At 68.6% G+C, this 115,343-nt stretch carries 102 protein-coding genes and 1 pseudogene (1 of these 103 running past the window's edge); 54 read left to right on the plus strand and 49 right to left on the minus strand.

The annotated features are described in order from the left end of the window. Window positions 1-65: 65 nt before the first annotated feature. From GY812_07925 to GY812_07945, 5 genes are all read right to left on the minus strand, one after another. Window positions 66-770 (minus strand): fasciclin domain-containing protein, encoded by a 705-nt coding sequence (locus GY812_07925; GenBank protein ID MCP4435406.1) that lies wholly within the window; start codon window positions 768-770, stop codon window positions 66-68. A 110-nt stretch (window positions 771-880) separates the two neighbouring features. Further along, window positions 881-2,122, minus strand: coding sequence for an alcohol dehydrogenase catalytic domain-containing protein (locus GY812_07930; GenBank protein ID MCP4435407.1), 1,242 nt, complete (start codon window positions 2,120-2,122; stop codon window positions 881-883). A gap of 10 nt (window positions 2,123-2,132) precedes the next feature. Continuing rightward, the gene (locus GY812_07935; GenBank protein MCP4435408.1) at window positions 2,133-2,918 is read right to left on the minus strand and encodes an SDR family NAD(P)-dependent oxidoreductase; all 786 of its coding nucleotides are present in this window, start codon (window positions 2,916-2,918) and stop codon (window positions 2,133-2,135) included. 19 nt (window positions 2,919-2,937) lie between these two features. Beyond that, window positions 2,938-4,200, minus strand: a complete 1,263-nt coding sequence (locus GY812_07940; protein MCP4435409.1) for an acyl-CoA dehydrogenase — start codon at window positions 4,198-4,200, stop codon at window positions 2,938-2,940. A 67-nt stretch (window positions 4,201-4,267) separates the two neighbouring features. After that, entirely contained in the window at window positions 4,268-5,902 is a 1,635-nt protein-coding gene (locus tag GY812_07945; GenBank protein ID MCP4435410.1) for an APC family permease, read from the minus strand. Between the two features lie 112 nt (window positions 5,903-6,014). Here GY812_07945 and GY812_07950 point away from each other — a divergent pair, with 112 nt between their 5' ends. Continuing rightward, the gene (locus GY812_07950) at window positions 6,015-7,121 is read left to right on the plus strand and encodes an acyl-CoA/acyl-ACP dehydrogenase (protein MCP4435411.1); all 1,107 of its coding nucleotides are present in this window, start codon (window positions 6,015-6,017) and stop codon (window positions 7,119-7,121) included. Here the strand turns inward: GY812_07950 and GY812_07955 are convergent. Then, entirely contained in the window at window positions 7,103-7,804 is a 702-nt protein-coding gene (locus GY812_07955; GenBank protein MCP4435412.1) for a two pore domain potassium channel family protein, read from the minus strand. The two genes, GY812_07950 and GY812_07955, sit on opposite strands and share 19 nt — an antisense overlap. Before the next feature lie 45 nt (window positions 7,805-7,849). Continuing rightward, entirely contained in the window at window positions 7,850-9,115 is a 1,266-nt protein-coding gene (locus GY812_07960) for a CoA transferase (protein MCP4435413.1), read from the minus strand. 76 nt (window positions 9,116-9,191) lie between these two features. Here GY812_07960 and GY812_07965 point away from each other — a divergent pair, with 76 nt between their 5' ends. After that, on the plus strand, window positions 9,192-10,157 hold the full coding sequence (locus GY812_07965) for an NAD(P)-binding domain-containing protein (protein MCP4435414.1): 966 nt from the start codon (window positions 9,192-9,194) through the stop codon (window positions 10,155-10,157). A gap of 13 nt (window positions 10,158-10,170) precedes the next feature. On the opposite strand, the gene GY812_07970 is transcribed toward GY812_07965, so the two are convergent. Next, a complete protein-coding gene (locus tag GY812_07970; GenBank protein ID MCP4435415.1) occupies window positions 10,171-11,031 on the minus strand; it encodes an enoyl-CoA hydratase in 861 nt (286 codons plus the stop codon). Then, window positions 11,028-12,215: an acyl-CoA dehydrogenase gene (locus GY812_07975; protein MCP4435416.1), complete on the minus strand. Its 1,188-nt coding sequence runs from the start codon at window positions 12,213-12,215 to the stop codon at window positions 11,028-11,030. The genes GY812_07970 and GY812_07975 overlap by 4 nt, the downstream gene beginning before the upstream one ends. Window positions 12,216-12,278: 63 nt before the next feature. On the opposite strand from GY812_07975, the gene GY812_07980 reads away from it, so the two are divergent. Further along, the gene (locus tag GY812_07980; GenBank protein MCP4435417.1) at window positions 12,279-13,352 is read left to right on the plus strand and encodes an acyl-CoA dehydrogenase; all 1,074 of its coding nucleotides are present in this window, start codon (window positions 12,279-12,281) and stop codon (window positions 13,350-13,352) included. A gap of 154 nt (window positions 13,353-13,506) precedes the next feature. Here the strand turns inward: GY812_07980 and GY812_07985 are convergent, their stop codons facing one another. Genes GY812_07985 through GY812_07995 form a run of 3 tightly spaced genes read right to left on the minus strand, consistent with a single transcriptional unit; the run spans window position 13,507 to window position 17,189 of the window. Beyond that, complete coding sequence (locus GY812_07985; protein MCP4435418.1) at window positions 13,507-13,968, minus strand: GNAT family N-acetyltransferase; 462 nt, start codon at window positions 13,966-13,968, stop codon at window positions 13,507-13,509. A gap of 14 nt (window positions 13,969-13,982) precedes the next feature. After that, window positions 13,983-15,197, minus strand: a complete 1,215-nt coding sequence (locus GY812_07990; GenBank protein MCP4435419.1) for a hypothetical protein — start codon at window positions 15,195-15,197, stop codon at window positions 13,983-13,985. A gap of 21 nt (window positions 15,198-15,218) precedes the next feature. Continuing rightward, on the minus strand, window positions 15,219-17,189 hold the full coding sequence (locus GY812_07995) for a PQQ-binding-like beta-propeller repeat protein (protein MCP4435420.1): 1,971 nt from the start codon (window positions 17,187-17,189) through the stop codon (window positions 15,219-15,221). Window positions 17,190-17,250: 61 nt separating this feature from the next. Here GY812_07995 and GY812_08000 point away from each other — a divergent pair, with 61 nt between their 5' ends. Together GY812_08000 and GY812_08005 are read left to right on the plus strand one after the other, a co-directional pair. Then, window positions 17,251-17,709, plus strand: coding sequence for a nuclear transport factor 2 family protein (locus GY812_08000; GenBank protein MCP4435421.1), 459 nt, complete (start codon window positions 17,251-17,253; stop codon window positions 17,707-17,709). A gap of 55 nt (window positions 17,710-17,764) precedes the next feature. Continuing rightward, window positions 17,765-18,769 (plus strand): aldo/keto reductase, encoded by a 1,005-nt coding sequence (locus tag GY812_08005; protein ID MCP4435422.1) that lies wholly within the window; start codon window positions 17,765-17,767, stop codon window positions 18,767-18,769. 40 nt (window positions 18,770-18,809) lie between these two features. Here GY812_08005 and GY812_08010 read toward each other — a convergent pair whose 3' ends face one another. The 5 genes from GY812_08010 to GY812_08030 form a co-directional block, all read right to left on the minus strand. Further along, window positions 18,810-20,441 (minus strand): AMP-binding protein, encoded by a 1,632-nt coding sequence (locus tag GY812_08010; GenBank protein ID MCP4435423.1) that lies wholly within the window; start codon window positions 20,439-20,441, stop codon window positions 18,810-18,812. A gap of 51 nt (window positions 20,442-20,492) precedes the next feature. Then, window positions 20,493-21,989 carry an acyl--CoA ligase gene (locus GY812_08015; protein MCP4435424.1) on the minus strand — a complete coding sequence of 499 codons (1,497 nt, stop codon included), beginning with the start codon at window positions 21,987-21,989 and terminating at the stop codon, window positions 20,493-20,495. A 135-nt stretch (window positions 21,990-22,124) separates the two neighbouring features. Continuing rightward, window positions 22,125-22,934, minus strand: a complete 810-nt coding sequence (locus GY812_08020) for a maleylpyruvate isomerase family mycothiol-dependent enzyme (protein MCP4435425.1) — start codon at window positions 22,932-22,934, stop codon at window positions 22,125-22,127. 78 nt (window positions 22,935-23,012) lie between these two features. After that, a complete protein-coding gene (locus tag GY812_08025; GenBank protein ID MCP4435426.1) occupies window positions 23,013-24,287 on the minus strand; it encodes a phytanoyl-CoA dioxygenase family protein in 1,275 nt (424 codons plus the stop codon). Window positions 24,288-24,362: 75 nt separating this feature from the next. After that, on the minus strand, window positions 24,363-25,682 hold the full coding sequence (locus tag GY812_08030) for a phenylacetate--CoA ligase (protein ID MCP4435427.1): 1,320 nt from the start codon (window positions 25,680-25,682) through the stop codon (window positions 24,363-24,365). A 131-nt stretch (window positions 25,683-25,813) separates the two neighbouring features. On the opposite strand from GY812_08030, the gene GY812_08035 reads away from it, so the two are divergent. From GY812_08035 to GY812_08045, 3 genes are read left to right on the plus strand one after another with little or no spacing between them, the layout of a single operon-like run. Further along, window positions 25,814-27,298 carry a xylulose kinase gene (locus GY812_08035; GenBank protein ID MCP4435428.1) on the plus strand — a complete coding sequence of 495 codons (1,485 nt, stop codon included), beginning with the start codon at window positions 25,814-25,816 and terminating at the stop codon, window positions 27,296-27,298. 59 nt (window positions 27,299-27,357) lie between these two features. Then, on the plus strand, window positions 27,358-28,452 hold the full coding sequence (locus GY812_08040) for an amidohydrolase (protein ID MCP4435429.1): 1,095 nt from the start codon (window positions 27,358-27,360) through the stop codon (window positions 28,450-28,452). After that, entirely contained in the window at window positions 28,449-30,599 is a 2,151-nt protein-coding gene (locus GY812_08045; GenBank protein ID MCP4435430.1) for an acyl-CoA dehydrogenase, read from the plus strand. The genes GY812_08040 and GY812_08045 overlap by 4 nt, the downstream gene beginning before the upstream one ends. Before the next feature lie 24 nt (window positions 30,600-30,623). On the opposite strand, the gene GY812_08050 is transcribed toward GY812_08045, so the two are convergent. After that, window positions 30,624-31,550, minus strand: coding sequence for an acyl-CoA desaturase (locus tag GY812_08050; GenBank protein ID MCP4435431.1), 927 nt, complete (start codon window positions 31,548-31,550; stop codon window positions 30,624-30,626). A 298-nt stretch (window positions 31,551-31,848) separates the two neighbouring features. Here GY812_08050 and GY812_08055 point away from each other — a divergent pair, with 298 nt between their 5' ends. From GY812_08055 to GY812_08085, 7 genes are all read left to right on the plus strand, one after another. Then, window positions 31,849-33,258 carry a multicopper oxidase domain-containing protein gene (locus GY812_08055; protein ID MCP4435432.1) on the plus strand — a complete coding sequence of 470 codons (1,410 nt, stop codon included), beginning with the start codon at window positions 31,849-31,851 and terminating at the stop codon, window positions 33,256-33,258. 30 nt (window positions 33,259-33,288) lie between these two features. Continuing rightward, window positions 33,289-34,020, plus strand: coding sequence for a helix-turn-helix domain-containing protein (locus GY812_08060; GenBank protein ID MCP4435433.1), 732 nt, complete (start codon window positions 33,289-33,291; stop codon window positions 34,018-34,020). A 295-nt stretch (window positions 34,021-34,315) separates the two neighbouring features. Next, a complete protein-coding gene (locus tag GY812_08065) occupies window positions 34,316-34,840 on the plus strand; it encodes a glycoside hydrolase family 104 protein (GenBank protein ID MCP4435434.1) in 525 nt (174 codons plus the stop codon). Window positions 34,841-34,983: 143 nt separating this feature from the next. Continuing rightward, complete coding sequence (locus tag GY812_08070; protein ID MCP4435435.1) at window positions 34,984-35,862, plus strand: patatin-like phospholipase family protein; 879 nt, start codon at window positions 34,984-34,986, stop codon at window positions 35,860-35,862. Between the two features lie 17 nt (window positions 35,863-35,879). Further along, a complete protein-coding gene (locus GY812_08075; GenBank protein MCP4435436.1) occupies window positions 35,880-36,950 on the plus strand; it encodes a 1-acyl-sn-glycerol-3-phosphate acyltransferase in 1,071 nt (356 codons plus the stop codon). Window positions 36,951-36,967: 17 nt separating this feature from the next. After that, complete coding sequence (locus tag GY812_08080; protein MCP4435437.1) at window positions 36,968-39,343, plus strand: HAD-IC family P-type ATPase; 2,376 nt, start codon at window positions 36,968-36,970, stop codon at window positions 39,341-39,343. A 110-nt stretch (window positions 39,344-39,453) separates the two neighbouring features. Continuing rightward, window positions 39,454-40,029, plus strand: a complete 576-nt coding sequence (locus GY812_08085; GenBank protein ID MCP4435438.1) for a superoxide dismutase [Fe] — start codon at window positions 39,454-39,456, stop codon at window positions 40,027-40,029. 117 nt (window positions 40,030-40,146) lie between these two features. Here GY812_08085 and GY812_08090 read toward each other — a convergent pair whose 3' ends face one another. Both GY812_08090 and GY812_08095 read right to left on the minus strand, forming a co-directional pair. Continuing rightward, window positions 40,147-40,944: a ParA family protein gene (locus tag GY812_08090; protein ID MCP4435439.1), complete on the minus strand. Its 798-nt coding sequence runs from the start codon at window positions 40,942-40,944 to the stop codon at window positions 40,147-40,149. Between the two features lie 113 nt (window positions 40,945-41,057). Continuing rightward, entirely contained in the window at window positions 41,058-41,468 is a 411-nt protein-coding gene (locus GY812_08095) for a nuclear transport factor 2 family protein (GenBank protein MCP4435440.1), read from the minus strand. Window positions 41,469-41,533: 65 nt separating this feature from the next. Between GY812_08095 and GY812_08100 the strand changes: the two genes are divergently transcribed. Next, on the plus strand, window positions 41,534-42,223 hold the full coding sequence (locus tag GY812_08100) for a dienelactone hydrolase family protein (protein MCP4435441.1): 690 nt from the start codon (window positions 41,534-41,536) through the stop codon (window positions 42,221-42,223). A 22-nt stretch (window positions 42,224-42,245) separates the two neighbouring features. Here GY812_08100 and GY812_08105 read toward each other — a convergent pair whose 3' ends face one another. Then, complete coding sequence (locus tag GY812_08105) at window positions 42,246-43,085, minus strand: hypothetical protein (protein ID MCP4435442.1); 840 nt, start codon at window positions 43,083-43,085, stop codon at window positions 42,246-42,248. 91 nt (window positions 43,086-43,176) lie between these two features. On the opposite strand from GY812_08105, the gene GY812_08110 reads away from it, so the two are divergent. Together GY812_08110 and GY812_08115 are read left to right on the plus strand one after the other, a co-directional pair. After that, the gene (locus tag GY812_08110; protein MCP4435443.1) at window positions 43,177-44,256 is read left to right on the plus strand and encodes a S1 RNA-binding domain-containing protein; all 1,080 of its coding nucleotides are present in this window, start codon (window positions 43,177-43,179) and stop codon (window positions 44,254-44,256) included. Between the two features lie 123 nt (window positions 44,257-44,379). Next, on the plus strand, window positions 44,380-46,053 hold the full coding sequence (locus tag GY812_08115) for a DEAD/DEAH box helicase (protein ID MCP4435444.1): 1,674 nt from the start codon (window positions 44,380-44,382) through the stop codon (window positions 46,051-46,053). 7 nt (window positions 46,054-46,060) lie between these two features. Here the strand turns inward: GY812_08115 and hrpB are convergent, their stop codons facing one another. Continuing rightward, the gene (gene hrpB, locus GY812_08120; GenBank protein ID MCP4435445.1) at window positions 46,061-48,604 is read right to left on the minus strand and encodes an ATP-dependent helicase HrpB; all 2,544 of its coding nucleotides are present in this window, start codon (window positions 48,602-48,604) and stop codon (window positions 46,061-46,063) included. A 50-nt stretch (window positions 48,605-48,654) separates the two neighbouring features. Here hrpB and GY812_08125 point away from each other — a divergent pair, with 50 nt between their 5' ends. Then, window positions 48,655-49,722 carry a hypothetical protein gene (locus GY812_08125; GenBank protein MCP4435446.1) on the plus strand — a complete coding sequence of 356 codons (1,068 nt, stop codon included), beginning with the start codon at window positions 48,655-48,657 and terminating at the stop codon, window positions 49,720-49,722. A gap of 8 nt (window positions 49,723-49,730) precedes the next feature. After that, window positions 49,731-51,224: a hypothetical protein gene (locus tag GY812_08130; GenBank protein MCP4435447.1), complete on the plus strand. Its 1,494-nt coding sequence runs from the start codon at window positions 49,731-49,733 to the stop codon at window positions 51,222-51,224. A gap of 11 nt (window positions 51,225-51,235) precedes the next feature. On the opposite strand, the gene GY812_08135 is transcribed toward GY812_08130, so the two are convergent. The 8 genes from GY812_08135 to GY812_08170 all read right to left on the minus strand — a co-directional run bounded on the left by GY812_08135 (window position 51,236) and on the right by GY812_08170 (window position 60,950). Beyond that, a complete protein-coding gene (locus tag GY812_08135) occupies window positions 51,236-52,396 on the minus strand; it encodes a hypothetical protein (GenBank protein MCP4435448.1) in 1,161 nt (386 codons plus the stop codon). After that, entirely contained in the window at window positions 52,372-54,000 is a 1,629-nt protein-coding gene (locus tag GY812_08140) for a hypothetical protein (protein MCP4435449.1), read from the minus strand. Before GY812_08140 ends, GY812_08135 begins: the two co-directional genes overlap by 25 nt. Next, entirely contained in the window at window positions 53,997-55,328 is a 1,332-nt protein-coding gene (locus tag GY812_08145) for a glycosyltransferase family 4 protein (GenBank protein MCP4435450.1), read from the minus strand. Before GY812_08145 ends, GY812_08140 begins: the two co-directional genes overlap by 4 nt. Then, complete coding sequence (locus GY812_08150) at window positions 55,325-57,760, minus strand: glycosyltransferase family 4 protein (GenBank protein ID MCP4435451.1); 2,436 nt, start codon at window positions 57,758-57,760, stop codon at window positions 55,325-55,327. The genes GY812_08145 and GY812_08150 overlap by 4 nt, the downstream gene beginning before the upstream one ends. Continuing rightward, entirely contained in the window at window positions 57,757-57,993 is a 237-nt protein-coding gene (locus GY812_08155) for a hypothetical protein (protein MCP4435452.1), read from the minus strand. Before GY812_08155 ends, GY812_08150 begins: the two co-directional genes overlap by 4 nt. Next, the gene (locus GY812_08160) at window positions 57,990-59,165 is read right to left on the minus strand and encodes an aminotransferase class I/II-fold pyridoxal phosphate-dependent enzyme (GenBank protein MCP4435453.1); all 1,176 of its coding nucleotides are present in this window, start codon (window positions 59,163-59,165) and stop codon (window positions 57,990-57,992) included. Before GY812_08160 ends, GY812_08155 begins: the two co-directional genes overlap by 4 nt. Window positions 59,166-59,259: 94 nt before the next feature. Continuing rightward, complete coding sequence (locus GY812_08165; protein ID MCP4435454.1) at window positions 59,260-60,468, minus strand: lipid-transfer protein; 1,209 nt, start codon at window positions 60,466-60,468, stop codon at window positions 59,260-59,262. Then, window positions 60,465-60,950, minus strand: coding sequence for a benzoylsuccinyl-CoA thiolase (locus GY812_08170; GenBank protein ID MCP4435455.1), 486 nt, complete (start codon window positions 60,948-60,950; stop codon window positions 60,465-60,467). Before GY812_08170 ends, GY812_08165 begins: the two co-directional genes overlap by 4 nt. A 131-nt stretch (window positions 60,951-61,081) precedes the next feature. Here GY812_08170 and GY812_08175 point away from each other — a divergent pair, with 131 nt between their 5' ends. Then, complete coding sequence (locus tag GY812_08175; GenBank protein MCP4435456.1) at window positions 61,082-61,984, plus strand: LLM class F420-dependent oxidoreductase; 903 nt, start codon at window positions 61,082-61,084, stop codon at window positions 61,982-61,984. A gap of 14 nt (window positions 61,985-61,998) precedes the next feature. On the opposite strand, the gene GY812_08180 is transcribed toward GY812_08175, so the two are convergent. Both GY812_08180 and GY812_08185 read right to left on the minus strand, forming a co-directional pair. Then, the gene (locus GY812_08180) at window positions 61,999-62,535 is read right to left on the minus strand and encodes a hypothetical protein (protein MCP4435457.1); all 537 of its coding nucleotides are present in this window, start codon (window positions 62,533-62,535) and stop codon (window positions 61,999-62,001) included. Between the two features lie 104 nt (window positions 62,536-62,639). Beyond that, window positions 62,640-63,440 (minus strand): SDR family oxidoreductase, encoded by an 801-nt coding sequence (locus GY812_08185; protein ID MCP4435458.1) that lies wholly within the window; start codon window positions 63,438-63,440, stop codon window positions 62,640-62,642. Between the two features lie 86 nt (window positions 63,441-63,526). On the opposite strand from GY812_08185, the gene GY812_08190 reads away from it, so the two are divergent. Then, window positions 63,527-64,285: an enoyl-CoA hydratase family protein gene (locus tag GY812_08190; GenBank protein ID MCP4435459.1), complete on the plus strand. Its 759-nt coding sequence runs from the start codon at window positions 63,527-63,529 to the stop codon at window positions 64,283-64,285. A 9-nt stretch (window positions 64,286-64,294) separates the two neighbouring features. Here the strand turns inward: GY812_08190 and GY812_08195 are convergent, their stop codons facing one another. After that, on the minus strand, window positions 64,295-64,855 hold the full coding sequence (locus GY812_08195; GenBank protein ID MCP4435460.1) for a hypothetical protein: 561 nt from the start codon (window positions 64,853-64,855) through the stop codon (window positions 64,295-64,297). Further along, window positions 64,855-65,442: a hypothetical protein gene (locus tag GY812_08200; protein ID MCP4435461.1), complete on the minus strand. Its 588-nt coding sequence runs from the start codon at window positions 65,440-65,442 to the stop codon at window positions 64,855-64,857. The genes GY812_08195 and GY812_08200 overlap by 1 nt, the downstream gene beginning before the upstream one ends. 220 nt (window positions 65,443-65,662) lie before the next feature. Between GY812_08200 and GY812_08205 the strand changes: the two genes are divergently transcribed. The 10 genes from GY812_08205 to queD are packed head-to-tail and all read left to right on the plus strand — an operon-like array spanning window position 65,663 to window position 74,936. Continuing rightward, window positions 65,663-66,571, plus strand: coding sequence for a CoA transferase subunit A (locus tag GY812_08205; GenBank protein ID MCP4435462.1), 909 nt, complete (start codon window positions 65,663-65,665; stop codon window positions 66,569-66,571). Between the two features lie 9 nt (window positions 66,572-66,580). Next, on the plus strand, window positions 66,581-67,375 hold the full coding sequence (locus GY812_08210; GenBank protein ID MCP4435463.1) for a CoA-transferase: 795 nt from the start codon (window positions 66,581-66,583) through the stop codon (window positions 67,373-67,375). Between the two features lie 38 nt (window positions 67,376-67,413). Then, window positions 67,414-68,484 carry a nitronate monooxygenase gene (locus GY812_08215; protein ID MCP4435464.1) on the plus strand — a complete coding sequence of 357 codons (1,071 nt, stop codon included), beginning with the start codon at window positions 67,414-67,416 and terminating at the stop codon, window positions 68,482-68,484. Next, window positions 68,484-69,656, plus strand: a complete 1,173-nt coding sequence (locus tag GY812_08220; protein MCP4435465.1) for an acyl-CoA dehydrogenase — start codon at window positions 68,484-68,486, stop codon at window positions 69,654-69,656. Before GY812_08215 ends, GY812_08220 begins: the two co-directional genes overlap by 1 nt. Window positions 69,657-69,664: 8 nt before the next feature. Next, complete coding sequence (locus GY812_08225; protein ID MCP4435466.1) at window positions 69,665-70,738, plus strand: acyl-CoA/acyl-ACP dehydrogenase; 1,074 nt, start codon at window positions 69,665-69,667, stop codon at window positions 70,736-70,738. Between the two features lie 36 nt (window positions 70,739-70,774). Then, window positions 70,775-71,542, plus strand: coding sequence for an SDR family NAD(P)-dependent oxidoreductase (locus GY812_08230; protein MCP4435467.1), 768 nt, complete (start codon window positions 70,775-70,777; stop codon window positions 71,540-71,542). Beyond that, window positions 71,539-73,185, plus strand: a complete 1,647-nt coding sequence (locus tag GY812_08235) for a TIGR00341 family protein (protein MCP4435468.1) — start codon at window positions 71,539-71,541, stop codon at window positions 73,183-73,185. Before GY812_08230 ends, GY812_08235 begins: the two co-directional genes overlap by 4 nt. Beyond that, window positions 73,186-73,890 carry a 7-cyano-7-deazaguanine synthase QueC gene (gene queC, locus GY812_08240; GenBank protein ID MCP4435469.1) on the plus strand — a complete coding sequence of 235 codons (705 nt, stop codon included), beginning with the start codon at window positions 73,186-73,188 and terminating at the stop codon, window positions 73,888-73,890. 3 nt (window positions 73,891-73,893) lie between these two features. Continuing rightward, window positions 73,894-74,559 carry a 7-carboxy-7-deazaguanine synthase gene (gene queE, locus GY812_08245; GenBank protein ID MCP4435470.1) on the plus strand — a complete coding sequence of 222 codons (666 nt, stop codon included), beginning with the start codon at window positions 73,894-73,896 and terminating at the stop codon, window positions 74,557-74,559. A gap of 20 nt (window positions 74,560-74,579) precedes the next feature. Beyond that, window positions 74,580-74,936 (plus strand): 6-carboxytetrahydropterin synthase QueD, encoded by a 357-nt coding sequence (queD, locus tag GY812_08250; GenBank protein ID MCP4435471.1) that lies wholly within the window; start codon window positions 74,580-74,582, stop codon window positions 74,934-74,936. 87 nt (window positions 74,937-75,023) lie between these two features. Here queD and GY812_08255 read toward each other — a convergent pair whose 3' ends face one another. Beyond that, window positions 75,024-75,905, minus strand: a complete 882-nt coding sequence (locus GY812_08255) for a hypothetical protein (GenBank protein ID MCP4435472.1) — start codon at window positions 75,903-75,905, stop codon at window positions 75,024-75,026. Window positions 75,906-76,160: 255 nt separating this feature from the next. Here GY812_08255 and GY812_08260 point away from each other — a divergent pair, with 255 nt between their 5' ends. Next, window positions 76,161-77,069, plus strand: a complete 909-nt coding sequence (locus tag GY812_08260) for a PD-(D/E)XK nuclease family protein (GenBank protein MCP4435473.1) — start codon at window positions 76,161-76,163, stop codon at window positions 77,067-77,069. Continuing rightward, window positions 77,066-78,022, plus strand: coding sequence for a hypothetical protein (locus GY812_08265; protein MCP4435474.1), 957 nt, complete (start codon window positions 77,066-77,068; stop codon window positions 78,020-78,022). Before GY812_08260 ends, GY812_08265 begins: the two co-directional genes overlap by 4 nt. Here the strand turns inward: GY812_08265 and GY812_08270 are convergent. After that, window positions 77,989-78,450 (minus strand): PaaI family thioesterase, encoded by a 462-nt coding sequence (locus tag GY812_08270; protein MCP4435475.1) that lies wholly within the window; start codon window positions 78,448-78,450, stop codon window positions 77,989-77,991. The genes GY812_08265 and GY812_08270 overlap by 34 nt on opposite strands. A 156-nt stretch (window positions 78,451-78,606) precedes the next feature. Here GY812_08270 and GY812_08275 point away from each other — a divergent pair, with 156 nt between their 5' ends. The 5 genes from GY812_08275 (at window position 78,607) to GY812_08295 (ending at window position 83,792) form a co-directional block, all read left to right on the plus strand. Further along, window positions 78,607-79,755: an acetyl-CoA C-acetyltransferase gene (locus GY812_08275; protein ID MCP4435476.1), complete on the plus strand. Its 1,149-nt coding sequence runs from the start codon at window positions 78,607-78,609 to the stop codon at window positions 79,753-79,755. Between the two features lie 180 nt (window positions 79,756-79,935). Continuing rightward, complete coding sequence (locus GY812_08280) at window positions 79,936-80,613, plus strand: hypothetical protein (protein ID MCP4435477.1); 678 nt, start codon at window positions 79,936-79,938, stop codon at window positions 80,611-80,613. A 62-nt stretch (window positions 80,614-80,675) separates the two neighbouring features. Further along, window positions 80,676-81,905: a dehydrogenase gene (locus GY812_08285; protein ID MCP4435478.1), complete on the plus strand. Its 1,230-nt coding sequence runs from the start codon at window positions 80,676-80,678 to the stop codon at window positions 81,903-81,905. Then, the gene (locus GY812_08290) at window positions 81,902-82,792 is read left to right on the plus strand and encodes an SDR family oxidoreductase (protein ID MCP4435479.1); all 891 of its coding nucleotides are present in this window, start codon (window positions 81,902-81,904) and stop codon (window positions 82,790-82,792) included. Before GY812_08285 ends, GY812_08290 begins: the two co-directional genes overlap by 4 nt. Before the next feature lie 73 nt (window positions 82,793-82,865). After that, on the plus strand, window positions 82,866-83,792 hold the full coding sequence (locus tag GY812_08295) for a sulfotransferase (GenBank protein ID MCP4435480.1): 927 nt from the start codon (window positions 82,866-82,868) through the stop codon (window positions 83,790-83,792). 21 nt (window positions 83,793-83,813) lie between these two features. On the opposite strand, the gene GY812_08300 is transcribed toward GY812_08295, so the two are convergent. Genes GY812_08300 through GY812_08310 form a run of 3 tightly spaced genes read right to left on the minus strand, consistent with a single transcriptional unit; the run spans window position 83,814 to window position 85,403 of the window. Continuing rightward, window positions 83,814-84,086 carry a LapA family protein gene (locus GY812_08300; protein MCP4435481.1) on the minus strand — a complete coding sequence of 91 codons (273 nt, stop codon included), beginning with the start codon at window positions 84,084-84,086 and terminating at the stop codon, window positions 83,814-83,816. Between the two features lie 9 nt (window positions 84,087-84,095). Further along, window positions 84,096-84,539, minus strand: coding sequence for a nuclear transport factor 2 family protein (locus GY812_08305; GenBank protein ID MCP4435482.1), 444 nt, complete (start codon window positions 84,537-84,539; stop codon window positions 84,096-84,098). Between the two features lie 24 nt (window positions 84,540-84,563). After that, on the minus strand, window positions 84,564-85,403 hold the full coding sequence (locus tag GY812_08310; protein MCP4435483.1) for an LLM class F420-dependent oxidoreductase: 840 nt from the start codon (window positions 85,401-85,403) through the stop codon (window positions 84,564-84,566). Window positions 85,404-85,471: 68 nt separating this feature from the next. Between GY812_08310 and GY812_08315 the strand changes: the two genes are divergently transcribed. From GY812_08315 to GY812_08325, 3 genes are all read left to right on the plus strand, one after another. Then, entirely contained in the window at window positions 85,472-86,380 is a 909-nt protein-coding gene (locus GY812_08315) for an SDR family oxidoreductase (GenBank protein ID MCP4435484.1), read from the plus strand. Between the two features lie 22 nt (window positions 86,381-86,402). After that, the gene (locus GY812_08320; protein ID MCP4435485.1) at window positions 86,403-87,545 is read left to right on the plus strand and encodes a phosphotransferase; all 1,143 of its coding nucleotides are present in this window, start codon (window positions 86,403-86,405) and stop codon (window positions 87,543-87,545) included. Window positions 87,546-87,655: 110 nt separating this feature from the next. Beyond that, window positions 87,656-88,069, plus strand: a complete 414-nt coding sequence (locus GY812_08325; GenBank protein ID MCP4435486.1) for an aspartate 1-decarboxylase — start codon at window positions 87,656-87,658, stop codon at window positions 88,067-88,069. Between the two features lie 154 nt (window positions 88,070-88,223). On the opposite strand, the gene GY812_08330 is transcribed toward GY812_08325, so the two are convergent. From GY812_08330 to GY812_08355, 6 genes are all read right to left on the minus strand, one after another. Next, on the minus strand, window positions 88,224-89,429 hold the full coding sequence (locus GY812_08330) for an acetyl-CoA C-acetyltransferase (GenBank protein MCP4435487.1): 1,206 nt from the start codon (window positions 89,427-89,429) through the stop codon (window positions 88,224-88,226). A 194-nt stretch (window positions 89,430-89,623) separates the two neighbouring features. After that, the gene (locus GY812_08335; GenBank protein ID MCP4435488.1) at window positions 89,624-90,790 is read right to left on the minus strand and encodes a hypothetical protein; all 1,167 of its coding nucleotides are present in this window, start codon (window positions 90,788-90,790) and stop codon (window positions 89,624-89,626) included. A gap of 89 nt (window positions 90,791-90,879) precedes the next feature. Beyond that, on the minus strand, window positions 90,880-91,338 hold the full coding sequence (locus GY812_08340) for a MaoC family dehydratase (protein MCP4435489.1): 459 nt from the start codon (window positions 91,336-91,338) through the stop codon (window positions 90,880-90,882). A gap of 35 nt (window positions 91,339-91,373) precedes the next feature. Next, window positions 91,374-92,174 carry an SDR family oxidoreductase gene (locus GY812_08345; protein MCP4435490.1) on the minus strand — a complete coding sequence of 267 codons (801 nt, stop codon included), beginning with the start codon at window positions 92,172-92,174 and terminating at the stop codon, window positions 91,374-91,376. Window positions 92,175-92,219: 45 nt separating this feature from the next. Continuing rightward, window positions 92,220-93,440, minus strand: a complete 1,221-nt coding sequence (locus GY812_08350; protein MCP4435491.1) for an acyl-CoA dehydrogenase — start codon at window positions 93,438-93,440, stop codon at window positions 92,220-92,222. A gap of 166 nt (window positions 93,441-93,606) precedes the next feature. Next, window positions 93,607-95,493: a hypothetical protein gene (locus tag GY812_08355; protein ID MCP4435492.1), complete on the minus strand. Its 1,887-nt coding sequence runs from the start codon at window positions 95,491-95,493 to the stop codon at window positions 93,607-93,609. 226 nt (window positions 95,494-95,719) lie between these two features. On the opposite strand from GY812_08355, the gene GY812_08360 reads away from it, so the two are divergent. Further along, window positions 95,720-97,495, plus strand: coding sequence for a GGDEF domain-containing protein (locus tag GY812_08360; GenBank protein MCP4435493.1), 1,776 nt, complete (start codon window positions 95,720-95,722; stop codon window positions 97,493-97,495). Between the two features lie 27 nt (window positions 97,496-97,522). Here GY812_08360 and GY812_08365 read toward each other — a convergent pair whose 3' ends face one another. Both GY812_08365 and mutM read right to left on the minus strand, forming a co-directional pair. Continuing rightward, a complete protein-coding gene (locus GY812_08365) occupies window positions 97,523-98,737 on the minus strand; it encodes a hypothetical protein (GenBank protein ID MCP4435494.1) in 1,215 nt (404 codons plus the stop codon). Between the two features lie 286 nt (window positions 98,738-99,023). After that, a complete protein-coding gene (mutM, locus tag GY812_08370) occupies window positions 99,024-99,851 on the minus strand; it encodes a bifunctional DNA-formamidopyrimidine glycosylase/DNA-(apurinic or apyrimidinic site) lyase (GenBank protein ID MCP4435495.1) in 828 nt (275 codons plus the stop codon). Between the two features lie 113 nt (window positions 99,852-99,964). On the opposite strand from mutM, the gene GY812_08375 reads away from it, so the two are divergent. From GY812_08375 to GY812_08400, 6 genes are all read left to right on the plus strand, one after another. Continuing rightward, window positions 99,965-100,921: a cation diffusion facilitator family transporter gene (locus GY812_08375; GenBank protein MCP4435496.1), complete on the plus strand. Its 957-nt coding sequence runs from the start codon at window positions 99,965-99,967 to the stop codon at window positions 100,919-100,921. Between the two features lie 160 nt (window positions 100,922-101,081). Then, complete coding sequence (locus GY812_08380) at window positions 101,082-101,735, plus strand: TetR/AcrR family transcriptional regulator (GenBank protein ID MCP4435497.1); 654 nt, start codon at window positions 101,082-101,084, stop codon at window positions 101,733-101,735. 104 nt (window positions 101,736-101,839) lie between these two features. Then, window positions 101,840-102,715, plus strand: coding sequence for an AAA family ATPase (locus tag GY812_08385; protein ID MCP4435498.1), 876 nt, complete (start codon window positions 101,840-101,842; stop codon window positions 102,713-102,715). Continuing rightward, entirely contained in the window at window positions 102,715-103,074 is a 360-nt protein-coding gene (locus tag GY812_08390) for a hypothetical protein (GenBank protein MCP4435499.1), read from the plus strand. The genes GY812_08385 and GY812_08390 overlap by 1 nt, the downstream gene beginning before the upstream one ends. Window positions 103,075-103,330: 256 nt before the next feature. Further along, on the plus strand, window positions 103,331-104,362 hold the full coding sequence (locus GY812_08395; GenBank protein ID MCP4435500.1) for a hypothetical protein: 1,032 nt from the start codon (window positions 103,331-103,333) through the stop codon (window positions 104,360-104,362). 235 nt (window positions 104,363-104,597) lie between these two features. Continuing rightward, on the plus strand, window positions 104,598-106,784 hold the full coding sequence (locus GY812_08400) for a hypothetical protein (GenBank protein MCP4435501.1): 2,187 nt from the start codon (window positions 104,598-104,600) through the stop codon (window positions 106,782-106,784). A 20-nt stretch (window positions 106,785-106,804) separates the two neighbouring features. Here GY812_08400 and GY812_08405 read toward each other — a convergent pair whose 3' ends face one another. Beyond that, on the minus strand, window positions 106,805-107,434 hold the full coding sequence (locus GY812_08405; GenBank protein MCP4435502.1) for a crotonase/enoyl-CoA hydratase family protein: 630 nt from the start codon (window positions 107,432-107,434) through the stop codon (window positions 106,805-106,807). Between the two features lie 295 nt (window positions 107,435-107,729). Here GY812_08405 and GY812_08410 point away from each other — a divergent pair, with 295 nt between their 5' ends. The 5 genes and pseudogenes from GY812_08410 (at window position 107,730) to GY812_08430 (ending at window position 114,930) form a co-directional block, all read left to right on the plus strand. After that, window positions 107,730-109,748 carry an acyltransferase gene (locus GY812_08410; protein MCP4435503.1) on the plus strand — a complete coding sequence of 673 codons (2,019 nt, stop codon included), beginning with the start codon at window positions 107,730-107,732 and terminating at the stop codon, window positions 109,746-109,748. Window positions 109,749-110,174: 426 nt separating this feature from the next. Then, window positions 110,175-110,315: pseudogene (locus GY812_08415) on the plus strand (peptidoglycan endopeptidase). A gap of 100 nt (window positions 110,316-110,415) precedes the next feature. Next, window positions 110,416-112,329, plus strand: a complete 1,914-nt coding sequence (locus GY812_08420; protein ID MCP4435504.1) for a hypothetical protein — start codon at window positions 110,416-110,418, stop codon at window positions 112,327-112,329. Window positions 112,330-112,380: 51 nt separating this feature from the next. After that, window positions 112,381-114,183 (plus strand): ABC-F family ATP-binding cassette domain-containing protein, encoded by a 1,803-nt coding sequence (locus GY812_08425; GenBank protein ID MCP4435505.1) that lies wholly within the window; start codon window positions 112,381-112,383, stop codon window positions 114,181-114,183. Between the two features lie 123 nt (window positions 114,184-114,306). Further along, on the plus strand, window positions 114,307-114,930 hold the full coding sequence (locus GY812_08430; protein MCP4435506.1) for a hypothetical protein: 624 nt from the start codon (window positions 114,307-114,309) through the stop codon (window positions 114,928-114,930). A gap of 10 nt (window positions 114,931-114,940) precedes the next feature. Here GY812_08430 and dxs read toward each other — a convergent pair whose 3' ends face one another. Beyond that, a protein-coding gene (gene dxs / locus GY812_08435) for a 1-deoxy-D-xylulose-5-phosphate synthase (GenBank protein ID MCP4435507.1) crosses the window boundary here: on the minus strand, window positions 114,941-115,343 show its end. Its footprint extends 1,451 nt past the window's final position; the window shows 403 of its 1,854 coding nt (coding positions 1,452-1,854); the start codon falls outside the window, past its right edge — the gene reads right to left on this strand; it ends in the stop codon at window positions 114,941-114,943.

Below are 115,343 nucleotides of genomic sequence, written 5' to 3' on the forward strand. Positions count from 1 at the left end.
ACGGTGATCGAGCGGGTTGTCTGAGCATCCGCCTCGCGGTGGGGCGAGCGGTGTGGGAGATCCGGTCAGCCGTTGGGTTCGGCGATGACGCTGTCGACGGCGTGGACCATGCCGTTGGAGGCGGCCACGTCCGGCAGCACGATCGTGGCTCCGCCCACGGTGATGTCCGCTCCGCTGGCTTCGACGAGCAACTGCTTGCCGTTGGCCGTCTCGAGCGTGCCGCCGCTCATGGCCTCGAGGTCCTCGGTGGTGACGGTGCCGGCCACCACGTGGTTGAGGATGATGTCGGCCTGTGCGGCGCGGTCGGCGCGGAGTGCCTCGAGGGTGGCGTTAGGGATCGCGCCGAATGCCTCGTTGATCGGGGCGAACACGGTGAACGGGCCACCGTCTCGAACGGTCGGGAACAATCCCGCGGTTATCACGAGTCGCGTGAGGATGGACACGTCGGCCGTGCCGGCAGCGATCTCGGCGATGTTGAGCTCAGCGGTGTCGCCTTCGGGCGGTGAGCCCATGTTGTTGCCCGGCGACATGGCGGTCTCGTCGACCGCGACATTCTCGGGGCCTTCCTCGCCTGCAGCGGCGTCCTCTTCGAGCTCTTCCTGCTCCTCGGAGTCGACCTGGTCCTTGGTCTCGCCGACCGGCTCCTCGCTGGTTGCGTCGGAGTCACTCTCCTCGGAGTCGGTGTCGCTGCAGGCGGCGGCGACCAGTGACATCGCCAAGAGCAGGGCGAGGAGGAGCTGGATTGGCTTGGAACGAGGGGCATGTCGCATCGGTGTTCTCCCTGGAACTCGGGGGTATCCGCAACCGTATGTGATGGCTCCGGCGCCAAGAACCTAGCGCAGTAATTGTGCTGGCAACCGCAGCCGGGTCACGCCGGGGGTCAGCGGAAGTCGAAAGCGACCTTGAGGGTGCCGGTGTCACGTCCGTGGACGATGGCCGTGAAGGCCTCGCGCCACTCGCTCAGGCGCCATGTATGGGTGAGCATGCCGTCCACTTCGATGCGTCTTTCCGCCAGCAGGTCGAAGAAGTGGTCGTATGCGTGCCTGGTGGCGCCCTCGAACGTCTCCCTGCCGAAGGCGTTGGACCCCACGAGGCGCAGTTCCTTGAAGTACCACGGTGTCCACTCGAACCGGCCCGGTGCGCCCACGCCCAGCTGCACGAGCGTGCCCCGTGTGGCGAGGAGTCGCATGGACACTTCCACGCTCAGTGGAGAGCCGACAGTGTCGTAGACGGTGTCGATGGTGCCCGGATAGGCGACGGGAAGCCCTTCCCACGGCACCCTCAGCGTGGCTCCGGACCAGTCGGCCAGCTGTTCCACCACGGCGAGTGCGTCGTCGGGGCCTCCGGTGACGACGTGTGCGCCCCGGCCGGCAGCCAGTTCGGCTTGCACCGGCCAGCGGGCAACCACGGCGACCTCGCACTCGTACAGCTGGGTGAGGATCGCTGTGGCCGTCGTGCCCAGCGCACCCGCCCCGTAGACGACGACCCGCGAACCGCGGCGCGGCGGGTTGCGGGTGATGGCGTGGAAGCTCACCGACCACGGGTCTGCCAGCACCGCGACCTCGTCGGGGATTCCGTCTGGCACCGGGTGCACCATCGAGCGGTGCGCCGGGACGAGATCGGCGAACCCGCCGGTCGCGTCGACGGAGTTTCCCGAGTGGATGCCGGGTTCGAGGTCGCCTTCCCACCAGTTCTCACAGAGCGAGAAGTCGCCGGCGGCACAAGCCACACACAGATGCGCGATCCCGCGAGCCCGACAACCGATGTTGGGGTACAGCACGACCCGCTGGCCGACTTCGAGGCCGTCGACCGCTGAACCGACGCTATCGAGCGTGCCCACCACCTCGTGGCCCAGTACCTGCGGGAAGGAGATGAACGCCGTCATCATGTTGTCCGCTGCGCCATCGAAGTCCATCAACACCTGCTTGATGTCGGACCCGCAGATGCCCGTGAGGCGGTTGCGCACGACGACCCAGTCAGCGCCCAGCACTTCGGGATCGGGCAGGTCGACCAGCGCCATCGGAGTTGTGGCAAGGTTGGCCATCAGCGGCGGCTCGTCGGGCCCGATCGGCGTGGGCCAGGGCTCCGGCCCGGTCGGACCCATGAACTGCAGTGCCTTCATCGCGGGTACCTCATGGGTCGGCCGTGGTCGCCTCGACCATGCTCGCCACGAAGCCGTCGAGGTCGGCGTACTTGATCCGGGCGACGGGCTCGAGGTCCGGCAGCCAGTGCTCGATGCGGTCGCCCTCCATGGCGGCCACGATTCCGTCTGCGACGGTGGATGGTGGTTCCAGCTCCCCGTCGTAGAAGTGGTCGTCCTGGCCGGGCTGGTCCCAGATCTCGGTATCGATCGGTCCCGGGATGATCAGGCGCACATCCACGCCGGTGCCGGCCAGCTCTACGGCAAGGGTCTCGGAGAACCCGCACAGCGCCGCCTTGGAGCCGCAGTAGGCGGCTTCACCCGTGATCGGAATGCGGCCGCCCACGCTGGAGACGTTGACGACGCAGCCGCTCCCGCGGCGCAGCATGTGCGGAAGCGCCAGCAGGGTGAGTCGTACCGGCGCGAAGTAGTTGACGGCCATGGTGAGCTCCACCTCGGCCGGCGTCAGTTCGGCCACGCGCCGGCGCATCGGTCGCCCGGCATTGTTGACCAGCACATCGATGCCATCGAGATGATCCTCTGCGGCGTTGACGACCGACTCGAGCGACCCGAGGTCCGCGAGGTCTGCGCCGAGGATCCTCACCTCAGGGGCGCCCAGCGCGATGCAACGGTCGGCAACTTCCGCGAGTCGGTCCTCCCGGCGCGCCAGCAGGCCGAGGCGCACTTGCCTTGCTGCAAGTGCTTGGGCGGTAGCGGCTCCGATGCCGGAGCTGGCGCCGGTGACCAAGGCGGTGCGTCCGGCGAGTTCGATAGCCATGTCGCCTCCCCGGGCGTAGTTACTTGCGGGGCATCTTGATCGCCTTGTCGGCGATGATGTTCTTCTGCACTTCGGTGGTGCCTGCTCCGATCGACGTGTAGCGCTGGAATACGTACAGCCGGTTCCAGGCTCCTCCGTCGATTGCGTCGTCGGCACCCTTCGCATAGAGGGCCTCGGGCCCGAGAAGGTCCATCGCGAGCTCGGCAAGCGTCTGGGCGAGGTAGCTCCACTGCAGCTTCGCGAGTGGAACCTCGGGCCAGTTCTTCTCGTTGCGCAGGATCTTCGACAGCGCCCGGTAGTTGAGCAGCTTGGTGTACTCGATCCGCGTGTGGGCATCGGCGATCCGCTCTCGCATCGCGGGGTCGCGCAGCGCATCGGGGTTGACCGAGGCGGCGAGGTTGACCATGGCGTCGAGATCGGAGCGCATCCCGATGGCGAGTCCTGCGGTGCCGACCCGCTCGGAGCCGAGCGTGCCCATGGCGACCAGCCAGCCCTCGCCCTCGCCGCCGAGGCGGTAGTCGACCGGCACCTTCGCGTCGTCGAACACAACGGAGCAGAACATCTCCTCGCCCGCGATGTCGCGGATCGGCGTGATGGTGATGCCCGGTGCCTCGAGGTCGATGATCAGTGCGGTGATGCCGTCGTGCTTGCGCCCTTCGGCGATTGCGTCAGGGTCTGTGCGTACGAGGAACAGACCCCACCTTGCGATGTGCGCCGAGGAGGTCCAGGTCTTCTCGCCGTTGAGCACGTAGTGGTCGCCGTCGAGCACGGCGGTCGTGCGCAGGTTCGCGAGGTCGGATCCGGCTTCGGGCTCGGAGAACCCCTGGCACCAGTGCTCGTCGGCGTTGAGGATGTTGGGGATCCAGCGCTGCTTCTGTTCCTCGGTGCCCCAGCGGATGACCATCGGGCCGATCTGCCAAAGCCCGTTGGTGTTGTAGATGCCGGGGGTGCGGTAGCGGGCCATCGTCTCGGAGTAGATGACGTTCTGGGCGACCGTGGCGTCGCGGCCGCCCCATTCCTCGGGCCATGAGATCGCGGCCCAGCGGCCTTCGTTGAGCTTGCGCTGCCACGCCCTGCGACGCTCCATCTGGCTCATGACGCCGGTGCTGCCAGCTCCAGCCACTCCGTCTTCGGGTTCGTCGCCTGCTCCTGCATCCGGGGCGGAGTCGCCCGGCGTGTCGTCCTCGGACCATTCGGCGAGGAACTTCGGCAGGTTCTCATCCAGCCAGTCGGTCAGCTCCGTGCGGAACGCCTCATCGGCCTCGGAGTAGGAGAAGTCCATGTAGGCACAGTAGCGACAACCTGACAGACGTGTCAGTTGCTCTGCTGGGTGGAATCGGCGGTGTCGGTCACGTCGGCTCGACCGGAATGCCCACCTCCGGGGCGTCCTCGTCGATGTATGTCGCCGTGCGGTGCGAGGGCAGACGCAGTTTCACTGCAAGTGGGAAAACGGCAACGGCGAGTGCAGCGGTTGCGAGCGACCCCCACATGGGTGACAACCAGTCGCGTCCCTCGCCGAAACTCCCCATCCAGGAGATCAGGAACAAGCCGAGGAACCACGGAGCCAGCCAGGCCGCCTGACGGATCTCGTACTGCTTGCCGGTGCCCCGGGCCCGGAACCCCCGCCATGCGAAGAGCACTCCTCCGAGCACGATCGGAATCGACAGCCGGCGCAGGGTGTCCCAGCCGGTCCAGTGCACGATCAGCCCGACAATCACGAAGGCCACCACGCCGACCAGCACGGGGTGCGAGAGCCGGAAAGGCCGCTCGCGGTCGGGCACCTGGTGTCGCAGCGCCACCAGCGTGACCGGGCCGGCGCAGAACGACAGGACGATGGCCCCGGTGTTGAAGGTGAGGATCTCCTGCCAGCCGTTGCGGAACACGAGCAGCGTGACCATGCCGACAACCATGTTCATCACGAGTGCATGCAGTGGCACCCCGCGGTGGGAGAAGCGCTGCACCCAGGCAGGGAAGAGTCCGTCCTTGCTCACCGCCACCGAAAGGCGGGCGGTGGAGGCAGAGGCCACCAGGCCGGCGCCGAGTGGTCCGGCCACCGCATCGGCGAGCACCAGGTTGGCCATGGCGGTGAGCCCGACCGCGGTGAGCACGGCGGTCATGGGACCGTTCACGCCCGGCAGTGACAGGTTGTCCCAGCCATCTGAAAGCGCGTCCGGCGGGACCGCTCCGAGGAAGGCCAACTGCACCAGAGCGAACATCGCTATGCAGATCACCAGGCTGACCGTGAGCGCTACCGGCACGGTCACCTGCGGTCGGCGGGCCTCACCGGCGAGGTCGAGCGCGTGGCGGAATCCGAGGAACGAGAACACCACGCCGCCGGTGGAAATGGCGGCGAAGATCCCGGAGATCCCGTTGGGGGCGAACCCGAAGTCGGTCAGGTTGGATGACTGGAACCTGGTGAGCAGAGCGATTGCCGCCGCGACCGGCACGATGATCTTGAACCAGGTGAGGGGCGTGTTGATCTGGTTGAACAGCTTGGCCCCCCACGCGTTGATCAGCGTGAAGACCCCGAGCAGGGCGAACGCCACGGCCATGCCACCGATGCTCAGTGGGTTGCTGCCGGTGCCTCCTCCCTCGTTGAACAGCCACTTGAATGCATCTTCGTTGCTCGCGTATTCGAGCAGGGCTTGCACCTCGATGGGTGCCGCGGTCACGTAGCCGATCCACGCGACCCAACCGATGAACATGCCGACCACCGCGCCATGGGAGAACTGCGGCAGGCGTCCCAACCCGCCCACCACCGGCAGCATCGCCGCAACCTCGGCGAAGGGCAGGGCAGCGATGAGCACCATGATCCCGCCCAGGATCCAGGCGATCATCGCCGCCGGTCCGGCCACCTTTGCAGCGAACAGTGGTCCGAAGAGCCATCCGGAGCCGACCACGCCGCCTACCGCGACGAAGGTCAAGCCGATCGGGCCGATTACGCGGGTTGGCGAACCCCCTCGGGCGGTATCGGTGCCGGGCACCCTTCGACGTTCGCACACCGGAAGCTCCCTGTGCCTGATACCCGTTGCGTGGTGTGCTCCTGTGGGCCTGGGGCAGGCGGACTGACACGCGTGTCAGCTATCGTGCGCGCCCATGGAGTTCACCCTTGGCGACGAGCAGCAGGCGTTGGCGGAGACGGCGGCACAGTTCCTGGCCGACCAGGCGCCGGGCGCGTACGTGCGCGAGATGGTCGATGCCGGCGGGCCGGACCCACTCGGCATCACTGCCGAGCTCTGGCAGCGCATGGTCGACATGGGCTGGGTCGGACTGCTCGTTCCCGAGGCCAACGGCGGCACCGGGATGGGCATGCTCGAGATGATGGTGGTGCTCGAGGCGATGGGCCGCCTACCACTGCCCGGTCCGTTCCTCTCCTCGGCCGTGCTCGCCACCCGCGCCGCGGAGGCTCTGGGCCTCTCGGATCGTCTCGACTCGCTCGCCACCGGGACCACTCGCGGGACAGTGGCGCTCGATGAGTCGGGCAGCGGCGACGTCGTCGACCGCACCCGGACGCGCGCCTCGCGCAAGTCCGGGGCCTGGCGGCTCAGTGGAACCAAGACCGTGGTGCTCGACGGTCACAGTGCCGACTGGGTGCTCGTGCCGGCGCGCACGCAGGCCGGCATCCAGTCGTTCGTGATCGAGGCGCCGCGAGCGACCCTCGAGCCGGGTCTGGACGTGACGCGTCACATCTCCCGACTCGAGCTCGACGCCGTGCCGGCCGAACCGGTGGGTCCCGAAGGAGACCACAGCGACATCTGGCGGCGCGTCGCCGACGATGTGGCGGTTGCGCTGTGCGCTGAGTTGCTGGGCACGATGCAGGCCAGCTTCGACCTGGCCGTGGAGTACGCCAAGGTGAGGGTGCAGTTCGACCGCCCCATTGCCACCTTCCAGGCCACGAAGCACAAGGCGGCGGAGCTGCTCGAGCGCATCGAGCTGAGCCGGGTGGGAGTCCACTACGCGGCCTGGGCAATCGACGCGCAGGAGCCGGTGCGCTCGGAGGCCGCGGCGATGGTGAAGGCGTTTGCAGGCAAGGCTGCGAGCGAGGTGACCGGGGAGGGCATCCAGATCCACGGCGGGGTGGGCTTCACCTGGGAGTGCGATGCACACCTTCACTACCGGCGTGCCAAGGCCAACGACCTGCTGTTGGGCGGGCACAGCGCCTGGCGGAAGAAGGTGGCCGACAGCTACCTCGGCGCTTGCTGAGGTTCGGCTCCACCTCCGCGCCGCGGCATGGCGGTGCCGAGGCGGCCCACGGCCAGGCCCAGGACCGTCACCAGGAAGACCTGCCCGATCACTGCCTCGAGTATCGCCAGCATCTGGCCGATCTCGGGGGCAGGGGTCAGGTCGCCGTAGCCCAGCGTGGTGAGAGTCACGAAGCTGAAGAACTGGAAGTCCATGGACGATGCGACCCCGGCCTGGCTGAAGAAGGGATCGTCGGAGACTTGCTGAACCAGCTGGTACAGCGCTGAGAAGAACACGCCGATTTGCAGGTAGGCCGCGAGCGCGCCCGCGACCGTGTCCACGGTGATCCGTGGTCGGGCTCCGAGCCGAAGGACAACCACGATCGGGGTCACGAGCAGCAGTACGCAGATGAGCGAGAGGGCGAGGGTTGACATCCAGTCCTCGTCCGTTCCGACCTCACGGGCGACGATCGCCACCAGGATCGCCGCGGCGACCGCGAGTTGACCCCCGATGACCAGCGAGCGCCGGGCATTGCTTCGGCGGAGTGCCATGATCGCCATGCCCGCTACCAGAATCGAAGACACAGAACGTTCGAGCACACCCGTTGACAGGAACGGAGTGACGGCAACGACGAACAGGGTTACCCACAGCACCGGCTTCAGTGAGCGGTGGAGGCCCTCTGGCTCTGGCTCCGGATCGGCCATGGCGAAATCTTGGTTTGGTCGCGGCCCTCATTGGGGGATGCCCTGCTAAGGCCGGTCGGGAGGACCCCACTGTTGGGCGGTGCCTGCCCGTAGGAGTTCGGAGACCTCTGCGTTGCTGATTCCCGCAATCGAGGTGAGAACCTCGAGCGTGTGCTCACCGAGCCGCGGCGCGCCGGTGGGTGCAGGTCGTGATTCCCCGACGAACCGGGTCGCCGGAGCCTGTTGTCGGACCGGTCCAGCGACGGGATCGTCCACGCTGACGAGATCGCCGCGGTCTGCCATGTGTTCGTCTGCAGCGATGTCGGCAGCGCTGTAGGCGGTGGCCACCGGAACGTCGTGCTCAATCGCACGGTGTTCCACCTCGGCCCCGGTGAGTTGCGCAGCCCAGTCGGCGACGATCCCGTTGATCTCGTCGCTGTGCCTGGCACGGTCGGCCAGGGTGGTGAAGCGGGGGTCATCGAGCAGGTCCGACCGGCCCATGGCGTTGCACAGCCGGGTGAAGTTGGCGTCGGAGCCGGCGACCAGGCACACGTACCGGCCATCCGCACACAGGTAGTTGTCGAGTGGCGCCGAGGTTCCCAGGCGGTTGCCCTCGCGTTCGCGCACCGTGCCGAGTCGGTCGTACGCCGCGATGGTCCACTCCAGGATCCGAAGTACCGAAGCGTAGAGGCACGCGTCGACCACTGCACCGGTTCCGGTGCCCGTGCGGCGGTTGTCGCGGCGGTAGAGGGCCGCGGTCGCAGCCTGGGCGGCGAAGCTGCCGGTCAGGTAGTCACTCACGGTCACGCCCGGGCGCACCGGCGGCCGGTCCGGTTCGCCAGTCAGTGAGAGGAGCCCGCCGTAGCCGATCCCGAGCCGGTCGAGTCCGGGTCTCTGGGAGTTGGGACCGTCCTGGCCGAATGCCGAGATCCTCACCACCACGAGATGATCGGCGAGCGAGGCGGGCCCGATGTTCCAGCGTTCGAGGGTGCCGGGCCGGAAGTTCTCGACCACCACGTCGCACTGCCGTGCCAGCTGCCTGAACACGGCCTGGCCCTCGGCGTGGCGCAGGTCGAGGGCCACCGAACGGCGCCCGCGGCCTTCCACGGCCCAGAAGAGCGAGTAGTCACCCTCGGTGGAGTCCACGAACGGGCCGATTCCGCGCATGAAGTCGCCCGTGCCCGGCTGTTCGATCTTGATCACGTCCGCACCCATCTCGCCGAGCAGGCCGGCACAGAAAGGGGCTGCCACCCGGGTGCCCAGGTCGAGCACGCGCAGTCCGGCGAGGGGACCGGCTCCGGTCGCGCCCTGCGGGTCGTGTTCGGGGTTCACGCGGGCAAGCTACCGCGTCCGGCCCGGCTGCTGACGCACGTGTCAGGTATCGGCCGCCCCGGCTACGGTGCCCGCCATGGCGATCCTGTACGAATCAGACGCGGACATATCGGCGCTGGACGGGTTGTCCGTCGCGATCGTGGGCTACGGCAACCAGGGACGCAGCTGGGCGCTGAACCTGCGCGACAGCGGCGGCGAGCCGAGGGTGTGCGTGCGCGCCGACGAGTCGGCGGAGGCGGCGCGGGTCGACGGCTTCGAGGCCGCACCGCTCGAGGATGCGGCGAGCGCCGACGTCGTCTGCCTGTTGGTGCCTGACGACGCGATCCCCGCGCTTGCTATCGACTACAAGCCCGCGCAGACCGTCGTGGTGGCGTCTGGCTACACGCTCGCGTTCGACCGGCTCACGGTGCCGGGTGATGCAGTCATGATCGCTCCGCGCATGCTCGGCTCCGAGGTACGCGAGTGCTACCTGGACGGGTCCGGTTTCATCACCGCCATCGGGGTGGAGCAGGACATCACCGGCGCGGCGTCGGCGCGAATGCTCGCCCTGGCGGCTGCCATCGGCGGGCTCAGGCGAGGTGGCATCGAGATGACCCCCACCCAGGAGGCCGTGCTCGACCTCTCGGTGGAGCAGCTGCTTTCGCCCGTGCTCACCCACGTCAACCAGGCGTTCGTGACGGTCATGATCGAACAGGGGATCCCGCTCGAGGCCATCCTGTGCGAGCTGTACCTCTCCGGTGAGGTCGAGCGGAACTACCGGTTGCTGCGCGAGGAGGGGTTCGTCGCCCAGCTCGACCGGCACTCGCCGACGTCCCAGTACGGCCAGTTGTCGCGCAGAGGGCGCTACGACGACCTCGATGTGGCCGAAGTGATGCGTGCCCTCGTGGGTGAGATCACGTCGGGCTCGTTCGCGGACGAATGGGATGGGGAGCGCGATTCCGGCCACCGTTGCCTTGCCGCGCTGCGCGATGTGCATGCCTCCGCCGACCAGGCGGACTTCGAGACCTCGGTGCGCGAGTCCTTCGAGCCTCCGGCCGGGTAGGTGGCGGCCGGACTCAGTGCGGCTTGCCGTCCTGTTCCGCCTTCACGGCGTCCATTCCGCCCTCGCTGCGCCGCGCCGACATGGAGGTTGCGGTGTCGGTGGCTGATACGAACTGGTGGACCATGAAGTGGTGCTTCCACGAGTCGGCCTGGCCTTGGCGGTCGAGCGTGAAGTTGATGGTGCCCTTCACAGCGGTGGCAGTGACCGGAGGCACGAGGGCCACTTCGGCTGCCAGTGCGGACGCGGCGGTCATCAGGTCGGCGGTCGGAACCACGCGGTTCACCATGCCGGCCGACTCCGCCTCTGCAGCTGAGAGCTTTCGGGCACACAACAGGAACTCCTTTGCCCTTCGTGCGCCCAGTTCCCAGGGCTCCACCAGCAGTTCGACCCCGGCACCACTCATCCGCAACACGGGATTGGAGAACTTCGCGTCATCACCGGCGACGATCAGGTCGCACATGCAGGCGAGCATCAGCCCTGCCGCGGCGCACGCTCCCTGCACGGCCGCGATCGTGACCTTGGCGGTGTTGCGCCATCGCAGGCACGGCTCCAGGTACATGGAGGTCTCGTGTTCGAGCTTGCCCTCGGGCGTGTCGCGCATCGCAGCCCAGTGCTCCTCGGCGGCCATCAGTTCCGCAAGGTCATGCCCTGAGCAGAAATGCCGACCTTCGCCCGCAAGGATGATCACGCGCACGCCGTCGTCGGCCTCGGCCGTGGCGAGTGCCTCGTCGAGGTCCTCGATCATCGCGGCGTCCAGGGCGTTGGCGATATCTGGCCGCCGCATCGTGACGGTCGCGACGTGTCCGTCGACCGAGTATGTGACGGTTCCGTTGTCCATCGTCTGTTGCGGCTGTTGGTCGTGGCTGTCGCTCATCTTGGCTCCCGTGGCAGGTCGAGTACCCGCTCGCCGATCACGTTGCGCTGGATCTCGTTGGTCCCCGCGAACACCGAGGATGACAGGTAGTACAGCCACGAGCGCTGCCATTCGCCATCACCCGCGAGTCGGTCGGCGCCCTTCCACAGCGGTGCGTCGTCGCCGAGCACGTCCATCGCGGTGCCGTGCAGCCGCTTGGACATCTCTGACCAGTAGAGCTTCAGCGTGGACCCTTCGGCGCCGGGGGCCTCACCCCGGTCGAGGCGGGTGAGCGAGCGCCAGTTGTGCAGCTGGAACAGCTTCACCTCGACGAACGCCTCGGCCAGTTGCTGGCGCAATCGGTGCTCGTCGAGGGCGCCCGTCCGGCCGGCGAGCACAAGCAACTCCTCGAGGTGCTGGATGTGGATCACGAGCTGGCGGGGATTGACGCCGCGTTCGTGGCCCAGCGTGGACTGCGAGACGCGCCACCCCTCGTTGAGCGGGCCGACCAACGCGTCGTCGGCGATGTGAACCTCGTCGAAGAACACCTCGTTGAACTCGGCTTCACCGGTGGTCTGAACCAGTGGCCGCACCTCGACGCCGTCTGCTGACATCGGCACCGCGAACGCCGAGATCCCGTGGTGCTTGCGCGCCTCGGGGTCGGTGCGCGCCAGGCACAGGCCCAGGTCCGCGAACTGGGCGTAGCTGGTCCACACCTTCTGACCATCCAGCACCCATCCGCCGCGCCGGTCGTCGCGGACAGCACGGGTGCGCAGCGAGGCCAGGTCAGAGCCGGCGTCGGGCTCGCTGAACAGTTGGCACCACAGTGACCGGGCTCCGAGGATGTCGGGCAACCAGCGCTGCTTCTGCTCCTCGGTGCCGTGTGCGAGCAGGGTGGGGCCCACCAGGTTCACGCCGATCCGGCCGACCAGTTCGGGCGCCCGGGCGCGGGCGAGTTCCTCCTGCACCACGAAGTGGGCACCGGCGCCGGCCTCGCGGCCTCCGTAGGCCTGAGGCCAGGCCATGCCCACCCACCTGCCCTCGGCCAGCTTCGCCTGCCACTCCCGCCCGAACGCCACCTCGTCGGCCAGGTCGTCGAAGCGTGGTGGCAGCCCGCTGCCGTATTCCCACGGCAGGCTGGCGTGCAGCCACTCGCGGCACTCGGAGCGCACCGAAGCGTGCTCGGGCGAGTCGGTCAGGTCCACGGCCGCACTCTAGGTCAGGTACCTGACGCACGTGTCAGGTCCGTGGCCTACGATCGGGGCCCGATGGAGTTCGAGCTCTCAGTGGACCAACTGGCGCTTCAGGAGGCCGCCAACGACCTGCTCGCCCGGCGCGCCGATCCCGCAGCGGTGAGGCGGGTGGTCGACGGCGGAGGCGGATGGGACCCCGAACTCTGGGGCCACCTGGTGGAGCAGGGATGGCCGGCGCTGCTGGTGCCCGAGGACCTCGGCGGCGTGGGTCTCGGTTGGGTCGAGGCGGCCGTGCTGGTCGAGACGACGGGCCGCCATGTGGCCCCGACGCCGATCCTGGGCCAGCTGGTGGCCACCGACGCCATGGTGGCCGCCGGCGACTCCACCTGGCTCGACAGGCTCGCCGCCGGCGAGGCCCTGGCCGCGGTCGCCACCAGGTCCCTCGAGGCCGAGCGCCGCGGAGCGGGGTGGTCGCTCACGGGCACCACCGAGCCGGTCGCCTTCGCTCCGAGTGCCGACGTGCTGGTAGTGCCCGGTAACACCGCGGATGGGCGCCGGCTCTTCCTCGTGGAGTGCGCGAACGCCGGCCCCGAGGCGCTCGAATCGATGGACCTCACGCGTGAATTCGGCCGGTACACGTTCGACTCCGAATCCGCGACCGAGCTCGGGGGAGCGGACGCGGCAGCGGCTCACCTCGACCGGGGTGCGACGGCCATGGCCGCCGAGATGCTCGGCTGCGCCTCGGCAGCTCTGGACATGTCGGTCGAGCATGCGCGTGACCGCGAGCAGTTCGGGCGACCCATCGGCAGCTTCCAGGCGGTGAAGCATCGCTGTGCCGACATGCTGGTCGACGTGGAGGGCATGCGCTCGGCCAGCTGGTGGGCGGCCTGGGCGTTGGCCAGCGGCGACCCCGAGCGGAGCGCAGCGGCAAGCACCGCCAAGATCTGGTGCTCCGACGCAGCAGAACGCGTGCTCACCTCCGCACTGCAGGTTCACGGCGGGATCGGCTTCACCTGGGAGTCCGACCTGCACCTCTACCTCAAGCGGATCGAGTACGACCGTCGCGCATTCGGCACTGCAGCCGAGCACCGTGACCGCCTGGCCGATCACCTGCGCGAGCAGGTGCGTGCGGGTCGGCCCGTGATCTGACGCCCCTCCGGCCGGCTCAGGGTCCCGGTGGTTGCGGGTCGCGCCACATGAGCCACAGCCGTGGTCCCTTGCCGGACGCGATGTCGTGGGTGTCGGTCACCTCGAAGCCGTGGCGACGGTAGAAGGCGATGTTCGACTCCTTGGACGACTCGAGTTAGCAGCCCACCGCCTCTTCATCCGCCCGGGCCAGCGCGGGCGCGATTGCAGCTGTGCCCATGCCCTTGCCCTGGTGGGCAGGGTCCGTGCCGAGCACTGCCAGGTAGTAGTGCGGCTCGGCTGGATGGAGTTCCTCGGTCTCCGCCATCGCAAGCATGCGGCTGAAACCCGACGGACCGAGCCGTGCCAGCACCCCGGGCAGGTGTCGTGCAACCTCCTTGGGGGCGATCTTGAACCGCTTGGGCGGCGCCCAGATGGCCACGGCTTCGGCGTTGGCGGTGATCGTGCTGATGCCGTGAGGCAGGTGGCCCCGCGCCAGCGTGGCGTCGAGGTAGCCGATCCGCTTCTCGTTCATCCGTCTGCCCAGCAACCACTCGGCCACCGGGTCGTCGGCGAACGCCCTTCCGAGTGTGCGGCGGATGGCCGCCATGTCGTCGGTGGTGGCGGTTCGGATCGCCACTGGGTCGGCCGGGTTCACTGTGCGTCGGGGGTGAAGGTGCCAAGGCCGTCGGGGAACGCCAGGTTCTCCTGCACGATCACCGGATCGGTGGGCTGGCCGTTGACGAATCGGATGATGCGCAGCGTACCGGTGCGGTTGCCGGGCCCTACCCCGCCCTCGTCGATCACGAGGCCTATGTCGGCATACCAGAGGTTCCCGTCGGAGTCCGTGACCAGCCCGAGCGGTGTGCCGGTGCTGTACGGCTCGGCTCCGATGGACTCCCCCCGGGGAGGTGACAGGACGTTGGCTCGAAGCGTGCCGTCGGCGTCGTACTCGTTGATCACGCCCGAGAACACCGACGACGCGTAGAAGCCGTCGTCGGGTGCATGGGCGAGCCCGGCGGGCGTGGCCAGCCCATCGGCTCCCGCCTCGACGACCGTGCGCTTGGACACTCCGGTCGCGAGGCCGCGGCCGGTGCCGTCGGTGGAGTCACAGCCCCCTTCAGGGGTGTCGTCGGTCGGCAGCGGCCCCGAGTACTCGTACACGCCGCCGCGCACGGCGGCCACGAGGAACCTCTCCCTACCCGTCACGAGGATCGACTGGCTGCCGGGCAAGGCGATGTCGAGCTTGCAGTAGGCGATGTCGCCTTCTGCGAGGCCGTCGAACGGCGGGAACCAGATGATCAGCTGGCCGTTGGCTCCTTCTACCTGGTCTCCTATGTCGGTGGTCAGGATCCGGCCGTCGTCGAGCACGCCGCACCCGTAGTTCTCCGGCTGGTCGGCGTCGGCCTGCTGGAAGGTCGGCGTCAGCTTGGCGAGCTTGGTTGCGTCGAGGTCGCCGACCTGATCACCGGTGAGCTCGAAGATGCTCCATCCTGCCGGTGGGTCGGGCTGGCCGGTGTCCTCGCCTGTGATCAGCATGCGTCTGCCACCGGACTCGAACACGCAGAGCTGGGCGTTGATGTCGAGGCCGGTGTCGGGGTCGGCTGCTGCACTCGTGATGACGCGCTGGCTCGCAGTCTCGCCATCGGTGATCGAGTAGGCCTCGAGGTGGTTGCCCTGGCCGTTCAGGATGATCGGATCCGCCGGTGCCGTCGGGTCGGCGCCGTCTTCGGACTCGCTGCGACCTGGTTCGGCGACGGGCTGTGAAGCGGAGGTCGCTGTGGAGTCGTCATCGGTGTTCGAGCACGCGGGAGCCAGGGCAAGGCCAGCCAACGGCAACAGGAGCAGGCAGGCGCGGGTGCGGGTCATGGCGTTCATCCTTCGGGATGCTCAGGCTGGTTCGAGGGCAGGGTCGAAAGAGTGCGTGGTGACGAGCCGGTCGAAGCCCTCCTGCAGGGTCGGCGGTGTGTCCGCATCGGTCGTGGCCACGATGCTCAGGCGCGTCCACCGGTCGGCCGGGACCTCGATCCGGGTGGCCGAGCAACCCGGATCGCCAGCGGTGAACGTGCACACGATGCTGCCCAGCTCCGGCTTGTCGTCACGAGGGGTCATGAACACCATGAACGTTGTTGCTCCAGCGTCGACCGCAATGCCATCGGGGTCGAGCCAGCCCTTCGGTTCGCCCAGGCCCGACGCTTCGATCACGATTCGCAGCGGGTCGGGCTCGATCGCGAGCGTCGCCTGCGGGTCGGTGCCGGGTGGCGGTGTCTTGAGGCGGAACGGGATCTCACATGGGGAGCCGATGCAAGGCTGTTCGCTCGGCGCCAGTGCGGTGACCGCTGGACCCTGGGGCGTGGTCGTGCTGGAAGACGACGGGGGAGCCTCGCCCTCGGCCAGCACCCGGAATGCCTGCAACCCGCCCCCGCCCGTGGCCGGACTGCCCGGTTCGCGGAAACCGACGCCGATGAACAGCTCGTCGCCTGCCAGGCTCGGCCCGCTCGAGGAGATCGAGGGCAATGTGGCCTCCCAGAGCACGCTGCCGTCGTCGACGTCGAAGGCTCGCAGCGTCTGGTCGACGCCGGTCTGGAACACGAATCCGTCCCCTTCGTGCTGCACGCCGGCAGCGGCTGCGTAGGTGCCGCTGGGCGCGTTGCTCTGCCAGAGCAGCTGGCCGGTGCCTGCGTCGAATGCGTGCTGGCAGGGGCAGTCGCCCACGGCGGTGCCACCGACGAGCACTCCATCGACAAGTGCCAGGGCGCCGATGAAGCCGCCGAACGCGAACCCGTCGCCGGTTCCGGTCTGGCGTTGCGCTTCGGCAGACCACACCAGTTCCCCGCTGTCGCGGTCCACGACGTAGTAGCTGCCGTCCTTGTTGCCCAGGCCTGCCACGGGGCGGCCGTCGATCTCGAACAGATTGGCGGCTCCTGCGAAGTCCCAATCGTTGCGGTTGCCCTTCTCGTGGGGTTGGAAGGTCCACAACAGTTCACCACTGGGCAGGGACACTCCGACGATTGCCTCGCTGGCCTCGGTCCATGAGGCCTCGTCGTTGCAGTTGCCGGTCCCGACGACCACCAGGTCGGCCTCGGTGTCGACTGCGGGGGATCCCCAGACAGCGCCACATCCCGTGGCGGGCACACCCTGCTCGGGGTCGAAACGCCAGTTGGGGGAGCCGTCCTCGAGCGACAGCGACACCAGCCCGGAGCGGTAGCCATCGGCGCCGTGCACGTCGGATGGCACCAGCACCGCTCCGGCAGCCACCACCGGTGAGCCCTCGATCTCGGTGGGGTCATCCGGGTCATCGGGGTCTGCGAGGTCGGCTGACCACAGCTGGGTGCCATCTGTGGTGGCGAGCGCCGTCACGGTGCTGCCGGATGCGGCGATGACGGCAGCCGTGCCGCCGACCGTCGCGAGCACGGGGCTTGTCGGCATCTGGCCGGAGTAGACGTGGGGCGACGTGGGCAGCTGTACCTGCCACTGCTCTGCACCGTTCTGGCGCTCCACGGCGCGAACGATGCCGTTCCAGTCGCCGAAGTACACGAGCGCGTCGTCGACAGCCGGCGCGCCGGTGACCTCGGCGTCGGTCTCGTGGAACCACGTGGGTTGGAGTCGATCGAGCGATTCCCGGGTGATCCCCTCGGCGCACTGCGAGGTGTGGGTACGCGCCAGGTTGTGGCCGGCGACCGGCCACAGGCAGTCCGCCTCGGGTGTGCCGGAGGCCACGTTCGCAGTCACATCTGCGTCGGACCGCTCCAGTGCTGCACCGTCGGGGTCGTCGGGTTCCGTGGAGCATGCAGCGGTGCTCAATGCCGCCGCTGCCATCACGGCCACGGTTGCGGACAGCCCCTTCAGCCTGCTCTTCATCGGCGGCGACGTTACCTGACGCCGATGTCAGGTGGTCGAGGTTCGCGCTAGGTTCCGGGCGGTGAGCAACAGTTCCGACCCTGCGGACGACCCCGTCGGCCACGCCGCCCTGGTGGCAGCGGAACTGGCCGTGCGCGAGCTCTCTGCTCGCTACTGCATGGCGGTCGACGACGGCCGGTTCGAGGAGTTCGCAGAGCTCTACGAGCCCGATGCCGTGCTGCACGTGATGGGAGGCTCCCACCGTGGGCGCGACTCGATCCGGGAGTTCATGTCCGCCGCCCAGAGTCCCGAGCTGCGCGGTCGCCATACCACGTCAAGCCACGTCACCACCCTCGACGTGGCCGCCGGTACCGGGTCGGGATGGGTCGACTACGTGTTCTTCGACGCCGACGGGCATGCAACCAATCTCGGGAGGTACCACGACCGTTACGTGCGGGGTGCCGACGGCCGATGGCGGTTCGCGGTCCGCGAGATCGTGTTTCGGGGCGCGAAGCCTGAGCTCACCGAACCCTGGGCCTGAAGCCGATCCAGCCCCTGCATGCGCGAGAGCGGCGTGTCGCTGGTAGACAGCCGGGATGGAACATCGTTACCTCGGCAACAGCGGTCTCAAGGTCAGTTCGATCGCGTACGGCAACTGGATCACCCACGGCAACCAGGTCGAGGACGACACTGCGATCGCCTGCATCGAGGAAGCGCTCGACGTGGGCATCACCACTTTCGACACCGCCGACGTCTACGCGCTCGGCCGCGCGGAGGACGTCATGGGCCGCGCCCTCGACGGCGTGCGACGGGAGTCCATCGAGTTGTGCACGAAGGTGTACTGGCCGACCGGAAGCGGCCCCAACGACCGTGGCCTGTCGCGCAAGCACATCATGGAGAGCTGCGAGTCATCACTGCGGCGCCTGCGCACGGACCACATCGACCTATACCAGGCTCACCGCTACGACACCGAGATGCCGCTAGAGGAGACGATGGTCGCATTCGCGGACCTCGTTCATTCGGGCAAGGTGCACTACATCGGCTGTTCGGAGTGGACTGCCGAGCAGATCCGCGAAGGGGCGGCGCTCGCAGGGGAGCTGCGCATCCCGTTCGTGTCGAGCCAGCCGCAGTACTCGCTGCTGTGGCGCGTGATCGAAGCAGAGGTGGTGCCTGCGTGCGAGGAGATGGGGCTCTCGCAGATTGTCTGGTCGCCGCTCGCCCAGGGGATCCTCACCGGCAAGTACCGCTCGGGCGAGCCGCACCCGGAGGGTTCTCGTGCCGAGGGTGACACCGATGAGGCCAGGATGATGGCGGCGATGATCAACGATGACCTGCTCGATCAGGTGCAGGAGGTCGGCAGGGTCGCGGAGCTGATCGGTTGCTCCACTGCGCAGCTGGCGCTTGCCTGGGTGTTGCGGAACCAGAACGTGGCGGCGGCAATCGTGGGTGCCAGTCGGCCGGAGCAGATCCGCGACAACGTGGGTGCACTCGACGTCGATCTCAGCGACGAGCTCGCGTCGCAGATCGAAGGCCTGTTGGAGTCGTCGGCCGTCACGGACCCCTCCATGACCGAGGCGTTTGCCCCCTCCGAACGGCCCTGAGGGGAGGTGCGGCACGCAGGGCCTCGCGGGGGTCCGAGTGTCAGCCAGTCCCCGGGTAGTTGCCTCCGCCGTACTCGACATCGAGGTCCTCGTAGCGGATCGGCCAGCCGTCGCGGGGCAGCGGGTCGTCGCGGAACACCACCGACTTCGGCTTCTTGTATGACGCGATGCGCCCCTTCACGAACTCGATCAGCTCCTCCTCGGTCACGTCGTCGCCGGCCGACCTGCCGTCCTGGAGTACCACCACCGCACACACCGCCTGGTCCCACTTCGCATCGGGCAGCCCGATCACCGCGGCCTCGCGTACGGCGTCGTGAGCGTTCAGCGCCGCTTCGACCTCGGCGGGGTAGATGTTCTCCGCGGCCGACTTGATCAGTCGCCCCTTGGGGCCGACGAAGCTGAGCGAGCCGTCGGCCTCCCGGCGCCCGAGGTCGTTGGTGTGGTGCCACCCACCCGCCTGGCGACGGGCCGTCTCGGTGGGGTTGTTGTGATAGCCGGCCATCACCTGTGGTCCGGCGGCACAGATCTCGCCGGTCTCTCCGGCCGGTACCTCGTCGCCGTCGGGATCGAGCAGTCTGACGCGCACCAAAGGGGCGGGTCGCCCCGCTGATCCGTCGGCATCCACGCCGAGCGCGTTGAAAGTGAGCATCCCGACCACTTCGGTCTGCCCGAAGCCGGCGGGGTGGCGCGCCCAGGGCGAGTCGTCGACGGTGATCATGTCGTTCCACTCCGGACTGCCGCCGAACGTGCGCAGGCAGCTCAGGTCGAACGGGCGCTCGCCCGAGTCGTCTGGCGCGTTGAGCTCGAGGATCTTCTCGATCGTGGGGCCCATCACGAACGCGCCGGTGCATCGCTCGTCGGCGATCACGCGGCAGATGTCCTCGGCGTCGGCCTTCGGCGTGAACAGGTTGACACCGCCCATCACGAGCGTGGCGAGCGTGGTCATGAATGTGGCGACGTGAAACAACGGTCCGCAGTTGAGGTAGCGGTAGTCGGGGTCGATGCGCTGCAGGTTGGCCATCATCAGCGCCTGCACGAGCACCCCGGAGTGCGTGAGCAGCGCGCCGTTGGGCGTGCCGGTGAACGCTGCGGTGTAGAGCATCAGCACCGCGTCTGCCTCCGTCACCTCGGGCGGGTCCGGCCAGTCCTCGGGGTCGACCGGGTCCCCGGCCGCCAGAAACGCCTCGTAGGACTCCTGGTCCTGCGCGCCGGCATCGTGGCGCAGCCAAAGCGCCTCTTGCACCGCTTCGCCCACCTGTTCGCGCGCTGCGGCCACTGTTTCGCCGACGTCAGCGTCCTGCCAGATGACGACCTTGGCCTCGGCGTTGCCGAGCACGAAGGCGAGCTCGTCGGCCGACGACCGCCAGTTGGCCACACAGCAGATGGCGCCGAGCTTCGCGGCTGCACCGAGGCACTCGATGATGCGGTGGCTGTTCTGGCCCATCCACAGGATCACGTCGCCCCGGCCGACTGCCCGTGAGCGCAGTGCCGAGCAGAGCTGGTTGATCCGGTCATCCAGCTCCGGCCACGTGAGCCGCACATCCCCGTCGACTGTGGCGAGGTGCTCAGGGTGGTTGCGGCGGTGCTCGCGGAAGGTGTCGGCGAGGGTGAATCGGTGCAGGTTGGCGGGCCCGGCCGCTCTGAGCCCGTCGGTGGTAGCGGTGTCTGTCACGCCGACATCATTGCGCGTTTGCTGACGCCCGTGTCATGTGTGGGCGCCCTGTCACACCTCCGGTGCGGGTGGGAGGTCGCGCTTGAGCACCTTGCCAGTGGGGTTGCGCGGTAGCTCCGCGACGAAAGTCACGACTCGCGGGCACTTGTAGTCAGCGAGCTGCTCACGGCAGAACGTCATCAGCTCGTCGCCGGTGGCGTCTGCCCCATCGCGCAGCACAACCCACGCGCCCACGTCTTCGCCGAGCACCTCGTGGGGCACGGCGGCCACGGCCGCTTCCAGCACCGCCGGGTGCTGGTAGAGCACGGCCTCGACATCTGCAGCGTGCACGTTGTTGCCGCCGCGGATGATCACATCCTTCGCTCGACCTGTGATGTAGAGGTAGCCGTCGTCATCCAGCCAGCCCAGGTCGCCCGAACGCAGCCATCCGCCCGACCAGGTCTGCGCGGTCGCCTGCTGGTCGCGGTAGTACTCGCGGTGCTTGTCGCCCACGTGGATCAGCACCTCGCCGACCTCACCAGTAGGAAGTGGATCGCCGAGCTCATCGGCGATCCGGATCTCGGTGCCGAGCGGAATTCCGACCGATCCCGGACGGCGCTCCAGTTCCTCGCGGGGAAGGAAGGTGAACGCGGTGCCCGCCTCGGTCATCGAGTAGTTGTTGCTGACTGTCGCCTCCGGCAGGCGGTATGCAAGGCGCTTGTGCAGCGTTGGTGGCAGCGGTGCCGAGCCGATGGCAACCATCTCGAGGCTGGTGAGGTCAGCGTCGTCGAAGCGGTCGCTGGCGGATATGAGCTGTGCCATGGCGGGCACCAGGAACGCCATCGTGGGCCGCTCCTGCTCAACGGTGTCGAGCCACAGGTCGACGTCGAAGCGGGGGAGGTAGTTGCAGGTCATCCCCATCTTCATCGGGTTGTAGACGAAGGAGATGCCGGCGAAGGTGAACAGCGGCGACGCGTGAACCCAGCCGTGGCCGGTCCACTCGGGTTCGCCATTGGGGATGATGTGCAGGTTCGCGTGTCGCACGGCGATGCCCTTGGGCAGCCCCGTCGTGCCGGAGGTGTACATGATGTCGGCGAGGTCGTCGTCGCCGACCGGCTCCTGGAATGGTGAGTCGTCATCGGCCATCACGGCGTCGAGATCGCCGCCGTCGACCTCGATCACGTGGTCGACGCTGGGCAGTCTGTCGGCCACCTGGTGCAATGTGGGTGCCAGGCGCGACGAAGTGATCACGGCCTTGGGCTCCGCATGGCCGAGCACCGCTGCGAGCTCGTCGGCGGTCAGGCGGGTGTTGGTGGGCACGGCAACGGCGCCGGCCTTGTGCACCGCGGCGTACGAGATGATCCAGGACAGGACCTGGTCCCCGTCGATCCATACCGCCACCCGGTCGCCCGTCTGCACGCCCATGGACCGCAGGCCACGCGCCAACCGGTTCGCGGCGGCGTCCCACCCGCCGAAGGTGAGCTCTTCGCCGGTGTCGACGCGGCGGTACGCGACCTCTGAAGCGCGGTGCTCGGCACACCAAGCCAGTTGTTGGACCTGTTGGGCCACGTGGACGCACCTCCCGCATCCCCGTGCTGCTGACGGGGCGTGAGCACATCATGGCCGATGTGCCATCGCACTGACAGCCGTGTCAGTAACCAGCCGTCGTGGTGGTGCCGATGTCGAGGATCCGGCCCAGGCTCATCACCATGAGACAGCCTCGAGCGACGCGGCGAGAGTGTCCGGGTCGCCGAACACCTCGAGCATCTCCGACTCGACCGGCAGCCGACGGTTGACGAGCAGCATCAGGTATCCGACCGGCGCGCGGACTGCGACGTCGCCCTTGCCGTGACCGTGGACGTAGGTGACCGTCTCGTCGGCAAGCGAGACCATCCACTCCCCGTCGTCACCGAGCGAGCCGCTGGGGTCGGTCGCGTGAAGATGCAGTGTGGCCTCGCCCTGCGGCCTGGCGGCTCCGGGCCAACCGAGGCGCACGGGGACGCTGTCGAGCAACTCACAGATGCCGTCGGCTGCCACTCGCTGGGGCAGCTCGAACCCTTCTCCCGCCGCCAAGGCGGCATCAGCGTTGTGCACGACTGTCTCGTGCAGTTGGCGACGCGCCCACCACCTGGCGTGCGGGTCGTCGCCCCAGACCCACAGCGGGTCCTCTGCCGCGGTGTCGCGAAGTGCTGCGAGCAAGCGGTCGCCGCCGTCGGCAAGCCACGGTGCCCAGCTGTCGTCGGTGGGAGTCGCAACGTCGAGCTCACGCCGGCTGATCCGCGCGGTCGCTCCGGTCCGCACGATCTCGCACGCCCATCGATGAGTGGTTCCGAGGTGCTCCCACAGGTCCGCTGCGGTCCAACCCGGGCACGTCGGTATCACGAGCTCCGGGGGGCACCGTTCGGCCAGCGCGACCGTGCGGGTCAGCTCGGCTTCGAGCGCATCGATGGTCGTCTCGTGGTCGAGGTGGTACCTGCCTGCCTGGTCTGCGGCGTCGATCGTGGCATCGGTCATCCAGCGAGTCTCCCACGGGTCTGCGCAGGGTTCGCCACGGGACCGGCCCGACAACCTGATGACAGCACGGCCGCAGGACTACCGCGCGAGCTTGTCGCCGAGGTGTTCGACCTGCCCACCCTCGCCACCCAGCAGCACGTCGTTGTAGTGGGCCTTGCCCAGGTGGTTGGCGTGGCTCGGGCGCACGAAGCCCATCAGCAGGCTGATCCGCTCCGGCGCCGCCTCGCCATCCAGCAGGTCATCGGTGGGTGGCAGCGACGCGTGCATGGCGTCGGTGATGTGCAGCGACACGTCGCCGGCGGTCACCCGGAGCGGTTGGCCCCGGGGCGCGCGCGTGTCGCGGCCGTCGATGAACGGATAGGAGCCCTTGTGGGAACCGGGCAGAACCCGTAGCTCACCGGATCCCGGTCCGCCGTCGGTGAGGCAGATCGTCATCACGACCATCGGGCAGTTGGTCGCATGGCCGCCCATGCCGCAGTCGCGGTGCCATGGCAGGTCGGCAAGGCCCTCGACCACGTCCTTGCGCTTCCAGAGCACGGTCACCGAATCGCGTTTGCCTTCGCCCTTCGTCACGAGTGGCTCCGAGCAGAGCTCGACGATCCGGAGCAGACGCTCGTCGCGGGGGAGCCCGGCCAACTCCGGTTGCCGCGCCGCGGAGAGGACGCGGGTGAGTACTTCATCGCCGGACCCGGTGCGGCCCCACCATGACTTCTCGTCGCCGGGTGCGGCATCTGCTTCGGCCCGGTTGGCGCCGACGCGCAGCTCGGCCACCTCATCGGCTGAGAACACCGAGCCGATTGCCACGAACCCGGCCGTCGCCATGAAGTGCTCGGCCTCGGCCGCCATGTCGGGATCCGCGAGGTCGGAGAACTCGAACTTGCGCGAGGTGTCGAGTGGTTGACCGGCGAGGTCGCGGAGCTCCGCGGTATCGGGGTCGAACACGGGCAGGCCGTGGAACATCGCCCGCAGGCCCGGCTCCCAGCGCACGAAGCGCAGTGGCTTGCCCTCTGGGATCTCCACTCGCTTTCCGTAGAACAGCCCGGGTGCGGTGTCGAGGTCGGAGATCAGCCCGAGCCAGGCCTGCAGGTCGAGCTCGACGACCGTGTCGGCGAATTCCGTGCCCTCGACAACCTCGACCGTGCCGCTGCCGTCGGTGGGCGTGGGCACGTAGGTGTACGCCCCGGCGGGCGTGCGCAACCCGAGAGTGCCGAGTGGAGCGAGGTCTGCGTAAGCCAGCGCCCCGTTGCCGGCTGCGAGCAGGGCGGGCAGTTCCTCGGTGTGGAAACGATGGAAGCTGTCGCTGTCGGCGCCGAAGCCCCCCGTCGCCACGTCCCCCGGCGTGTCTGTGCTCATCGGATCAGCATCCCATGTTGCCCGGCGTCCGGCCAGAGGTTGGGCCTTGGGTCACAGACTGCCCGCACGGTCCGCTCAGGCGTCGATCACGCGCTTGAGCTTGTAGCCGGAGCGCTCGAGGGTCTCGCGGTCGAGCACTTCGACCGTGGCGACAACACCGATGGCTTCCTTGATGCCCGCTGCCACCTTGTCCGCGATCTGGTCCTTGTCTCCGCCGGCCGAACCCACTTCGAGACGAACCCGGAGGGGTTCGCCGGAGCCACCCGGGTTGACCACCACGAACTCGAGGGTCGGATCGGCGCACCCGGGAGCCGACTTGCGCAGCGCGTTCTCGAGATCGGACACCTGGAAGTGCACTCCCTGGCACGACAGCAGGTCCTTGAACCGTCCTCCCCAGAAGCCGATCCGGCCGGTTTCACCCAACGCGCAGTCGGCATCCTCGAGCATCGCCGCTTCCTCGAGGTCGTAGCGCAGAAGGCCGTTGTCGCGGCCGATCGTGGTGACCACGAGGTTGCCCCACTGGCCGTCGGGCACGTCGCGGCCGGTCTCGGGGTCGATCGCCTGCACGATCGCCCAGTCCTCATGCAGGTGGGCTCCATCACAGGACTGGTCGGGGCCGCCGATGTACGCGTAGCACTCGAATCCTGCGGTCATGAGTGGCATCAGCCCTCGGCCGAACCCGCCCATGCTGAGCGCGGGCCAGCCGCAGTCCTTCTCCAGGTCCACTCCGATCTTGGCTGCCACCTCCTGGAAGCGGTGGTGGCTCAGGGAGGTCATCGGCACGTCGGGGCTGATCCGCTTCCAGATGTCGATCGCCTGCTCGGCGAGCTCATCGGTCTCCGGTGGCGGGACCCACAGGTTCAGGAACCCGAAGTACTCGAGCGTGCCAGACAGCATCAAGCCGCCGCCGTACAGGTAGGCAGGGTGGCAGTGGGTGACTATCTGGCCGGGTCGCCAGCCGTTGCGCCACCAGTTGCGTGCCGCAGACTCGTACTCGATGAACAGGTCGTGTCGGGTGAGCATCGTGACCGTCGGCGTGCCGGTGGTGCCGGTGGACTGGCCGATGCGGATGTAGTCGGACATCGGGCTGAACCGGTAGTCGCCGAGCGGGGGATGGTCTGCCTCCGAGTCGCGCAGGTCCTGCTTGAGCGTGATCGGAATCTGGTTGATGTCGTCGAGAGACTCGAGGTCCTGCGGTGACCCGACCCCCGCCTCGTCGAGTTTGCGCCTGAACAAGCCGTTGCCTTCGAGTGCCTTGCCGACGAAGTCGCGCAGGCCGTCGAGCTGGACCTCACGGCGCTGTGCAGGATCCATCGTCTGGGCGTCGGGATCCCAGTGCTGCTGGTCGTCGGGTCGTGCTGGTGGTCCGAGCACCTCGGGTCCGTAGTCGGGCATGGCGTGTCCCCCTGCTTGCCGGCTGGGCGCAAGGTTAGACTCCGTTACCTGACACGTGCGTCAGGTGTGCACCGATCCGGCGGCCGGCGTCGGAACGCGAAGTCGAAGCCGGCGGAAACACGGGGGACCAGTTGGCGCAGGGCAGGGTAGTGACCATCGGGGTGGACATCGGCACCACGTCGGTGAAGGCCGCCGCAGTCGACGGCGACGGCACGGTCGTGGCCTCCACGCGCGTCGAACACCAGGTGCTCACCCCGAGCCCCGGTTTGCTGGAACACGATGCCGGCGTCGCCTGGCGCGATGGCGTGCGGGCCGCCGCCACCGAGGTGGCTGCCGCTGCCGCCGCAGCCGGTCACACGGTCGCGGGGCTCAACGTGGCCGCCATGGTGCCGTCGCTGTGCGCGGTCGACGCCGGCGGCACTCCCATCTCGCCCGGCCTGTTGTATGGCGACCGCCGAGCCGTGGTTGCGGCGATCGAGGCAGGTGATCCGCCGGGGCGCGGGCTCAGCCCCGCCGATGACGGCGAGTTCCTTCGCATGCTGCGCTGGCTGGCCGCCGAGTACCCCGACGCCGCCGGCTACTGGCCCGCCCAGGCAGTCGCCAACGCGACCCTCTGCGGCAACGGGGCGCTCGACACCGTCACCGCGATGACGGCACTGCCGGTGTTCGACTTCGTGGGCTGGGACGAGAAGGTCTGCTCGTCGGTGGGCGTTGACCCCGCCCGGTTGCCCGCTGTGGTGCCGGGTGTGGAGGCGGCAGGGCGGATCGGCGACGACCTCGGGCCCGCCCTGGCCGGAGCGGTGGTGGGCGGCGGAATCATCGACGCGTTCGCGGAACAGATGGTGGCCGGCGCCGACGACGACGGCGACGTACTGGTGATCGTGGGCGCCACCCTGATCACTTGGGCGGTCATCCCCGAATGGCGCGAGGCTCCCGGACTCTGGACGGTGCCGCACAGCGTGGCGGGCAAGACCCTGATCGGTGGCCCGTCCAATGCGGGCGGCATCGCGAAGAACTGGGCCGAGGCAGTCCTGTTGCCCCCCGCAGGCGACGCCGTTGATGCATCAGAGGTGCCGGTGTTCCTGCCGCACGTGCGCGGTGAGAGGGTGCCGCTGCATGACACGCAGCGGCGCGGTGGGTTCGTCGGGCTGTCGGTTGCGCAGGGCCCCGACGCGATGTGGCGTGCGGTGTACGAGGCCTCCGGGTTCACGATCCGGCGCAACCTCGATCTGGCCGGCCTGTTGCCCGACGGTGCGCGGCGCATCGTCGCCACCGGCGGAGGATCGGCCGATCCCGCCTGGATGCAGGCTGTTGCAGATGCGAGCGGCTTGCCGGTGCACTGCGTCGCTGAGCACAAGGGGGCCGCGATCGGCTCGGCGTACATAGCCCGCGCCGTCGCCGGACTCGAGCCCGACACCTCGGGAGCCGGGCGCTGGGCGCGCACGGGCGCCATGTACGAGCCCGACCCGGCTTGGGTCGAGTGGTGCAGCGCTCGCTACCAACTCTTCGTGGAACACAGCGGGCCACCATTCGACCCGGCCGTTCCGTCGCAGGACGCGAAAGGCGGGCCGTGGTCCGCGGTGGAGCACCGGGTCGACCGGCCGGGGGAGTCGTGACCTCGCTCATCTCGGTGGACGACCACGTGGTCGAACCCCCACACCTGTTCGAGGGGCGGATGCCCAAACGCCTGGCCGACCGCGCTCCCTATGTGCGCGAGACATCCAGGGGACACCAGATCTGGGTGTTCGACGGACAGAAGTACGACCAGCCTGGCCTGAACGCCGTGGCCGGGCGCTCGAAGGACTCCGAGCCGATGGAACCGGTTCGCTTCGACCAGATCCGCCCCGGGTGCTTCGACCCGACGGAGCGCATCGCTGACATGGACCTCGGCGGAGTGACCGCGTCGGCCAACTTCCCGAGCCAGATCACGGGGTTCTGCGGTGCCGTCTACTCGGGATGCTCGGACCCCGAACTGGGCGCCGCCTGTGTGAGGGCATGGAACGACTGGATCCACGAGGAGTGGATGAGCGCCCACCCGGGCTGTTTCATCGGACTCGGGATCACATACCTCGCCGACCCGGAGGTCGGCGCGGCGGAGATCCGTCGCAATGCCGAGCGCGGGTTCACTGCGGTCAGCCTGCCCGAGCAGCCCCAGAAGCTGGGCTACCCCACACTTCATTGCGGATGGTGGGACCCGGTCGTGGAGGCCTGTGTGGAGACGGGCACGGTCGTGTGCCTGCACGTCGGCTCCTCCGGCATCGCCGGCCCCGAGCTTCCACTTGACGGCCCGATGGTGGAGTACTCGGCCACCCTCTTTTCCAGCCTGTCACTCGCGGCGTGTGCCGACTGGCTGTGGTCGGGCTACCCGGTGCGCCACCCCGAGCTCAAGGTTGTGATGGCCGAGGGTGGCCTGGGCTGGGTGCCGATGCTCGCCGACCGTCTCGACTACATCGTCGAGACCTCGGGCCATGGCCGCAAGGCATGGATGTCGACCGAGCTCGCGCCCACCGACGTGCTGCGCCGCAACTTCTGGTTCTGCTCGCTGGACGATCCGTCGATCTGGCCCATCCGTGGCCGGATCGGGGTCGACCACATCCTGCTCGAGGTCGACTATCCACACGCCGACTCGCACTGGCCCGACAGCCACGAACTGCTGGCCGACCGACTGGCGGACCTTTCCGCAGACGAGGTGGAGGCAGTGATGCACCGCAACGCAGAGCAACTGTTCCGCTTCGAGTCGCGGAAGGCCCCCCGGATGGAGAACCCATGAGGGCATCGGCGATCGACGACGACCTGGTCGCGCTGGCGGAGGTCGCCCACGACTGGTTGGCGTCTGCCAGCCCCATGGATGTCGTGCGTGATCGGCTCGAGGCGCCGTCGCAGGACACGTCGTTGCCGGCGTTCTGGGACGACATGACCGCGCTCGGCTGGGTTGGCCTTGCCGTCGGCCAGCAAGAGGGTGGCCAGGGTGCCGGTCTGGCGGGACTGGCCACGGTGGTCGAGGAATGGGGTAGGGCGGTCGCTCCCGGGCCGTTTCCGGCGACCGCACTGTGCGCAACGGTGCTCGGCATGCATGCTCCCGAGTTGCTCGCGCCGATCCTCGCAGGCGCCCCGGCATCGGTGTTGTGCCCGCCTGCTGAAGCGGGAGCCGATCTCGACGGTGCCGTTGTGGACGGCGCCGCCGAGGCGAAGTGGCTGCTCGTGTCCGTCGGTGGGTCCGCAACCACGCTCGCATTGCTCGATTCATCCGGCTTCGACGCGGATCCAGTGCCGGGAGCCGACCCGACGCGCCGCGCCGCACGGGTGAAGCTGGATCCGGCAACCATCGCCGCAGCCCCCCGGGTCGAGGTGCCGGCCGGTCTGGTCGAGCAACTGGCCGCCGTTCTCGGGTGCGCCGAGTCGATCGGCGTGGCCAGTTGGTGCGTCGAGACCGCTGCCGACTGGGCGCGGACCCGGGTGCAGTTCGACCGACCGATCGGGCAGTTCCAGGCGGTGAAGCACCGCTGCGCGGACGCATTGTGCCGACTCGAGTTGGCCAGGGCGGCAACCGCCGACGCAGCTTCCCTGGACCCCGGGGATCCCCAGTTCCCCCTGGCCGTGGCTGCCGCGGCAGCGCTGGCACCGAGTGCGGCGTTCGAGTGCGCGAAGGACGCGATCCAGGTGCTGGGCGGGATCGGCTACACCTGGGAGCACGACGCCCACCTGTACCTGCGGCGAGCGGCTGTACTCGCCCACACGGCGCAGCCAGCCGATCGGTGGCACGACCTGATCGTTCAGCATGCCACCGCCGGCGACCGTCGTGAGCTGGCGCTCGAGTTGCCGTCCGAGGCGGAGAACGTGCGTGAACGAGTGCGGGCCGAGGTGGCCGATCTTGCCAGCGCACCCAAGGCCGAGTGGAACCTCGCCCTCGCGGATGGGGGCTGGCTGGCACCGCACTGGCCGAAGCCATGGGGCCGCGACGCCGACGCCCTCGAACAGCTCGTGACCGATGAGGAGCTGGCGGCGCACGGGGTGAAGCGCCGTCACCTCCAGGTGGCGGGCTGGGTGTTGCCCACATTGATCGCGCACGGCACCGATGCCCAGCAGGAGCAGTTCGTCGGGCCGTCGCTGCGCGGCGAGATCACCTGGTGCCAGCTCTTCAGCGAGCCGGGTGCCGGATCGGACCTTGCCGCTCTGTCGACCAGGGCCACGCGTACCGACGGCGGGTGGCTGCTCAATGGCCAGAAGGTATGGACGACCATGGCGCGCGAGGCGCAGTACGGGCTGTGCCTGGCCCGCACCAACCCGGAAGCACCCAAGCATGACGGCATCTCGGCGCTGGTGGTTGACATGGCCGCCGACGGGATCGACATCCGTCCACTGCGCGAGCTGACCGGCTTCGCGATGTTCAACGAAGTGTTCTTCGACGACGTGTTCGTGGCCGACGACATGGTCGTCGGCGCTGTCGACGACGGCTGGCGCTGTGCGCGCACGACGCTCGAGAACGAGCGCGTGTCGATGGCGTCGGGCGCGTCCTTCGGCCCGGGTGTGCTGTCGGTGCTCGAGCTCGCGGACCGCACCGGCGCGCTGGACACGCAGCGGGGCCGTGACCTGGTCGGCTCGCTGCTGGTCGAGTCGCAGGCTCTTGCGGTGCTCGGCATGCGCACGACGCTGCGGGCGATCGGCCGGCGCGGTGCGCAAGCGGCGGTGCCCGGTCCCGAGGCGAGCGTGCGCAAACTTGTGGCGGTCGAGCACGAACAGCGCATCCAGGAAGCGGCCATGGCGCTGCTCGGGCCGCAGGCCGTGGTCGACGAGGGAGAGGGCCAGCTCTGGTTTGCAGGCTTCCTCGGCAACCGGGCGCTATCGATCGCCGGCGGGACCTCGGAGATCCAGCGCAACGTGATCGGCGAGCGCCTGCTCGGCTTGCCCCGCGACTGACGCGCTGTGCCGCGGGTGCTTGGATCAGTCCGGGACCGGGAGGTCGTTCTCGGCCTGGGAGGGCTTGTCGACGATCCATTCCGGGCGGGGACGCTTGAGGTCCCACACGATGCCGAGCTTCTCGAGACCGCACAGGATCCAGTAGCTGAAGTCGACTTCCCACCAGCGCAGGCCCTGGCGGGCGAGGTGTGCGTAGCGGTGGTGGTTGTTGTGCCAGCCCTCACCCATGGTGATGACCGCGAGGGCGAAGTTGTTGCGCGACGTGTCGGTCGTGTCGAACCGCCGGCTGCCGAACACGTGGGCCAACGAGTTGATCAGGAACGTCGAGTGCCACAGCAGCACCGTGGATCCGAAGAACCCGAAGAAGAGACCGGGCAGCCCGCCGATGAGGAAGCAGGCGACTCCGAGCGCCCAGGGCGCCACGAAGTCGTAACGGTCGAGGAACTTCACCTCGGGCACGTCGTCGTACTCCTTCATCGTGCCTTCGGGTTGGTCCGCAGTGTCGTCGCCGAGGATCCACCCGACGTGGCTCCACCAGAAGCCCTTCTTCGGGGTGTGCGGGTCGATGGGCGTGTCCGAGTACCGGTGGTGGATGCGGTGGTGGCCGGCCCACCAGAGCGGGCCCTTCTGGGCGGCCGCGGACCCACCGAAGGCAAGGATGAACTGGAACACCCGACTCGTCTTGTAGGCGCGGTGCGAGAAGTAGCGGTGGTAGCCGGCGGTGATGAAGAACATCCGGCCCCAGTAGCAGGCGATGAAGATCCACACGGCGGTCCACGTGACGCCGGTGAAGACGGCGACGAACGGAAGCAGGTGCACGAGGAAGAAAGGGATCGACGTCCTCATGTTGATCTTGCCGTGCGAGAAGTCTGCACCTGCGTCTTCGATCGACTGGACGTCGTGGGCTTCGGCTGTGAGGGAGATGGCGCACCTACCGGGGCGTCCGCCCATCGGCGGTGCCCTTAGTCGTTAGCGGGTCGGGTCATTCCGAGTCCGTATTCAGAGCCCGGCCCGGGTCACCGGCGGTGCGGTGCCGTTGCGGATTCGTAACAACTGTAACTGTCAGCAACGGTGAACGGCCAACTCTGCGCGCGATCGTCTGTGCACCTTGACAAGTACTACAGCTGAGAGCATTATGGGAAATAACTAGGCTCCAAACCCGAAATAATATGTGGGGTTCCACCCAGCACATGGATTCGGTCCCCTCGACCCGGACGGGCGGGAGGGCCGGCTGAACCAGGAGGTCCTGATGGCAGGCAATGGTGGTTCCCAGCGAGCAGTGGACGGGGGCGTGTTCGCCTGGTTCGCCGCGGCGGCCGTACTGGCCACCCTGGCGCTGATAGTCGGCGTGATCGCGCTGTTCACTCCGCCCGGTGGCGGCAGCTCCGGGACCGACGTCGCCCCCGAGGGTGGTGGCGTGGAGACTGTCCAGGTGGAGCTCGGCGAGATGTACGTCGAGCCTGCGTCGATCGATGTGCCGGCCGGCACCGAGCTCATCCTCGAGGTGACCAACGCCGGCGAGATGCCCCACGACCTGATGGTCGACGGCGGTGCCGGCACGAAGATGCTCGAGCCCGGCGAGAGCGAGACCCTCGAGGTGGGGGTTGTGAATGAGTCGGTGGTCGCATGGTGCACCGTCGCCGGTCACCGCGAGGCCGGAATGGAGATGGACATCGTTGTCACCGGTTCGTCGAGCTCCGGCGACGACGGTGGGTCCGACATGGCCGATCACTCGACCTCCTCATCTGGGGCGGAGTTCGCCGAGATCGACCCCAACGCCGAACCCGAGCAAGGCTGGGAACCCCGCGACCCGACGCTGCCCCCGGCGCCCGACGACACGGTCCACGAGGTCACCTGGCCGATGACCCACCTGGTGATGGACGTCGCCCCAGGTGTCAGCCAGGAGCTCTGGACATTCGATGACCAGGTGCCCGGCCCGACCCTGCGCGGCAAGGTCGGCGACATCTTCAGGGTCACGATCGTCAACGACACACCGATGGACCACTCGGTCGACTTCCACGCATCGAAGGTCGCCTGGAACGACGAGATGCGCAGTATCGGACCGGGTGAGGAACTCGTCTACGAGTTCGAGGCCAAGCACGCAGGGATCTGGATGTACCACTGCGGAACGGCACCGACACTGCACCACATCGGCAACGGCATGTACGGCGCGGTCGTGATCGACCCGCCCGACCTGGCCCCGGTCGACCACGAGTTCATCATGGTGCAGTCCGAGTTCTATCTCGGCCCCGAAGGTGAGCCCGGTGACCTCGGCAAGATGCAGCGTGACGAATGGGATGCAGTCGTGTTCAACGGCTACTTCCAGCATTACAAGTTCGCCCCGATCCGTGTGGAGACAGGCGAGCGCATCCGGGTCTGGGTGCTGGACGACGGCCCCAACGAGAACTCGGCATTCCACATTGTCGGCACCATCTTCGACACCGTCTACAAGGAAGGCGCCTACCTGCTGCGCCCCGATGCGGCGTTCGGCGGCAGCCAGGCACTCGACCTGCAGCCCGCCCAGGGCGGCTTCGTGGAGTTCAGCTTCGACGAGGACGGTCTCTACCCGATGGTGACCCACAAGTTCTCCAACGTCGGCAAGGGGGCCCTCGGGCTCTTCCAGTCCGGAGAAGTGGAGACCGTGGCGGCGCAGGAGTAGGGCAGGGACGCCCGCCGAGGTACTGAAGCGATGGCCGACGACCTGCAGCGACCGGATGGTCCCTCGGGTCGTCGGCTCGCGGAAGCCGAGGCCCTGGCCGACCCGACCAGGCTGCGCCTGCTGGAGGAGATCGAGGCCGCTGAGGAGCCGCTCGACGTGGCGTACCTCACCGAGAGTGCACGCGTTCACCACACGGTCGTGCGCCAGCACCTGGCGCGCTTGTGCGATGCCGGCCTCGTCGAGGAGCGGACCGCGAAGCCCGTCGGGCGGGGCCGGCCGAAGCTGCTCTACAGCCCGGCACCGGGGCCGCGGCGGCGCAGCGAGCAAGCCGCGCACTACCGACGCCTGGCACTCCTGTTGGCCGAAGCGATCGGCAAGGACCTCGACCCGGCGGAGGCCGGCCGCCGCGCGGGTGTGGCCGCTGCGGTGGAGGCGGTCCTTGGCGACGAGGGGGGATCAGTCGATGCACTCGAGTTGCTCCGCCGCGAATCCGAGCGCATGGGCTTCGAGCCCGAAGTGGACCCACGCGGGGACCAGCAGGTCGACATCGTGCTGACCCATTGCCCCTTCGGGGATGTGGCAGCAGAAGAACCCGAGACGATCTGCGCCCTGCACGCCGGAATCGCCCGGGGGGTGGCGGAGGCCACCGAGGAACTGTCGTTCGACGGTATAACGGTCGTGGACCCGGTGAACGCGGGATGCCGACTGCACCTGACGGTGCTCGATCCGACGCCGGTGGACCTTCCGCGCCGCCGGGACTGATCACCGCCCGCGCCCGGAGCTGATCACTGCGCACCGCCGGCGTGGGGCCGCGGTGTGGTCGGTCCGCTGAATGCGCTCCGGTCCTCACGACCGTGCCGACGTGCTAACGGCAGGCAGCATGAGAAATCCCACCGCCTAACCCAGATTTGTGCATTCAGTCACATGTTCGTGTCGATTGTTACGAACCAGCCTCGGTTTCTGTAATACTGTGTCGCAGTCGTGACAGAGGCGATGTCACGCACCCCCTCAGAAGACGCGGCCGACAGGCCGCGCATACCAACGAAGGAGAGCAACGATGCGCTCCACCACAATCAACTCAGAGACCGACACTGCAAACAGCCCGGCCCGCACCAGGCGCTCACGCACACTGCTACTGGCCGGCGCAACACTCGTGGCCCTCACCGCCTCGGCCTGCAATCTCCCCGTGGAGCAGTGGGTGCCGGACTTCGATGGCGACGGCGTCATATCCCAGGCAGAGATCGACCGCCAGAGCGGCGTGATCATCGCAGCCGTCACCGAGTCCGTGGAACAGCAGCGCCGAGAGGTGCAGCAGCACTCGTTCCTCACCTGTGTGCGCCGCCACGAGTCGGATCGCACCGGCGCATGGCCCCATATCGGCGGCTACACCGCACAGAACCCGCGCTCCAGCGCTTCCGGTGCCTACCAGTTCATCGACAGCACCTGGCGCACAGTGGCTTCGCGGGCCGGTCACCCCGGCTACGCAAAGGCCAGCCACGCTCCCTGGTACGTCCAGGATGCCGTGGCACTGCACACCATCAACAACGGCGGTCGATCCCACTGGAACGGCACCGGCTGCTGACCGGTACATCACCCTCCCCCCTCAACCAGTTCCCGCGGGAACCAGTAGAACCCCGGCCCTAGGGCCGGGGTTCTACGCGTACTGGGACACCTCTCGCGTCCCATAGGCGCCTGTGTGGCCCGGCCCTGTGCGACGATCTCGGGGTGCAGGGCCAGGTTGCATTCGTGCTCGGCGGCGGGGGCCGCCTCGGCGCCGCCGCAGGCGGCAGGCTCTCGGCCCTGTCCGAAGCAGGAATCACCCCGGACCGTGTCATCGGCACCTCGATCGGAGCTGTCAACGGCGCCGCGGTCGCGCTCGACCCCAGCACCGAAGGGGTGGACCGGCTGCGCACGATGTGGGAGAACCTCGACCGCGCCGGTGTCTTCGGAGCGCGACTGGTCGACCGTGTGCGCCATGTGGCGCGTACCCGCACGAGCCTGCATTCCAACGAGGCTCTGCACCGTCTGCTCGACTCAGTCCTCCCGGCGACATTCGAGGATCTCCAGGTGCCCTTCGAGTGCGTCGCGGCGTGTGTGCAGACCGCGCACGAGACCTGGTTCGACAGCGGTGACCTCGTGTCAGCCGTGCTGGCGTCGAGCGCGGTACCCGGCCTGCTGCCGGCGGTGGAGCGCGACGGCCTTCACTACCTGGACGGCGGCATAGTCGACTCGATACCGATCCGGCGCGCTCTCGACCACGGTGCCGGCACGGTCTTCGTCATCCAGGTGGGCCGCATCGAGGAGCCGCTCAGCCCGCCGCGATGGCCGCATGAGGTCGCGATGGTGGCGTTCGAGATCGCCCGGCGGCGCAGCTTCGCGAGCGCGATGGCCGCAGTCGGCGAGGACGTGTCGGTGCACGTGCTTCCGACCGGCGGCCAGGGCCCGGGGTTCAGTGACCTCAGCCAGTTCCGGTACAAGGACTTCACGAGAGTGGGCGAGCGCATCGACACGGCCAAGGCCGCCACGGCGGCCTACCTCGAGATGCACTCCTTGCGCGGTACCCCACCCGATTCGCCGTCCGATGCGGGCGGCTCGACGCAGTGACCGTGCGGATGCCCCCGATGGTGCTGCGCCGGGTCGTGTTCGCCCCACTCATCGTGGTGATCACCGTGGTCGTGTTGGCGTTCTCGCCCTTGATACTCATCGGGGCCGCATTCGTGGTCCGCTGGTTGCCGGGGCGTTGGCGCGGCCTGCGGTTCCTTTGGTTCCTGCTCGTGTACCTGGTGCGCGAGTCGGTCGGGCTGGTTGCGATGTTCGTGCTGTGGGTCCTCAGCGGCTTCGGCTGGTCGCTCGGCTCGGACCGCATGCAGCGCGCGCACGTGTTCCTCGTCGGGTGGTACCTGAACGGCCTCGTCGTGTCAGCTCGCAGGGTGCTCGGCGTGCGGGTCGTGACCGAGGAGTTGCCGACCGGGCTCACGGTCGACAACCCGTTTCGCCGCGGGTCGGGAGCCGGCGGCAAGCCGGTGCTGGTGTTCAGCCGTCACGCCGGGGCCGGGGACTCGTTCCTGCTGGTGGGGCTACTTGTGCGTACCTACGGCCGCCGGCCCCGCATCGTGCTGAAGGACCAGCTCCAGTTCGACCCGTGCGTGGACGTGGTGCTCAATCGGCTGCCCAACCGGTTCATCAGCCCCAACCCCGCACCGGGCGCCGGAGTGGTGGACTCGATTGCAGAGCTTGCCGCCGGACTGAAGCCGGACGGCGCCCTGATCCTCTTCCCCGAGGGGGGCAACTTCAGCGAGTCACGTCGCCAGAAGGCGATCCAGCGCCTCGTCGACGACAACCTCGACGACCTCGTGCCTCTCGCGGAGGAGCTGACCCATGTGCTGCCCCCTCGGCCGGGCGGGGCGATTGCCGCCATCGACGCCTCGCCCGACGCCGACGTGATGTTCGTCGCCCACACCGGCCTGGAACGGCTCGCTTCCCTGCGGGACCTGTGGAACGAGCTTCCCATGCGAACGGAAGTGCGGATGGCCTGGTGGACCGTGCCGGCGGAGCACGTCCCGACCGACCACCACGAGCGGATCACCTGGCTGTACGCGTGGTGGGAGCACATCGACACCTGGATCGAGGACCGTCGACTGGCGGACACTCCCAAGGGACCAAAGCTCGAATCGGGGGTCGAGGCCCCGTGACGTCCACCGGCGGGGCCATGGAGTCGACGCAAGTGCCCGCCGGTCTGACCGCGGCCGAGGTGGCGGAACGGACTGCCGATGGCCGGGTCAACAAGGTTCCCAAAGCACCCTCGCGCACGACCGGCCAGATCCTGTCGGCCAACCTCCTCACTCCGGTCAACGCCGTGGTTGGCGTGCTGTTTGTGGCGATCCTCGTGGCCCGCGGCGGGCCCAGCGCCGACATGCTGTTCGCGGGCGTGATAGTCGCCAACTCGGCGATCGGCACGATCCAGGAGGTTCGAGCACGTGCCGCCCTCGACCGGCTCGCGGTGTTGCAGGAACCGACTGCGATTGCCGTGCGCGACGGGGCCGAGGTGGAGTTGTCGGTCGAGGAGGTCGTGCAGGACGACCTGCTGGTGCTGCGCATGGGAAGCCAGGTGGTTGTGGACGGTGAGGTGGTCGACTCGGCCGGACTGGACGTCGACGAAGCCCTGCTCACCGGCGAGGCCGACCCGGTTCTGAAGGCGGTCGGTGACGAGGTTCTGTCGGGCAGTTTCGTTGCGGCCGGTAGCGGCACGTACCGCGCGACCCGGGTGGGAGCGCACGCCTACGCGGCATCGCTGGCGGACGAGGCAAGGCGGTTCACGCTGGTCGACTCCGAACTGCGCACCGGCATCAACCGCGTGCTGAAGGCGCTGATGCTGGCGATCCCGCCGGTGGCGGCACTGCTGTTCTGGCGGCTCCTCGAGGTGAGCGACACCTGGCAGGAGGCCCTCGCCGGCGTGGTGGCCTCCGCGGTGGCGATGGTGCCCGACGGACTGGTTCTGCTCACCAGTCTGGCGTTCATGGCCGGGGTCATAACCCTGGCCCGCAAGGACGCGCTGTTGCGGGAGCTCGCTTCGGTAGAACTCCTGGCGCGCGTCGACACGCTGTGTCTCGACAAGACCGGCACCATCACCACTGGAGACATCACGGCGTCGGAGGTGGTCCCGCTGGGTGGCGAGGCGGCTGGCTCGTCGCTGTCCGCTGACTGCCTGGCCGCGCTGGCGGGTGCCGATCCCGATCCGAACGCCACGCTCGCCGCCATCGGCGAGGCGTACCCGCTGGACCCGGGTTGGAAGCTGGTCGACTCCGTGCCCTTCTCCTCTGCGCGCAAGTGGTCCGCAGCGCAGTTCGACCGCGCCGATGGCCCGCTCGCGGTGTACCTCGGCGCTCCCGAGTTCCTGGCGCCCGACGACGGTGCCGTGGCAGGCCGGATCGAGGACCTGGCCCGGGAAGGCAAGCGTGTGGTGATGGTGGCCACAGCTGCGGACCTCACTGGCGAGGACCTGCCGCCGGCCCTCGAGCCCCTGGCCCTCGTGGTGCTGGAGGACACCATCCGGCCCGACGCAGCGGAGATCCTCGACTACTTCTCGGAGCAGGGGGTACGCCTGAAGGTGATCTCCGGTGACCATCCGGACACCGTTGCAGCGGTGGCCCGCAGGGCCGGGGTGCCGGGGGCGGACCGCGGTGTCGACGCCCGAACCCTGCCGACTGACCCAGCGGAGCTCGGAGAGGCCCTGGAGGACGCAGTCGTGCTGGGCCGCGTGACCCCGCAGCAGAAGCAGGCGATGGTGGGTGCGCAGCAGTCCCGCGGCCATGTGGTGGCGATGACGGGCGACGGGGTGAACGACGTGCTCGCGCTGAAGGACGCCGACATGGGCATAGCCATGGGAGCGGGCTCGGCTGCGACCCGGGCGGTCGCCCAGCTGGTGCTGCTCGACAACAGGTTCTCCGTGCTGCCGGTGGCGTTGGCCGAGGGCCGCCGCGTCATCAACAGCGTTGAGCGGGCCGCCAACCTGTTCGTGTACGGCACCGTCTACTCAATGCTGGTGTCACTCACGATCGCGGTGATCGGCACCGACTTCCCGTTCCTGCCGAGGCACCTCACCCTCGTACGCACACTCAGCGTCGGCATTCCAGGGGTCTTCCTCGCCCTGGCGCCTGACCCGCGGCGTGCGCGCCCCGGCTTTCTGGGGCGCGTCGTGCGGTTCGCCGTGCCGGCCGGGGCGATCGCGGCCGTCGCGGCGCTGACCGTGTACCTGGTCGGACGCGCCAACGCGGGCACGACGCTGATCGAGGCCCGCTCCGCGGCCACGATCACGCTGCTCGGCGTGGGTCTCGCCATCCTGTTGCGCCTCACCGGCTCGCTGCCACGCTGGCGCTGGGCACTCGTGGCTGCGATGGCGGCGGCCGTGCTGGCCGTGTTGGTGGTCCCGTGGCTGGCAGCGCTGTTCGAGCTGGACATGCCGCCGGCGGACACATGGATCTTCATGGCGACGGTTGTTGCAGCGTCCGCGGCAGTACTTCACTTCGTTCCCGTCACGGCGGACGGGGGAGAGGTGCCGCCCCCGGCGCCGCCTCCGTCTGGCTGAGCCTGCATGGTTTGCCGCGGAATCAACTGCCCGCTGGTTGGGCTACCGTCGCGACAAGACGAATCACGATCCATCCAGCATCATCTGGAAACTACGGAAGGAAGCCGCAGATGGCCTTCGAGCTGCCCGCATTGCCCTACGCCCAGGACGCCCTTGCGCCCCACATCTCGGCGGAGACGCTCGAGTACCACTACGGCAAGCACCACCAGACCTACGTCACCAACCTCAACAAGCTCACCGACGACAACGCTGACGGCAAGAGCCTCGAAGACGTGATCATGGGCGCCGACGGTGGTCTGTTCAACAACGCCGCCCAGGTGTGGAACCACACCTTCTACTGGAACTCGATGTCGCCCAACGGCGGCGGCGCCCCCGAGGGAGCAGTTGGCGACGCCATAGGCTCCGCCTTCGGTTCCTATGACGACTTCAAGGCCAAGTTCGCCGAGGCCGCCACCACACAGTTCGGTTCCGGCTGGGCATGGCTGGTCGACTCCGGCTCGGGCCTCGAGATCATGAAGACGGCGAACGCCGACCTGCCGATGAAGCACAACGCCAAGGCGTTGCTCACCATCGATGTGTGGGAGCACGCCTACTACATCGACTTCCGCAACGCCCGGCCCAACTACATCTCGACCTTCCTCGACTCGCTGGTCAACTGGGACTTCGTGGCCCAGAACATGGGCTGACCAGGGTCATCACCACGTTGTGACCGAACGGCCGGGCCGGCAACGGTCCGGCCGTTTCAGTTGGCCCGTGTGCGCCTTGCCATCCCGCGCCGGCTGGTCAGCTCGGCGATGGATGCTTCACGCAACGGCGGCCTGCGAGTCCGAAGCGGCCCTGTCGAGGTGCTGGTAGAGCTCGTCGAAGATGTGCACGGTGTCGCGCGCCCGGTATCCGAGGTCGTGCAGAGGCGCACGCCGGCCGACGGCCTCGTTGAGCACGGTCCGCTGGGGCACGAAGGGCTTCCACACGGCATGGGTGCCCATGTGGCGTGTGAGTTCCCCGGCCTGGCGGACGGCCTCGGCCGAGGTGGCGGGGGCGCGGTTCACGACCACACCGAACAGGTCGAGCGACGGGTTGAGTCCGAGTCCCACCTCATGTGCAGCGGCCATGACAGCGTCGGCTCCGCGCACCGACAGTGCCGATAGCTCGACCACCATGAGCAGGCCGTCGGCTGCCGCCAGCCCGCAGTTGGTTGTGGGGCCGAGAGACGGAGCGCAGTCGATGATGATGTGGCGGTACTCGTCGCGCAGCGTCGAAAGCGCCCGTCGTAGCCGCAGCGCAGCGTCATCCGCCCGGTCGTCACCCTCGCGGTCGATGAGTTCAGGGCTTGCCGGGAGCACGTCGACACCTTCGCCCCAGCCCGATTCGACCGTGGCGGCCTCGGCCACGTCGGCCCGCCCTGTGCGCAGGGCGTCGCCCACCGACAGGTGCTCGTTGCTCGCTTCGACGCCGAGCGCCCAGCCGGCACTGCCCTGCGGATCCAGGTCGACGAGGAGCACCGGATCGCCGGCGCGCTGGGCGGCGGCTGCCAAGCCGACGGCCACGGTGGTCTTGCCAACCCCACCCTTCTGGTTGAGAACCACCGTCACCGTGCCCATGCGCCCATCCTCGCGCACGACCGGCCGCAGCGGTACCGGACTCGACCAGCCTGTTGCAGCTGTACGGACACCATCTGCGGCAGGGAGCCACATGGTGGCGACCTGTCTCGCAGTCAACGAAGCCTCGCAACCTCCCAGTAGGCCCGCAGCGCGGTGACCTGTCCGGCGTCGTTGATTCGATAGGTGAACACGCCGTCGGTGTGAACCACGGTTCCATCACCCATGGTGGTTGTGATGGTGCCCACGTTGGCGACCTCGTTGCCGGCCGCCCACGACTGGTCGATGCGGAAGCGAACCTGGTTGGGGCCGATCACGTTGTCGTAGAAGGCAGCGATCTCGTCGGCCCCGCGATGCCCCTTGCCCTCGGGGTCGAGTATCGATTCCCCGATCGGGTCCTCCACGATCGCGTCGGGAGCGAACAGCGCGAGCCATGCGTCGCGGTCGCCGGCCTCGACCGCTTCCATGGATCGCAGGGAGGCGTCGCGGGCGGGGTGGCTGTCGAACGCGTCACAGAGCTGCGGCATGGCTGGCAGCCTAATGACCGGTGCGGATTCGCCCGGGCTCCACTTCGGCGTGGCAGTGTTTGGACGTGCCTGAAGGAAGCGCCGGAAACGCGTACCTGTCCAAGCCCGAATCAGGCCCGGGCCCGGGCGTGCTGTTCCTGCACTCCTGGTGGGGTCTCACCGATGGCGTGAAGGACCGTGTGGAGGCCCTGGCGGATGAGGGGTTCTCCGTACTTGCGCCCAATCTGCTGCCCGGAGACAACCCGACCGAGGTGACCGCCGCCGTCGAGCGACTGGCGACAGCAGACATCGACGCCACCGCGGCGGCGATCCTGTCGAGCATCGTTGCCTTGCGGGCCCATTCGGTCGACCCGGAAGCGCCGGTCGGCGTGGTGGGGCAGTCGATGGGAGCTTCATGGGCGCTGTGGGTGGCCACCCGCCAACCCGACTCGGTCGCTGCCGCCGTGGCCCACTACGGGGTGCAGAACATCGACTTCAGCGACCTCACCGCACCGGTGCTGTGCCACTTCGCCGAGCTGGACCCGATCGTCTCGGAGGATTCGGCTTCGGAGATGCAGGCCCACATGAGGTTGCTCGACAAGTCGGTGGCGGTGCACCGCCACTCCGGCGCCCGGCACTTCTTTGCCGAGTCGGGTGTCGAGATGCTGGGGCCCAACGGCGTGACGGGGGAGCGCAACGACATCGAGCGCCGCGAGTCCGACCTCTGCTGGGAGAGCACTGCCGCGTTCCTGCACGACTCGCTCGACTCGAACTGACCGCGGGTGCGGATCTGGTGGGCTACCAGAGCTGGTCGGTGTAGGTGTCGGTGCCGGGGACCGTGGGGATGAACGGCGCCGCGAGGCGCACCGTGGCGAGGCCTGACTCCTCGATGCGATCGACCACCTCGGCGATCGTGTCCCAGTCCGCGGCCGGATCGAAGCTGCCGCCGGGCTGTGCGCCACAGAACAGCAGCTGCAGGCTTCGCTGACGGGTGCCCGGCCCGGTGCCGAGTTCCATCGGTGCGCTGCCTTCGGAGCCCTTCGGGATGATCGGTCGCCAGTCGAGCACCAGATCCACCGGCCCGTCGTCGCCGAACAGCGTGGGTGACACGACCTCGTCGAACCACTCGGCGTACTGCTCGTGGCGCACGTCGTTCTCGCGGTCCAGGTGAATCGACACGAGCCCGGCGTAGGGATGGTCGAGAGCCATGTGGGAGGGCACGTCGGAGGTTCCCCGGTGCTCGCCCACATGGAAGTAGAGCGAGGTGTGGGCGTGGTGGCGCTCGTCGAAGCCACGGTCGTTGTCGTACAGCTCGAAGACCTGCTTGTTGGCCCACGCGAAGTGTTCGGCTTCGTGGCCCGCGTGGATGAAGTAGGTGGCGAGGTAGCTGCCGGCGTCGAGCGGGCGGGCCACTGCGGCCTCGTCGGGCACCCCTTCGGGGACGCGAAGGTCCTTGAGGTCACGGGTCGACACCCAGCGGCGCCCGGCGAACAGCCACGGCCCGACCATGCATCCGGAGTAGAGGTGATCCTCTTCGTACCAGCGGTTGTAGGCGGCCTCGTGGCCCTTGCTCGGGTCGACGAGGGTGAACAGCATCGCTCCCACCCGGACTGCTTCATCGCTTCCATTGGGTTCCATGCGCTCAACCTAGTGGTGGCCCTGAAAGTCGACCCAGCCGCTGCCATTCGCGCAGCGCTAGCGGGCAATTGCGGCGTTACCCTCGGCTGACGTGAGCAAGTCGGTTCCACCTCCGCCCCCCATGCCCCCTCGTCCTCCCGGCGACGGCGGCCCCGGCCAGCCGCGCCCCGCGGGCGACCGGGCCGACCAGGAGCCAACGGTGGTCGATGTGGTCGTTGCCGACCTCGGTGACCGCGAGGTCGAGGTGCGGCTCGCCGACGGCCGCACCGGGGTCATCCCCAGGGCCGACTGGGACAGGGCACACCTGTCGGCTTCTGCCGGATCGCAGGCGCGCGCTGCGGTGCTGCACCGTGAGGATCCGCGAGGACGGGTTGCGATGTCGGCGTCGTGGGCCGCGAAGTCCGATGCATGGCACCGCATCGAAGAGGCCCGCGACAACAAGGAAGTCCTGTCCGGCCCCGTGGCCAAGGAGGTCAAGGGCGGACTCGTGGTGGACCTCGGTGTGCGTGCGTTCCTGCCGCGCTCGCTCGTTGGTGACCACTCCGGCGAGTTGGCCGAACTCGTGGGTTCCGTGGTGCACGTCACGGTCAACGAGATCGACCGGGCAAAGGACCGTCTGGTCGTGTCCCGCCGCGATGCGCTGCGCAAGGAACGCCGCGCAGCCGAGAAGGACGAATGGGCGGCTCTCGAGGCCGGCCAGCGCCACAACGCAACGGTCGTGGCGGTGGAGGACTACGGCGCCAAGGTGCGCATCGGCCAGCTGCGCGGCCTGGTGCACCGCAGCGAGCTGAGCTGGTCGTGGTTCGACCATCCGAGCGACGTCGTGGACGTCGGTGCCGAGGTCGAGGTGGTGGTGCTGGACGTGAGTCGGTCGAAGCGTCGCCTGGGCCTGTCGTTGCGGGGTGTGTCACCGAATCCGCTCGAGGCGGTCGAAGTGGGCGCCGTCTGCGACGCGGTCGTGCAGCGGGTTGTCGACTACGGCGCGTTCGCGAGGATCGAGCCGACCGGGGCCGAGGGGCTCGTACACGTGTCGGAGCTGTCCGAGATCCCCGGACAGCGAGCAGACCAGCTGGTGGTACCGGGTGAGCCACTGAGGGTGAAGGTGCTGTCGGTCGACGCCGAACGCAACCGCCTCAGCCTCTCCGCCCTGCAGGCGAACCTGCTCGACTGACCCGGTATCGATCCGAGTGGGGTGGCCGGGGTGGGGTCGTGCGGCTTCTAAGCTGACGCCGCTGTGTCCAGGCCGAAGAGGAAATCCACCGAAGAGAGCGCAGGTGACCGGGTTTCCCAGGCGGTGAGCCGTCCCACGAGGATCAGGCTGCGGCCGTGGCAATCCGACGCCTTGGGCAAGCTCGATGCGGCCGACGGCCCTGATTTCCTGGCCGTGGCGACACCGGGAGCGGGCAAGACCACCTTCGCCCTGGCCGCGATCGTGCAGCACCTGGGCGACCATCCGGGCAGGCGGGTCGTGGTGGTTGCTCCCACCCAGCACCTGAAGTCCCAGTGGGCCAAGGCCGCGGCGGTGTTCGGTCTCCACCTCGACCACCTCTGGACCCCGGCCGACAGCGCCCTGCCCGATGACATGCACGGCATTGTCACCACCTACCAGCAGGTGGCTCAGTCGAGTGCACAGCTGGCAGCGGTGTCCCGCGACTCATTCGTGGTGCTCGACGAGGTGCATCACGCGGGCGACGAGCGCAGCTGGGGCGTCGCGCTCTTGGAGGCCTTCGACGGGGCGGCTCAGCGGCTCTCGTTGTCGGGCACGCCGTTTCGGTCCGACGACGCCGAGATCCCCTTCGTCGACTACCACCTCGACGAGGCACGCCCCGACGTGGAGTATGGCTACGGCGACGCGCTCGCAGACCGCGGCGTGGTGCGCCCGGTGTACTTCCCCCGCACCGGCGGGTTCATGGAATGGGTGGCATCAGACGGCGAAGTGGTCGCCGCGACCTTCGAGGACGAGCTCAGCCGCGAGAAGTCCAATCAGCGACTGCGCACGGCGCTGTCGCTGGAAGGTGACTGGCTGCCCACGGTGCTGGGCGAGGCCGACGCGAAGCTCACCGACATCCGCCGCGACCACACCGATGCCGGCGGGCTGGTGATTGCCACCGACGTGGACCACGCCCGGGCGATCGCCGACCTGCTCGGAAGGCACAACCCGGGCCAGGTCACGCTCGCCACGTCAGATGACCCGTCGGCCTCGAAGCACATCGCCCGCTTCGCCGAGAGCGACGAACGCTGGATCGTGGCGGTGCGGATGGTTTCCGAGGGTGTCGACATCCCCCGGCTGCGCCTGGCGGTGTTCGCCACCACCACCACGACCGAGTTGTTCTTTCGCCAGGCCGTCGGCCGGGTGGTGCGTTGGGTTCGCGGGGCCGGCCGCCAGAAGGCCTACGTGTTCCTTCCCGACGACCCACGCCTGACCCGCCACGCCACGTCCATCGCGGAGTCGCGCCGCCACAGCCTGAGGCGTCGTGCCGAGCGCGAAGTGGTGCGCGCCGAGGGATCGGAGCCGATGGATGAGGGCGACGAGGAACAGTTGTCGATGTTCTCGGTGATCGGCTCGGTGGCCATGGACTCCGAGACGACGGGCGGGGAGGGCGTGTTCGGCCGCGACCCCGACGACCCCAATGACGATGCCGCGCAGGATCCGGCGGTCGACCGCGAACCAGCGGGGGTGGAGCTGTTGTTTCACCCGCCCCCGTTGCCGTCGGGCCGGGCCGCGAAGTCGGCCGGTGCGGCGGACGACCCTGCCAGCGGCCACACGACCTTGCGGGAGCGCAAGGCGGCCATGCGAAAGGCCAACGCGGATCTGGCGGTCGAACTGGTGCACGCCACCGGTTGGGGTCACGCCCAGGTGAACCGGGAGCTCAATCGGCTCGCAGGCATCGACCAGATCGGCGCGGCCACAGTCGCACAGCTCGAGTCGCGCCACGCCGCAGGCCGCCGCTGGCTGCGCAACGGCTGAGCACACCTCAGCGGGATTGCGTCGGCTCCCATGGGCGTTCGGGCCAGTTGTGCTTCGGGTACCGCCCGCGCATCTCGGCCCGTACCTGGCCGTAGCTGCCTCGCCAGAAGCCAGGCAGGTCCCGCGTGCGCTGCAGTGGTCGGCGCGCCGGCGAGAGGAGTTCGACGGTGATTGGCGTCCGTTTGGTGCCGACGACGGGATGCTCGTCGACTCCGATCAGGTCCTGCAGCCGGCAGGTGAGCAGCGCCGACGCCGGGTCGGAGTCGACGGCACCGTAGGAAAGCCGAATCCGCCTTCCCCCCGGCCCCTCGAAATGGGTCGGGGCCTCGGCGTCCAGTGCGGCCCGGTCCTCCCAACTGAGCTCGGCGGTCAGCGCGGCGGCAATGGAGTCGGGGGAGGGCTGGAACGTGGCATCGCCCGCAGCGGCGGTCAGCGCCGGGACCCAATGGGGTGCCGTGGCCGCGAGGCTTCCCCGGGAGAGGTCCGGCCAGCCGGTCCCGGCGTCCGACGGGCGGGGCACACCGGTGGCGGCGAGGAATGCGAGCCGGTTGCGAAGGCCTTCGGTCCCGGCCCAGCCCGCGAGGGCGGAAGGTCCCGATTCGGCGATCACGGCCGTCACGGCCTCGGTGAGTTCGTCGTGTGACGCACCGCGTGTGCGTGCGGTGTCGATCGTGACTGCGCCGAGTCGCCTGGTGACGGTGCGGGACACGGCCCCCGTGGCCGCATCCCAGGCGGTGGTTACCGTCTCGTCGGTGAGCCCGGCTTCTTCGGCGTCGGCAATCAGCCGGTGGACGTCGTGCTCGTGCAGTGCGGCACCGAGGTGCACCCTGCCGGGTCGCCCCGACCCGGCCCGCGAGTCGACCTCGACCACCACGATCCACTCGCTGCTGTGGAGTCCGGGCGAGCCTGTGGGCAGTTCCACCTCGCCGCCGCTGCGCATGTGGAACACGCCGTCGCGGTCAGCCCGCCTTCGGGCGACGCGGTCCGCGTATCCGTGGAGCACCATCGACCCGACCGCCCGGTCGAGGTCGGCACCTCCGACGCCGCTGCCATGGGAGGCCCGGTCGAGTCCCAGTCGCCTGCGCCACTGTCGCTCCGAGGCCCTGGCCGAACCGCCGAGGGACCCGGCCCGCAGCGCGTGGACCGCATCGGCCACGTCTCGGTGGCCGGCTCCTTCCGACTCGATCACGGATGCCACCTGTGCTGCCAGGTCGGGCTCCCCGGTGTCCTGTCCGGCCGCGACGATCGCGCCGAGGCGCGGATGGAACCCGATCTGCGCGAGCCGCCGACCGGTGCGCGTGAGCCTGTGTGCGTGCGTGGCGCCCAGGTCGCGCAGCAGTTCGCCTGCCCGCTGCACCGAGGCGGCGGGCGGATCGTCCAGCCATCGGAGGTCCGCGGGGTCTTCCACGCCCCAGTCGAGAACCTGCAGCAGCATCGGCGCGAGGTCGGCGACGGTCACTTCCGGCGGGTCCGACCTGCGGCGGGTCTCCTCTTCCGATGCAGCCCAGAGTCGGTAGCAGACCCCGGGCGCCTCACGGCCTGCCCGGCCGCGGCGCTGGTCCGCGCCGTCCAGTGACACGGCCCTGGTGACAAGCCCCGGCAGCCCTGTGCGTGGGTCGACCTCCGACGAGCGGCGCTTGCCGGAGTCCACCACGATCCGCACCCCCGGTACGGTCAGCGAGGTCTCCGCGACTGCGGTCGAGAGTACGACCCGCCGCTTGCGGCCCGACCTCGGAGCAGGGGCCAGTATCTCGTCGGTCTCCTCCGGTCGAAGTGAGCCATGGAGTTCATGCACCTCCACGCCACCACCGCTGCGGCGTCCAAGCTCGCGTGCGGTGGCGACGATCTCACCACGCCCCGGCAGGAACGCGAGCACGTCACCGGCGTGGTCCGCGAGTGCTTCGGTGACCACACCCGCCACCCGGCGGGGGAGCGGGTCGTGCGCCGAGCCGGGTCGGTGGATGGTCTGTACGGGATGGATGGCGGACTCCACCTCGACCACCGGCGCCGCGGGCCCTTCGCCGCCCATCACGGAGGCGACCGTCGACGCCTGCAACGTTGCAGACATCACGAGCAGCTGTAGGTCCGGCCTCAGCGCTGAACGCACGTCCAGTAGCAGGGCGAGCAGCAGGTCGAGGTCGACCGACCGTTCGTGGAACTCGTCGAGTATCACCCTGCCGACACCTTCCAGCGAGGGGTCCGACTGGAGTCGCCGCAGCAACAGACCCGGGGTGACGGCTTCCACGACTGTGTCGCGACCTGCCCTGCGGTCGTTGCGCACCGAGTACCCGAAGCGGCCCCCCACCGCGCCTCCGTGCCTGTGCGCCATCCGCGCCGCCGCGGCGCGGGCGGCCATGCGGCGCGGGACCACCAGGACCACCCGTGCCGAGGGGTCGGCATCCAGCGCCGGCGGCAGCTCGGTGGTCTTGCCGGTGCCAGGCGGCGCCACGAGCACGGCAGTGCCCTGCTCCTCGAGCGCCGACGCCACACGCGCCACGGCAGCGAGAACGGGAAAGCCGTCCTCTTGCGCTGCACCCGTGGAGTCGACCATCGAGTCACCCTATTGCGGGCGCCTCGGCCCGCTTCGCTAGCCTCCGCCCAATGGGAGTCGTACCCGGCGAGGGTGCCGAGGAGACCACTGCCGACGAGGCGGATCCGGTCGACGGACAGTCCGGGCCGGTCGTCGCCTGGAGCGAGCCGACCCCCACCTATGCGAGGCCGTGGTTCGTGGCGGCGGTGGTCGCCGGTTGTGTCGCCGCGGGTTTCGTCATCTGGCTGATCGGCAACAGCGGCAACGTCAACCTTGGATCCGATGACGGCGAACTGGTGCAGCTGCCAACCCCGGGCGTCGGCGCCGGTGAGACGCCGGAGCCGGGTCGCCGCGAGGACTGCCCCGAGCCCGGCGCAGCGGTGGAGTACGAGGCGGCGGAACTGGTCCAGCTGTTCGGAGCGTCTGCGACGGGTGGTGGCTTCGGGGACCTTGCTGCCTCGCAGGCCGTTCTCGACCTGCTCGAGGAGCGGGCCCCCTCGCCGACGGTGACCCGCATGACGCGGATCGGTGGCTGGTTCGGTGAGAACGGCCAGTGGTCGACCTGTGTGTTGTCGAGCTGGATCGGCACCAACGGTCCGATGCAGAGCATCGACATCGTCACCGCCAGTGTCGTTTCCGGCTCCGATCGCAGCGATGCCGGCGACGACGAGGACGACGAGGACCTTCCGGACCGCTGGGAGGTCACCGGCTGGCTGCGCGGGGTGCCCGAGTCGCCTCCCCCCACGCGGGCGGTCTCCATTGCGTTCTTCAACTCCAAGCGTGCCTGCAGGGGCCCGGACCGATCTGCTTCGGTGCCGGTCGAGGACGGTGACCAGTCGTTCCGGTTGTTGCAGGCTCTCGAGGAACTCGGTTCGGGCACGCCCGGTCGTGCCAACTCGGCCACCACGAAGGTGCCCGCAGACATGCAGGTGATCGAGGCAGCGGTGGTCGATGGCCGCGCCCGCGTGGTGCTGACGCCTACTTCTGACGAGCTGTCGAAGTGTGACGGCACCGCGTCATGGGGCCAGGTGCATGACACGGCAGCCGCGATTGCGGCAGAAGCCCTGCCCGAAGGGGCGGACGAGCCCGAGGTCGAGATCGTCATCGACGGCGCCGACGTGGACACGTTGCGCCGCTAGGGGGAGCCATGGAACCGACGGCAGAACAGACCGACGCGGTGGCGGGGATCGCCGATGCCGTGTGGAACACGCCGCGGGTGCATCCACTCGAGTTGCCCGAGGTCTCCCGGCGCGACCTCGCCCGGCGTGCCCGCCAGATCGCGCTGGTCACCACCAGGCACTTCACCCCGCTGGCGTTGCGTTCCGCCCTCACCCGGCGGATAGCTCCCGACGCCTACGCCAAGCCATTGCGGCGCACCTTCGAGGAGTTGGGCGCCACGTTCATGAAGTTCGGCCAGTTGGTCGGCTCGTCGCCGGGCGTGTTCGGCGACGATGTCGCAGCAGAGTTCCGCTCCTGCCTCGACACCGGCCCGGCCGTGCCGTTCGAAGAGGTGCGCAGGTCGGTCGAGTACGACCTGGGAATGTCGCTCGAGGAGGCGTTCTGGAGCTTCTCGGAAACGCCGATCGGTACGGCTTCGATCTCGGTGGTGCACAAGGCCACTACAGTCGACGGCCGCCGCGTGGCGGTCAAGGTCCTTCGGCCGGGCATCGAGCACCAGGTGGCGACTGACCTCGACCTGTTCCAGCCGCTGCTCGAGCTCGTGGCCAAGCAGACCGGTGAGTACGCAGCCGGGCAATTCCTCGCGCTGTTCCAGGGTTTCCGCGAGCAGATCGGCGAGGAGCTCGACCTGCGCAACGAGGCGCGCGCGATGGTGCACAACCGCCAGCTGCTCGACGAGGTGTCGTTGCCCCGGGTGACGGTTCCCGAGGTGATCGCAGAGCTGTGCGGGCCGAGGGTCATCACGATGGAGTTCTTCGACGGCGTGCCGGTCGACGACCTCACCACGGTCGCCCGCTACGGGTACGATCCGGCGCCCGTGGTGCAGGAGGTGATGAAGGGCTTCCTGCTGACGGCGATCCGTTGGGGCACGTTCCATGGCGACGTGCACGCGGGGAACCTGCTGTTGCTGCCCGACGGCAGGGTCGGCGTGATCGACTGGGGGATCGTCGGCCGCCTCGATCCCGACACGCACCTGTTCTTCCGCAGGCTGATCGAGGCCGCCCTCGGAGACGAGTCGGCGTGGCCGGCGCTGGCCCGCCATACCCGCAAGGTCTACGGCCCGGTGCTCGAACAGCAGCTCGGCATGGACGACGACCAACTCGAGGCCTTCATGCGCGCCACGCTCGGGCCGGTGCTCACCCAGCCGTTCGGTCAGGTTTCACTGGCAGACCTGCTCAACGCGCCGCAGCAGAAGGTGGCCGAGGCCAAGGGCCTCGAGGCCGAGCGCCTGGGTCTGCGGGCGATCTACCGGCGGTTCCGCGAGCAGCGGCGGGTCCGCGCCGCCGCCGAGGCGCATGGCGTCTACGACTCGGACTTCGACCGGGGAATCTTCCTGCTGTCCAAGCAGCTCATGTATTTCGAGCGCTACGGCCGCATCTTCCTGGCCGATGTGGGCATCTTCGAGGACGAGCAGTTCTTCCGTGCCGCTCTCGAGGCCCCCACCACGGCGGCGGGTGGCTGAGGCGATCCGGCTCAGGGGACGATCCGGCCGAGCATCACCTCGGTTGTGAACCAGATGGTCCCACCCAGGCCGACGACCGCCACGGCGACCTGCCGACCGTTGGAGCGGGCCCACTGTGCGAGCGCGATGGCGAACGGTGCGGCGACCACACAGTAGCGGCCCACCGAGTCCATGTTGTTGCCGCCGACCGCCACCAGCCACGTGGCCGCCATGAATGCCAGCCACGACAGCGGCTGGTGCCGTCGCACGGCAATCACGAACAGGGCCAGGAAGCCGAGTGCGAACGCCACGTTGTACACGTCGTGCAGGCTGCCCTGGGTGAAGTCCCAGAACGCCTGGCCGATCCGGGTGACCGGATCGCGGAACCCGTCGCGCAACTGGCGCTGGATCGTGAATGCCTCGAATACGTCGCCCGTGCGGCGTGACACCACCCACATGGCGGTGGCGAGGCCCGCGACGGGCGCCACCGTGGCGGCCGCCCACGCGGCGACACGGGACGGCTCGCGGCGATCGGTCGAGCGCCACCAGCGCCACGCCTCGATGGCCACCGGCACTGCGAGCAACACACCCTGCGGGCGCAGCAGGCCGGCAGCCAGCCCGAGGGCCGCAGCCCAGCCGGGAGAACCCCGGTGCAACGCCAGCAGGCACAGCGCAACCATGAGCATCATGAGTGACTCGGTGTAGGCGAACGCCATCACGTTGGCCGCAGGGATCACCGCCACCATCCACGCCGCGCGCACCCCGACTGTCGAGTCGCCCGTCACCTCGGAGGCGAGGCGCCAGAGCATCACACCTGCGGCTAGGGCAGCGGCGTTGGCGATGAGCAGCAGTGCCAGGTCCGCGTTGCCGAACATGAGCGGTTCGAGCGCCCGCGCCAGCGCCGGGTAGCCCGGGAAGAACCGGACCGCATCGGTCGGTACCTCTGGCCCCGCGTACCAGCCCTCCGTTATGACCCGGTAGAACGTGCCGTCCCATGTCAGCAGTCCTTCGTCGAGGTGCAGTCGGCCGTCGGGCATGTCGACCCGCCCCGACAGCAGATGTGCCGAAACGAACCCGGCGGCGACAGCCAGGCGGGCTGCCACCCAGCCGATTGCCGCGGCGGCGAGTCCCTCTGACCAGCGCAAGGGGGTGCCCGGCGCCGTTGCGGTCACCCCGGGGGTCTGCTCACCCACAGGCCCATGCTCTCGAAGTGGTTGTCTGCGTCGGCTGCCACGAGTACCTCGGGCGACCCACCCGAGGCTCCGATCTCTGCAACTAGGGCCTCGCACTTGCCCTCGAACGTCAGGTAGCCGGTGTTTGCCACCACGTAGACCGTCGTGTCGGGTCCACGCCGTGCAGCAACCTCCGCCGCGAAGGCGGAGGGGTCGGAGGCCTCGTTGCGCTCCCCGTAGCCGACCCAGTCGACGAACCGGGGATCGCTGTCGATCACCGGGTACGGGTAGACGGGTACGTCGATTCCCCGGGTGGCCAGCGCGCGGCTGGTGGCAGGGCCCAGCTGGTCGGGGCAAGCCACGACTGCGATGTCACCAGCGGATGCGCCCGCCGCGACCTCGGCCTCGATCGCGTCGGCCACCATGTCGGCCTGCGTGCGATCGGTCACGACCTCGACGGCCGACCCGACGACGAACGCCGCACAGACCAGCGCGGTCGCCAGCGACGTTGCGCGGCTGGTGCGCAGCATGGCGATGCCGCCGGCCACTGCCAGCGCAAACAACGGCGCGACCACCGCCGAGTAGCGGCTGGCATAGGTGGACGACGACGCGGCACTGGCTGCCCAGCCGATACCGAGCGTGGCGAGCAGCACCGTGACCTCAGTGAGCACCCGGATCTGCGGCACCGCCGTGAGCTCGATCACCTCGCGGCCAGCACGCAGCCTCAGTACACCGAACAGCGCGACGGCGATCACTGTGAACAGCACATATGAAACGACCTGGAGTTCGCCGAAGCCACCGCCCACGAAGTCCGTGATGGTGACCACGAGGATCGTGGCGGGCCTGAAGACCTCACCCCACGGGGTGCCGGTGTTGTCGGCCTGGAACAGCATCGCCGGTATCCACGGCACGAACAGGAGCACCCCGGCGGCCAGCGACCCCAGCGCCAGCCAGGCACGGCGCCGTCGGTCTGGTGACACGGCGCGCACCAGCGACACGATGACCACCACGGCTGTGGCAGCCCCCAGCCACAGGGCCCAGTAGTGGCTGTAGAGCAGTGCGGCGGTCACGAGGGCGAGACCGATTGCACTCGGTATCGCGGACGGCAGCGGCTTGTCGGTGCGCCGTGGTTCGCCGACCAGGTTGTCGAGCAGCAGGTACCCACCGAGCACGAGGGTGGACACCAGCGCGTACATGCGGGTCTCGCTGCCGTAGCGAACAGCGAACGGCAACAGCGACCACGTCGATGCTGCAATCAACCCGACCCGGGTGCCGCCGAGGCCGGTTGCACCCCTCCGCCAGCCGAGACGGCGCCCCGCCAGGTAGGCCAGTGGAATGCCCGCGGCCGAGATCAGCGCCGAGAGGGCCCGCACCCACCAGTCGGACTCGCCGAGCTTCAGCCATCCATGCAGCAGGAAGTAGTACAGCGGCGGGTGGCCGTCGCGCCGCAGTGCTTCGGGAATGTCGCCGAGTTGTAGTGACGAGATGTGGACCGAGAGCGCTTCATCGAGCCACAGCGCACTGCGCGGCAGGAGCCGCAGCACCATGCCGACCACGCCGGCCGCCACGGTGAGTGCCACGAGCGCCCGGGTGACCCGGGGCGTGCTGACCGTCGTGGGGCTCAAGCCGATCCGCCTGTCATGCGCCCGGGCATCGGGGGCGGTTCAGTAGCCAGCCGCTGCAGTGCCGCGCCGACCACGACGGCGGTGTCGTCCCAACGGGGCGCCACGTACGTGGAGGCCTTCTGCTGAAGGTCGTTGTGGTGGTCGTCGTCCATCAAGTGCCGTTCGATGGCCACACACAGGCCGTCGAGGTCATCGGGGTCGATCGTCTCCACGTGGTCGCCGCCGGCCTCCGAGAGGGCGCCGCCGGTCGAGCTGATCGTCGGGCTTCCGTATCCGAGTGCTTCCATCACGGGCACGCCGAGTCCCTCGTAGCGCGACGGCGCAACAGTCAGGAACGCGTGGCGGTACAGCCAGGCGAGCTGACCGTCGGAGACCGCATCGGGCCACACCAGCCGCCCACCGAAGTCCGGGTGGGTGCGGATCGACTCGGCCAGCTCGTCGACCATCCAGCCCTGACGTCCCACGAGCACGAGTCCGAGGTCTTCGTGGCGCAGGCGCAGCCGGTCGAAGGCATCGAGTACCAGCTTCTGGTTCTTGCGTGGCTCGAGTGTGCCCACGACGAGCATGTAGCGGCCCACCTCGGGTGGCATGTGCACCGGCTCTGGCGTCGCGTCGGGCAGGTCGGCACCCAGTGGCACAACAACGGTGGGCAGCTCACGGGCGATGCCGCGGCGCCGGGCCACTTCCCGAAGATCGGCCTCGGTGTTGTGCGAGATGCAGAGGAACAGACCGCTGTGCTCGAGGTGTGCCTGCAGCCAGTCGCCGAACACCTCGCGCTGGTGGCCGTCGAACCAGTCGGGATGTATCTCGGGCATCACATCGGCCACCAGGACCGCCGAGTGGATGCCCTCGGCCTGCAGCCGCGCGAGCAGTTCCGGACGCGGGTCGGGGTCATTCCATGCGGGCTCCAGGTCGAGCCACACCGAGCCCATCGGCAGTATCCCGAGATCGAGTGCTCGCACGGACGGCGATGTCATCAGTCGGCGCCGTTGGTTGGCTGCAGCGGCACGGGCACGACCCACGACACGCAGGCCCACAGTGGCCCTCACGAGCGGGGACAGGGGCCCGAAGCGGTCGGCGCGCCGGGAATTGGAGCCACCTGCAGGGTGGTGGGCGAGCTGCTCGCGCTCGCTGTCGGTCAGCCTCCGGTGCCCGTTGCGGCCCTTGGCCACCACCGGCACCACCTCGACCGGCGCATCGGGGTCGTCGAGTCCTGCGAGCACGTTCCGCACGAGTCGCTCGTAGCCCGCGGTGAAACGGGCGGCCAGCGTCGTGGTCACCTCCACGTACACCTGCGCACGTGCTCCGCTCGCCGTCTGCTGTGTCAATCCACGCCCTCTCGCTGTGCGATCGCATCGCCCACGAGAGCCGAGAAGTTCTTCGCGATGACGGACCAGTCGAACTCGTTCTCCACCAACTCGCGGGCTGCCTTCACCCTGCCATCCGTGTCTCCCCGATGCGACTCGGCCAGAATCGTCCGCAACGCGGGCGCGAAACGGTCGACCGTGGCCATCATGGCGACGTTGTCAGGATCGGCGATGCCACGAAGGCCGGTGGGGGTGGACAGCACCGGGAGTCCGGCCGCGAAGTAGGTGAGGACCTTCAGGTTGGACCCACCACCGGTTCGCATCGGGTTGAGTGCCACGTCGGCACCGCCCAACAACTCGCCGAGCCGCTCGTCGGTGACCGCTCCCAGAAGGCGCACGTTGTCGGGCGCCTCGTGGCTGTCGAGTTGGTCGCTGTGCTCACCGGCAAGGGCGAACACCACGTCGCCGAACTGCGGCGCGATCTGCAGGATCTCTCGGGCGGCGTCGACGTTGGGTCCATGTGCCGAACCGACGAAGAGGGCGATCCTCGCGGACTCCGGGGCATCGAGCGACACCCGCAGGCCCGCAGCGTTGTCTGCTCGTGCGAGGGCATCGGTGAACGCCACGTCGTCGGAGGCCACTCCGTTGGGAACGACAACGGTGCGGCCAGGCCCGAGACCGTGGTCGGCTTCGAGTGATCGGGCGTCCTCTGCGGTGGTTGTCACCACGAGGACCGCCCGCGTGGCAGCGGCTCCCTCGGCTTCGGCCACCCGGTCCAGCATCCATTGGCCCGCCTCGTCGTCGGGCAGCATCTGTGCCTTCAGGGAGCGCTCGTGGTTGTGGTCGTCCAGGATCAGTGGCAGGCCCGGCGCCAGTTCCAGTACAGCTGGTGCCAGGTACGGCTGCACGGCCACCGCGGCGTCCGCACCCCGCAGGGCCGATCCGAGGGCTTGCACCAGTTCCGGAGTGCTGGTCCACAGCACCGAAGCGGCGATGTCGGTGATCGCAACATTGGCGGTGAGGCGGCGCAGCCGCCGCTCGGCGGCGCCATGGCGTGCCGACGGCTCCACGGTGACTTCGGAGAGGCCGTCGGCGACTGTCGATTCGTGGCCCCGGCCGTGGGGCGCGATCGCGACCACGTGCACGTCCCAGCCATCGTCGGAGAGGCCGCCGAGTAGGTTGCGCGCGCGTTCGGGCCCGCCGCCCGGCCAGTCGGCGATCGGGTAGGTGCTGACCGCAACGAGCCGCCCGCGCCGCCCCGGGGGCAGCTTCACCGGCGCTGCAGGCGCGATCAGTTCCTTGATCGCTTCGGGCCAGGAATGGCGCGCAGCCGTGGCAGAACCCGCCTCGCCGAGCGCGGCAGCCCGGGCTGGGTCCGCCACGAGTGCCGACATGGCCTCGGCCAGAGCTTCCGGCTCGGGTTCTACCACGAGGGCGTCGACATCGTCGGTGGCGAGACCGGCAGGCCCGCCCGAGTCGTTGGTGGTGATGACGGCACGCCCAGCCTGCATGGCCTCGATGGCCACGTATCCGAAGTCCTCGTGCAGGGGTGGCACCACGACGGCTGCACAATCCGCGTAGGCCTCGGCGAGCTGTGCGTCGTTGACGCGGCCGCGGAATCGGATGCGGTCGTCGGATGCTGCGCGTTGTTCGAGTTCCTGGCGCTGGGGTCCGTCGCCGCAGATCGTGAGCGTTGCGGACGGGTCGGCCACGCGCTTGAAGGCGTCGATGACCAGATCGACGCGCTTGGGCCCATCGAGTCGCCCGACCGACAGCAGGCCCGCACCGGGAGCGGTGCTCGTCGGTTGGGGCAGGCAGGACGGCGGCACTATCACCTCGGGGTGCAATCCCGCAGGGAAGTAGCCGGGGCGCGAGGCGACGATGTCCGAGATGGCGAAGTGGCGCTTCACCCGCGCCGGGTTGAGCGCCCATGCGTCCAGCATCCTCACCACTGATGCCGCCAGCCGGGAGGGCAACACCAGCGGACCGAAGGGGTCGGTTGCCGATGGGCCGAGACGGTCGGCGGCCTCGCGGACCAGGTCGATCACATCGAGGGGGTCGGTCCAGCTGGCTCCTTCGGACACAACGCCCGCCAGCAGGTCCAGTTCCTCGATCTCGGGCAGCCGCTCGGCCTCATGTGCCGCCGGATTGAACGTGTCGTAGAGGCCGCGCAGCGGGTGCAGCATCCAGACCACATGATTGGGGTGCTGCACCATCCAGGCCGGGTACTTGCCGGTGATCACGAGATCCACGTGCGACAGGTCGAGCAGGCGGAACGCCTCGTAGCCGTCGACCAGGTCGACCAAGGTGTGTTCGCGCACCGGGAGTTTCACGAGGTCGGCGGCGATGCCGGCGTCCTCCAGTGAGGCGCGCAGCGTTTCCCAGTGCCGTTCGGCGCCCCCCGGGCGCAACGGAACCGGGCTCGGAGCCACGATGGCAGCGGTGCGGATCACCGTGTCACCCCGCGCCTGCGCGCACGGTTCACCCTGGTTGCGACCGACTCACCCAGACCCGATCCTGCGGTCGTGTCGCGGGCCTTGTCGACGATGCGGTCCATCTCGGCGGCCACCGAACCGGTGCGCATCCTTGCCCGCGCCCGCAGCAGGCTACGGTGCGTCGAGCGCACCCAACGTGCCGGTGAGGCGTCGGCGGTGGCCAGCCAGTGCTTCAGGTCGGCGCGGATCATGAGGCTGCCCGGTCGCCGTGTGCGCCAAGCCATTCGCCCAGGCGCTGCGCGGCCTCGGTGATCTCTGCGCCGTCACCGGCGACGGAGAACCGAACGAAGCGCCCGCCGCGCTGTGAGTCGAAGTCGGTGCCAGGCGTGGCTGCCACACCTATGTCGCCGAGCCACGCATTGCACAGGGTGCTCGATTCACCCCAGCCGCCGAGGTCCGCCCACACGTAGAAGGCGCCGTCGGCGGGGGCGATGTCGGCCACTCCCGCAGAGACCAGGGCGTCTATCAGCACGCTGCGGTTGGCGGCGTAGGAACCCGCATGGGAATCAAGTTCGTCGGTTGCGCCGAACGCTGCAACCGCCGCGCTCTGGGACAGCGCGTTGGGGCTCAGGTACAGGTTCTGCGACAGGCGTTCCACCGACCTGACCAGGCTGTTCGGAAGCACCATCCAGCCGAGCCTCCAACCGGTCATGCAGAAGTACTTGGAGAAGCTCTGCACGACCACGGCATCGGTTCCGGCGGCGGCGGTGGTGAGCCGGGTGGTGCTCGTGCCGTGGTAGATCTCGTCGACCACCAGCGTCGTGTCATTGGCAGAGCACCAGCTGCCGAGCTCTGCGAGGGCCGCTTCGTCGAGCGCAGTGCCGGTGGGGTTCGACGGACTCGCCACGATGAGGGCGTTGAGCGGGCCGCGGACCGCGGCGTCGAGTAGTTCGACCGTGGGCCTGTAGCTGGTGGAGGCGTCGAGATGGATGGTTGTGACCTCGACGCCGAGGGCGTCCGCGATGTTGGCGTAGCACGGGTACCCGGGCTCGAAGACCGCCACCCTGTCGCCGGGATCGCACATCGCCAGCAGCAACAGCACGAAGCCGGCGGACGCTCCGCTGGTCACAGCGATGCGTTCGGAGCCCACGGCCACGCCGTAGCGCTGCGAGTAGAACCGCGAGATCGCATCGCGCAGCTCGGCGGTGCCAATGGCATCTGAGTAGCCCAGTGGTCCGCCGAGAGCTTCCCGGGCGGCATCGAGCACCGGGGCAGGAGCGGGCGCCGAGGGCTGGCCGACCTCCAGGTGGCAAGTCGCGGGAGACACCCCCGCGCGGTCGCGCTCGCGCGCGGCGCTCACTATGTCCATCACCTCGAACGCGGACATCCGCGTCGAGCGTTGTGAGGCACGGGGCGCGACCATCACGCCAATCGTAGGTCTGCGGTCAGTGGTGTTCCCGCTTGGTGCTTCGGCCGATGGCGAGCCGGTCTTGAGCCGAATCGCGTGCTGGAGTGCGTCAGCGCGTCAGCAGCACGCTGCTGCCGTGTCCGAACAGGCCCTGGTTGGCGGTGATGCCCACCTTCGGGGGCTCGCCGGCGTCGTCGAGTGCCTGGCGTCCCTCGGCGCGGCCCTGCAGCTGCCAGGCGATCTCGCACACCTGGGCGATCGCCTGCGCGGGCACTGCCTCGCCGAAGCAGGCGAGTCCTCCCGACGGGTTGACCGGCAGCCGGCCGCCGAGCGTCGTCACGTCGTCGCGCAGCAGCTTCTCCGCTTCACCGGGGCCACAGAATCCGAGGTCCTCATACCAGTCGAGCTCAAGGGCGGTGGAGAGGTCGTACACCTCTGCCACGCCTACGTCCTCGGGGCCGATGCCGGCCTGTTCGTAGGCGGCGTCGCCGATCGCCTGCTTGAAGGTGCGGTCGGGGGCGGGGATGCCTGCCGCCGAGTCGGTGGCGAACTCGGGCATCTCGATGATCGTGTTGGGGAACGTCGGTGTGACCGTGGAGATCGCAGCCACACGCACCGAAGGGTCGCCCCTGAGGTGCTTGCGGGCATAGTCCATCGAGGTGAGCACGATCGCCGCGCCGCCATCGGAGGTGGCGCAGATGTCGAGCAGCCGCAGCGGTGAGGCGACCAGCGGCGACTTCTCGACGTCGGCTGCAGTGACCTCCTTGCGGTACCGGGCGTTGGGGTTGTTGAGGCCGTGGCGGGCGTTCTTGATCTTGACCGCTGCGAAGTCGTCCTGGGTGGCGCCGTAGAGGTCCATGCGGCGTCGCGCGTACATGGCGAAGTACGTGGGGTTGGACGCACCCAGCACGTGGAAGCGCAGCCAGTCCGGGTCGTCCTTTCGCTCGCCCGAGTTGGGCTTCAGGAAGCCCTTGGGTGTGGTGTCGGCACCGACGACGAGTGCAACGTCGCACATCCCGGACAGGATGCGTTGGCGGGCCGCTTCGAGGGCCATGGCGCCTGACGCACAGGCGCCATAGGCGCTGGTTACCGGTATGCCTGTCCAGCCGAGTGCCTGGGCGAAGGTGGCACCGGCGACGTAGCCGGGGTAGCCGTTGCGCATCGTGTCCGCGCCGGCCACGAAGCCGACGTCGTTCCAGTCGATGCCCGCGTCGTTGAGGGCGTCGCGGGCGGCCGCGACGCCGTACTCCACGAAGTTGCGTCCCCACTTGCCCCACGGGTGCATGCCGACCCCGAGAACTGCGACCTGTTCCATCAGTTCGATCCCTTCAGTCCGACCGGTGCCCACTTCCAGGTGACCACCTCGGTGTTCCGGCCCGACTCCTCGTCGGTCTCCACGAAGAGCGTGTCGAGTACCAGCTCCATCTCCATGCCGAGCGTCAGCTGGTCGACGGTCACTCCGGCAGGTACCTGGCCCATCACGACCATCTTCTCGTCCTCGAGCTCGACCGCAGCGATGCAGAACGGCTCGTGTGGCTCTGTCACCGGCACGTACGGGGGCGGCGGCTGGTACTGGGCGTCGGTGTAGCTCCAGAGCTTGCCGCGGGTCGAGAGCTGGACTTCCTGCAGCGCGGAGTCGGCGTGGCCGGGAGCACGTGACATCACGCGCTCGGGCGGGAAGAAGTAGGTGCCGCTCTCGGTGCAGCGGGTGCCGATCAGGGCCGGCTGGTCGCCCGAGCCGGCCTCGGGCATGTGGAACCAGCCCTCTACTGCCGGTCGGCGTCTGGTCGTTTCGGCCATCTTGGTTCCCCTCGGTGGGCCACTATCTGACGAACCGTCAGATTACCGGTGCCGGGTGGTCCCGTCACCTCCGGCCCGCAACCGCAAGGCCGCGGCGTCGTGCCGCGCCCGCCGGGGCTATCGTCCGCCGGATGCAGAACCCCAACATCGACATCGGCACGTACGGCATCTGGACCGGCTCGCTCGACATGCAGCCCTCCACGGTGGCACGGGAGTGCGCTGCTGAGATCGAGGAGCTCGGCTTCGGTGCGCTGTGGATCCCCGAGACGGTGTTCCGCGAGGTGTTCCTCGAGTCCGCGATGCTGCTCGAGGCGACCTCCACGCTGAAGGTGGCTACCGGAATCGCCAACCGCTACGCCCGCGACGCCATGACCACCAACGCGGCGATGCAGACGCTCAACGAGGCCTACCCGGGTCGCTTCCTGCTCGGACTCGGTGTGTCGCACGGCCACCTCGTTGCCGGCATCCGCAAGCATGAATACACCAAGCCCTACAGCGCGATGGTCGAGTACCTCGATGCCATGGAGGCTTCGATGTTCCTGGCGCCCAAGGGCGAGCCGTCCGCGGAGATGGTGCTTGCGGCGCTCGGTCCGAAGATGCTGAAGCTCGCAGCCGAGCGCACCGCAGGTGCCCACCCGTACTTCGTACCGCCGGAACACACCGCCGTTGCCCGCGAGACCATGGGTGCGGACGCGCTGCTGGCGGTGGAGCAGATGGTGGTGCTCGACGACGATCCCGAGACGGCCAGGGCCACCGCCCGTGCGCACATGGAGATCTACCTGGGCCTGCCCAACTACGCCAACAACCTGATGCGACTCGGGTTCACCGAAGAGGAGATCACCACCGGCGGTGGAGCGGACCGGGTGGTTGACGCCGTGGTGGCCTGGGGTGGCGTCGAGGCAGCCACCGAGCGGGTGCAGGCACACCTCGATGCGGGTGCCGACCACGTGTGCATCCAGGTGCTGGAGCCCGACATGGCTGCGCTTCCACGCCAGGGCTGGCGCGACCTCGCCCAGGCACTGCCGCTCGGCTGACCCGGTCCCTCGGCTCAGTTCCAGTTGGTGCGCGGCGCGTTGTCGCCGTCGAGCCCGTCGCCGAACTCGTCATCGCCGCCGCTGAAGCGGCGCTGCACGAACACGAGCGCCACCAGGGCGAGCACGGCCACGAACATGGCGCCCACGATCGTGACCCACGGGCCGCCACCCGAGGAGCGCGTGAGGTCCACGCGCAACCGGATGGGCTCGGGCGCGGCTTCCTCGGTGGCCAGCGGGTCGGGTTCGAGCTGGGAGGGGTCCACCTCGAGGCTGACGTCGACTTCGTCCGCGAGCGGGTGACGGCGAAGCTCGGCGACCATGCCGTCCAGCGCCGTGCCGGGGATGGCGAACTCGACGGAGGCGGAGTCGTCCTCGGTCGTCTCCGCGATCCGGGTGGCCTGCCACGTGGAAGTGGCATCCGAGATCAACTGCTGGCGTGCACCGTCGATGTCTGCGTTGCGGCCCAGCAGGATCTCCACGTGCGCCTCGGCACTGTCGTCGAGCGGGCTGCCGCCACCGAGCAGTGCGACTACCGCCACGAGTGCGGCCACGGCCAAGAGGATCCTGAAAGCGATGGGACAAGCCTACGAACTGGGCTTCGCCAGGGGTGCGACCCACCGGCATGGATCGTTGCTGGGCGATGCGCGGCGCCGGGTCAGTCCTCGACGGCGTCGAGGAACGCGGGCCGCTCACCGCCGCCGTGCAGCCAGATCGCAGAACCGCTCACATACGACGCGAGCGGGGATCCCAGCCAACGGCAGGCCTGGGCCAGGTCCTCGGGAGCGCCGAGGCGACCCGCCGGCACGGTGGCCGCAACACGCGCCACCGACTCCTCGTCGCCGTAGTGCAGCTCTGCCTGCTCGGTGAGGATCAGGCCGGCCACGATGGCCGCCACCCTCACCTTCGGAGCCCACTCGACAGCCAGTGACGAGGTCAGGTTGAGCAGCCCGGCCTTGGCGGCCCCGTAGGCGGCTGTACCCGGTGACGGCCGCGTGGCCGACACCGAGGCGATGTTGATGATGACTCCGCCGTCGGCCTGCCGCTGCATGTGGTGGTTGGCGCGTTGGGCCACATTGAGTGGTGCGAGCAGGTTGAGCCGGATGATCGACTCGCTGAAGCGCGGTGACGCCGTGGCTGCCTCGGCCGGTGGCGCTCCACCGGCGTTGTTGACCACCACGTCGATGCGACCGAAGCGGTCGACCGTGGCGTCCACCAGGGCATCGGCCTGCTGCGGGTCGCGCACGTCGGCCGCGGTGAACGCGGCGCCTGCGGGAAGGTCATCGGGTTCGTTGCGGCCACAGGTCATCACCTCCGCACCCCAGTCGCGGTACCGCTGCACGATCGTGCGGCCGATCCCCTTGGTGCCACCGGTCACGAGCACGACCCGCCCTGTCTGGTCCAGGTCGTCCGTGCTCGATGCCACTGCCTGGCTGCCACTGTCGGTATCGCTGCCCATGGCGGCGGAGGCTACCGTTCGCGCATCACCGTCCGGCCAACCAGTCCGCCGGTGGCTGACTGACACCGCCAGCAACGGGAGCAGCAATGGGATTCAGCACGACGACGATCGACGGCATCACCGAGATCGTGATGGAGCATCCGCCCGTCAACGCGCTCACGGTCGCGGGCTGGTTCGAACTGGCAGATCTGCTCACCGAAGCCGGTCGCGAAGCCTCCACGGGGGCCGTGGTGCTCCGCGCCGAGGGCAAGGGCTTCAACGCCGGTGTCGACATCAAGGAGATGCAGGCGACTGAGGGATTCGACGCCCTCGTGGGGGCCAACCGGGGTTGCTATGCGGCGTTCAAGGCCGTCTACGAGTGTGAGGTGCCGGTGATAGCCGCCGTCAACGACTTCTGCCTCGGGGGCGGCATCGGCCTCGTCGGCAACGCTGACGTGATCGTTGCCGCCGAGGGCGCCACTTTCGGCCTGCCCGAGGTCAACCAGGGCGCCCTGGGTGCCGCCACACACCTCGCCCGGCTGGTTCCCCAGCACAAGATGCGCGAGATGGTCTACACGGCTGAGCCGGTCACGGCCGAAGTGATTGCCCAGTGGGGCTCGATCGCCGCGGTCGTGCCGGCAGAGGAGCTGCGGGGCGCAGCCATGGAGATCGCCGAGAAGATCTGCACCAAGAGCCGCACCGTCATCCGGGCGGCGAAGGCCTCGCTCAACGGGATCGACCCGGTCGACGTCAACCGCAGCTACCGCTTCGAGCAGGGGTTCACCTTCGAGCTCAACCTGACCGGCGTGTCCGACGAGGCCCGTGACGCGTTCGTGGAGAAGCGCGACGCCGACTACGACGAGTAGTCCCGCCCCTCAGCCGTCTCCTTCATCTTGCAGGCACAGCTCCTCGGTGAGCACCTGGTACTCCTCGAAGGCCGCCACGAAGGCCTCTCCTGCCAGCGCCTGGTTGCCCGGAGGAGTATTGAGCCAGTCGGGGGCATAGCCGGCTGCCTCAGCCTCGGCCATGAGCGCGTCAGCGGTGGCGCTGATGGTGGCCGCCTGCTCCGGCTGGTCTGCGAGGGCGGATGCGGCACTGGCCACCAGCAGTTGCAGGGTCACGCCGATTGCCATTCGCACCTGGGCCTCGTTGGCTGGGTCCGGCAGCTGGCCGAATGCCGTGAAGGCGCTGACGAGCGGGCACCGCTGGTTGTCGGCTGCGGTGATCAGGTCGCTGATGCCGCCCACGATCCGCTCGTAGTCGGCGTCTGCAAGGGTCGTGGTCGTGGCTGCGGTGGTGGGGGTGCTCGAAGTGGTCGTATCGGCGCCGTTGCCGGCGAAGCTGGCGAGGATGCCTCCGAGGAGTCCCACGACCAACAGGAGCGCCGCGATCCCCGCGCCGACGCGCGCCGCTGTGCTGGGACGGCGTGCCGCCATCAGCCCTCCGGGACTTCGAGACCTTCAGGCAGGCAGTTGACCATCTGGGTACTGAACCACTCGTCCATTGCCTCCTGGGCATCTGCGACCTCCGGGAGGTCGGGCCCGTCGCCGTCGAGGTCGAGCTGTTCGGGGTCGTAGTCGGCGTCCTTGGCGAACTGCTCGTAGGAGTCGGCGCCACTGCGCAGACGATTCTCGAGGTCCGGGTCTCCGGCGGTGTCAGCCATCTTGTTGGCCATTGCCACGAAGAAGCCGATTGCTGCCTCGTTCTCGTCCTTGGTGACCGGGTTCCCGACCTCGGCCACGATCCCGACTGTGTCGATCAGTTGGCACGCATCCGTGGTCGCCTCGATCTCTGCGGTGGCCGCATCGACGGTGCTCACGAAGTCAGCCGAAGCGCCGCCGGTGTCATTCGCGCTGTCGTCGGCGGCAGCGTCGCCGTCGTCCTTGCCGGCCGAGTCGTCGCTGGCAGAGTCGTCGCTGGCAGAGTCGTCCTTGGTGCACGCAGTGCCGAGCAGGCCGAGTGTGCCGAGCAACGCCAGGGCGACCATCAGTGGCCGCAGGGATCGGCGGGCGGGGTGGCTCACGTGGTTCATCGTGTGTCCTGTGGGGGGTGGCCCGGCGGTACCGGGGTGGTGAGTTCGAGGCTACATGGTGGCAATCGGGCTCCGGCCTGACTGGCGCCCGTCCGGGTTCGCCGCAGTCCGACAGCACAACTACCGTGGAAATCTGACGGGTCATCAGATCCGGGCGGACGCAGTCCGCAGAGGCACATCGACACATCGCAGCGACCACCGCATCGAGGCGATGAGAGAGGGGCTGGCAGTGGCCGGGCCGGACAAGATGCTCACCGAGGTGGAGGCTGTCGCAGAGCTCGCCTCGGGCATGACCATAGGAATCGGCGGCTGGGGAAGCCGCCGCAAGCCGATGTCGGTGGTCCGCGAGATCCTGCGGTCCGACCTCACCGACCTGACCGTCGTCGCCTACGGCGGGCCCGACGTAGGCCTGTTGTGCCGTGCCGGCAAGGTCGCCAAGGTGATCTCGGGGTTCGTGTCGCTCGACTCGATCCCCCTCGAGCCCAACTATCGGCTCGCCCGCCAGGACGGCTCGATCGAGGCCGCCGAGTGGGACGAGGGCATGCTGCTGCTCGGCCTGCAGGCCGCTGCATGGCGGGTACCCTTCCTGCCGACCCGCGCCGGGCTCGGCTCCGACATCCCCACCGAGATGCCCGACCTGCAGACGGTCCGCTCCCCCTATCCCGAAGCCACCAGCGGCGAGCACGAGGAACTGCTCGCAGTGCCGGCGCTCGACCTGGATGCGGCCTTCGTGCACCAGAACAGGGCTGACAACTCGGGCAACGCCCTGTGGCTCGGCGAGGACCCCTTCATGGATGACCTCTTCGTGCGGGCAGCGAAGCGTTCTTTCGTGAGCACCGAGCAGGTCGTCGCCACCGACGACCTCGCAGGCCTCGCGGATGTGACCCACCTGCGGATCTCCCGGCTCGATGTCGACGGCGTGATCGACGCACCCGGCGGGGCGCACTTCACCGAGTGCCCGCCCGACTACGGCCGCGACGAGGCGTTCCAGAAGCGCTACGCAGCCGCCGCCAGGTCCGACGAGGACTGGGCCGCATTCCGCACCGACTTCCTCGACATCGACGAGGCCGGGTACCGGGCGAAGGTCGATGAGCTAGCCGGCACCGAGGCGAAAGGCTGATTCGCAGACATGAGCACAGACCCCACCCCGTTGCGCGCAGACGTGTGCGCCGTGGCCATCGCAGATGCGTTCGCCGGTGACGGCGAACGGCTCTGCAACCCGATCGGCAACCTGCCGCTGATCGGAGGTCGCCTGGCCGCTTCCACCACGGAGCCGCACCTCGCCATCACCGATGGCTACTACACGCTGCTCGACAACGTGCCGCCCGTGGGCCTGACAGAAGACGAGCGACGCGACCAGCGCACCGTCGCCCACTGGAACCCCTACCGCGAGATGTTCGGCCTGCTCTGGCAGGGCAAGCGTCACGTGATGATGGGCCCCGTGCAGATCGACCGCTTCGGCAACGCCAACATCGCCGCCATCGGCTCGTGGTCGCAACCCAAGTCCCAGATGCTCGGCTTCCGAGGCGCCCCCGGCAACACGATCAACCACACCACCAGCTACTGGGTGCCAAAGCACGGCCCGCGGGTGTTCGTCGACTCCGTCGATGTGGTCTGCGGAGTCGGCTATGACCGAGCCGCCGCCCTCGGGCCGGTGGCCTCACGGTTCCACGAGATCCGCAGGGTGGTCTCCAACCTCGCGGTGATCGACTTCGAGTCCGACGATGCCGACGGGATCCCCACCATGCGCCTGCGGTCGGTGCATCCCGGCGTGAGCGTCGACGAGGTGGTCGAGGCAACCGGGTGTGAACTCGTCGTGCCCGACGACGTCGCCGAGTCCCGCGGTCCCACTCCCGAGGAAGGCGAGCAGATCGAGAGACTCGACCCGACCGGCCTGCGGCACCGGGAGGTGCCCGAGTCGTGAACCCGGATCCGGGCCGGCCCCCCGAGCCCCACCCGTCACTGTCGACGCGTGCCACCGATCTGTTCGGTGTCCGCTACCCGATCGTTCAGACGGGCATGGGCTGGGTGTCGGGTGCCCGCCTGACGGCGGCCACCGCCGCCGCTGGAGGCCTCGGCATTCTCGCCTCGGCGACAATGACCCTCGACGAGCTCGGTGCCGCCGTCGACAAGGTGCGCGAGCGCACCGACAACCCCTTCGGCATCAACCTGCTGCCAAGCCAGCCTGACGCGGCCGAGCGGATCTCGTTGATCATCGAGCGCGGCGTGCCGGTGGCGAGTTTCGCCGCAGCGCCACGCCCCGAACAGGTCGAGCGGCTTCGTGACGGTGGAGTTGCCACGATCGTGACAGTGGGCGCTCCCCGCCACGCCGAGAAGGTCGCGGCCATGGGAGTGAGCGCCGTGATCGCACAGGGCGGAGAGGGTGGTGGCCACACCGGCACCATCCCGACCGCGCTGCTGATCCCCGGTGTGGTCGAGGCCACCCATGGCAGCGACATGGTGGTGCTGGCCGCCGGTGGGATGCACGACGGCAACTCCCTGGCCACCGCTCGTGTCTGGGGTGCCGACGGCATCGCCATGGGCACGAGGTTTCTGCTGACCGCCGAGAGCCAGGTGCCGGACCACGTGAAGGCGGTGTACCTGGAGTCAGGGCTCAACGCCACCGTTGTCACCTCGGCGATCGACGGTGCCCCGCAGCGGGTCATCCGCACCGAGGTGATCGACGAACTCGAACGCTCGAAGGGCCCCAGGCGGTTCATGGCGGCCGCAGGCAACGCGCTGCGGTTCGCCCGCCAGTCGGGCACATCGCCGCTCGACCTGCTGCGCACCGGCCGGTCCATGAAGGCCGACCAGAACCTCACCTGGTCACAGGTCGCGCTCGCGGCCAACGCCCCGATGATGACCAAGGCATCGGTGGTCGACGGCGACCTCGATGTGGGCATCCTGCCGACCGGGCAGGTGGTCGGCTCGATCGACGACCTGCCGTCCGTGTCGGACCTTGTCGACGGCATCATCACCGAGGCATCCGACGCGCTCGGTCGCGTGTGCGTCGATACAGCAGTGGAGGACTGATGGATCTGAACTGGAGCGATTCGGAGGAGGCGTTCCGTGCCGACTGCCGCGAGTGGCTCACAGCCAACGTGCCCACCGGCCTTGAGTCGGGTGACACGGCGACGGGCTTCGCCCAGCACCTCGAGTGGGAGAAGCTGCTGCACGAGGCCCGCTGGTCGGTCGTGTCGTGGCCCGAGGCCTACGCAGGGCGCGACGCCACGCTGTGGGAGTGGCTGATATTCGAAGAGGAGTACTACGCCGCCCAGGCACCGCAGCGGATCACCCAGAACGGCATCTTCCTGCTGGCGCCGACGATCTTCGAGTTCGGCAACCAGGCCCAGCAGGACCACTACCTGCCGCGTATGTCTGCCGCCGAGGACCTGTGGTGCCAGGGATGGTCGGAGCCGAACGCCGGTTCCGACCTGGCAGGCATCAGCTCGCGAGCCGTGCGTGACGACGAAGCAGGCGGCTGGCGCCTCAGTGGCCAGAAGACCTGGACGACGCGCGGCGCTTTCTGCACCCACCTCTTCGGGCTGTTCCGCACCGACGCCGAAGCCGAACGCCACCGCGGTCTGACGTACTTCCTGGTACCCCTCGATGCCGAGGGCATGACAGTGCGCGGATTCGGTCGCCTCGACGGCGACGAGGGCTTCGCCGAGGTGTTCCTCGACGATGTCTTCGTACCCGACGACGACGGCACGGCTGCGACCATGCAGCGCGGCGGGATCCTCGGTGAGGTCGACAAGGGTTGGGGAGTGGCCATGGCCACCACCAACTCCGAGCGCGGGCTCACCTTGCGTTCACCAGGCCGCTTCCGCGCCGCAGCGTCGCGACTGGTCGACCTGGCGGTGCAAACCGCCGGCGACGGGCGCGCCAGTAGTGCGGCGCTCGACGCCGTAACCGACGCGTGGATCGACGCCGAGGCCTATGCCCTCTACACGCTCGGGGACGTGACCGACCTGGTGGAGGGTCGCTCGCCCGGCGCCAAGTCGTCATACAACAAGGTGTTCTGGTCCGAGATGGACGTGCGACTGCACCGCGCGGCGCTCGACCTGCTGGGCGACCGCGCCGAGCTGGACGGCCCCTGGATGCGGGGCTACGAGTTCGCCCTGTCGGGGCCGATCTACGCCGGCACCAACGAGATCCAGCGCAACATCATCGCCGAGCGTGTCCTCGGCCTGCCGAGGAAGTAGGGGCTGTCATGAGGTTCGCTCCCACAGATGACCAGAACGACTTCGTCGAGGCCGTGAGCGGCCTGCTGGCCGACACCTGCACGCCCGACGCAGTCCGTTCGGCTTGGGGTGGCGCGGTCGGCAGGCACACCGGACTGGGTGACAGTGACGGACGGGTGCGTCAAGCTTGGGACGCCCTCACCGAGATGGGTGTGTGCGGCCTGATGGTGCCCGAGGCCCAGGGTGGGCTCGCCATGACCGACGACGATCTCGTCGGCATCGTCATCGAGTGCGGCCGCGCAGGGCTTCCCGACCCGATCGCCGACACCGCCGGGGTGGCGGCCGCGGCCCTGGGGACGCTGGCGGGCGCCGGAGACGAGACCGCCGCCTCGTGGCTCGAGCGCATCGCCGGCGGAGCCACCGTGGTGGTCGGATTCGGTCCATCGCCCTTGCTGTCAGGCGCCCCCACCGCTGACGCGATCCTGCTGCTCGGCCACGATCCCGTGACCGGCACGGGTGAGCACACCGTCGACCTGTTCGAAGCCGGCTCGGTCGAACTGTCTTCGGCCGACTCGGTTGATGGTTCGAGGAACCTCTCGCAGCTGCACCCGGGCAGCCGCGGCGCGACGCGGCTGGCTGAAGGGGCGACGGCAGAGGCGCTGGTAGCGCGTGCGTTCGACCGCGCCGCAGTGCTGGATGCGGCGCTGCTCGTCGGCCTCAGCGCCAGAATGCTCGACATCACCATCGAGTACGTGGGCGAGCGCAAGCAGTTCGGAACGGCGATCGGCACCTTCCAGGCTGTGAAGCACCACCTGGCCGACGCAAGCCTCGGCATCGAGTTCGCCGAACCCCTGGTGCGCAACGCCGCCCATTTCATGGCTCTGGGCGAAGACGCGGCCATGGTGGCATCGATGGCCAAGCAGCGCGCCTCGCTCGCTGCCGTTGCCGCATCGGAGGCGACCCTTCAGTGCCACGGCGCGATCGGCTACACGGTCGAAGCGGACCTGCACCTGTTCATGAAACGAGCATGGGCGCTGGCCCGTTCCCACGGCGACGCCGACTGGCACCGCGCCCGAGTGCGCTCGGCATTGCTCGCAGGCTGAAACACGGCTGGCAATCGGGCCGGTAGCGTCGGGCCCATGAGAATCGACGGTGCAAGGATCCTGCTGACCGGTGCCAGCGGCGGCCTCGGTGGGTCGATCGCCCGCGAGTTGGCGTTGCGTGGGGCCGAATTGGTGCTCACCGCGCGTTCCGAGGCCGTCCTGCGCGACCTGGCGGACAGGACCGGTGGCGAGGTCGAAGTGCGTGACCTGTCCAACCGGGATGATCTGATGGCGCTGTGCGAGTCGCTGGCGGATGTCGACGTGTTGGTCGCGAACGCCGGAGTGGGCGGTGACCTCGATCCCGACAGGATCACAACCGAAGAGATCGATTTCGTCCTCGACGTCAACCTGCGCGCTCCGATGATCCTCGCCAACGAGTTTGCGCAACGCCGCACCGAAGCCGGGAAGCGGGGCCAGGTCGTGATGGTGGGATCGCTGTCCGGGCTGGTAGCGACGGCCAACACGAGCCTGTACAACGCCACGAAGTTCGGCCTGCGCGGCTACACGTTGGCCATCCGCCAGGACTGGGCGGACCGCGGGATCGGCATCAGCCTCGTGGCCCCCGGCTTCATCCACACTGCCGGCATGGCAGCGGAAGGTATGGACCTCCCGAAGTTCGTGCGCACCAAGTCGCCCCAGGATGTCGCCGATGCAGTGGTGCGCGCCATCGTGACCAATCCGGCTGAGGTGTTCGTGTCTCCGTTCGAACTGCGGGCGTCAGCGCTCATGGGAACAGTGGCCCCCGGGTTCTCCGAGGCGGTCCAGCGGCGCCTCGGGGTGACCGAGATGGCACGCGAACGATGAGCACGCCCAACTACGCCGACGAGGGTTCCGCGCTGCCGGTAGGCGTGCCCCTGAGCGACAACGAGCGCCTGTGGTGGTTCAACTGGACGACCATCCGTGGTGCGGCGCTCGTGCTGGCGGGCGTGGTCATCATGGTGACCCCCGAGCGCGACCGGGTCGTCTCGCTGTTGCTGGCTGCCGGTCTCATCGTCTGGGCCGCGAGCGAGGTCTGGTTCGCGCTGCTGCGCCGCCGACGGCCACCCGAGGCAATCGCGCAACCGGACCGCGAGACGGTGTCCACCAGCATGTTGGTCGGCCGCACACTCATGGTGGTCGCTCTGGTCGCCGGGGCGCTGCTGCTGTTGCTGGACGAAGTCGGGTTCACCCTGGTCATCGGCGTGGTCCTGGTGCTGAGGGGTGTGGTCAGCCTGGCGCGGGTCACGCGCCAGCCGCATCACACGAGGTCGCGGCGCGACCAGGCCCTGCTCAGTCTGCTGCTGATGATCGTCGGTGGCGTGACCATCGTGGTGCCCACCACGGCCGTGCTCGCCCTGCGTGCGGGCCTGGGCATCGGGGCGATGGCCCTGGGCGGCATCCTCATCTCGATGGGCACCAGACGCGGCGCCGGACATGTCCGCCTGCGGTTCGACCACTCCTCGGCCCCGACATTGGTCAACGACTGGTTGGTACGCCGCCGTCTTTCGCCGAAGGAGCGCGGTGACCTGGTCGAGACGCTCTTCTTCGAGCCTCCCAAGCGGGTCGCGAAGCTGGCCTCCTTCTGGGTGATGATGGTGCTGGCCACCGGCATTGCATCGTTCGCGATCATCCAGGACTCAACAGCGGTCGTGATCGGTGCCATGCTCGTGGCCCCCCTCATGACGCCGATCATGGGTGTCTCGGCGGCTGCCGTCAACGGGTGGGCCAAGCGTCTTGCCCGTTCCATCCTGCTCGTGCTGGTCGCCGCCGCCGCCGCCGTGTTCGTCGCCTGGTTGATCGCCTCGTGGTTGCCCTCGGTCGGCCCGATCGCCAACAACTCACAGATCACCTCGAGGGTCGAACCGTCCCTGCTCGACTTCTGCATCGCCATCTTCGCCGGCGCCGCCGGTGCCTACGCGACTGTCGATCCGAGGGTGTCGAGCTCGCTTTCGGGCGTTGCAGTAGCGGTAGCTCTGGTGCCGCCACTGGGTGTCGTCGGCATCACGCTGCAGGCGGGTCAGTACGAATGGGCCTTGGGTGCCCTTCTGCTGTTCACCACCAACGTGGTGTCGATCGTGCTGGCGGCCGTGACCGTGTTCGTGCTGATGGGCTTCGCGGCGTTTCCACCCGACGAGACCCAGCGCAGCCGCCTGAGCCGCGTCATCTCCGTGTTCGGTGCCGGTGCGCTGGTGATCCTCGTACCCCTGAGCTTCACCTCCCAGGACCTGTGGAACGAGGCGTCCGACGAGGCCAAGACGAGCAAGGTGGTCCTCGAGTGGCTGCCCGACGACACCAAGCTCGAACTCGTGACGGTCGAGTCCGAGGGAAACGAGATCGAGGTCGTGCTGACCGGCCCGAGGCTGCCCGAGAACACCGACGACCTGATGGACGACCTGACCGAGGAACTCGGGTACCGACCGACGATCGAGCTGCGGCTCGTGCCGTCGCAGATCACGGAACTCGACTAGATGCCCGAGGGTGACGGCGCTGCCGTGGTGCTTTTGAGTGGTGGGCTCGACTCGGCGACCGTACTGGCCGCAGCCGTCGCCGAGGGCCTTCGGTGTCACGCGCTCAGTTTCCGCTATGGCCAGCGGCACTCGGTCGAGCTCGAGGCCGCTTCGCGTGTGGCGGCATCGCTCGGAGCGGCCGAGCACCGCGTCGTTGATATCGACCTCGGCGCCTTCGGGGGCTCGGCGCTCACCGACGACATCGCGGTGCCCAAGCACGACGACGTCGATGGGATCGACACAGGCATTCCCGTCACCTACGTGCCGGCTCGCAACACCGTGTTCCTGTCTTTCGGCCTCGCGTGGGCCGAGGTGCTGGGCGCCCGCGACATCTTCATCGGGGTCAACGCAGTGGACTACTCGGGCTACCCCGACTGCCGCCCCGAGTTCATAGATGCCTACGAGAGGATGGCGAACCTCGCCACGGCCGCCTCCGTGGAGCAAGGCGATCACGTGCGGATCCGCGCCCCCCTCATGGACCTGTCCAAGGCCGGGATCATCGCGCTGGGTACCGAACTCGGCGTCGACTACTCGTTGACCGTCAGCTGTTACGACCCCGATCCGCTCGGCCGTGCATGTCGTCACTGCGATTCCTGCCTGCTTCGTGCCCAGGGCTTCAAGGAGGCCCGAGTCGACGATCCCACCACCTATGGCGAGCTGCGCTGAGACATGGCCTACCGCGTGAAGGAGATGTTCCCGACCCTTCAGGGCGAGGGGATCAACGCCGGTCGGGCGGCCGTGTTCTGCCGGTTCACCGGCTGCAACCTGTGGACCGGGCGGGAGGACCAGCGTGCCGAGGCCGTCTGTCGGTTCTGCGACACCGACTTCGTCGGAACGGATGGACCGGGCGGGGGGGTGTTCGACGGGGCCGCGGCCCTGGCGGCTGCCGCGGCCGGGATCTGGGAGGCCTCGGCCGGATCGCCGCCGATGCGCGGAGGTCCGCTGGGCCCGCTCATCGTGTTCACGGGCGGTGAACCGATGCTGCAGCTCGACCCCGAGCTGATCGGCGCGTGCCACGACGCGGGCTTCGAGGTGGCCGTAGAGACCAACGGCACGATCGGGCTTCCCGACGGCATCGATTGGGTCTGCGTCTCGCCGAAGGCGGGTTCGGAGGTGGTCGTGCGCTCGGGGGATGAGCTGAAGCTCGTGTACCCACAGCCCGGCGCCGACCCGGCGGGGTTCACCGCCGAGGGCTGGGACTTCGAGCACTTCGTGCTGCAACCCATGGATGGCCCCGACCTCCGCGTCAATACCGAGGCAGCCATCCGGTATTGCCTCGCGAACCCCCGCTGGCGGCTCGGAATCCAGACCCACAAGGTGCTCCGCATCCCCTGACCGGCGTACCCTCGTGCGCCGTGGAGATCTACAAGGAGTTCGGATTCGAGTCCGCGCACCTGCTGCCGAACGTGCCCGAGGGCCACAAGTGCGCGCGGCTGCACGGCCACTCCTTCCGGGTCCGGGTGCACGTCGAGGGTGAGGTCGGCGAGGAGTCGGGATGGGTGTGCGACTTCGCCGCCATCTCGGCGGCCTGCGAGCCGCTGCGAGATGAGCTCGACCACCGGTTCCTCAACGACATCCCCGGCCTCGAGAACCCGACCTCCGAGGTGATCGCCCGCTGGATCTGGCGGCGTCTCGAACCGGAGCTGGCCGGGCTTTCCATGGTGGAGGTGCGCGAGACCTGCACGTCGGGTTGCCGCTACCGCGGCGATTGACCCGGATGTTGGATCGAACACGCGACAGGGGCCTCCCGGCGATGGCCGGGAGGCCCCTGTCGCATCTAGATGGGTTGTGGCTTCTCGCTACGAGAGCGGAGTGGCCCGGAAGTCGTAGTCGTGGATGCCATCGCCGTACTGATCGAAGCGTTGGCCGGTGAAGGTGCTGGTGCCAGCCATCGAGAAGATGTTGACGTGCTTGATGTCCGGCGGCAGGTCGAGAATCGGGATGTCGAAGCTCGGGATCGTCGCGGCGCCGATGGCGGTGTCGACGATTCCTGCGAGGGCGCCCTTGGCCCCAATGCCGACATGGAGGGCGCCGCCACCGACATCGTCGCCGAGGCCGAGCAGCGGGATGTTCGACAGCAGAAGTGTGAAGGCGCTGCCGAGGTTGTTGAGGATCAGGTCCACCAGGTCTTCAGCGTCGTTGGGCAGCGAGCCGGCGGCGAGTGTCGAGTTGAGGGCATCTACGAGGATGTCCTTGACGTCGTTGGCCGCGGTGTTCACGGCGACGAGGTCTTCTTCCATCACCCACGAGTAGACGACGACCACTTCCAGCTTGTTGTTGGTGTTGAGCAGGTCGCCGACGTCAAGGGGTCGCACACCGGTGAACACCGCGGGTGCTCCCGCGTCGCCACTCAGGTTGCGGGTTTCGCCCTCGGGTACGTCTTCTGGGTTGTTGTCGCGGCTGGTTTTGACGAACCCGCTCGCCGAGTTGGGCACGCCGATCTTCACACGCGTCCCGATATTGATCACGTAGGGCTCGTCGTTGCAGTTGGGGATGGCGATGCACCACCCGAACACGGGGTCCCGGATCTCGTCCTGGGAATCCACGTTGACCACCTTCGTGGCGCTGACTTCCCACGTCTGCGCAGGAGGTGCAGCTGGTGGTGCGCAGGCGGCCGCGATCAGGCCGATTGCTGCGAACAGTGATACGACGCCTATGCGCGCCGTGTGGCGTTTGCTCATGGGAATCCCCCTCGGTTGAACCGGCTGCCAAGCCGGCAAGGTGTGTGCCGTTAGTCACGCTAATGCAGGTCCGGGCTCCGTGTCTCGAATTCTTGAGTGATATTCAGAGAAACTGGAAAGTGAAATCACCCTGACGTCCAGCAGGCTTGTCGTGTGCCACTGTCACCGCCGCGAGTGCATTCCTGCTGTGGCCGGACTTCTGAGCCGTGTGACCTGGCCGCCGCCCCTGTCGCAGGCGTCTGTCAGGCTGGCGCAATGGACCTGGAGGCCTGGGTCGACTCGACGGTCGACGCAACGACAAGGGCGCCAACGATGCCCGCCACGGACGGCGACACGCTCGAGCAGGCCGTGGCAATCCTGTCAGACGCCGCTGTTGGCTTCGCCGGGCGCGTCAAGGGCCTCGCGGGAGCGACGCTTCCCGTAACTCTCACCACGGGCCTCATAGAGGCCCTCCATCGCTGTGAGGGGCAAGCCGTGGCAAGTGCGGGGGCGGCAGAGCGCGAACCCGACTGGCCGCAGCTGCGTGGTGCGGCGCTCGACTCCTACGTCGCCCACGTGCTATTCGAGGGGCCCGTTGCAGATCCGGTGGAAGACCTCGTGTCCATGTGGGAGGCATCGGGGCGCGACGACCGGGTCGGTGTGCTCACCACAATGCTGGAGGATCCCGTCGAAGCGCCACATCGGTGCAGCGAGCTCGACCTGCTCGCTCGAAGCGCACTCGACTTCTCCGCCGTGGCCTCGCTCTCTCCGCGCGTCGAGGTGAAGATGGGTACCACGGTCGCGGGTTCAGTGGCCCTGCGGGGTCGGGTAGACGTGATGCTCGGCGGCGGCCCCGGTCTGGCGCCGACGCTCATCGAGGTGAAGTCGGGCAACCCGCGCGCCGAGCACGCATCCCAGTTGCGTCACTATGCGCTGCTGGGAGCGTTGCGCCACGGAGCGCCGCCCGCAGCTGCAGCCATCTGGTACCCCGGAGGCGACGGGCCGTGCATGGTCTCGGACGTGTCGATGTACGAAGCGGTGCCGTCGTCCGCGCGACGCGTGGCCGGTGCCCTGTCCACGCTCGCCGAGTTGTGGGAGGGCCGAGCTCCCGCACTGACGCCGGGCAGCCATTGCAGCTGGTGCCCCGAGGCGGACCACTGTGAGGCGGCGGGGGCATCGCTGTGAGCCGTGGTGAGGTGGCCCTGCGATGGAGGCAGGCTCTCGACGAGGCGTTGCGCGAAGTCGTCGCCACCGGGGGCACGGAGCGCGCCGGGGCGGGTGGGTCCAGCGCTCCCGGATCCGGGTCCACCAACGCCGACACGGGCGCCGCCGACACGGTCTGGGTTTCTGCCCACATGGCTGCTGTGGCATGCCCAGCAGGATTCTTGGGCCCCGATGACGGCAGCGACGGTGACAGGTTCACCGAGACCCCCGCCACCGCTGCGCGTGCTGTCGCCCTGGTCGCCCTCGGCTCCGACGGGTCCGATGGAAGCGCCATGTCGGCTTCCGACCGGATTCGAGATGCCATTGCCGACCCCACGCGCTTCAGGCCGGGGCTGACCGAGTGGCTCCGCAGCCTCGACCGCGCAGCCTCGGCGACAGTGGTCGCCGAGGCGACCTCCTGGATGCAGGATGCGATCGCGCTGGCGACGCGCGGCGCGGAACCGCGCTGGCAGCCGCCGGCCAATCCCGTCCACAGGTTCGGCAAGCCACCGGTGAAGCTCTCAGCCGCGGTCGACGCCACCAAGACCCGTCCCGACGGCCGGGTGCGACTGCTCACGATCTCGTTGCGTCCCGGCAACGGGGATGCGCGCCGGGCACGCCGCGTGGCCCTCGTCTGGGCGCTCACTGCGGGCACCGTGCCCTCACATGTGGTCATCGGCCACCGTGAGCCGCTCGAGCTCGACCCGCACCCGATCGATGACGACTCCATGGCGGCGGCACTCCGGGAAGCTGTCGACGACGTCGTGTGGACGCTCCGCCCGTCTTCGGCGCCCGTTCGGCCCGGGCCCGACTGCCGATTCTGCACCCGCCTCGATGACTGTGACGATGGCTTGCAGCACGAGGCACTGCGCTGGAGGGCTCCGTTCCCTCCCGGAGCCGGTCAGCCGTCGGCGGTGGGGGATCCGACGATGTAGATCAGAGTGCCGGCTGCGACCACCACGGAACTGGCCGTGCGCACCTCCACGTCACAGAACACCACCCTCTTGCCGCGGCGGGTCACCCAACCTTCGGCAACCAGGTCTTCCTTGCGCACGGGGCCGAGGTAGCGCACCGACATCTCGATGGTCGAGAACGGCCTCGGCGTGTCGTATGCGGTGCCGATCGCCGGAACGACCACGGTGTCCACCAGCGTCGCGATCGCCCCGCCATGCATCAGGCCCTGCGGTTGGTTCAGCTCCTTGCGCCACGGGAGCCGCATGCGCGCGTAGTCGCGGCGTAGTTCCTCCACCTCGATGCCCACGAGCTGCGGAAAGTAGGTCTGGTCGTCCCAGGCGAGAAAGCCATTCCAGGCATGCGACACCGACTGTGGCAGCAGGTCGAACTGCTCGGCTCGGGAGGACATTCCCACCAGTCTGGCCCAACAGCGTTCGGTCCGCGCCCGGACCGGGATGGCGGGCGGAATCCTGGCGGCGGTACGTTCGTTGCACGACAGACCTGCCCCGATCGGGTGGGAGGACATCGAGTGTCGGTGCGAGCCGACTGATCCCCAGGAGGATCAATGGCGGAGGCCTTCATCATCGACGCAGTACGCAGCCCCGTGGGGCGCAGGGGTGGGTCCCTGGCGGGCGTGCACCCGGCCGATCTGGGCGCCCACTCGATTGGTGCGCTCATGGACCGCACCGGCGTGGATCCTTCAGCAGTGGAGGATGTCGTGTACGGCTGTGTCGACACGATCGGCCCACAGGCCGGCGACATCGCGCGAACGGCCTGGCTTGCAGCCGGGCTTCCCGAGGAAGTGCCGGGTACCACGATCGACCGCCAGTGCGGCTCGTCGCAGCAAGCGGTTCACTTCGCAGCCCAGGCAGTGATGTCGGGCACCACGGACCTGGTGGTGGCGGGTGGCGTGCAGAACATGTCCGCCATTCCGATCAGCGCCGCGATGCTCGCCGGCCAGGAGTTCGGGTTCGATGACCCGTTCTCCGGCTCAGAGGGCTGGATGAAGCGCTATGGCGACCAGGAGGTCAGCCAGTTCCGCGGCGCCGAGATGATCGCCGAGAACTGGGACATCTCCCGCGAGGAGATGGAGGACTTTGCAGTCGAGAGCCACACCCGTGCGATCACGGCGCGCGACGAGGGACGATTCGCCGCCGAGATCGAGGCCTATGGCGACATGGGCCACGACGAGGGCCCACGCGAGCCCAACATCGACAAGATCCGCAGCCTGCCTCCACTCGTCGAGGGCGGCCGGTTGACCGCAGCACTCGCTTCGCAGATCTCGGATGCGTCGGCAGCGATGCTGGTGGCATCCGAGGGCGCGGTGCAGCGCCACGGTCTCGAGCCCAAGGCGCGGGTGCAGCACATCTCGGTACGGGGCGAGGATCCGATCCGCATGCTCTCCGCCCCGATTCCCGCCACGCGTTACGCCCTGCAGCGAGCCGGGATGTCGATGGACGACATCGACCTGGTGGAGATCAACGAGGCGTTCGCCTCGGTCGTGATGGCGTGGGAAAAGGAACTGGACGTCGACCATGCGAAGGTCAACGTCAACGGCGGCGCCATCGCCCTCGGCCACCCACTTGGCGCCACGGGCGTGCGCCTGATGACGACGTTGTTGCACGAACTCGAGCGCACGGGCGGCCGGTATGGCCTGCAGACCATGTGTGAGGGCGGGGGCCAGGCGAACGTCACCATCATCGAGCGCTTGTAGTTCCGGGGTTCGCCGCCGCCCGGAGGGCGGTTGGTGTGGGAGCGCCCATGGTTCTCCCGCCAGGCGGGCGCGTGTCGCCCGGCGCCGGTGCGTCTCAATCTCGCGGAGAGCGGCTCGATCCGTTCAAGCCGGGGCCTGTTCTGCCGATGGGTTCGCACGGCGCGAGATGTGCTGCTCGATATGGCTGAACCACAAGACGACAAACGATCACCGGCGCAACCGGCCACAACGGCGGGCATGCGCGCCGACCGGGCGCCTGAGCGCGCCGCGCGGCGGATCTCGACTTCGCTCGGGATCATCGTGGCGGGGATGGAACCGGCTGAGGTCGCGGCTTTCGTGGCCGAGGTGCAGGACGCCGTGCCGGGCGGTACCCGCCAGGAGTTCCTCTTGCTCGATGACCACACCAGTCCTTGGCGCCGGGACATCGTGGGCGCCCTCGAAGGGGTCGGCGACGCCATGCGCCTGGTTCCGAAGCCATCAGGTGGTCGCGGCACCGAGTTCGACGCGCTGTCGTTGTCGGCACGAAGTGAGTTCCTGGTCGCGTCCTTCGGTGAGGCCGCTCCAGTCGGGTCACTCGGTGCGGCGTTGGCGCAAATGTGGTCGCGCGGGGCAGATGCGGTGGTGATCCTCGGAGATGGGCTCCAGCCGGTGGAGGGTGACACGGGCACGCAGTTGGTGCAGTACCTGGGCATGGGTTCGCTCGGCCTGGGCGGTGTGCCGGCACCGCGGGTCGTGGTGATCAGGCGCTGGGTGGCTCGTTGGCTGTTCAGCGAAGCCGATCGCGCTCTGGATGCCGCAGATGAGGTGGCCGACCGGGCCCGCCTGCTCGGCCTGGACCTGACCGTCGTCGACGCCTGACAAGATCGGCCTGAGTCGGCTGAATTGGAACGCGTTCCAGTTTTGCGGCCTACCATCGCCGGGTGGATTTCGAGGATTCCCCAGAGCTGGCCGAGTTTCGCACCGAGGTGCGCGCGTTCCTGTCGGAACACGCGGCGCTGCGCAAGGGCGACGACAGCGACTGGTCACGCAACAGCGCGGCGACCGACCCGGACACCGCCGAGGAGTTCCGCCGCCGCTGTCACCAGTGGCAGCGCACCCTGTTCGACAACGGCTGGGCGGGGCTGACCTGGCCCGAGGGCTTCGGCGGACGCGGGCTCACCCCGGCACACCAGATCGTGTTCAATCAGGAACTCGCCGATTTCGATGCCAGCTCCGGTTTCATCGCGGCATCCCAGGCGCTCGTGGGGCCGACCCTCATGCGCCATGGCTCACGCGAACAACAGAAGCGTCACATCGAGCCGCTGCTGTCGGGCGAGGAGGTGTGGTGCCAGCTGTTCAGCGAGCCGGGTGCCGGTTCTGACCTTGCATCGCTCGCGACCAGGGCGGTTCGTGACGGCGACGAGTTCGTGGTCGACGGCCAGAAGGTGTGGACCTCGAGTGCCCAGCACGCGGACTTCGGCATCCTGATCGCCCGAACCGATCCCGACGTGCCCAAGCACAAGGGCATCACCTACTTCATCGTCGACATGAACACGCCGGGCATCGAGGTACGGCCACTGGTACAGGCACAGGGCGTCGCGCACTTCAACGAGGTGTTCCTCGACGGCGTGCGGATTCCGGTCGAGAACGTGGTCGGTGAGGTCAACGAGGGTTGGGCGGTCACCCGCACCACGATGCGCTCCGAGAGCCAGATGATCTCGGGTGCTAGCCAGTCGACCGGCTTCACCACGGTGCTCGGCACCGCCCGGCGCACCGGAGCGGTGGATGATCCGCGCATCCGCCAGCGCCTCGCGACCGTGTACTCCAACGAGAAGATCCTGCGCTGGATGGGCTGGCGGAGCCAGACAGCTGTGATGTCCGGCCGCATGGAACTGGCGCTGCACGGCTCGCTGCTCAAGAACTTCTTCACTCGGGCCCTCAAACAGCGCGTGGAGCTGGGCCTGGAGATGGAGGGCGCCGAAGGGATGCTCTGGGACGACGCCGAAGGCGAGGGCTTCTGGCAGTTCCACTGCCTGCACCAGTTCGCCTCGCGGATCGGTGGCGGTACCGAGGAAGTGCACCGCAACAACCTGAGCGAGCAGGCACTCGGCCTGCCGCGTGAGCCGATGGGGGACCGCGACCTCCCCTGGAGTGAGACCAAGCGATCATGACCGATACGCCTGCACCCGAAGAGTTCGCCGCGGCCGATGCGGCGGCGGCCAACGTCGACCCCGAGTCGGTGACCGGCCACATGCTGGCCGGCAAGGCCGCCCTTGTGACGGGCATCGGCCCTGGCATGGGTCGTGACATCGCTCTCGGCCTAGCCCGCCAGGGGGCTGACGTCGCCCTGCTGGCCCGCTCGGATCGCAACGTGCCCGAGGTGGCCGCGGAGATCGAGGTGCTCGGTCGCCGGGCGGTGCAGCTCCAGGGCAGCGTCACATCCGAGGAGGACTGCCAGCGCGTCGCGGCGGAGGTCTCCGAGGCATTCGGTGGTCGCCTCGACATCCTCGTCAACTCGGCGTTCCATGCAGGGGAGCACGTGCGTTTCGAGGACGCCGACCTGTCCCGTTGGCAGCGCCCGGTGAACGTGAACTACCTCGGGACCCTGCAGTTCACCCAGGCGATGCTGCCCCTGCTGAAGGCCGCTGCCGCTGCCAGCGGTGATGCCCGTGTCGTGATGGTGAACACGATGTCGACACAGCTGATCGAGGAGAAGGCCGGCTCGTACGCCGCGTCCAAGGCTGCTCTGGGCGCGGTCACCAAGACCCTCGCCCGGGAGCTCGGTGACTACGGCATCAGGGTCAACGCAGTGCACCCCGGCTACATCTGGGGCGACAGCGTGAAGATCTACCTGCAGTGGCAGGCCACCGAACGAGGCGGCGACGCCACATGGCAGGACGTCTACGACGACCGGGCGTCGGAGACGTGCCTCGGATACCTGCCGCACTCATCGGAGATCGCCGGGGCGGTCGTGTTCTTCGCATCCCCGCTGGCCAGGTGCGTCACCGGCACAGCGCTGCCCGTCAACGCAGGCCACTGGCTGCCGCCCTCGGCATAGACCGGCGGCTCTGGATTGTGGCGGTTGGGGTAGACCGACGGTACATTTGGGGGGACCTGACAGGGGGCAGCAGATGGCCACGGTTGTATGGGTCGTGGGCACGACCCGAAGCGGGACGAGCTGGGTGTTCGACCTCGTTGCGTCACATCCCGACGTCTCGATGGGCTACGAGTCGAAGATCCCCATCGAGGGCATCGCTTTCTATGAGCGTTGGAAGGACCGCCTCACCGACCCGCTTGCCATGGCCGGCCTGCTGGAGGACCTACGCACAGGTATCGATGACCCCACCAACGTCGCGAGCAACGAGGTCGCGTTCACCCAGGCAGACTTGCCGCAGCGCATCTTCGAGGCCCACGAGGCCGATCCGGGCTGGGCGACCGTGTGCGAGCAGCTGTTCCGTGCTGTCCAGGGCACCTCGCACTGGGGCAACAAGACGCTGCGCGTGGAACTCACTCCGCTGCTGGAAGAGCACTGGCCGGACAGCCGCTTCATCGTGCTCATTCGTGACCCCAGGGGCGTACTGGCCTCGCAGGCCGAGAAGTTCGAGAACACCCTGGACTACTCCGCCATGTACTGGCTCACCCACGCCGACTGGGTGCTGAACGTCATCCAGGACAACCCGCACTACCGGGTGGTCAACCTGGTGGAAATGGCACGGGACCCGAGGCCGCATCTGGAATGGCTGTTCAGGGAGTCCGGCCTGTCACTAGATCCGATCGAGGATCTCGTGCAGCGCTTCCCCGGTGACCCGGAGCGCCTGGATGCGTGGCGAACCGTTCTCCCCCCGAAGCGCCAGCGGCGCATGGAGGAGTACTGCTACTCGCAGATGAAGGAACTCGGCTACACACCGCAGTACGCCACAGGGCAGCGCAGGCTCGGTCGGTCACGCAGACTCTGGGCGTTCGTGCACACCTTCGCAGGCCGTGTCGTTTCCTCCCCCTCGAAGCTCGCCCAGAAGCAGGTCCTCTCGCGGTTGAAGGCCGGCTTCCGGGGCAGCTGAGCACCGACCGAGTCGGGGACGTCAGTCGCTTCGCAGCTTGCGCTTGGTGCGGCGCGATCCGAAGAGCATGCCGATGCCGAATGCGAGCACCGCAGTGAGTGCGAGCACGCTCCACAGCGGCAGTGAAGCCTCGAAGAACACGAACGAGACATCGGTCGTCTGGTTGTTGACGGCGATGAAGACCAGCAAGAGCACCGCGACGACGGCTCCGATGATCTGGCGCCTGGTAGGCCTGAAGCCCTCATCGTCTTCGAATTCGCCACCCGGGTGGTCGCTGCGTCCGTCATTCAGCATGGCTGCTCCTCAGTCGCCGGTGGGATAGGGCACACGCCCGTCATGGTCTTCGGTCCACTGCTTGATCTCCCGCATCATCCAGGCGGTGTCGAACAGGTCCATCTGGCGCACAACCAGGCCCTCGGCGTTGTAGGTGATGACCGAAGCTCCGGGCACGTCGTAGAAAGCGCCGTCGGGTCGGGTGCCGGGCAGCCGGTTCTGCCAGTGGTTGAGCACCGTCGAGCTCGTGGCGTCGGCCGCCACGGCCGTGATCGGGAAGGACCAGTCGTCCAGTCCCCGCATGGAGTCGGCGAGGAAGCGCCGGATGTCGTCGAGGCCGTGCGTCCAGCCGTAGACCGAGTCGAGGTAGGAGGCATCGGCCGCGAAGAGATCCGCAAGACCGGTCCAGTCGGCGGCCTCGTGCCGCTCGCGGTGACGTGCGTACAGGTCGAGGAGCTGGGGCTCGGTGAGCATCCCTGACATCTTCGCGCCGCCGGCCTACCTCCGAGCGGCTATTAGTGCCGCCTGTTCATCGAGCACCGAGAGCACATGGGACTCGGGGGCGGAGGGCAGGCGGAACACGCATTCGGTGACCCCGATCGTCTCGAAGTGGTCGAGCTTGTCGTGGGAGGGCTGCGAGCCGAACGGCACGATGCGCGCAGTCCCGGGGTCGCGGCCGGCGGCCTCCAGCGCGGCCCGGTACCGAGGGATGGCCTCCGCCAGCCCGGCACCGCCGATCGGGATCCAGCCATCCGCGTACCCGCAGAGGTGGTCGAACATCTTCGGGCCGGCTCCACCACCGATCAGGACCGGTACGGGAACCTCCGGCTTCGGCCACGACCACGAGGCTGTGAAGTCGACGTGCTCGCCGTGGAACTCCGCCTGCTCGTCGGTCCAGAGGGCCTGCATGGCCAGCACGTGCTCACGGGCGATGTCGCGGCGGGCGGCGTAGTCGACTCCGTGATGTGCCATTTCGTCGCGGTTCCAGCCGAAACCGATGCCCAGCTCGAATCGCCCGCCGGAGATGTTCTGCAGCGTCGCAATCGCCTTCGCGGTCACGATCGGATCGCGCTGAGCGGGGAGCATCACGCCGGTGCCAAGGTGGATGCGCTCGGTCGCGGCTGCCGCTGCCGCCAGCGCGACGAGCGGGTCGAGCGAGCGCTTGTACTCCTCGGCCAGCTCCGTCTCGCCGGTGGGCGGAGGGGTCAGGCGCGAGGTGGGTATGTGGGTGTGTTCGGGTATCCACAACGAGTCGAAGCCCCGTTCCTCGACAGCTCTGGCGAGCGTGATGGCATCGATGGACTGGTCGGTGGTGAACACGGTCACCCCGTATCGCATGGGTGCGCTCATGGCTGGCGACCCTACCCGGTTTGCCCCGAATCTGACGAGGTGTCAGATTCTCGTGCATGGGTATCTGTGATGGACGAAGCGTGATCGTTACCGGCGCCGGCCGGGGGCTCGGCAGGGCGCACGCCCTGGCCCTCGCCGCAGAAGGGGCATCGGTCGTGGTCAATGACCTCGGCGTGGCCCAGGACGGCTCCGACCCGTCCGATACGCCGGCCCAACAGGTGGTCGACGAGATCACTGCCGATGGCGGGGTGGCCATCGCATCCCCGCATGACGTAGCCGACTGGGACGCAGCCGGCGAGATGGTGCAGCTCGCGATCGATACCTTCGGTGGCCTCGACGCGGTGATCAACAACGCCGGCATCGTGCGTGACCGGATGTTCGTCAACTCCGAACAGGACGAATGGGAATCCGTGCTGCGGGTGCACGTGCTCGGTCACGCTGCTCCTTCACGCCATGCGGCGTCCTACTGGCGTGCACGTTCCAAGGCCGGCGAGAGCAATGACGCTCGGATCATCAACACATCCTCGGGTGCCGGGCTGATGGGATCCATCGCCCAGGCTGCCTACAGCGCCGCCAAGGGTGCCATCGCCTCCCTGACCCTCGTGCAGGCGGCTGAACTCGGCCGCATAGGAGTGACCGCCAACGCACTCGCGCCGGCGGCCCGTACCCGCATGACCGAGGAGGCCTTCGCCGAGATGATGGCCGAGGTCGGGGAGGACGCATTCGACGCAATGGACCCCGCCAACGTGTCGCCGCTGGTCGTCTGGCTGGCGTCGCCCGACTCGGCGGCTGTGACCGGCCGGGTGTTCGAGGCGGAGGGCGGCATCATCGGCATCGCCGAGGGTTACAACCACGGGCCGCGGCGCGACAAGGGCGACCGTTGGCAGCCGGCCGAGGTCGGCGAGGTGGTTGCCGAGTTGATCGCCGAGGCCGCGGAGCCCGCCCCGGTGTTCGGCGCGGGCTGAGCAGCCTGCAAGGATCTGTCGTGTGACCACGAAGACCCGTACTCTCCTCGACGCACAGCTGGCCGAGGCGGGGCTTGCCCCGATGGTGTCTGCGCAGCCGTTGGTGTTCAATCCCAACAATCCCGTCACCGACACCGTCGAGAGGCTGGAACTCTCCGACGGCACCGTCGTGGTGCGCAAGGTGCTGTGCCGGGATGGTCCGACCACTGTCGCCCACTGGCCCGCCGGCCTCGAGGTCGCACACTGGAACTACTGGCGCCGCGAGGCACACGCACACCTCGATGGCTTCGTCGACCGGCTCTCGGGCGATGGACTCGGGGTGCCCTCGCTACTCGGCCATGTGGTCACGACCGAAGGCGTCGAGTCGCTGTTCTTCGAATGGGTCGACGGTGCCAGTGGAGACGACCTGGCGATCGACGAGCTGGCTCGCGTCGCCGCCGGCCTGGGCCGTGCGCAGGGCCGCCTCGCCGTGGCACCCGGAGCGGTGCCATCCGGGGTGAGCCCGTGGTGGAGCCGCGAGTGGATCTGGCACTACGCACTGTCGCGGCCGCCGGGCATGGCGGGTTACAGCGTTGACGAACCGTGGCGTCACCCCGTGGTGATCGAGGGGTTCGGTGACTCGGCTGCACACATCCGTGCACGATTCGGCGAGCTGCGGGGCGAGCTCGACCTGTGGCGGTCGATCGCTGCGGGACTTCCTACGACGGTCGCCCATCTCGACTGCTGGGCCAACAACATCGTGGTGCCCGCCGAGGGTGATCCGCACCTTTTCGACTGGTCGTTCTGCGGTGTGGGGCTCGTGGGGGAGGACCCGGGCAACCTCGTTCTCGACGGGCTGCTCGACCACTACCTGGATCCGGGCCAGTACGACGCGGTCGACGCAGCCGTTTGGCACGCCTACCTCGGGGGCCTGGAGGACTCCGGTTGGGGCGGTCCGCCGGAGGCAGCCCGCCTGGGCATGTGCATGGCCGTGCTCAAGTTCGTGTGGCTGCCCGCGCTGATGGTTGCCAACGCCGGCTGGACCGGCCCCACGGCCTACGGCGGCAAGGACGGCCTCCAGCTGGTTGAGGTGTTCCGCCGCCGTGCGGAGGTGTTCGAGTCGATGCTCGAACGCATCGACGAGGGCCGCCAGCTCGCCCGCGGGCTCGGTCTGCTCGGCCCCTGAGGGCGCTGTGACGGCCTTCATGGCCGCTTAGTGCCGGGGTCTCGCTCGCTGGTAGCTTCGTTGGTGAAGCACGTACCCGCCGTGGGACGTGACCGACAAGGGAGAACACCATGCGCCGCCGCATGTTCCTGGGCAAGATCCATCGTGCAACTGTCACGCAGGCCGACCTCGACTACGAGGGCTCGATCACGATCGACAAGGACCTGCTCGATGCCTCGGGCATCCTCGCTCACGAAGAAGTCCAGATCTGGAACGTCACCAACGGCAACCGACTCGCCACCTACGCCCTCGAGGGCCCGCGCGGTTCGGGTGTGATCTGCATCAACGGTGCCGCCGCCCACCTGATCGACCCGGGCGATCTGGTGATCCTCGCCACATTCGGCGAGCTGGAGCAAGACGAGCTGGCCCGCCACGAGCCCAAGGTCGTCTTCGTGGACGATGACAACCGCATCACCGGGCTCGGCGCCGAGCGGCCCGGCCCGATGCTGCCCCGACACCTCGACGACCCGGCCCTCGCCAACTAGTCCGCACCGGACGGGAGCACGGGGAGGATCCCCCGGTTGCCGCCCGCACGCGAAGGAGCCCCGTGCACAACGCACGGGGCTCCATTCTCATCGGTCGCCTCGCTCAACGCTCGGCTGACATGCGCATCGGGACCGTCAGGTCGGGTCGGGTTGCTCAGTTGAGCCGTTCGATGACCATGGCCATGCCCTGGCCGCCACCGACACACATGGTCTCGAGGCCAAAGGTGGCGTCGGACTCCTGCAGGTTGTGGATCAGGGTGGTCATGATTCGGGCGCCGGTCATGCCGAACGGGTGACCGAGGGCGATCGAGCCGCCCCGGGTGTTGAGCTTGTCCCAGTCGACGCCAAGCTGCTTGGCGGACGGGATCACCTGGGCGGCAAACGCCTCGTTGATCTCGACGAGATCGATGTCGTCGATCGCCATGCCGGCACGGGCCAGCGCCTTGCGGCTCGCCTCGACCGGTCCCATGCCCATGATCTCGGGGTTGAGGCCCGTGGCTGCAGACGCCACGATGCGGGCCAGCGGCTTGAGTCCCAGTTCAGCAGCCTTGGTGTCACTCATCACGATCACAGCGGCGGCGCCGTCGTTGAGCGGGCAGGCGTTGCCGGCGGTCACGGTGCCGTCGGGGCGGAACACCGGGCCGAGGCCTGAGATGCCCTCGAGGGTGGTGCCGGCACGGATGCCGTCGTCGGAGCTCACCTCGCCGTCGGGGGTGGTGACCGGCGTGATCTCGGCCTCCCAGTAGCCACTGTTGAGGCTCTCCTCGGCGCGGTTCTGGCTGAGCACGGCGAACTCGTCCTGCTCGGCGCGGCCAACGTCTTCTAACTGGGCGACGTTCTCGGCGGTCTGGCCCATTGCGATGTAGATGTCGGGCAGGCCCTCGGGCGGCGCCCACTTGGCAGCACCACCTTCTGCGCGCTCGGCGGTGCGTGCCTCGGCGCCTTCGAACAGGGGGTTCTTCGGGCCGTCAGCGAGCTGCATGTGGACCATGTTGCGGCTGATGGTCTCGACACCCCCGGCGATGAAGACGTCGCCGTCTCCTGCCTTGATGGCGTGGTCGGCCATGCGGATCGTCATGAGCGACGACGAGCAGTAGCGGTTGACGGTGACGCCGGGCGTCTCGTCGAGCCCTGCGAGCAGTGCTGACACGCGTGCAATGTTGTGGCCGGACTCGCCGGCGGGCTGGCCGCAACCCCAGAGCACGTCCTCGATGTCCGCCGTGTCGAGGCCCGGGGCCTGCTCCAGGACTGCCTTGATGGCAGTGGCGGACAGGTCGTCGGGCCGCATCTCCTTGAGTGAGCCCTTGCCGGCACGGCCGATGGGCGTCCTCGCCGTGGCGACGATCACTGACTCAGGCATGTATTTCCCCTTGATCTCGGGCCCGACAGGGGCGTCGTGCCGCAGTCCGGCAAGGTTACCGACGGGTAACGCCCGGAGGCCACCCGAGGGATGTGCCAGGAATCACCCTCGCGACGGTCGGCGATGCCGACGCCAGTCGCAACCGCGGCTGAACTGGTCGGGCAGTGATGCCCGTGAATCCGTCGTTGGGCCGATCAGCCGGTGATGGCGAGCGGGGCAACAGCGGTTGGGGACTCACCGGTGGTGTTGGTGGCCGATGTCCCCGCGGACAGCACTTCGGCCTGCACCGGCTCCTGGAGGGTGGCCACGCCCTGGGCGCAGTGCACTGTCGGCTCGACGACGCCGGACTCGCCACCACCGTCACCCTCGTCGGGTTCCTGGGGCGACTCGTCGTCGGCCGCGAGCTGGTCGGCCTCGGTGGGTTCCTCATCAGGAGGTGCTGTTGTGGAAGTCGTTGACGTGGTGGTTGAAGTGGTCGTGGACTCCGGCGCGGCGGGGTCGGCCGACAGTCCGCAGACCTGCCAGGTGGCCTCGACCGGACCGGATGTGAGGTCGAAGTCGAGCTGTCCCGTCGGCCCCAGCGACACCGAACCGCCACCGATCGTGTCTACGGTCGACCAGCTGTCATCCACCAGCGGTCCGGCACCGGGGGTGACAGTGGCCGCGAGGTCGATCGTGCCGGTCTTTGCACCGGGTTCGGGGTGTTGCCATGCGGGGTCGATGACTGGAGCGAGCGGATCCACAATGAAGCCTGGTGCGAGGCCATTGACGAGGCGTGTGGTGCAGGTGGCTGTGCCGCTGAGGCCCTGGGGAGAGGCGCTGAACTCGATGGTCGCCTCACCAAAGCCGACCTGTACCGCTCCCGGCGCAGCTGTGGGGAGGTCGAGAGTGGTCGATCCCAGGTCGATGGGTGTGGTCGAGCGGGCATCGATCACCGGCTGGGGCGGTGTGAGGGTTGCGGCGACTTCGCCGCTCGGGGTCCGCACAGTGACCGGAAATCGTGTGCCGGTGAGGTCGACCGATTCCACACCGAGCTGCTCCGCGCCGGACGCGAGGTAGTCGCTGAGGCTGAAGCTGAGCGCGATCGAAGCCGTCGCCGGCTCGCCCACCAGCACATCGTCGGGCAGTGAAACGTCGGCCGTGACGCCGTAGCCGACGAGCTGTAGCGCCGAGACCAGCGCGTCGTCTTGCTCGGTCACCCCGGAGCAGGTCCCCCAGAGCTTCGCAGACTGTGTGGATGAGCTGCCCCGGGCCGGTGCTGCCAGGACGATGGACACGAGCACCGCTGCCGCCAGGACGATGCCCGATCGGCGTGCGAATCCCATGTCTTGTTTCCCATCGGCGGTCGTGGTGTCCCCCATGCCCATGACCCTAGTTCGGGTCGTGTCACTGCAGGTCATGGCACCACGCACGGTGGCACTGCTCGCGCGCACCACCCGGCGCCGCCGGCTCAGGGAAGGAAGCGACTCACCGTGTCGGCCACGCACGCAGGTCGCTCGGCGCCCTCGACCTCCACGGTCACGCGCACCACGACCTGCACACCGCCTTTCACGTCGTCGGCAGAGGCCACTTCACCGCGGCCCCGGATCCGGCTGCCGGCGGGCACCGGGCTCGGGAAGCGCACCTTCTCGAGTCCAACGTTGAGCCCGGCGGAGAACTCCTCGACGGTCAGCAGCTCCGGCAGGAACAGGTTGACCAGCGACAGCGTCAGGTAGCCGTGGGCGATCGGTCCTCCGAAGGGTGATTCTGCAGTGGCGCGTTCCACGTCGACGTGGATCCACTGGTGGTCGCCGGTGGCGTCCGCGAACAGGTTGATGCGCTCCTGGTCGATCTCCACCCAGTCGGTCGGGCCGAGTTCGTTGCCGACGAGCTCGAGGAGGTCAGCAGGCGTCTTCACCTTCGTGGTCATCTCGGTCGCTCCATCTCGTTTCGGGTGTCTCCGGATCAGGGGTGCTGGCTCGAGACAGCCACCACTTCGCCGGTCATGTAGCTCGACAGGTCGCTCGCGAGGAACACCATCACGTTGGCGACCTCCCACGGCGTCGCCGCGCGGCCGAACGCCTCGCCGGCTTCCAGTTCGGCGAGCAGCCCGGGTGGGGTCACCTTCGCGAGGTTGGCGTGCATGGCGAGGCTGGGTGACACGGCGTTGACGCGCACGCCGTGCTCAGCCGCCTCGATCGCGGCCGTGCGCGTGAGCGCCATCACACCGGCCTTGGCTGCCGCATAGTGGGCCTGGCGGTCCTGGGCCCGCCAGGCGAGCACCGACGCGTTGTTGACCACTGCTCCGCCACCCTGCTCATACAGGTGGGGCAGCGCGGCGCGCAGGCAGCGGAATGTGCCTGTGAGCGTCACATCCAGCACCCTGTTCCACTCGTCGTCGCCCAGCTCGGTGATCAGACCGTTGCCGCCCAGCCCGGCGTTGTTCATCCAGGTGTCGTAGCCGCCCATGGACTCGATGGCGGTGGCCACCAGGGACTGGACCGACTCCTCATTGGTGACGTCGCACACGGCGGTGCCAGGCCGGGTGCCGAACTCCTCGGCAAGGGCGTCGGCGGTCTCACCGAGGCGCCGTTCGTGCGCATCGGAGATCGTGACGGTTGCGCCTTCGAGCATGCAGCGGCGCGCGAGTGAACCGCCGATGCCCGAGCCTGCTGCGGCGGTGATCACCACGCGGCGGCCGGCCAGCAGGTCGCGACCGGGCGGCTCGGGCGGGGGAGCGGGGCTGGTTGTCTCTTCGTCGCTCATCGGGCTCTCCGGATCGTTGTGTGTGGACGTGGGATCTGCGGCAGCTCAGCGCGGCTCGCGTGGCAGACCGAGTGCGCGTTCACCTATCAGGTTGCGCTGGATCTCGTTGCTGCCGCCGTAGAGCGTGTCGGAGCGGCTGAAGAAGAAGAGCTTGTGCTCCGGTGACATCTCGAGGTCGCCGGCGTCGCCTTCCTCGGCTCCCGAGTATCGGGTGAGCGTGGCTGCGGGGCCCAGCACGTCGACCGCCGCCTCGCCCATGTCGCGGTGCAGGTCGGCCCAGTAGAGCTTGTTGATCATCGCTTCGCGGGGAAGCTGCGCGTCCTCGTCGGTTCGCAGGGACCGGGTGGCATTCCAGCGCATGATCCTCACCCGGATGAGGAGCTTCATCAGCCTGTCGCGCATCACCGGGTCGGCCCAGCGGCCGTTGGCCCGGCAAGCCTCCACGATGTGGTCGAGCTCGCGCTGGAAGGCCATCTGCTGGCCGAGCGTGAGCACGCCTCGCTCGAAGGCGAGGGTGCCCATGGCCACCTTCCATCCCTCACCGGGCGCTCCGACGATCATGTCGGCAGACGTGCGCGCGCCGTCGAAGAACACCTCGTTGAATTCCGCGGTGCCCGTGATCTGTCGGATTCCGCGCACTTCGATGCCCGGCTGGTCCATCGGCACCAGCAGGTACGACAGGCCGTGGTGTCGCTCCGACCCTTCTTCGGTGCGGGCGACCACGAAGCACCAGTCGGACCACTGTGCGAGCGAGGTCCAGACCTTCTGGCCGTCGATGACCCACTCGTCACCCTCGAGGCGAGCCCTGGTCTTCACGTTGGCCAGGTCGGAACCGGCGTTGGGTTCGGAGTAGCCCTGGCACCAGAACTCGGTGCCCGACACGATCCCCGGGAGGAATCGCTGCTGGATCTCCGGCGACGCAAAGTGCACGAGCGTGGGCCCGAGCAGGCCTTCACCGATCAGTCCGGCCCTTCCCGGGCCGCCTGCGCGGGCATACTCCTCGTGGTAGGCGACCTCGAGGTGCAGCGGCAGTCCACGGCCGCCGTGCTCGGCGGGCCACCCGACCGCGGTCCAGCCGCCCGAGGCGAGTTCCCGCTCCCACGCCATGCGGTCCTCGACGAAGGCGTGCTCGTCGCCGGGGCCACCGCGGAAACGCAGGTGGGCGAACTCGCCAGCGAGGTGCTCCGCCATCCAGCCGCGGATCTCGGCCCTGAAGTCCGCCTCGGCTCCGGGGTCGGCGCCGGAAGTGCCTGCCGCATCGCTCATGCGGCGAAACTACCAGTATCTGACACACCGTCAGAAACCGTGTGCCGGCGCTTGCTGGGCCGGCGTCTTCGTCTGCACCATCAACGTGGATTCCGCGTGTCGGAAGGGCGCGAAACGGGGACCGCCGAAGCGGTCCCCGTCCGGTTCAGTTCAGTTCTGGATCGGGTCAGCCGGCGATGGCGAGGCTTGCCCCACCCTGATTCTCGGTGGTGCCCTCGACCGCGGCTCCGCCCTGCTCGTTGGTAGCTGCAGCGACGTCCGCACCTGCGGTCGTGAGCGTGACCACACCCTGGGAGCACAGCTCCTGGAACTGGGCGTCGACGGGATCGGCGCCGTTGGTGGTGGTGATGACCTCGGGACTCGCCTGGAACAGTTGGCCGAGCAGCGCAGTGGCCTCGTTCACATCGATGAGGTCACCGGTGTTCTCACCGATGACGGTGAACATGAGATCGAGCGTGGCCAGTGCGCCCACGAAGTCTCCGTTGTTCAGCTGGGTGCCCGCCTTGAAGTTGAGGTCGTTCACGTACTCCTGGGCGGTCTTGCCGTCCGGGATAGGAGCTGTGGGCTCGGCCGGCTCGCCACCGCCGTCACCTTCGCCTTCGCCGCCGCCGAGCGATCCGGCCACTGCCAACAGGCTGTCGCGGACCTCGGCCGGGAAGAACGAGTAGAGCCGCAGGGGGATGAGCTGCGCCACCGACTTGCCGGCGAGTTCACCGGCGAAGGTCACGGTGTAGGGCCGGTACTGGTTCGAACCTTCCAGCGTTACACCTTCGGGAGCATTGAGCCTGTTGATGATGTCGCCGCGGGTGACGGTGACATTTCCCTGCCCGATGCCGGGTATCGCTTCGAGTCCGGCCTGGACCTCAGCTGCTGTCGGATATGAGTGAGTAGTGAACAGTGCGAGGTTGTTGACCGCCAGCTGCCACCAGTTGACCCAGCCGGGGGCAGCATCCTCCGGTGGGGTCTCGTTGGCAATCTGCGCGGGTGTCGGATTCGGGACCAGCGGACCATCAATGCTCCAGATGATCGGTGACGACTCACCGTCGAGGCCCATTCGCACACCCATCTGGCGCTTGGTGCCGCCGGTGGAGGGGTCATAGAAGAACCGGAGTTCCTGGACCTCGGTGATGCCCTCCTCGGCAGGTGCGATCTCAACGGTGCCGGCGCAGACCTCGAACACCACGTCGGTGCTGGTGCCTGCGGCTGCGCCGGTGGCGACGACCTTGCCGGCGACGATCTGGGCGTCACCTTCGAGGATCTTGAGTGTGCTCGGGTCGACCTGCTGCTCGACACCGTCCTTGGTCGTGCCGTTGGTGACGAACTCGTTGAGCACATCGACCGTCGAGGGCTGGCCCTCATTCGAGCTGACCTCGATCGGTTGCACGATGTCCGGGGATCCGGCCACCTTGATGGGGATAGTCCCGATCGTTGTCGCGGTGCTGCAAACCACCTTCACTTCCTGGGCTGCTCCAGCAACGGTGAGCTTCACGGTGAAGCGGAACTCCTCGCTGCGCAGCTTGATGATCCCGCCATTGGGGACGTCATCGAGCGTGGTGGAGAACGGACCGAACGTCGAGGTGATGGGTTGGCCGGCCTGCAGGGTGATGGTGGTGTTCGGCGGGCGGCCGGGAATCACGAAGTCGTAGTCGTCGGGCCCGTCGATGGTGACGTCGGTGTTGATGTCGACCACGTCCATCTGCGAGATCCCGAAGCCGATGGCGGTGTCCGCGAAGTCGGCCGGCAGGTTCATGTTCCACGTCACCGACACGCCCACGCCGGACTGCTGAGGCTCCACGAACGGTGGAGCGTCGATGATGGCCTCCAGCGGTGTCGACAGCACGCCACCCGGCACCACGGCACCCAGCAGGTCCTTGTCGGCCTGCGTGACACCCGCGCACGCCGCGTTGATCGTCTTCGACGACGCAGCGCTGGTCACCTGCGAGTTGGCCACCAGTACGGCTGACATGAGCGCGGTGACAGCGAGCACTCCCCAGAGCCGCTTTCCGCGACGGGCACCTGATCCGGTGCCGGTCCCCTCAGAACTCGAGTTCATATCCCGTTCCCCTGTTAGTTACGGCCGGAGGGCCACTCCGTCCGGGGCTGCAAGAGCCCGTCCACACCCAGCGATGGTCAAAGGACACTAACCAATGGAAGCCTCCCGAGGCCACTGCAGAGAGGATTCGGGCAGAATTGCCCACCCCCGATTCAGCCGCCCGAGGGCCCAGGGGGCGCCGCGACGGCTGTGATCCGGGGCGCCGCCCGTTGGTAGGGTGGCCGCGATGCGTGACTTCGATGATGCCCCCGGCAACGGGCTCGGTCCGGTTGCAGGTGGCAGAAGGCACGATCCGGCGCCAGTGGCGACGGACCTCGTTCCGTTCCCAGCTGCACATCCCACCGCGGTCGGCGTCCCGCTGGAAGTCCATGCGGACCGGGACCTGTCCGCGGTCGGCGAGGTCGAGATCATCTCCGCCGATGCGTGGCGCTCGCCCGGCGGTGTCCGTGCAGGCACACCTGGACCAGCTGCACAGCCGGCACCACCGGTTGCACCCGCCGGCCATGAACTCGACGGTTCCGCGCTCACGGGCTCCGCCGCGCTCGACCTGCGCGATGGCAGGGATCAGGTCAGCGGGTCTGCGCGTGTCGGCTGGGATGAGGTCGATGGCATCCGTCGGCGGGTTGCCGCGCCGATGGGCGCCGCAGTCTTCGCACCGCTCGTCGGGGCGCTGGCCGGCGTCGGGCTCACGGTCGCCAACTCCGAGCTCGCACCATTCGGGCTCGGGGCTGTCGCGGTCGGTGCCGGCGTGGGCGTGGTGGGCGGCCTGCGGATCTTCAAGACGTTGCGCGAGGAGGTCGACGAGCCAATCGACGCGTTGCGGCAGGCCGCAGCGCGGCTGGCCGCGGGTGAGCCGGGATGGCCGTTGGCGCAGCCGCCGGGCTCGGCGATGGCGCCGCTCGCCGACGCCATGGACCGCGCCGGGGAATCCGTGATGCGCCGAACCGATCGCCTCACCCGCCAGGCCGAGTGGGGCGAGTCGAGCCGCATGATCATCGAGGCGCTCGAGTTCGCAGAGGATGAGGCGGAGGCCTTCTCGGTCACCGCGCAGGCGCTCGCGCTGGCGGACCACGCGACCCCTGCGGAGATGTTGGTCTCCAAGCGCGGTGCTCAACGTCTGTCGGTGGCCGCCGAGCACCCGAGCAGCGGCGGGCCCGGCTGTCCGGTCGACGAGCGCGACAACTGCGTGGCGATCCGGCGGGGCCAGGTGGTCATTGCCGACAGTTCACGTTCCATCAACGCGTGCCCGCGGCTGCGAGAGCGCGCAGGCGGCCCGTGTTCGGCAGTGTGCGTGCCGGTCGGTACCGGAGGACTGGCTGTGGGCGTGCTGACTGCCGTGGGCCCCGAGCGGATCCCGCCCAACGTCGAGTACGTCGACCGCCTCTCCACCATCGCCCGCCAGGTCGGCACCCGTATCGGCTCGTTGCGCGCCCTGGAGCGTTCGCGTGAGGAGGCCGCAACCGACGGGCTCACCGGGCTGCCCAACCGTCGGGTGGTGGAAGCCCAACTCGAACAGCTGCTCGAGGCAGATGTGGAGTTCGTCGCCGTGCTCGGAGACCTCGACAAGTTCAAGGCCCTCAACGACACCTTCGGTCACGAAGCCGGCGACCGTGCACTCCAGCTGTTCGCCCGGGTCATGCAGGACAACGTGCGGGGCCATGACCTGTTGGCCCGCGTGGGCGGCGAGGAGTTCGTGCTCGTCTACCCCAACATGTCTGTGTTGCGATCCATAGAGGCCATCGAGCGCCTGCGAACCGCGCTGGCCTCTGCGCTTGCCGTCTCGGGCATCCACCCGTTCACGTGCGCGTTCGGTGTCACCCACTCCTCGGTGGGGTCCTCGGTGCCCGAGATCCTGCGGGTGGCCGACGCCGGCCTGCTGCGTGCCAAGGAGCTCGGCGGTGACCAGGTGGTCTACGCGGACGAGGCTCTGGCTGCGGAGATGTTCGGCGCGGGTGATTCGTTTGTCCGGCCCGCCCTCGACCAGCGTCGCCGATTGCCGTAGCAGCCAGCCAACAGGCGGCCGGCGATTTCAGCGTCCGTTGGTGGACCAGTGCCACGGCTCCGAAGGCAGGTTGCGCAAGCCGAAGCGACCAGCGTTGGCCTTGAGCCACTGGTACCCGGAGCTGCTTCGGGTAAGTGTGCGGCCGCCCTGGGTGAAGTCGATCGCGAGGCCCTGCTCGTGCATCGATGAACCCGGGCGGGCGGTCGGCGGACGGCACGACGAAGCGGGCATCTGGTAGACCGCGTAGTTGCTGGAGCCGCAGTTGCTGCGGCGAACTGCGATCTGGCCTGCGGGGTCACGGAAACCGCCACCGCCGAAGTTGATGCCAGCTGCCGCAGCAGCGCTGAGCAGTGACTGGACGTTGCCGGCGATCGACTGGTGGACCCTGATGCCGCCCACGTTGACGATGCTGCCGGAACCGGTGATCGTCGGCGGGGTGTAGCTGCCGCCACCGCTGCCGGACGAGCTGCTGCTGCTGAGCGATGACTTCTGAGATGCCGCTCGCTGTGCTGCTCGCGCGGCCTCGGCCTTGCGCTGCGCTTCGATCGCCTTGGCGATCTCGGCCTGCTTGGCGGTGATCTGCTGGCTGAGCCCGGAGTCGAGATCAGCCAGGGCGGCGGCCTCGGCGAGCGCCGCGTCGAGGCGGGCCTCGACCGCGTCAGCGAACTTCTTCTGCTCGGCGTGGGCAGAGTCGAGCTCGGCCTTTCGGGCGGTGACCTCTTCGCGGTGGGTGTTGGCCCGCTGCTCCGCTTCGGCCTTGGCGGCCCGCTGCAGCTCGAGGTCTTCCTGCACGGAGCGGAACTGCTCGACGAGGTCCTGGCTGCTGGTGGCCCGCGAGTCCAGCAGCATCCGCTTGTTGACCGCGTCGTTGATGTCGTCGGTGGCCACGGTGGCCACGGGGTCGGTGCTGCCGATGTTGACGTAGGCCTCGACGGCGGACTGCTTGATGTCGTCGCCGAGGGTGTCCAGCTGTGCCTGCGCCTCGGCCTGGGCCTGCTCCGCTGCGGCACGGTCCGCCTCGGCCTGGTCCAGTACCCGCTCGGCTTCCTCGACCTTGTCCTGCTGGGCCTGCACCTGGGCGCTCAGCGCGTTGAGCGCGCTGGTCACCTCGGCATCTGTTGCTTCGAGGGCATTGACCTGCCCTGCCTGCGCCGCTTTCTGGGACCGAACGTTGGCCCGCTTGGCCTGGAGCTCGGCCAGGCTCGAGTTGTCGTCCGACGGCGCGGCCGATGCTGCTGGCATCGGCACGACCAGCAGGGCCACGGCGAGCACTGGGAGAAGGGGTGTGAAGCGGCGATTCATTCGAAAGGGCGATTTCGTGGTGAAGGGCACATGTCGGGTCGCACTGGAAATGCGACAAGCTCTGTAACGCGTTCGCAATCTAACACCGGTATGCGTTCATAATGCAAGCCTTTCACAACGACAAGGTCGGATCGGTGATGCCCACGAGCACCGGGGAACCCTGAAAATGACTGTGATCCCTTGCCGCAGCCGTCTTCTGGGCGGCCCCTGGGAGCGTCGGGGGGACTCAGGTCTGGCAGCCGGTGCACCAGGTGGTGCCCCGCCCGTCGATGACTTTTCGTGACAATGGTCCGCCACACCGGTCACACGGGAGTCCGGCGCGTCCGTAACACCGCAACCGTTCCTGGTGGCTCCCGGGGTCGCCGGTGGCGTCCCGGTAGTCGCGAAGCGTCGTCCCCCCGTCGTCGAGGCCGGCCGTGAGCACCTCGATCACGGCGCCGTGCAGGTCCTCGGCCCGTGCCGACCCGAGCCGGCGCGCCGTCGGGGAAATCCGGGCCAACCACAGGGCTTCGTCGGCATAGATGTTGCCAACGCCCGCAACTACCCGCTGATCGAGCAGGGCCGTCTTGATGGCCTTGCGCCCACTCAGGGCCGACCGCAGGGATCCTGGTGTGAACTCCTCGGAGAACGGCTCGGGTCCGAGCGCGGCAAGCGTGGGCATCGACTCGTGGCATCCGGCCGCCACGACGGCGATGCGGCCGAATCGACGCTGGTCCCAGAAGCCGAGGTGCATGGCGTCGTCGAGTTCGAAGCGGGCGCGCAGGTGCTTCGCCAGTCGGCGCGGGTCGTCGACCTCGTCGGAGCGCACAGGATCCACTGCGAGCCGGCCCGTCATGCCTAGGTGCACCACGAGTTCCAACCGTTCGCCGTCGCGTTCGAGGTCGGCGAGGAGGTACTTGCCCCGCCGTCGAAGTGCCTTGATGCGCCCGCCGGTGGCGAGCGGCGCATCTGCGAACTTGGGGGAGTCGAATCCCCACGCGGAGATCACGCGGCGACCCAGGAGGTCGCCCACGAGTTGGCGCCTGATGGTCTCCACCTCGGGCAGCTCCGGCATGGACCGAGTGTCGCGCGGTCACTCGCGGGCGGTCGACGCGGGCCATAACGTGTCGAGGGCGCCCCGGACACCGGACCCCGGTGCCGGGTCCATCCGAGCAGAGGAGGCCGGCGTTGGCGGCGAGCGGTGGAACCAAGGCGGTGGTCGCGGCGTTCCTCGCGAACCTCGGCATTGCCATTGCCAAGTTCGTCGGTTTCGCCATCACCGGCGCCTCGTCGATGCTGTCGGAGGCGATCCACTCAGTGGCTGACACGGGCAACCAGGCCCTGTTGTTGCTGGGGGCACGCCAGGCCCGTCGTCACGCGTCGGAGGACCATCCCTTCGGCTACGGCCGCGAGCGCTACTTCTGGGCGTTCGTGGTGTCGGTCGTGCTGTTCACCCTGGGTTCACTGTTCGCGATCTACGAGGGCATTCACAAGATCCAGCACCCGGAGCCGATCTCTTCGCCCGCCGTCGCGATCACGATCCTCGCCGTGGCGATCGTGCTCGAGGGCCTGTCGTTCCGCACCGCGATCGTCGAGTCGATCAAGGTCAAGGGGCGCAAGGGTTGGTGGTCGTTCCTGCGGACCGCCAAGGCGCCCGAGTTGCCTGTCGTGGTGCTCGAGGACGCCGGCGCGATGGTCGGCCTGGTGGCGGCGCTGGGAGCGATCATCATTTCGATCGTCACCGACAACGGGGTCTGGGACGGAATCGGCTCGGTGTTCATCGGCGGCGTGCTCGGAGTGATCGCAGTGTTCCTCTGCATCGAGATGAAGAGCTTGCTGATCGGCGAGGCGGCGGAGCCCTCCGTGCGCACGAAGGTCGCGGACATCGTCGAAGGAACCCCCGGCGTCAGTCGCCTGATCCATGAGCGCACCCAGCACCTGGGCCCCGAGGACATCCTGCTGGCGATCAAGGTGGAGTTCGAGCCCGGCATGAGTGTCGAGGAGCTTGCGCGCGGGATCGACGAGATCGAGGCGGCGGTGCGCGCGGCGGTACCGGAGGTTGGACCCATCTATGTGGAGCCCGATTTGTACCGGGATGGATTCGCATCTCGCGCAACCACTGACACCGACGTCAGCGCCGACTAGCATCGCCGCTGTCCCTGCAGGAGGGGGCCGACCTGTCCCATCGGTGAGGCGCACGGAAATGGGGAACCGGAGTGTCGTTTGGGGCGACCGGGTCGCGCGACGAGATAACTGGAGTGGCCTGCCGATGCCGGGCGATTCAGACCATGCCCATCCAAGCGAAGTGATCGATCTGAGCGCTGCCGGGCCGACACCCGGTCGCGTCGACGGGCGCGATGGTGGCCGCGACGACGAGGCCGAGGGCGGAACCCGCCAGCGGATCATCGATGCCGCGGCGGAGGTCTTCCTCGAGAAGGGCTTCACCGGCACCCGCGTGGTGGACATAGCGCGCCGCGCGGGGTTCACCTCGGGCGCGCTCTACGGCTACTTCGACAGCCGCGCGGAGCTGCTCGCGGAAGCGGTGGCGCGCAGTTCGAGTGAGATGCTGTCGAACCTGCTGGGTGACCCGGTCAGCGACGGCGACACCAGCGGCGCCCGGGCCGGCGACCCCGACCCGTTCGATGTGCTCGAAGCCGCACTCGACCAGATCGCCCAGCCCCTCGAGGAGTCGGACCAGATGCTGCTCGACGGCGTGGCGCTTGCGCACCGCGAGCCCATCGCAGGCGACCGGCTGGCCGAGGCCCTCGGCCACTTCCGGGGCCAACTCGCGAGTTCGGATGGCGGGGAACTCGACCCCGGCGCGGCCGACCTGCTGGTGGTGCTCGTGCTCGGTGTCACCGCTGCGCGAGCCCTGGGGCTGCACGACCCGCTGCCGCCCGAACTGCGTCGCCGGTTGGCCGTCTGCCTGTCGACGATGCCAGTCGACTCGCCCGGCTGAGTCTCCACGGCTTCGCCGGTACCCGGAAGCGGCTGGCTGCCGGTGGACCGCGACTTTGGCGCAGTGGGGGACATCGCCTCAGCGCGCCAACTAGCGTCGGGGCCATGAGTATCACCGCAGTGGTCAACCAGAAGGGTGGGGTGGGCAAGACCACGGTGGCGCTGGGCCTCACCGCCGCCCTTGCTTGCACCGGCCGGCGCGTGCTGGTCGTGGACCTCGATCCGCAGGCGAATGCCACCACCGGCCTCGGAGTGTGGGAAGCGACACGGACCATCGACCAGGTCCTGCTCGCCGACCAGACCGGTTCCGCAACCGGTGCCGTGGTCGACTCCGGTTGGGCGCCCGAGGGCTTCGACACCGTGCCCCGGGTCGTGCCGAGTTCTCCCGGCCTCGCCCAGGTCGAGCACCAGCTCGTCAGCGACGTGATCGGAGCCCAGGACCGTCTGGCATCCGCGCTCGAGGGCATCGACGAGCGCTACGACGAAGTCCTGATCGACTGCCCGCCCTCGCTGGGACTGTTGACCGTCAACGCGTTGTTTGCAGCCAGTCGCGTGGTCGTGGTCACCGAGCCCGCAGCTTGGAGCTCCGACGGGGTTGAACAGATCCTGCGCAACGTGAGCAGGATCTCCCAGCGGCGCGGCGGGTCCCCGGAACTGGCGGGCATCGTGGTCAATCGGGTCGGCCGCACCCGCGACGCGGGCTACTGGGCCGAGGAGCTCGGCCGCAGCCACCCGGGTCTCGTGCTCGAACCGCTCGTGAAGCTGCGCGCGGCGGTGGCCGAGGCTGCCGCACAGTCGGTTCCGATATCTGCGATGACGCGCTCCGGTGCACCCGAGGCCCTGGCCGAGTTCGAGGCCCTTGCCGCTTCGGTGTTCCCCTCCCGCAGCGGATCGTCCGGTGCTGCCATCGACCTCTCCGCGGGCCTCGCGGCGGTGGGTGGACCCGCTTCGGCAGCGTCTCCCGACAACGGCCTCTACTGATGGCTTACGACCCGAAGCGTCCCAAGCGTCCGGCCGGACCCGACGATTCGCCTGCGCCGGTTGATGCGCTGATCGACCTGGCAGCTACGCAACAGACAGCCGAAGCCCAGTCTCCGGCTGAAGCTCCCGACGCTTCCACGGACGCGGCCGCTGCTGCGGATGCACCCGCTCCGCCACCTGTGGCCACGCCGGAGCCCCAAGGCGGCGAGCCGCAGCAGCCGGGCGGCGCAGCAGCGGCGCCCTCGCCGCAGTTTGCCGAGCCGAGGTCGGGCCCCCCGCCGGCAGCGGCGGCTCTGGTGGCCGGGCTGTTCGGACTGCTGGTGTTGCTGCTGATACTGCGCCGGCGTCGCCGCCGCTGATCGTCGCTGCCGGGGTCGGTCGGTTACCTGCCCGCGCGCCTGCAGTTTGGCCGCCGGTCCGAATATTTCGACGCCCAGTGCCTTGGCGCTCACGCAGCGTCGATATGTTGCGAGATTTTTGCGATCTGGAGCGTTCCGGGTTGGCCCTATGACGAACGCGTGACAGACTTGCCACCCGAACGTCACATCGATGTCATTTGTGCGTCCCGCAACACAGGCGCGCTACGCACTGGCGTCGCCCGCTCGGCGAGATGCCATGGCAGACAAAGACCTTCCCATGACCCCCGATTCCACCCGCCCCAGACTCCTGCCCGCCCTTGCCGTCGGCGTTGCCGTGGCATTGACCCTGCAGTTGTTCGGCGGCACCGGTTCGGCCGCGCCGGCCAACGTGCCCTCGGCACGAGCAGCGCTCGAGGCCGCCTCGCAACGGCGCGTGGAGGCGGAGCAGCGGCTGGCCTCGGTGGAAGCAGAGGTGGGGTTGGTCCGCGCCGAGATCCAACGTCTGGATGATGGCGCAGCGCAGATCACCGAGGACCTGGCAGCCGCCCGCCGCGCGGTTCGCGAGTACGCGGTGGCGGCGTACATCGATGGAGGCCAGGGCGCCCTGCTCGGCGCAACCCTCGACGTCGAGGAAAGCAGCGCCCTTGCCTGGCGGGCCCAGGTCGTGGGCAGCCAGACCGTCGACGCAGCCGACGCGGTCGACCGCTTCAGTGCCCTCAAGGACTCCAACGAACCCGACCAGATCGCGGCGGCAGCCCGGCTCGACGACCTCACCGCGACCCTCGAAGAGGTCCACAGTGACGCGCTGCAGGCAGCGGCGCACGAGCGCGACGCCGAGGCCGCACTGGAGCGGGCACTCGACTACGAACAGCGCATGCGGGCAGCGGCTGCTGAGCAAGCCGAGGCCCAGCGTGACACCGCGGAGGCCACCACCGTGACCACAGCGGCGCCCGCGTCCAGCACCGGTGGTTCCTCCGGGCGCTCTGCGTCCAAGTCCGCATCCGCACCCGCGCCGGCTCCTGCTGCTGTGGGTGTGCCCGCCACCGGCCAGCCCACCCAGGCGGAGATCGCCATGCTGGCCAAGATCCGCCACTGCGAGAGCCGCGGCAACTATTCGATCGCGAGCGCCAGTGGCAAGTACCGCGGCGCCTACCAATTCGACCAGCGCACCTGGAACTCCGTGGGCGGCTCCGGCGATCCGGCCGCGGCCTCGCCGGCCGAGCAGGACTACCGGGCACTGCTGCTGTACCGCCAGCGCGGGCGCCGTCCCTGGCCCAACTGCGCTTAGGTCCGAGCGCCGCTGCACCTGGCGGTCAGCGCGGCCACAGCCCCGATGGGCACGGGTCGGCAGGTATCGTGAGTCCAAAGGTGTCAGCAGCGCCCCCGCGGGTGCGAGCCGGGATCTGGCGCCCCTCTGCGTCGGCGCCTCAGGTTTCCCGGGTCACTCCGGCCACGGCTAGGGTCGCTTCCGTCACCGCATCAGGAACCTTCGTGCCGCGAAGCGGCCCACATAGAGGAACGACGTGATCGCCCGATTCCGACTCCCCGCCCTGCTCACCGCTGTTGCCATGGTCGCCCTGGCCTGTGCCGAATCCGAGGCAAAGCCGGTCGCCTTCAGTGGTGAGATCGGTGCCGGCAACCCCGCCGTCGAAGAGCAGGACGAGGGTTCTGCCACAGCAGATGCACCCGAGCCCCAGGAGCTGACCGGCCCACAGACCGACCGGCTCAACGCGGCACTCGAGGTATCGGAGCCGGGCTGCAATCCCATCGACACCTCCAGCTGCATGCTTCCCTTCCCGAGCGACTTCATGACCGTGGAGGACCCGTCGTCGCCGACGTTGCGTCGCGTGGACCTGCCAGAGGGCCAGCTGGCCAACTCCGCAGGCGCCACACTCGACACGGCCGCATGGGACACCCTCGACGGCTTCTCCCCGTCGACGCCGATCGTCGTCTACGTGCCCGGGCTCGATGCCGAGGCCACTGACCTTCCCACCCAGACCGACATCGCCAAGTCCATCACCGAGGAATCCGCCACGGTCGTTGTCGACCTCGATACCGGACAGTTGGTGCCCCACTGGGCAGAAGTCGACCTGCGTGCAGGCGACCCGAGTCAGGCCTCGCTGATCATCCGCCCCGCCGCGTCGCTCATCGAGACCCACCGCTTCGCCGTGGCGTTGCGTTCGATGAGGTCCGCCGATGGATTCCCGATCCCCTCTCCGATCACGTTCCAGGTGCTTCGCGACAACCTCAACTCCGGGGTCGCCGCCCTCGAGGACATCAAGTCCGACTACGACGTCGTGTTCTCCGAGATGGCCGAAGCCGGCATCGACCGCAGAAGCCTCTACCTCTCGTGGTGGTTCACCGTCGCTTCGGCTGACAGCCTCGCCGGCAACGTGCTGTCGATGCGCGACGACGCCATGGGTCAGCTCAACGGCGGGGCTCCGCCGTTCGAGGTCACAGACGTGAGCACCAGCGGGCTCGAAGACGGCATCGCGAAGGTTGTCGCTGGCACCTTCGAGGTGCCGCTCTACCTCGAGAGCGCCGAACCCGGCGCCCGCATGACATTCAACGACGCCGGCCAGCCGGTCTCAACAGGCACCCTGACCGCCGACTTCGTGTGCACCGTTCCCGAGCAGGCGATGCAGATGGGTGAAGCCAGGCCGGTGGTGTACGGCCACGGCCTCCTCGGTGGCGCCGACGAGGCTTCGTCGTCGCACGTGCAGGTGACCGCAGCGGCCCTCAACGCCATCTACTGCAGTACTGATGCAATCGGCCTGGCCGAGGACGACCTCGGGTACGCCACGCAGGTCGCGAGCAACCTCAGCGCTGCACCGGCCATGTCCGACCGATTGCAGCAGGCCATCCTCAACTACCTGTTCCTCGGTCGGCTGATGCTCAACGCCAACGGGTTCGCCACCTCCGAGGAGTTCACCACCGACGGTGGAGCAATCGCGCTCAACACGGCGGAGGCCTACTGGGACGGCAACAGCCAGGGCGCCATCATCGGCGGTGCTGTGACCGCCGTGGCCCAGGACTGGACCAAGGCCGTGCTTGGTGTCGGCGGAATGAGCTATTCGACGCTGCTGCAGCGCAGCGTGGACTTCGACCCGTACTGGGTGGTCATGCAGGCGGCGTACCCGGATCCGCTCGACCAGCAGGTCGCGTTCGGACTGCTCCAGATGATGCTTGACCGCGGTGAGACCTCGGGTTATGTCCAGCACCTCACCGACCGGCCCTACAGCCTCACGCCATCACACCAGGTGATCATGGACGTGGCCTTCGGTGACCACCAGGTGGCCACCATCACCGCCGACAACATCGCCCGCACCCTCAACATCCCGCTCTACACGCCTGCCGGTGGCCCGTTGCCCGATGGTGCCGACGAAGTCGAGGCCTCCGAGCGCTTCTGGGACCTCGCGCCGATCCGCAAGTTCCCGTACACCGGCTCAGCACTGTTCTACTGGTACTCGGGCACGCTGCCCCCGCCCAACGGCAACATCACGCCGGTCATGGGGTCGCTGTACGAAGCCGAGTGCGCCGGGTCTGCCGCCGATACCGAACCAGCGTGCATCGATCCCCACGAGGATCCGCGCCGCCAGCCCGAAGTGATCGCCCAGAAGGATGCATTCTTCTCCCTCGAGGGCGAGATCATCAACGTGTGCCGGGACGAGCCGTGCGTCGCAGAGCCCCGCAGCGAGTTCGACTACTGATCCATGGCTCGGCAGTTGCGTCAGCTCTGAGCTGAGGCAACGGACTTGCGCAGCTTCTCGGTGAGTTCCGCGTCGGTATTGCTCCGAGTGGCTGCGAAGGCCCGGGCATCGAGGTACTCGGCGAGTTCTGCGGCGCGATCGAGCGCGTGGTCGACCACTCGTTCGGGCTCCACCAGCTCGTCGAGGTAGCCCGCTGCAAGTGCCTGGTCGGGTGAGTAGATCTTCGACAGCACCGTCGCCTGGTGGAACTCGGTCGGCGTCAGCCGGGACCGCGTGAGCTCGATCGCGAATTCCGGCAGTGCCAGGCCTATGGCCACCTCGTTGAGGCCGTACTTGAAGTCCCCCTCCGCCCCGATGCGGACATCGGCACAGGAGAGCAGCACCGCGCCCATGGCAAGCGCATGGCCTGTGGAGGCGATCACGCGGGGAGTGGGCCACTCGTGCAGCCGCAGCGCGATCTCGGCACCGCGGTTCATCATCTCGATAGCTGCTCCGGGGCCTTGCTTGACCACCGACAGGTCGAAGCCGGCGCAGAACTTGCCCGGCCGGCCAGCGAGCACGAGGGCTCGTGCGCCTTCGGCCTCGTCGAGGGCCGCGTCGAGGTCCTCGATGGTGCGATGCGAGATCGCGTTGGCCTTGCCGTCATCCATCGTGACAACAGCGATTCCGTCGCGGTCCTCGCACCCGACAACTGGTGATGTGTCTTCAGTGCTCACGGCCGGGAAACTAGCGTGTCAAGGCGCTGCCGCCGTAGTCGCCGGCGTCAGCATCGCTAAACGTCCCCCAAGCACGGCCGACTGATCCTGGTCGGTCAAACACCTCTGCAAAGGATCAGTCCTGCCCCACGACGACCGCTCCAGCTTCGTCGACCTCTACCAGGAGGGACGGCCACGCCTCGCGCACCTGCGCGGCCTTGACGGCCTGCGCGGGCTCGCCGTGGCCGGCGTGGTTGCGTTCCACGCGGGCTTCGGCGGAATGGTGGGTGGTTACCTGGGTGTGTCGACGTTCTTCACCCTGTCAGGCTTCCTCATCGCCAGCCTGTTGTTCGCACAGGGCAGCCCGGAGGAGGGGATCGTCCTGCGGGGCTTCTGGGGCAGGCGCTTCCGCCGGCTGTTCCCGGCGGCTGTGCTCACCATCATCGCGGTGCTGGCGCTGTTCGCACCCTTCGTGGCGACACCCGACCAGCTGTCCACGTTGCGCTGGGATTCGATCGCTTCGCTGTTCAGCGTCGCCAACTGGCAGTTCATCGCACAGGGCTCCAGCTACGGCGACCTCTTCGTGGCTCCGTCACCGCTGTTGCACTTCTGGAGCCTGGCGATCGAGGAGCAGTTCTACATCGTGTTCCCGCTGCTGCTGTGGGCGGTCATCAAGGCCTTCGGTGCACGTCGCGGGCTGGTGGCGGGCGTGTTGCTCGCACTTGCCGGTGGGTCGCTCGCATGGACGCTGTTCGGTGGGCTCAGCAACGACCACATCTACCTCGGCACCGGCACGCGGGCCTCGGAGCTGCTGCTGGGCGGGGTGCTTGCGGTGGTGCTCACCAAGCAGCGCACCAGGCAGGTACTCGCCGAGGTGCGTCCCCTGCGCCTCCTGGTAGTCGGAGCCGGCGCGGTGGCGCTGGGGGTGCAGCTGTGGTGGTGGTGGAGCGTCGATCAGGCCTCGGAGTGGTTGTACCGGGGCGGCTTCACCCTCTACGCCGGGCTCACATGCGTTGTCATCCTCGCTGCAGCCCTACCCGGCGGCCCCGTGAACCGGATGACCTCGGCGGCGCCCCTTCGCTGGCTCGGTGCGCGTTCCTATGCCATCTACCTGGTGCACTGGCCGCTGTTCCTCGTGGCGCGCCAGACGTGGGGTGACGCGAACCGTTGGCTCGTCACGGCGGGTGTCGTGGCTTCGTCGCTGCTCATTGCCGACCTGTCGCTGCGGCTGCTCGAGCGCCCGGTGCGGGTGAAGGCGCTGTTCCCGTCCCGGCGGAAGGCCTATGCGGCCATGGGCGTCGCCGCCCTCGCGGTAGTACTCCTGGCCTTCACCGTCGTGCCCGACGACCCCGACGGCACCAGCCCCGACTTCGAATCCGAACTGGAGACGTGGGAGGAGCTGTTGGCCGCCGGCGCCGACGAGGCGTCCAGCGATCGTGCAACGACCACGACCGAGGCCCCGCCCAGCGACCCCGAGGACCCAGCGCCCCCACCCCCGGCACCCGTGCCGGTGGTCGGATTGTTCGGCGACTCCACGTCGCTGTCGATGAGCATCGGCCTCAGCCGCTGGAGGGATGAAACGGGCCTTCTCGGCCCGCTGGTCGGGGACCTGCGGTTCGGGTGCGGAGTTCCCCGGTTCGTGAAGTTGCGCGCCGAGACCACCGTGGTGCCTGACGTTGAATGCCTCGCCTGGCCACAACGGTGGACGGAGATCACCGCGGCCACAAGGCCGCACATCAGTCTGTTGTCGAGTCCGGCCTGGGCCGTTCCCGACGCCGTCGTGCCGGGAGAAGTCGACTACTCGGCGCTCGGGGATCCCTTGGTCGACGACTTCGTGCGCGGCGAGTTGCTGCAGGCGGTCGACATCCTGTCCGCCACGGGCACACAGGTCGTGCTGGTCAACTGGCCGCAGTACGGGTCCTGGTACGACGACGGCAGGTCCTCTGCGGTGCAGCGCCAGGCTGATCCTGCGCGGATGGCCCGGCTGCACGAGATCCAGCGGGAAGTGGCGGCCCTTCGGCCTGACTCTGCGACCGTATTGGAGTTCGGGGACTGGTTGGGTGCTCGTTCCGAGGATCGGGCTCTGCGCGCGGACGGCATGCACTTCACCGAGGACGAGTTCACCCGGGTGGCGCATGAATGGTTCGGTGCCGAGGTGGTGAGGATCTGGGAGCAGCGTTGGGACCGGATGCAGGAACTCGAGCGGGCGCGAGTGCAGGAGCAGGCGGCCGGCGCGTCCACAACCGGATCCACGAGCGAGACGGGCTAGTCCGCGGAAACTCACCGATGTGCGCGCGGCTAGCGTCGCTGCCGGGCGGCCTGCACCGACCCCGACCCGAAAGGACGTGAGATGGGCTTTCTCGACAAGGCAAAGGCCGCGGCCAACGACCTCGCTTCCAAGGCGGATGCGGCGCTCGGATCGGCCGAGAGCAGCATGGCCGGCGGCGCGTCGCCGAAGCAGGCGGAACCCCTCATCAGGGACCTGGGCGTCATCGCCTACCTGGAGTCCACCGGCCGGGTACCTGAGGATGCGGACACGCAGCGCCAGCGCTGTGTCGACGGCATACAGGCCATCGAGCAGCAGACAGCTCTCAACCTCCAGCTGACCTCGGCTCCACCACCGGCTCCAGGTACCGCCGGAGCACCGCCGGCTCCCGCGACTGCGCCCCCGGCCCCGGCCGCAGCGCCGCCACCGCCACCTCCGGGTGCGGCTGCTGCACCGCCTCCGCCGGTCGATGCCCCGGCCGCTCCGCCCGCACCCGCCGAGGCGCCCGCGCCGCCACCACCCCGGGACGCCGCTCCGCCCCCGCCACCACCTCCCGGCTCCCAGGGCTGAGTGATGATCCCGCCGGGGCTCCATCCCGCCGGTGTCGATTTCTGAACCAGGTTCGCGCGAAGATCGCGTGTCGGGTCAGCGGTCGCGGGAGGGCACCGGAATGCAGCTTGGAGGGGACGCAGCGCGGCCGGGTCGCGAGGCTGGTCACGCACCGGGACTGGCAGTGTCCGCTCTGGTGGTCGCGCTTCTGGCCACCGCCTGCACCCAGGTTCCCCAGAAGGCCGCGCAGCCAGCCGGCGATGCTCCGAAGGCGTCCGCGTCGGCCGACGGTGGCATCGACCAGGTCTCCGAGCAGCGCCCCCCGTGCACGTTGGCCAGTGTCGTGTCATGCGCTCTGCCGTATCCCTCCGATGAGTTCGCGGTGGCCGATCCGCAGACGGCCACGGGGGTCCGCCTCCAGGTACCCGACGGAATCGTGCCCCGGCGAGTGCTCGACCAGCTCGGCCCGGGTGGCCAACTGCAGGATGCGTTCGGCGGCGCGGATGGCTTCTCGCCGATGTCGCCGGTCGTGTTCGAGCTCGACGCACCGGTGCGCCCCGAGTCGGTCCCGCCCGATGGCGGCGATGTGTTTGCCGTGTACGACGCCGCCACGGGCGAGCGCCAGCCGATTCGCGCCCACGTGTGGGCAGATGCAGCACTACGCGGGGCGCCCGCCACCGTGGTGATCGCCTGGCCGTCGCTGCGCTGGGAGCACGGCCACAACTATGTCGCGCGCCTCCGCCGGCTGCCTGGGCTGCTCCCGCAGGCACCCACGCCGCCGGTTGCGCTGCTCGAGGGCCGCGGCCACCTCGCTGGGGTCACCGCCCGCATCGCGGCTATCGACGGCACGAGCCCGGCCGAGATGCTCGCTGCCACGGAGTTCACGATCCGCTCCAGGGCCAACGCAGTCGGCGGTCTCGAGAAGATGGCGCTCATCGCAGGCGCCGACGAACACCCCGTGCGCAACCTCGAGTCGCGTCCCCCCTTGTGGTTCTCCCATGGTTCCGCGATCGTCACGGGTGAGGTCCGCATCACGGACTTCCGCGATGGTGACGGTGTGGTGGACCCCGATCGGGCGCCGACACACAGCTGGGTTCCATTCGTGCTGGCGTTGCCGGAGAAGCCGGCCACACCGCGCGGGGCTCCTGTCGTCGTCTACGGGCACGGCCTGGTGATCAACAAGGAGTCGATGCTGATCGTCGCGTCCGACAACGCGGCCAAGGGCTTTGCCACCGTTGGCATCGACGTGCCCAACCACGGTGGTCGCCAGTCCGGTCAGGGCGGTCACCTGCTCGACCTCACCAAGCCCCGCACCCTTGGCCGCATGGTGGGTGTGCCTCCACAGGGGATCGTGGACCACGTGTCGCTGATGGGCGCCATCAACGTGGTGCTCGCCTCGCTGGACCTGGCTCCATGGCGGCCGTTCGGGCCGCCCGGCGACGGCCGGCCCGACATCGACACCTCGCTGATCCTCTACGAGGGAACCTCGATGGGCGGCGTGTTGGGCGTGGCCGAGTTCGCCCTCAATCCCCAGATCGCCGGTGCCTTCCTTCAGGTGCCCGGGGTCGGCATCCTCGACATCCTCACCCACTCTTCGCTGTGGCCCTTGTTCGCGTCGGTGATTCCGCCCGGTGCCAGCGCCGGTGACGCGGCGGCGATGCTGGGTGCGGCATCGATGCTGCTCGACCTGGGTGAGTCCACTCTCGTGCTCGACCGGATCGTCGCATCGGGCAGGCCCGTGTTCGCACAGGTCGGCATCGGCGACAGCATCGTTCCCGACTTCGCGTCGCAGCGCCTGGTCGAGATGCTGGGCCTCTCGGCGGTAGGTGGCGGCGTGGTCGCCGGGTCGGACCCGGCCGCAGTGGGGTCAGACGCGGGAGGCCGTGGTTACATCGAGGTGTGGCCCAACAACTCCTCACCGCAGACCAAGGGCCTGATGGGCCACCTCACCTTCGACGAGCCACTTGCGCGACGAATGCTGCACCAATGGCTGGATGGGCACCTGGCCCAGGCGGGTCTCGCAGGCCCCGACTGACGGGCGGCCCCGGCATCAGGGGCACCCGGGCGTGACGCGGAGCTGCAGGCCGTGATCCTGATCGATGCCGAAGGCCTCGGCGCGGCACGGCCGGGCCGAACGCTGTTCGAGGACCTCGACCTGACCATCCGCACCGGTGACCGCATCGGGGTCGTGGGCATCAACGGTGCAGGGAAGTCAACCCTTCTCGGCGCACTCGCCGGCACCATCGAGGCTGACCACGGACACGTGCGCACTGCGCGCGAGGTACGCATCGCGATGCTCGAACAGGCGCCGGAGTTGCGGGGGGCCACGATGCGCGAGGCGTTGCACGCCGGCGATCTGGCCGCAGACTGGGAGGTCGAGGCGGTGGCGGACCGGCTGGGGCTCGGAGCCAGCTTCGACTCACCGCTCGAGCACCTGTCCGGTGGCCAGGCCAAACGGGTGTCGCTCGCCCGCGCCCTGGTGGCCGAAGCCGATCTGTTGATCCTCGACGAGCCGACGAACCATCTCGACATCGATGCGATCTCGTGGCTCGAGGACCGCCTGGCGGGATTCAGCGGGGCGCTGCTGCTGGTGACCCACGACCGCCATTTCCTCGATCGCGTGACGACCCGAATCCTGGAGCTGGACCGGGGCGGGTCCTACGTGCACGAGGGTGGGTATGCATCCTGGTTGGAGGCTCGAAGCCGCCGCGCGGAGCAGGCCGAAGCTTCCGAGGCGAAGCGCCGCAACCTGGCTCGGTCCGAGCTGGAGTGGCTGCGCCGAGGCGCTCCCGCTCGCACGTCGAAGCCGAAGGCACGGATCGAGGCGGCCAACAGGCTTCTGGAGGGCGGCCCCCAGGCAGCGGCGCGCGCCGGTGATCTGCCCCTGCATGCGGCCACCCCGCGCCTCGGTGACAAGGTCGTCGACCTGCATGGCGTCGGCCATCGATATGGCGACCATGTGCTCTTCGCCGACATGGAGTTGATGCTCGACAACCGCGAGCGACTCGGTGTGGTGGGACCCAACGGCACCGGCAAGTCGACTCTGCTGGAGATCATGGCCGGGCGCCTCCAGCCCTCGTCGGGCACGGTCGAACTCGGCCAGACCGTTCATGCAGCGGTATTCGACCAACAGGGCCGCGACCTCGACGAGTCGATGCGGGTGCGTGACGCGGTGGCCGGTCCACACGGCGACGCGGATTGGACCCATGCGGCGCTGATGGAGGCGTTCTGGTTCGACTCGGATGCGCAATGGGCACCGATCGGCACACTGTCGGGGGGCGAGCGACGACGCCTGCAGCTGCTTCTCACACTCGCGGAGAAGCCCAACGTGCTCTTCCTCGATGAGCCGACCAACGACCTGGACACCGAGACCCTCCGACAGCTGGAGGACTTCCTCGATGCGTGGCCGGGCGCCCTGGTCACCGTGAGTCACGACCGAGCATTCCTCGAGCGTGTGGTCACGGACGTGATCGTGCTCGGTGACGGCCGGGCCGCCAGGCGACCCGGCGGCTATGCCGCCTACGAGGAGCAGCGGCGTGCCGCCCGAGGCACAACGAAGGCCGGCAAGGTGGCAGTGAGCGGTGCCGGGACCGGGACCCCGGAGCGCTCCACCGGCGTGAGACCTGAGCGGGCGCGGCGCGGCGAGTCACCGTCGGGGCCGAGCCCTTCGACACTGCGCCACCGACTCCGGGCTGCCGAACGTGAACTCGGCGCCCAACGTGAGCGCTGTGAGCAGCTCCGCGCAACGCTCGCCGGCGGCGAGTCGGACCACGAGGTGCTCAGCCGGCTGGGCACGGAGCTGGCCCGGGCGGAGGCGTCCCTCGAGGCCGCCGAGGAGGCCTGGCTGGAGCTGGCAGACGAGGTGGAGTCACGAGGGCTCGACATATGACCCCGCACATGGCCCGCCCCGGCCGTGGGTGACCGGAATGATTTCCCCTATTACCATGTTGGAAATTCCGGCGTCACCGATAACGGGCGCCCACGTGCCTCCCCAACGCAGGAACGAACAGAGATGACTGCCCAGGAAATCGACACCCAGCCTCTCGGGATCAGCGATGCAGCGCTCGAGACCGTGCTCGGGATCCGCAACCAGGAAGACGACGCGGACAACCTCTGGTTGCGCGTCGAGATCACGGGTTCCAAGGGTCGCGAGTACACCTACGACCTGTCCTTCGCCACCGCGGATGAGGTCGACAACGACCACGTCAAGTGGAGCGTCGGCGAGCTGTCGGTGGCCGTTGAGCAGGGGTCCGTCGAGCGCCTGGCAGGCGCAGAGCTGGACCTGCCCCGCAATGCTGCGCAGGGTGGGCTCGTCATCCGCAACCCCAACACGCCCGATCCCTTCGAGGGAATCGATATCGAGCTCGAGGGCGATCTGCCCGACCAGGTCACCCAGCTCCTCGAGGAGAGCGTCAACCCGATGCTCGCCTCCCACGGCGGTTTCGCACAGTTCGTCGGCGTCGACGACGACAACAACGTCTACGTCACGATGGGCGGCGGCTGTCAGGGTTGTGCGGCATCGGCCGCGACGCTTCGCGACGGCATCCGCACAGCGATCATGGAGGCGATCCCGGAGGTGGCCGAGGTGGTCGACACCACGGACCACGAAGCCGGAGAGAACCCCTTCTACAGCTGAGCCGGGTTGGTCAGCCGGGCTGGCCGGAGGCCGAGTTCACCCAGGCCATGACCTCATCCGCGACGCCGTCGGCGTCGAGGCCCAGGCGGTGAAGGATCGCATCGGGCTTTCCGTGGGCCAGGTACACCGACGGAACTCCGAGAACGTGCACTGCCGGGCCGGCCACCGGTGCCAGCTTCGAAAGCGTGTCGGCGATCGAAGCACCGATACCACCATCGCGGAGGCCGTCTTCGACTGTCACGACCAGGCGGTGCCCGGCTGCGTCCTGCAGCATTTCCGAGTCGAGCGGCTTCACCACCCGGGGATCCCAGACGGTGACGTCGATGCCTGATTCCGAGAGCTTGTCGGCCGCCGCGCGAGCGGCGCCGAGCATCTTGCCAACACCGATGATGCAGACGTCGCTGCCGCTGCGC

This window comes from Actinomycetes bacterium (assembly GCA_024222295.1).
GTDB lineage: Bacteria > Actinomycetota > Acidimicrobiia > Acidimicrobiales > Microtrichaceae > JAAEPF01.

Bases quoted from the DNA above. Each gene is read 5' to 3' on its own strand.
- GY812_08175 (MCP4435456.1), top strand. From the start codon at position 61,082: ATGCAGAACCCCAACATCGACATCGGCACGTACGGCATCTGGACCGGC.
- GY812_07930 (MCP4435407.1), bottom strand. From the start codon at position 2,122: ATGAAGGCACTGCAGTTCATGGGTCCGACCGGGCCGGAGCCCTGGCCC.
- GY812_08185 (MCP4435458.1), bottom strand. From the start codon at position 63,440: ATGGGCAGCGATACCGACAGTGGCAGCCAGGCAGTGGCATCGAGCACG.
- GY812_08330 (MCP4435487.1), bottom strand. From the start codon at position 89,429: ATGCCTGAGTCAGTGATCGTCGCCACGGCGAGGACGCCCATCGGCCGT.
- GY812_08020 (MCP4435425.1), bottom strand. From the start codon at position 22,934: ATGACCGATGCCACGATCGACGCCGCAGACCAGGCAGGCAGGTACCAC.
- GY812_08090 (MCP4435439.1), bottom strand. From the start codon at position 40,944: ATGGGCACGGTGACGGTGGTTCTCAACCAGAAGGGTGGGGTTGGCAAG.
- GY812_08045 (MCP4435430.1), top strand. From the start codon at position 28,449: ATGAGGGCATCGGCGATCGACGACGACCTGGTCGCGCTGGCGGAGGTC.
- GY812_07965 (MCP4435414.1), top strand. From the start codon at position 9,192: ATGGCGATCCTGTACGAATCAGACGCGGACATATCGGCGCTGGACGGG.
- GY812_08080 (MCP4435437.1), top strand. From the start codon at position 36,968: ATGGAGTCGACGCAAGTGCCCGCCGGTCTGACCGCGGCCGAGGTGGCG.
- GY812_08160 (MCP4435453.1), bottom strand. From the start codon at position 59,165: ATGGTCGCGCCCCGTGCCTCACAACGCTCGACGCGGATGTCCGCGTTC.
- GY812_07950 (MCP4435411.1), top strand. From the start codon at position 6,015: ATGGAGTTCACCCTTGGCGACGAGCAGCAGGCGTTGGCGGAGACGGCG.
- GY812_08405 (MCP4435502.1), bottom strand. From the start codon at position 107,434: ATGGATGACGGCAAGGCCAACGCGATCTCGCATCGCACCATCGAGGAC.
- GY812_08170 (MCP4435455.1), bottom strand. From the start codon at position 60,950: ATGGCCGAAACGACCAGACGCCGACCGGCAGTAGAGGGCTGGTTCCAC.
- GY812_08275 (MCP4435476.1), top strand. From the start codon at position 78,607: ATGGCGGAGGCCTTCATCATCGACGCAGTACGCAGCCCCGTGGGGCGC.
- queE (MCP4435470.1), top strand. From the start codon at position 73,894: ATGGCCTACCGCGTGAAGGAGATGTTCCCGACCCTTCAGGGCGAGGGG.
- GY812_08345 (MCP4435490.1), bottom strand. From the start codon at position 92,174: ATGAGCGACGAAGAGACAACCAGCCCCGCTCCCCCGCCCGAGCCGCCC.
- GY812_08295 (MCP4435480.1), top strand. From the start codon at position 82,866: ATGGCCACGGTTGTATGGGTCGTGGGCACGACCCGAAGCGGGACGAGC.
- GY812_08280 (MCP4435477.1), top strand. From the start codon at position 79,936: ATGGCTGAACCACAAGACGACAAACGATCACCGGCGCAACCGGCCACA.
- GY812_08190 (MCP4435459.1), top strand. From the start codon at position 63,527: ATGGGATTCAGCACGACGACGATCGACGGCATCACCGAGATCGTGATG.
- GY812_08225 (MCP4435466.1), top strand. From the start codon at position 69,665: ATGAGGTTCGCTCCCACAGATGACCAGAACGACTTCGTCGAGGCCGTG.
- GY812_08075 (MCP4435436.1), top strand. From the start codon at position 35,880: ATGGTGCTGCGCCGGGTCGTGTTCGCCCCACTCATCGTGGTGATCACC.
- GY812_08025 (MCP4435426.1), bottom strand. From the start codon at position 24,287: ATGAGCACAGACACGCCGGGGGACGTGGCGACGGGGGGCTTCGGCGCC.
- GY812_08235 (MCP4435468.1), top strand. From the start codon at position 71,539: ATGAGCACGCCCAACTACGCCGACGAGGGTTCCGCGCTGCCGGTAGGC.
- GY812_07970 (MCP4435415.1), bottom strand. From the start codon at position 11,031: ATGAGCGACAGCCACGACCAACAGCCGCAACAGACGATGGACAACGGA.
- GY812_07980 (MCP4435417.1), top strand. From the start codon at position 12,279: ATGGAGTTCGAGCTCTCAGTGGACCAACTGGCGCTTCAGGAGGCCGCC.
- GY812_08315 (MCP4435484.1), top strand. From the start codon at position 85,472: ATGGGTATCTGTGATGGACGAAGCGTGATCGTTACCGGCGCCGGCCGG.
- GY812_07925 (MCP4435406.1), bottom strand. From the start codon at position 770: ATGCGACATGCCCCTCGTTCCAAGCCAATCCAGCTCCTCCTCGCCCTG.
- GY812_08055 (MCP4435432.1), top strand. From the start codon at position 31,849: ATGGCAGGCAATGGTGGTTCCCAGCGAGCAGTGGACGGGGGCGTGTTC.
- GY812_08040 (MCP4435429.1), top strand. From the start codon at position 27,358: ATGCCCAAACGCCTGGCCGACCGCGCTCCCTATGTGCGCGAGACATCC.
- GY812_08255 (MCP4435472.1), bottom strand. From the start codon at position 75,905: ATGAGCAAACGCCACACGGCGCGCATAGGCGTCGTATCACTGTTCGCA.
- GY812_08420 (MCP4435504.1), top strand. From the start codon at position 110,416: ATGCAGCTTGGAGGGGACGCAGCGCGGCCGGGTCGCGAGGCTGGTCAC.
- GY812_08205 (MCP4435462.1), top strand. From the start codon at position 65,663: ATGAGAGAGGGGCTGGCAGTGGCCGGGCCGGACAAGATGCTCACCGAG.
- GY812_08335 (MCP4435488.1), bottom strand. From the start codon at position 90,790: ATGGGGGACACCACGACCGCCGATGGGAAACAAGACATGGGATTCGCA.
- GY812_08230 (MCP4435467.1), top strand. From the start codon at position 70,775: ATGAGAATCGACGGTGCAAGGATCCTGCTGACCGGTGCCAGCGGCGGC.
- mutM (MCP4435495.1), bottom strand. From the start codon at position 99,851: ATGCCGGAGCTGCCCGAGGTGGAGACCATCAGGCGCCAACTCGTGGGC.
- GY812_07955 (MCP4435412.1), bottom strand. From the start codon at position 7,804: ATGGCCGATCCGGAGCCAGAGCCAGAGGGCCTCCACCGCTCACTGAAG.
- GY812_08305 (MCP4435482.1), bottom strand. From the start codon at position 84,539: ATGCTCACCGAGCCCCAGCTCCTCGACCTGTACGCACGTCACCGCGAG.
- GY812_08260 (MCP4435473.1), top strand. From the start codon at position 76,161: ATGGACCTGGAGGCCTGGGTCGACTCGACGGTCGACGCAACGACAAGG.
- GY812_08350 (MCP4435491.1), bottom strand. From the start codon at position 93,440: ATGAGCGATGCGGCAGGCACTTCCGGCGCCGACCCCGGAGCCGAGGCG.
- GY812_08220 (MCP4435465.1), top strand. From the start codon at position 68,484: ATGGATCTGAACTGGAGCGATTCGGAGGAGGCGTTCCGTGCCGACTGC.
- GY812_08060 (MCP4435433.1), top strand. From the start codon at position 33,289: ATGGCCGACGACCTGCAGCGACCGGATGGTCCCTCGGGTCGTCGGCTC.
- GY812_08365 (MCP4435494.1), bottom strand. From the start codon at position 98,737: ATGCCAGCAGCATCGGCCGCGCCGTCGGACGACAACTCGAGCCTGGCC.
- GY812_08085 (MCP4435438.1), top strand. From the start codon at position 39,454: ATGGCCTTCGAGCTGCCCGCATTGCCCTACGCCCAGGACGCCCTTGCG.
- GY812_08355 (MCP4435492.1), bottom strand. From the start codon at position 95,493: ATGAACTCGAGTTCTGAGGGGACCGGCACCGGATCAGGTGCCCGTCGC.
- hrpB (MCP4435445.1), bottom strand. From the start codon at position 48,604: ATGGTCGACTCCACGGGTGCAGCGCAAGAGGACGGCTTTCCCGTTCTC.
- GY812_08430 (MCP4435506.1), top strand. From the start codon at position 114,307: ATGACTGCCCAGGAAATCGACACCCAGCCTCTCGGGATCAGCGATGCA.
- GY812_08325 (MCP4435486.1), top strand. From the start codon at position 87,656: ATGCGCCGCCGCATGTTCCTGGGCAAGATCCATCGTGCAACTGTCACG.
- GY812_08395 (MCP4435500.1), top strand. From the start codon at position 103,331: ATGGCAGACAAAGACCTTCCCATGACCCCCGATTCCACCCGCCCCAGA.
- GY812_08155 (MCP4435452.1), bottom strand. From the start codon at position 57,993: ATGATCCGCGCCGACCTGAAGCACTGGCTGGCCACCGCCGACGCCTCA.
- GY812_08310 (MCP4435483.1), bottom strand. From the start codon at position 85,403: ATGCGATACGGGGTGACCGTGTTCACCACCGACCAGTCCATCGATGCC.
- GY812_08095 (MCP4435440.1), bottom strand. From the start codon at position 41,468: ATGCCGCAGCTCTGTGACGCGTTCGACAGCCACCCCGCCCGCGACGCC.
- GY812_08125 (MCP4435446.1), top strand. From the start codon at position 48,655: ATGGGAGTCGTACCCGGCGAGGGTGCCGAGGAGACCACTGCCGACGAG.
- GY812_08385 (MCP4435498.1), top strand. From the start codon at position 101,840: ATGAGTATCACCGCAGTGGTCAACCAGAAGGGTGGGGTGGGCAAGACC.
- GY812_08105 (MCP4435442.1), bottom strand. From the start codon at position 43,085: ATGGAACCCAATGGAAGCGATGAAGCAGTCCGGGTGGGAGCGATGCTG.
- GY812_07935 (MCP4435408.1), bottom strand. From the start codon at position 2,918: ATGGCTATCGAACTCGCCGGACGCACCGCCTTGGTCACCGGCGCCAGC.
- GY812_08290 (MCP4435479.1), top strand. From the start codon at position 81,902: ATGACCGATACGCCTGCACCCGAAGAGTTCGCCGCGGCCGATGCGGCG.
- GY812_08130 (MCP4435447.1), top strand. From the start codon at position 49,731: ATGGAACCGACGGCAGAACAGACCGACGCGGTGGCGGGGATCGCCGAT.
- GY812_08195 (MCP4435460.1), bottom strand. From the start codon at position 64,855: ATGGCGGCACGCCGTCCCAGCACAGCGGCGCGCGTCGGCGCGGGGATC.
- GY812_08065 (MCP4435434.1), top strand. From the start codon at position 34,316: ATGCGCTCCACCACAATCAACTCAGAGACCGACACTGCAAACAGCCCG.
- GY812_08030 (MCP4435427.1), bottom strand. From the start codon at position 25,682: ATGCCCGACTACGGACCCGAGGTGCTCGGACCACCAGCACGACCCGAC.
- GY812_08005 (MCP4435422.1), top strand. From the start codon at position 17,765: ATGGAACATCGTTACCTCGGCAACAGCGGTCTCAAGGTCAGTTCGATC.
- GY812_07990 (MCP4435419.1), bottom strand. From the start codon at position 15,197: ATGACCCGCACCCGCGCCTGCCTGCTCCTGTTGCCGTTGGCTGGCCTT.
- queC (MCP4435469.1), top strand. From the start codon at position 73,186: ATGCCCGAGGGTGACGGCGCTGCCGTGGTGCTTTTGAGTGGTGGGCTC.
- GY812_08300 (MCP4435481.1), bottom strand. From the start codon at position 84,086: ATGCTGAATGACGGACGCAGCGACCACCCGGGTGGCGAATTCGAAGAC.
- GY812_07940 (MCP4435409.1), bottom strand. From the start codon at position 4,200: ATGGACTTCTCCTACTCCGAGGCCGATGAGGCGTTCCGCACGGAGCTG.
- GY812_08340 (MCP4435489.1), bottom strand. From the start codon at position 91,338: ATGACCACGAAGGTGAAGACGCCTGCTGACCTCCTCGAGCTCGTCGGC.
- GY812_08360 (MCP4435493.1), top strand. From the start codon at position 95,720: ATGCGTGACTTCGATGATGCCCCCGGCAACGGGCTCGGTCCGGTTGCA.
- GY812_08050 (MCP4435431.1), bottom strand. From the start codon at position 31,550: ATGGGCGGACGCCCCGGTAGGTGCGCCATCTCCCTCACAGCCGAAGCC.
- GY812_07995 (MCP4435420.1), bottom strand. From the start codon at position 17,189: ATGAAGAGCAGGCTGAAGGGGCTGTCCGCAACCGTGGCCGTGATGGCA.
- GY812_08210 (MCP4435463.1), top strand. From the start codon at position 66,581: ATGAGCACAGACCCCACCCCGTTGCGCGCAGACGTGTGCGCCGTGGCC.
- GY812_08270 (MCP4435475.1), bottom strand. From the start codon at position 78,450: ATGTCCTCCCGAGCCGAGCAGTTCGACCTGCTGCCACAGTCGGTGTCG.
- GY812_08390 (MCP4435499.1), top strand. From the start codon at position 102,715: ATGGCTTACGACCCGAAGCGTCCCAAGCGTCCGGCCGGACCCGACGAT.